78 protein-coding genes and 1 pseudogene are annotated in these 83,064 nt (G+C 71.1%); 38 read left to right on the plus strand and 41 right to left on the minus strand.

The window, feature by feature from the left end; translation table 11 throughout:
- Window positions 1–519 precede the first annotated feature (519 nt).
- Complete coding sequence (locus TSO221_RS28605) at window positions 520–984, plus strand: MarR family transcriptional regulator (protein WP_109121910.1); 465 nt, start codon at window positions 520–522, stop codon at window positions 982–984.
- A gap of 110 nt (window positions 985–1,094) precedes the next feature.
- Here the strand turns inward: TSO221_RS28605 and TSO221_RS28610 are convergent, their stop codons facing one another.
- From TSO221_RS28610 to TSO221_RS28665, 12 genes are all read right to left on the minus strand, one after another.
- A complete protein-coding gene (locus TSO221_RS28610; protein WP_247878309.1) occupies window positions 1,095–1,952 on the minus strand; it encodes a BON domain-containing protein in 858 nt (285 codons plus the stop codon).
- A gap of 65 nt (window positions 1,953–2,017) precedes the next feature.
- A complete protein-coding gene (locus TSO221_RS28615; RefSeq protein ID WP_109121911.1) occupies window positions 2,018–3,058 on the minus strand; it encodes a TOBE-like domain-containing protein in 1,041 nt (346 codons plus the stop codon).
- Between the two features lie 9 nt (window positions 3,059–3,067).
- The gene (cysW, locus tag TSO221_RS28620) at window positions 3,068–3,931 is read right to left on the minus strand and encodes a sulfate ABC transporter permease subunit CysW (RefSeq protein ID WP_109121912.1); all 864 of its coding nucleotides are present in this window, start codon (window positions 3,929–3,931) and stop codon (window positions 3,068–3,070) included.
- Window positions 3,921–4,742: a sulfate ABC transporter permease subunit CysT gene (cysT, locus tag TSO221_RS28625; protein WP_109121913.1), complete on the minus strand. Its 822-nt coding sequence runs from the start codon at window positions 4,740–4,742 to the stop codon at window positions 3,921–3,923. The genes cysW and cysT overlap by 11 nt, the downstream gene beginning before the upstream one ends.
- Before the next feature lie 60 nt (window positions 4,743–4,802).
- Entirely contained in the window at window positions 4,803–5,819 is a 1,017-nt protein-coding gene (locus tag TSO221_RS28630) for a sulfate ABC transporter substrate-binding protein (RefSeq protein WP_109121914.1), read from the minus strand.
- 409 nt (window positions 5,820–6,228) lie between these two features.
- On the minus strand, window positions 6,229–6,681 hold the full coding sequence (locus TSO221_RS28635) for an Rrf2 family transcriptional regulator (protein WP_109121915.1): 453 nt from the start codon (window positions 6,679–6,681) through the stop codon (window positions 6,229–6,231).
- 78 nt (window positions 6,682–6,759) lie between these two features.
- A complete protein-coding gene (gstA, locus tag TSO221_RS28640; protein WP_109121916.1) occupies window positions 6,760–7,365 on the minus strand; it encodes a glutathione transferase GstA in 606 nt (201 codons plus the stop codon).
- A 103-nt stretch (window positions 7,366–7,468) separates the two neighbouring features.
- Complete coding sequence (locus tag TSO221_RS28645) at window positions 7,469–7,822, minus strand: hypothetical protein (protein ID WP_109121917.1); 354 nt, start codon at window positions 7,820–7,822, stop codon at window positions 7,469–7,471.
- A 79-nt stretch (window positions 7,823–7,901) separates the two neighbouring features.
- Window positions 7,902–9,887: a response regulator gene (locus tag TSO221_RS28650; RefSeq protein WP_109121918.1), complete on the minus strand. Its 1,986-nt coding sequence runs from the start codon at window positions 9,885–9,887 to the stop codon at window positions 7,902–7,904.
- Between the two features lie 4 nt (window positions 9,888–9,891).
- Window positions 9,892–10,317: a response regulator gene (locus TSO221_RS28655; RefSeq protein ID WP_348770296.1), complete on the minus strand. Its 426-nt coding sequence runs from the start codon at window positions 10,315–10,317 to the stop codon at window positions 9,892–9,894.
- Window positions 10,318–10,334: 17 nt separating this feature from the next.
- Complete coding sequence (locus TSO221_RS28660; protein WP_109121920.1) at window positions 10,335–11,486, minus strand: ATP-binding protein; 1,152 nt, start codon at window positions 11,484–11,486, stop codon at window positions 10,335–10,337.
- 132 nt (window positions 11,487–11,618) lie between these two features.
- On the minus strand, window positions 11,619–12,608 hold the full coding sequence (locus TSO221_RS28665) for an MBL fold metallo-hydrolase (RefSeq protein ID WP_199229667.1): 990 nt from the start codon (window positions 12,606–12,608) through the stop codon (window positions 11,619–11,621).
- Window positions 12,609–12,752: 144 nt separating this feature from the next.
- Here TSO221_RS28665 and TSO221_RS28670 point away from each other — a divergent pair, with 144 nt between their 5' ends.
- From TSO221_RS28670 to TSO221_RS28690, 5 genes are all read left to right on the plus strand, one after another.
- Window positions 12,753–14,525 carry an ABC transporter ATP-binding protein gene (locus TSO221_RS28670; protein WP_158284238.1) on the plus strand — a complete coding sequence of 591 codons (1,773 nt, stop codon included), beginning with the start codon at window positions 12,753–12,755 and terminating at the stop codon, window positions 14,523–14,525.
- 215 nt (window positions 14,526–14,740) lie between these two features.
- The gene (locus TSO221_RS28675; RefSeq protein WP_109121922.1) at window positions 14,741–16,372 is read left to right on the plus strand and encodes an alpha-D-glucose phosphate-specific phosphoglucomutase; all 1,632 of its coding nucleotides are present in this window, start codon (window positions 14,741–14,743) and stop codon (window positions 16,370–16,372) included.
- A gap of 267 nt (window positions 16,373–16,639) precedes the next feature.
- Window positions 16,640–16,921: a hypothetical protein gene (locus TSO221_RS28680; RefSeq protein ID WP_109121923.1), complete on the plus strand. Its 282-nt coding sequence runs from the start codon at window positions 16,640–16,642 to the stop codon at window positions 16,919–16,921.
- A 77-nt stretch (window positions 16,922–16,998) separates the two neighbouring features.
- On the plus strand, window positions 16,999–18,216 hold the full coding sequence (locus TSO221_RS28685) for a crosslink repair DNA glycosylase YcaQ family protein (protein ID WP_109121924.1): 1,218 nt from the start codon (window positions 16,999–17,001) through the stop codon (window positions 18,214–18,216).
- Window positions 18,213–19,160, plus strand: a complete 948-nt coding sequence (locus tag TSO221_RS28690; RefSeq protein WP_109121925.1) for a D-2-hydroxyacid dehydrogenase family protein — start codon at window positions 18,213–18,215, stop codon at window positions 19,158–19,160. Before TSO221_RS28685 ends, TSO221_RS28690 begins: the two co-directional genes overlap by 4 nt.
- A gap of 106 nt (window positions 19,161–19,266) precedes the next feature.
- On the opposite strand, the gene TSO221_RS28695 is transcribed toward TSO221_RS28690, so the two are convergent.
- From TSO221_RS28695 to TSO221_RS28710, 4 genes are read right to left on the minus strand one after another with little or no spacing between them, the layout of a single operon-like run.
- Window positions 19,267–20,271 carry a TRAP transporter substrate-binding protein gene (locus TSO221_RS28695; RefSeq protein ID WP_109121926.1) on the minus strand — a complete coding sequence of 335 codons (1,005 nt, stop codon included), beginning with the start codon at window positions 20,269–20,271 and terminating at the stop codon, window positions 19,267–19,269.
- A gap of 56 nt (window positions 20,272–20,327) precedes the next feature.
- Window positions 20,328–21,965, minus strand: coding sequence for an acyl-CoA dehydrogenase family protein (locus TSO221_RS28700; RefSeq protein ID WP_109121927.1), 1,638 nt, complete (start codon window positions 21,963–21,965; stop codon window positions 20,328–20,330).
- Window positions 21,965–23,182, minus strand: a complete 1,218-nt coding sequence (locus TSO221_RS28705) for a CoA transferase (protein ID WP_109121928.1) — start codon at window positions 23,180–23,182, stop codon at window positions 21,965–21,967. The genes TSO221_RS28700 and TSO221_RS28705 overlap by 1 nt, the downstream gene beginning before the upstream one ends.
- Window positions 23,179–24,114 carry a LysR substrate-binding domain-containing protein gene (locus tag TSO221_RS28710; RefSeq protein ID WP_109121929.1) on the minus strand — a complete coding sequence of 312 codons (936 nt, stop codon included), beginning with the start codon at window positions 24,112–24,114 and terminating at the stop codon, window positions 23,179–23,181. The genes TSO221_RS28705 and TSO221_RS28710 overlap by 4 nt, the downstream gene beginning before the upstream one ends.
- 104 nt (window positions 24,115–24,218) lie before the next feature.
- Between TSO221_RS28710 and TSO221_RS28715 the strand changes: the two genes are divergently transcribed.
- From TSO221_RS28715 to TSO221_RS28735, 5 genes are all read left to right on the plus strand, one after another.
- On the plus strand, window positions 24,219–25,379 hold the full coding sequence (locus TSO221_RS28715; protein ID WP_247878310.1) for an acyl-CoA dehydrogenase family protein: 1,161 nt from the start codon (window positions 24,219–24,221) through the stop codon (window positions 25,377–25,379).
- 3 nt (window positions 25,380–25,382) lie between these two features.
- Window positions 25,383–26,507, plus strand: a complete 1,125-nt coding sequence (locus tag TSO221_RS28720; RefSeq protein ID WP_109121931.1) for a CaiB/BaiF CoA-transferase family protein — start codon at window positions 25,383–25,385, stop codon at window positions 26,505–26,507.
- Window positions 26,504–27,343, plus strand: a complete 840-nt coding sequence (locus TSO221_RS28725) for a MaoC family dehydratase N-terminal domain-containing protein (RefSeq protein ID WP_109121932.1) — start codon at window positions 26,504–26,506, stop codon at window positions 27,341–27,343. Before TSO221_RS28720 ends, TSO221_RS28725 begins: the two co-directional genes overlap by 4 nt.
- A complete protein-coding gene (locus tag TSO221_RS28730) occupies window positions 27,340–28,041 on the plus strand; it encodes a class I SAM-dependent methyltransferase (RefSeq protein WP_109121933.1) in 702 nt (233 codons plus the stop codon). Before TSO221_RS28725 ends, TSO221_RS28730 begins: the two co-directional genes overlap by 4 nt.
- A gap of 152 nt (window positions 28,042–28,193) precedes the next feature.
- Entirely contained in the window at window positions 28,194–29,006 is an 813-nt protein-coding gene (locus TSO221_RS28735) for an aldolase/citrate lyase family protein (RefSeq protein WP_109121934.1), read from the plus strand.
- Here the strand turns inward: TSO221_RS28735 and TSO221_RS28740 are convergent.
- The 5 genes from TSO221_RS28740 to TSO221_RS28760 all read right to left on the minus strand — a co-directional run bounded on the left by TSO221_RS28740 (window position 29,003) and on the right by TSO221_RS28760 (window position 34,572).
- On the minus strand, window positions 29,003–30,262 hold the full coding sequence (locus TSO221_RS28740; RefSeq protein ID WP_247878311.1) for a multidrug effflux MFS transporter: 1,260 nt from the start codon (window positions 30,260–30,262) through the stop codon (window positions 29,003–29,005). The two genes, TSO221_RS28735 and TSO221_RS28740, sit on opposite strands and share 4 nt — an antisense overlap.
- 63 nt (window positions 30,263–30,325) lie before the next feature.
- On the minus strand, window positions 30,326–30,667 hold the full coding sequence (locus TSO221_RS28745; RefSeq protein ID WP_109121936.1) for a helix-hairpin-helix domain-containing protein: 342 nt from the start codon (window positions 30,665–30,667) through the stop codon (window positions 30,326–30,328).
- A 59-nt stretch (window positions 30,668–30,726) separates the two neighbouring features.
- Window positions 30,727–31,860, minus strand: a complete 1,134-nt coding sequence (locus TSO221_RS28750) for a PHB depolymerase family esterase (RefSeq protein WP_199229668.1) — start codon at window positions 31,858–31,860, stop codon at window positions 30,727–30,729.
- 91 nt (window positions 31,861–31,951) lie between these two features.
- The gene (locus TSO221_RS28755; RefSeq protein ID WP_109121937.1) at window positions 31,952–33,577 is read right to left on the minus strand and encodes a lysylphosphatidylglycerol synthase domain-containing protein; all 1,626 of its coding nucleotides are present in this window, start codon (window positions 33,575–33,577) and stop codon (window positions 31,952–31,954) included.
- Between the two features lie 62 nt (window positions 33,578–33,639).
- A complete protein-coding gene (locus TSO221_RS28760; protein WP_109121938.1) occupies window positions 33,640–34,572 on the minus strand; it encodes a D-alanyl-D-alanine carboxypeptidase family protein in 933 nt (310 codons plus the stop codon).
- A gap of 186 nt (window positions 34,573–34,758) precedes the next feature.
- Between TSO221_RS28760 and TSO221_RS28765 the strand changes: the two genes are divergently transcribed.
- Entirely contained in the window at window positions 34,759–36,222 is a 1,464-nt protein-coding gene (locus tag TSO221_RS28765; protein WP_109121939.1) for a L,D-transpeptidase family protein, read from the plus strand.
- On the opposite strand, the gene TSO221_RS28770 is transcribed toward TSO221_RS28765, so the two are convergent.
- The gene (locus TSO221_RS28770) at window positions 36,219–36,803 is read right to left on the minus strand and encodes a DUF938 domain-containing protein (protein WP_109121940.1); all 585 of its coding nucleotides are present in this window, start codon (window positions 36,801–36,803) and stop codon (window positions 36,219–36,221) included. The two genes, TSO221_RS28765 and TSO221_RS28770, sit on opposite strands and share 4 nt — an antisense overlap.
- Window positions 36,800–38,209, minus strand: coding sequence for a M20/M25/M40 family metallo-hydrolase (locus tag TSO221_RS28775; RefSeq protein ID WP_109121941.1), 1,410 nt, complete (start codon window positions 38,207–38,209; stop codon window positions 36,800–36,802). Before TSO221_RS28775 ends, TSO221_RS28770 begins: the two co-directional genes overlap by 4 nt.
- 96 nt (window positions 38,210–38,305) lie before the next feature.
- On the opposite strand from TSO221_RS28775, the gene TSO221_RS28780 reads away from it, so the two are divergent.
- Window positions 38,306–39,040, plus strand: coding sequence for an SDR family oxidoreductase (locus TSO221_RS28780; RefSeq protein ID WP_109121942.1), 735 nt, complete (start codon window positions 38,306–38,308; stop codon window positions 39,038–39,040).
- 156 nt (window positions 39,041–39,196) lie between these two features.
- On the opposite strand, the gene TSO221_RS36895 is transcribed toward TSO221_RS28780, so the two are convergent.
- From TSO221_RS36895 to TSO221_RS28790, 3 genes are all read right to left on the minus strand, one after another.
- Complete coding sequence (locus TSO221_RS36895; protein WP_282187841.1) at window positions 39,197–39,328, minus strand: hypothetical protein; 132 nt, start codon at window positions 39,326–39,328, stop codon at window positions 39,197–39,199.
- Between the two features lie 185 nt (window positions 39,329–39,513).
- A complete protein-coding gene (locus tag TSO221_RS28785; protein ID WP_109121943.1) occupies window positions 39,514–39,909 on the minus strand; it encodes a PRC-barrel domain-containing protein in 396 nt (131 codons plus the stop codon).
- A 79-nt stretch (window positions 39,910–39,988) separates the two neighbouring features.
- The gene (locus TSO221_RS28790) at window positions 39,989–40,354 is read right to left on the minus strand and encodes a hypothetical protein (RefSeq protein ID WP_109121944.1); all 366 of its coding nucleotides are present in this window, start codon (window positions 40,352–40,354) and stop codon (window positions 39,989–39,991) included.
- 572 nt (window positions 40,355–40,926) lie between these two features.
- On the opposite strand from TSO221_RS28790, the gene TSO221_RS28795 reads away from it, so the two are divergent.
- From TSO221_RS28795 to TSO221_RS28820, 6 genes are all read left to right on the plus strand, one after another.
- Complete coding sequence (locus TSO221_RS28795) at window positions 40,927–41,763, plus strand: ABC transporter ATP-binding protein (protein WP_199229669.1); 837 nt, start codon at window positions 40,927–40,929, stop codon at window positions 41,761–41,763.
- Window positions 41,763–43,706, plus strand: a complete 1,944-nt coding sequence (locus tag TSO221_RS28800) for a long-chain fatty acid--CoA ligase (protein WP_109121945.1) — start codon at window positions 41,763–41,765, stop codon at window positions 43,704–43,706. Before TSO221_RS28795 ends, TSO221_RS28800 begins: the two co-directional genes overlap by 1 nt.
- 23 nt (window positions 43,707–43,729) lie before the next feature.
- Complete coding sequence (locus TSO221_RS28805) at window positions 43,730–44,617, plus strand: branched-chain amino acid ABC transporter permease (protein WP_109121946.1); 888 nt, start codon at window positions 43,730–43,732, stop codon at window positions 44,615–44,617.
- Window positions 44,618–44,632: 15 nt separating this feature from the next.
- Window positions 44,633–45,706, plus strand: coding sequence for a branched-chain amino acid ABC transporter permease (locus TSO221_RS28810; protein WP_109121947.1), 1,074 nt, complete (start codon window positions 44,633–44,635; stop codon window positions 45,704–45,706).
- Between the two features lie 39 nt (window positions 45,707–45,745).
- A complete protein-coding gene (locus tag TSO221_RS28815) occupies window positions 45,746–47,023 on the plus strand; it encodes an ABC transporter substrate-binding protein (protein ID WP_199229672.1) in 1,278 nt (425 codons plus the stop codon).
- 136 nt (window positions 47,024–47,159) lie between these two features.
- The gene (locus TSO221_RS28820; protein ID WP_109121949.1) at window positions 47,160–48,005 is read left to right on the plus strand and encodes an ABC transporter ATP-binding protein; all 846 of its coding nucleotides are present in this window, start codon (window positions 47,160–47,162) and stop codon (window positions 48,003–48,005) included.
- A gap of 34 nt (window positions 48,006–48,039) precedes the next feature.
- On the opposite strand, the gene TSO221_RS28825 is transcribed toward TSO221_RS28820, so the two are convergent.
- The 3 genes from TSO221_RS28825 to TSO221_RS28835 form a co-directional block, all read right to left on the minus strand.
- Entirely contained in the window at window positions 48,040–48,561 is a 522-nt protein-coding gene (locus TSO221_RS28825) for a hypothetical protein (protein ID WP_109121950.1), read from the minus strand.
- Between the two features lie 64 nt (window positions 48,562–48,625).
- A complete protein-coding gene (locus tag TSO221_RS28830) occupies window positions 48,626–50,467 on the minus strand; it encodes an ABC transporter substrate binding protein (protein ID WP_109121951.1) in 1,842 nt (613 codons plus the stop codon).
- Between the two features lie 188 nt (window positions 50,468–50,655).
- On the minus strand, window positions 50,656–51,099 hold the full coding sequence (locus TSO221_RS28835) for a hypothetical protein (protein WP_158284239.1): 444 nt from the start codon (window positions 51,097–51,099) through the stop codon (window positions 50,656–50,658).
- 155 nt (window positions 51,100–51,254) lie between these two features.
- On the opposite strand from TSO221_RS28835, the gene TSO221_RS28840 reads away from it, so the two are divergent.
- Window positions 51,255–51,629 (plus strand): hypothetical protein, encoded by a 375-nt coding sequence (locus TSO221_RS28840; RefSeq protein ID WP_109121953.1) that lies wholly within the window; start codon window positions 51,255–51,257, stop codon window positions 51,627–51,629.
- A gap of 3 nt (window positions 51,630–51,632) precedes the next feature.
- Here the strand turns inward: TSO221_RS28840 and TSO221_RS28845 are convergent, their stop codons facing one another.
- Entirely contained in the window at window positions 51,633–51,974 is a 342-nt protein-coding gene (locus TSO221_RS28845; protein WP_109121954.1) for a hypothetical protein, read from the minus strand.
- 83 nt (window positions 51,975–52,057) lie between these two features.
- Here TSO221_RS28845 and TSO221_RS28850 point away from each other — a divergent pair, with 83 nt between their 5' ends.
- The 7 genes from TSO221_RS28850 (at window position 52,058) to TSO221_RS28880 (ending at window position 58,480) form a co-directional block, all read left to right on the plus strand.
- Window positions 52,058–52,564, plus strand: coding sequence for a DUF3305 domain-containing protein (locus TSO221_RS28850; protein ID WP_109121955.1), 507 nt, complete (start codon window positions 52,058–52,060; stop codon window positions 52,562–52,564).
- On the plus strand, window positions 52,557–52,967 hold the full coding sequence (locus TSO221_RS28855; RefSeq protein WP_109121956.1) for a DUF3306 domain-containing protein: 411 nt from the start codon (window positions 52,557–52,559) through the stop codon (window positions 52,965–52,967). The genes TSO221_RS28850 and TSO221_RS28855 overlap by 8 nt, the downstream gene beginning before the upstream one ends.
- Before the next feature lie 40 nt (window positions 52,968–53,007).
- A complete protein-coding gene (locus tag TSO221_RS28860) occupies window positions 53,008–53,610 on the plus strand; it encodes a molecular chaperone TorD family protein (RefSeq protein ID WP_109121957.1) in 603 nt (200 codons plus the stop codon).
- Window positions 53,607–53,795, plus strand: coding sequence for a twin-arginine translocation signal domain-containing protein (locus tag TSO221_RS28865; RefSeq protein WP_109121958.1), 189 nt, complete (start codon window positions 53,607–53,609; stop codon window positions 53,793–53,795). Before TSO221_RS28860 ends, TSO221_RS28865 begins: the two co-directional genes overlap by 4 nt.
- A gap of 13 nt (window positions 53,796–53,808) precedes the next feature.
- Window positions 53,809–56,706, plus strand: coding sequence for a formate dehydrogenase subunit alpha (locus TSO221_RS28870; RefSeq protein WP_109121959.1), 2,898 nt, complete (start codon window positions 53,809–53,811; stop codon window positions 56,704–56,706).
- Between the two features lie 16 nt (window positions 56,707–56,722).
- The gene (fdh3B, locus tag TSO221_RS28875) at window positions 56,723–57,358 is read left to right on the plus strand and encodes a formate dehydrogenase FDH3 subunit beta (RefSeq protein ID WP_109121960.1); all 636 of its coding nucleotides are present in this window, start codon (window positions 56,723–56,725) and stop codon (window positions 57,356–57,358) included.
- A 120-nt stretch (window positions 57,359–57,478) separates the two neighbouring features.
- Window positions 57,479–58,480 carry a formate dehydrogenase subunit gamma gene (locus TSO221_RS28880; RefSeq protein ID WP_109121961.1) on the plus strand — a complete coding sequence of 334 codons (1,002 nt, stop codon included), beginning with the start codon at window positions 57,479–57,481 and terminating at the stop codon, window positions 58,478–58,480.
- A gap of 3 nt (window positions 58,481–58,483) precedes the next feature.
- Here the strand turns inward: TSO221_RS28880 and TSO221_RS36125 are convergent, their stop codons facing one another.
- The 3 genes from TSO221_RS36125 to TSO221_RS28890 form a co-directional block, all read right to left on the minus strand.
- Complete coding sequence (locus TSO221_RS36125; protein ID WP_199229670.1) at window positions 58,484–58,651, minus strand: hypothetical protein; 168 nt, start codon at window positions 58,649–58,651, stop codon at window positions 58,484–58,486.
- A gap of 234 nt (window positions 58,652–58,885) precedes the next feature.
- Window positions 58,886–60,214, minus strand: a complete 1,329-nt coding sequence (locus tag TSO221_RS28885; protein WP_199229671.1) for a bifunctional serine/threonine-protein kinase/universal stress protein — start codon at window positions 60,212–60,214, stop codon at window positions 58,886–58,888.
- A 262-nt stretch (window positions 60,215–60,476) separates the two neighbouring features.
- The gene (locus tag TSO221_RS28890) at window positions 60,477–61,220 is read right to left on the minus strand and encodes a metallophosphoesterase family protein (protein ID WP_109121962.1); all 744 of its coding nucleotides are present in this window, start codon (window positions 61,218–61,220) and stop codon (window positions 60,477–60,479) included.
- A gap of 220 nt (window positions 61,221–61,440) precedes the next feature.
- On the opposite strand from TSO221_RS28890, the gene TSO221_RS28895 reads away from it, so the two are divergent.
- Window positions 61,441–63,159 (plus strand): MFS transporter, encoded by a 1,719-nt coding sequence (locus tag TSO221_RS28895; RefSeq protein ID WP_109121963.1) that lies wholly within the window; start codon window positions 61,441–61,443, stop codon window positions 63,157–63,159.
- Window positions 63,160–63,294: 135 nt separating this feature from the next.
- Window positions 63,295–66,771 carry a NahK/ErcS family hybrid sensor histidine kinase/response regulator gene (locus TSO221_RS28900; protein WP_109121964.1) on the plus strand — a complete coding sequence of 1,159 codons (3,477 nt, stop codon included), beginning with the start codon at window positions 63,295–63,297 and terminating at the stop codon, window positions 66,769–66,771.
- A 36-nt stretch (window positions 66,772–66,807) separates the two neighbouring features.
- Here the strand turns inward: TSO221_RS28900 and TSO221_RS28905 are convergent, their stop codons facing one another.
- On the minus strand, window positions 66,808–67,359 hold the full coding sequence (locus TSO221_RS28905) for an alpha/beta hydrolase (protein WP_109121965.1): 552 nt from the start codon (window positions 67,357–67,359) through the stop codon (window positions 66,808–66,810).
- Between the two features lie 85 nt (window positions 67,360–67,444).
- Here TSO221_RS28905 and TSO221_RS28910 point away from each other — a divergent pair, with 85 nt between their 5' ends.
- Complete coding sequence (locus tag TSO221_RS28910) at window positions 67,445–68,659, plus strand: methyl-accepting chemotaxis protein (RefSeq protein ID WP_109121966.1); 1,215 nt, start codon at window positions 67,445–67,447, stop codon at window positions 68,657–68,659.
- A 38-nt stretch (window positions 68,660–68,697) separates the two neighbouring features.
- Here the strand turns inward: TSO221_RS28910 and TSO221_RS28915 are convergent, their stop codons facing one another.
- Together TSO221_RS28915 and TSO221_RS28920 are read right to left on the minus strand one after the other, a co-directional pair.
- On the minus strand, window positions 68,698–70,380 hold the full coding sequence (locus TSO221_RS28915) for a HAMP domain-containing methyl-accepting chemotaxis protein (protein WP_109121967.1): 1,683 nt from the start codon (window positions 70,378–70,380) through the stop codon (window positions 68,698–68,700).
- Between the two features lie 156 nt (window positions 70,381–70,536).
- On the minus strand, window positions 70,537–71,292 hold the full coding sequence (locus TSO221_RS28920) for a methyltransferase domain-containing protein (protein WP_109121968.1): 756 nt from the start codon (window positions 71,290–71,292) through the stop codon (window positions 70,537–70,539).
- 45 nt (window positions 71,293–71,337) lie between these two features.
- Between TSO221_RS28920 and gloB the strand changes: the two genes are divergently transcribed.
- The 3 genes from gloB to TSO221_RS28935 all read left to right on the plus strand — a co-directional run bounded on the left by gloB (window position 71,338) and on the right by TSO221_RS28935 (window position 73,192).
- Window positions 71,338–72,093, plus strand: coding sequence for a hydroxyacylglutathione hydrolase (gene gloB / locus TSO221_RS28925; RefSeq protein WP_109121969.1), 756 nt, complete (start codon window positions 71,338–71,340; stop codon window positions 72,091–72,093).
- 61 nt (window positions 72,094–72,154) lie between these two features.
- Window positions 72,155–72,757 carry a glutathione S-transferase N-terminal domain-containing protein gene (locus tag TSO221_RS28930; protein WP_109121970.1) on the plus strand — a complete coding sequence of 201 codons (603 nt, stop codon included), beginning with the start codon at window positions 72,155–72,157 and terminating at the stop codon, window positions 72,755–72,757.
- A 3-nt stretch (window positions 72,758–72,760) separates the two neighbouring features.
- Window positions 72,761–73,192, plus strand: coding sequence for a cupin domain-containing protein (locus TSO221_RS28935; RefSeq protein WP_109121971.1), 432 nt, complete (start codon window positions 72,761–72,763; stop codon window positions 73,190–73,192).
- A 1-nt stretch (window position 73,193) separates the two neighbouring features.
- On the opposite strand, the gene TSO221_RS28940 is transcribed toward TSO221_RS28935, so the two are convergent.
- Complete coding sequence (locus TSO221_RS28940; RefSeq protein WP_109121972.1) at window positions 73,194–74,105, minus strand: EamA family transporter; 912 nt, start codon at window positions 74,103–74,105, stop codon at window positions 73,194–73,196.
- Between the two features lie 173 nt (window positions 74,106–74,278).
- On the opposite strand from TSO221_RS28940, the gene TSO221_RS28945 reads away from it, so the two are divergent.
- The gene (locus TSO221_RS28945; protein WP_158284240.1) at window positions 74,279–75,040 is read left to right on the plus strand and encodes a transporter substrate-binding domain-containing protein; all 762 of its coding nucleotides are present in this window, start codon (window positions 74,279–74,281) and stop codon (window positions 75,038–75,040) included.
- Window positions 75,037–77,418 carry an EAL domain-containing protein gene (locus TSO221_RS28950; RefSeq protein ID WP_109121974.1) on the plus strand — a complete coding sequence of 794 codons (2,382 nt, stop codon included), beginning with the start codon at window positions 75,037–75,039 and terminating at the stop codon, window positions 77,416–77,418. Before TSO221_RS28945 ends, TSO221_RS28950 begins: the two co-directional genes overlap by 4 nt.
- Here the strand turns inward: TSO221_RS28950 and TSO221_RS28955 are convergent.
- The gene (locus TSO221_RS28955; protein ID WP_109121975.1) at window positions 77,415–78,023 is read right to left on the minus strand and encodes a LysE/ArgO family amino acid transporter; all 609 of its coding nucleotides are present in this window, start codon (window positions 78,021–78,023) and stop codon (window positions 77,415–77,417) included. The genes TSO221_RS28950 and TSO221_RS28955 overlap by 4 nt on opposite strands.
- 95 nt (window positions 78,024–78,118) lie before the next feature.
- On the opposite strand from TSO221_RS28955, the gene TSO221_RS28960 reads away from it, so the two are divergent.
- Window positions 78,119–79,003 (plus strand): LysR family transcriptional regulator ArgP, encoded by an 885-nt coding sequence (locus TSO221_RS28960; protein ID WP_109121976.1) that lies wholly within the window; start codon window positions 78,119–78,121, stop codon window positions 79,001–79,003.
- Window positions 79,004–79,092: 89 nt separating this feature from the next.
- Here TSO221_RS28960 and cueR read toward each other — a convergent pair whose 3' ends face one another.
- From cueR to TSO221_RS28975, 3 genes are all read right to left on the minus strand, one after another.
- Window positions 79,093–79,518 (minus strand): Cu(I)-responsive transcriptional regulator, encoded by a 426-nt coding sequence (gene cueR, locus TSO221_RS28965; RefSeq protein WP_348770297.1) that lies wholly within the window; start codon window positions 79,516–79,518, stop codon window positions 79,093–79,095.
- The gene (locus TSO221_RS28970; protein WP_109121978.1) at window positions 79,515–81,908 is read right to left on the minus strand and encodes a heavy metal translocating P-type ATPase; all 2,394 of its coding nucleotides are present in this window, start codon (window positions 81,906–81,908) and stop codon (window positions 79,515–79,517) included. The genes cueR and TSO221_RS28970 overlap by 4 nt, the downstream gene beginning before the upstream one ends.
- An 86-nt stretch (window positions 81,909–81,994) precedes the next feature.
- Window positions 81,995–82,198 carry a heavy-metal-associated domain-containing protein gene (locus tag TSO221_RS28975; RefSeq protein WP_109121979.1) on the minus strand — a complete coding sequence of 68 codons (204 nt, stop codon included), beginning with the start codon at window positions 82,196–82,198 and terminating at the stop codon, window positions 81,995–81,997.
- Window positions 82,199–82,332: 134 nt separating this feature from the next.
- Between TSO221_RS28975 and TSO221_RS28980 the strand changes: the two genes are divergently transcribed.
- Window positions 82,333–82,548 (plus strand): SlyX family protein, encoded by a 216-nt coding sequence (locus TSO221_RS28980; protein WP_109121980.1) that lies wholly within the window; start codon window positions 82,333–82,335, stop codon window positions 82,546–82,548.
- A gap of 142 nt (window positions 82,549–82,690) precedes the next feature.
- Window positions 82,691–83,064: pseudogene (locus TSO221_RS28985) on the plus strand (C4-dicarboxylate ABC transporter); the annotation flags it as partial.

Genomic DNA, 83,064 nt, shown 5'->3' on the forward strand with positions numbered 1-83,064 from the left:
CCCCAAAACCCCGGGAACCCCGACCCGCAAAGCCGACCGCCTGCGCATCCCTTCTCATTCGGTATTCGCTTGTCAAAGATCCCTGTCCCCTTCGAAGGACCGGACGCGTTTTCTTACCGGGAAGCCCGGCTCGATCCGCATCATCTGGTCTGGAAGATCGAAGGAGCGGCGGGCGATCGCCCGCAGCGGATGGTCTTTCTAGCGCTTCCGCAATCGGCCGTCAAGGCCTTTTTGCGTCGGCTCCGTCCGTCTTGGCTACCGCCTTCGCGGCGCGCCGGACGGCCGGCACCAGAGATCCCATCACCCTCGGGCCTTCCAGGCCCGCCCCGTTCCTCGTCCGAAGCCGCTTCCGGCTCCGGCGTCCGACCGGGGAGCGGCTGTATAGGCGCCGGCGTTCGGACTGTCCAGAGGTTTTTTCACCCCGCGCTCTTGCCTCGCGGCGGCGCTCGGATACACTGGGTTCGTTCGTTTCGACTCACGGTGCCGGGTGCCGGACCTGTCCCACGCAAGGACCATGGCATGCGCCCCAGCGCGCGCACGACCGCCGAGGTGATGGCGCAGGTACTGCGCACCACGGCCAGTCTCGCCTTCACGGAGGGGCTGAACCCGGCGCAATGGTCGGCGCTGCGCTACTTCGCGCAGGCAACGCCGAGCGCCCGCAGCGTCGTGGCGTTCGCGCGCTATCACGGCACCACCAAGGGCACCGCCAGCCAGACCATCGCGGCGCTGCTGAAGAAGGGCCTGCTCGACCGGTCGCGCAGCGAGCGCGACCGGCGCACCGTGAACCTGGAGCTGACGGCGGCCGGCCGTCTGGTTCTGGAGCACGACCCGCTCAACGAGCTGGCCGCGGCCATCGCCTCGCTGAGCGACGCACACCACCAGCACCTCGCCGAAGGGCTGGACCAGGTGCTGCGCACGCTGCTGGTGCGCCGCTCGCGCCGCACCGGCGGCCCCGCGCCGCGCCGCGGAGAGGCGGCGGAGTGACGATCGGGGAGCCGTCCGTGCCGCGGACCCCACCCTTCCCGTCCCGCCGCGCCGGGGCTGACGGTCCGGACTAACGGCGGAGCGACGCCGGCCCGCCCCCTCCCGCGTCGTCACGGCGTGCGGGTCTTCGTCATGCCGGCCATGGCGCTGGCTCCGGCCCCCGTGCCGGTGCCCTGGCGGACGCGCAGGTTGTTCTGCACGTGGGTCACGCCGGAGACGGACTCGGCCAGATCCTCGGCGCGGCGGCGGGCGCCGCGGTGATCGACGTGGCCGGCCAGCGTCACCTCGCCGCCGCTCACCGTCACCTCGATGTCCGAGGCGTCGACGTACGGGTCGTCGGTCAGGCGGTCGCTGACGTCCTCGCGGATGCGCTCGTCGGAGCGGGTGTAGCCGCGGGGGCCGCGGCCGCGATGGCTGCGCGCCTCGTCCACGCGGCGGCGGCGCTCGGCGTCCTCGTCACCGAACCAGGAGGCGACCTCGTCGCCCATGCGCTCCAGCCAGCCGCGCTCGCTCCCCTCGCGCATCCGGCGGGCGCGGTCGCGGGCATAGTCGCGGCCGAACTCCCGGCGGACCTGCCGGGCGCGGTCCTCGCGCATGCGGTCGGCATCGGTGCCGCCCCATTCGTCGTGGGCGTAATCGCGCAAGCCCCGGCCCTGGCCGAAACCGCGGCCGAGGTCGCGCCGCTCCCCGTAATCACGGTCGCGGTCATCGTCACCCCGCCCGCCGCCGCGAATCTGGAAGCCCTGGCGCTCGTAGTCGACGCCGCCGCGGCTGGTGCCGCCGCCGTAGTCTTCCGGCCCGAAGCGGCCTTCCCACTCCTCGTCGCGGCCGTAGCGGCTGTACTGGTTCGGATCGGTGTTGCGGTGAACGTTCCGGTCCTCGCGGGTCCAGTCCCCGCGCCCCTCCATGCCGCGGTCGCGGCCAAGCCAGCGCCCGCGTTCGGCTTTCCAGCGGCGGTCGTCGTCCATCTCGGGCTCCTCCCGGTTCTGCCATCCTGTCGGGCACAACACGGGGAACGGAGCGCCGTTCCGGATCAGACGCGCGGGAAGGCGCGCACCCGCTCGATCTGCACGGCACAGCGGTGGCCGAGGCGCAGGCCGATCTGCGCCAGCCGGTCGCGCGGCATCTCGGCCTCGAGGATCTGCCCGGCCAATCCGACCTCGATGCGCGCCTGCGGGCCAACGGTGACGACGCCCAGCACGTTGCCCGGCCCCTCCGGGTCGGGCGACAGCGTCACGTCGTGCGGGCGGATGAAGGCGACGGCCGGGCCCTGCACCGGGTCGCCGGTCGCCACCCGCAGGGCGCCGCCGGCCAGCGCCGCGATGCCGCCATCCACCACGCAGTCCAGCCGGTTCACCTGCCCGAGGAACTCGTAGACGAAGGTGGAGGCGGGGTTGTCGTACACCTCGGCCGGGGTGCCGACCTGCTCGATGCGGCCCTGGCTCATCACCACGACGCGGTCGGCCAGCTCCAGCGCCTCCTCCTGGTCGTGAGTGACGAAGACCGAGGTGATGTGCATCTCGTCGTGCAGGCCGCGCAGCCAGCGGCGCAGCTCCTTGCGCACCTTGGCGTCGAGCGCGCCGAACGGCTCGTCGAGCAGCAGCACCTTGGGCTCGATGGCCAGCGCCCGCGCCAGCGCCACGCGCTGCCGCTGGCCGCCGGACAGCTGCGCCGGGTAGCGGTCGGCGAAGGGGGCGAGCTGGACGAGGCGCAGCAGCTCCTCGACCCGGCGGCGGATCTCGGCGTTGGGCAGCCGCTCGCCGCGCGGGCGGACCTTCAGGCCGAAGGCGACGTTATCGAGCACCGTCATGTGGCGGAACAGCGCGTAGTGCTGGAACACGAAGCCGACGCCGCGCTCGCGCGGCTTCAGGCCCAGCGCCTCCTCGCCGTGCAGCTGGAGCGAGCCGGTGTCCGGCTGCTCCAGCCCGGCCATGATGCGCAGCAGCGTCGTCTTGCCCGACCCCGAGGGGCCGAGCAGCGCCAGCAGCTCGCCGGTGCGCACCTCGAGGTCGACCGTGTCCAGCGCCTGGTAGTCGCCGAAGCGCTTGGAGATTCCCGAAAGCCGAAGACCCATGACCGTTTCCTATCCACCCCGCCGCGTCGCCGCCAGCTCGTGCCCGAACCGCCACTCCAGCACCGTCTTGGCCGCGAGCGTGACCAGGGCGAGGAGGGCCAGAACCGACGCGACCGCGAAGGCGGCGACGAAGTTGTATTCGTTATAGAGGATCTCGACGTGCAGCGGCATGGTGTTGGTCTCGCCGCGAATGTGGCCGGAGACGACGGACACCGCGCCGAACTCGCCCATCGCGCGGGCGTTGCACAGCAGCACGCCGTACAGCAGGCCCCACTTGATGTTGGGCAACGTCACCCGCCAGAAGGTCTGCCAGCCGGACGCACCCAGCACGATGGCGGCCTCCTCCTCCTCCGTCCCCTGCTCCTGCATCAGCGGGATCAGCTCGCGCGCGACGAAGGGGAAGGTGACGAAGATGGTGGCCAGCACCAGGCCCGGCAGGGCGAAGATGATCTGCACGTCGTGCTCGCGCAGCCATGGCCCCAGCAGGCCGTTCAGCCCGAACAGCAGCACGTAGACCATGCCGGAGATCACCGGCGATACCGAGAACGGCAGGTCGATCAGCGTGATCAGCAGGTGCTTGCCGTGGAAGTCGAACTTGGCGATGCACCAGGAGGCGCAGACGCCGAACAGCAGGTTCAGCGGCACCGCGATTCCCGCGGTCATCAGGGTCAGCTTGATCGCCGACAGCGCGTCCGGCTCCTGCAGCGCGTTCCAGTAGGCGCCGACGCCGCGCTTCAGCGCCTCGACGAACACCACGGTCAGCGGCAGCAGCAGGAACAGCCCGAGGAAGGCCAGCGCCGCGACGATCAGCGCCGCGCGCAGCCAGAGCGGCTCGACCAGCGTCGAGCGCGAGGCGTGGGCTTCACCGGGCATGACGCCTCCGCATCCAGGCCTGCAGCAGGTTGAGGACGAGCAGCATCGCGAACGACACCAGCAGCATCAGCATACCGACCGCGGCGGCCCCGGCGAAGTCGTACTGCTCCAGCTTGATGACGATCAGCAGCGGGGCGATCTCGGTGACGCCCGGCATGTTGCCGGCGATGAAGATGACCGAGCCGTACTCCCCCACCCCGCGGGCGAAGGCCAGCGCGAAGCCGGTCAGCAGCGCCGGCATCAGCGCCGGCAGGATGACGTGGCGGAAGGTCTGCCAGCGCGACGCGCCCAGACAGGCGGCGGCCTCCTCCTCCTCCGGCGGCAGGTCCTGCAGCACCGGTTCCACCGTGCGCACCACGAAGGGCAGGCCGATGAAGGTCAGCGCGATGGCGATGCCCAGCGGCGTGAACGCCACCTTCATGCCGAACCAGTCCTTCAGCAGCGCGCCCACCCAGCCGTTCGGCGCGTACAGCGCGGTCAGCGCGATGCCGGCCACCGCAGTCGGCAGCGCGAAGGGCAGGTCGACGAAGGCGTCGATGATGCGCTTGCCCGGAAAGCGGTAACGCACCAGCACCCAGGCGACCAGCAGCCCGGCCACGGCATTGACCGCGGCGCCGACCAGCGACAGCCCGAAGCTGACCTTGAAGGCCGACAGCACGCGCTCCGTCGCCAGCGCGGTCCACAGACCGCCGAAGCCCAGCCCGGCGGCCTTCACCGCCAGCGCCGCCAGCGGCAGCAGCACGATGACGCTGAGGTACGTCACCGTGATGCCGAGCGTCAGCCGGAAGCCGGGAATGATGGTTGGACGCATCAGAACCGTGCCCCCGCGGTGCAGGGGCACGGGTTCAGCCAAGGAGACCGCCGACACGGATCAGCGCGCTCCCGAGATCTGGTCGAAGACCCCGCCGTCCGAGAAATGCTGCTTCTGCGCCTCACGCCACCCCCCGAAGGCCTGATCGACGGTGACGAGCCTAACATTGGCGAAGCGGTTCGCATACTGGGCGCCGGCCAGTTCCGGGTGGCGGGGGCGGTAGTAGTGCTTGGCGGCCAGTTCCTGGCCCTCACGGGTGTAGAGGAACTGCAGGTAGGCCTCGGCCACCTTGCGGGTGCCCTTGCGGTCCACCACCGAATCGACCACGGCGACCGACGGCTCGGCCAGCACCGACAGCGACGGGGTGACGATCTCGAACTTGTCGGCGCCGAACTCCTGCAGCGACAGGTACGCCTCGTTCTCCCAGGCCAGCAGCACGTCGCCCAGCTCGCGCTGGGTGAAGGTGACGGTGGAGCCGCGCGCACCGCTGTCCAGCACCGGCACGTTCTTGAACAGCTTCTGCACGAATTCCTTGGCCTTGCCCTCGTCGCCGCCGTTCTTCTCGCGGGCGTAGGCCCAGGCGGCGAGGTAGTTCCAGCGCGCCCCGCCCGAGGTCTTCGGGTTCGGCGTGATGACCTGGACGCCCGGCTTGATCAGGTCGTCCCAGTCCTTGATCTGCTTGGGGTTGCCCTTGCGCACCAGGAACACGATGGTCGAGGTGTAGGGGGCGGAATTCTCTGGCAGGCGCTTGATCCAGTCCTTGCCGATCAGCCCGGCGTCGGCGATGGCATCGACGTCGTAGGCGAGCGCCAGCGTCACCACGTCGGCGGCCAGCCCGTCGATGACCGAGCGCGCCTGCTTGCCGGAGCCGCCGTGCGACTGCTTGACGGTCAGCTTCTCGCCGGTCTCCGTCTGCCACTTCTTGGCGAACAGCTGGTTGAACTCGGTGTAGAATTCCCGGGTCGGGTCGTACGAGACGTTGAGGATCGGCTCGGACGTGGTGGCGGCGCGGGCGCCGAGGGCGGCCAGCGCGACGCCGGCGGCGACCAGGAGCGGGCGGAAGCGAATCGACAGCATGCGCGTTTCCCTGAATTGCGGGGCGGGTAATCACACTTGATCGTGTGTGGTACGCATTTTTGTTTTTCTAGTTTCTTCATGGAGAATGTCGCAAGAATGCCCGGCTGGGAAGCCCCTTTTCGCGAGGCACAACGAGTTTCCCGGTGGGCACGCGCAAAAGCCAGCCAACTCAAACACTTGAGCAGGGCGGAGGTGCCGGGGATTTTTTGGGGAGGTGCCAGGGCCGAACCCCCACCCCATCCCTCCCCCGCTTCGCAGAGGAGGGGGCAATGCGGCGGAGTTCCCTCCCCTGCGATAGCGGGGGCGTGGAGCCGACGGCGCAGCCGGACGGGCGCCGAAGGCGGTCGTAGGCGGAACGCGGTCGCCCGACTTGCGGGCGACCGTGGTTAGGGTGGGGGCAAGTGCGTGGTCAGATGTCGAAATTCGCCGGCAGTTCGCCGACCGACTGCCGGTGGCGCAGCGCGTCGGCCAGCGTGCGGTTGTCGAGCACATCCGCGGTGGCGTCGCGCACCTGGATCATCAGCCAGCGCGTCGAGCAGGTCGCCGGATCCTCGCAATCCGTGCACGGCTTGAACGCGTTCTTGCTGGCGCAGGGAATCGGCGCGATGTGGCCGTCCATCAGGCGGATCACCTCGCCGAAGGTGATCTCCGGCGGCGTGCGGGCGAGTCGGTAGCCGCCGCTCTTGCCGCGCTTGGCGAACAGCAGGCCGGCCTTGCGCAGCTCCACCAGGATCGCCTCGAGGAACTTGCGGGGGATGTTCTCGCGCTCGGCGATATCGGCGATCAGCACGAGGTCGTCCCCCGGCTGCTCGGCCAGCATGATCAGCGCGCGCAGCGCGTATTTGGCTTTCTGGGACAGCATCGCGCCGCCACCATGCGGCGGATGCCCCTTGCCGGTCAAGGACTTGCGGCGCCCCTGGGGCGGGGCGCCGCAACAGCGTCAGCCGATGCCCTCGGCCGCCAGCGCCTCGCGCACCGCCGGACGCTCGCCGACGCGGGCGAAATAGGCGGCGACGTTCGGCCACGTGGCCAGGTCGAGGCCCATCGGCGCCGCCCAGCGCAGCACGGTGAAGGCGTAGGCGTCGGCGATGGTGAACGACTCGCCGGCCAGGAAGCGGCTGTCCGCGAGACGCCGGTCGAGCACGCCGAACTTGGCGGCCAGCAGCTCCTTCAGCGTCGCCTTGAAGGCGTCCGGCGTGGTCGGGCGGAACAGCGGGCTGAAGGTCTTGTGCAGCTCGGTGCCGACGAAGTTCAGCCATTCCAGCACGCGGTAGCGCTCCAGCGAGCCGTGCGCCGGGACGAGGCCCTTGGCCGGCGCCTTGTCGGCGACGAACTGCAGGATCACCGGCCCCTCGGTGAGGATGCCGCCCTCGTCGAGGCCGAGGGTGGGCACCTGCCCCTTCGGGTTGACGGCCAGGAAATCGCCGCCGTCCTCGGTCTTCTTGGCCGCAAGGTCCACCTTGACGAGGTCGAACGGCAGCCCGGCCTCGCGCAGCACGATGTGCGACGCGAGCGAGCAGGCGCCGGGCTTCAGGTACAGCTTCATGTCTCCATCCCCTGGGATTTAGGCGTTGGGGACCCAGGCTAACCCGCGGCGGCACCGCCCGTTAAGGGGCTGCGTCCGCAACGGAGTGTTGCGTCGCGGGCGCTCAAAGCGCGGGCGCGCAGCCGTAGACGGCGGCGGTGGGGTCGCGCGGATGCTCCCGATTCGGGGCGGCGCGCCAGGGCGGCGGCGACAGCCACGCGGGCTGGGCGGCGCAGGCGGCCCGCGGCGCGGCGGGGGTGAGCGACCACAGCGGCCCGTCGGCCGGCAGTTGGGCGCGGCCGGGCACGTCGGCGATGCGGCCGTAGCTGACCGGATAGGGGTTGCCGCCCGGCATCCCGCCGTCGCGAATCGGCGACGCCATTCCGGCCACGGCCGCCGGCAGCGCGCCCAGCACGTACATGCCCGGCGCACAGCCCGTCAGGGCCAGGAGGACGGCGAGGGGGAGAAGGGTGCGCATGGGCCGGACTCCCGGTTCCTTGCGCCCACCCTAACCCTCCCCCGCCGGGCGGTGGAGGGGGGTATCCGTGGCTATCCCATCACTCCCGCCGCCCGGCGTCGCGGCCGCCCGTCGCCGCAGGCTCGCTGATCGCCTCCATGGTCGCCTTCAGCACCGCCGGGTCGTAGGGCTTGTGCAGCAGGCGGCAGCCGGTGGCGGTGGCCTCCTTGATGCGCTCGGGCGCGGTGTCGCCGGTGACGATGATCGCCGGGATGTGACGGCGCGCCTCGTTGCAGATGCGCGCCACCGCCTGCACGCCGTTGAATTCGCCGGGCAGGCGGAAGTCACTGATGATCAGGCGCGGCATCGCCGCCGCCCCGGCCATGTAGGCGAAGGCATCCTCGGCGGTGCCGGCCAGGGTGACCGTGTAGCCCCACACCTCCAGCAGCTGGCGCAGCGCGGTTCCCTGGATGACGTCGTCCTCGATCAGCAGGATGTGCTGAGCGTCCATGGGCTTCGGCCCCTCCTTGCGGGTCGCCAGGTGCACCACGTTCGGTGCGGACACCGGGGCGACGCGCGGCAGCGCGACGGTGAAGGTCGACCCCTTGCCCGGCTGCGAGCGCACCGCCACCTCGCAGCCCAGCAGCCGCGCCGTGCGCCGCACGATGGCGAGGCCGAGGCCGAGGCCGTGGCGGCGGTCGCGCTCCGGGTTGGCGACCTGGACGAAGTCCTCGAACACCGCTTCCTGCATGTCCGGCGCGATGCCGATGCCGGTGTCCCAGACCTCGATGGCCAGCACCGGGCCGCGGCGCCGGCAGGCGACCAGAACCCGGCCGCCGTTCGGCGTGTAGCGCAGCGCGTTGGACAGCAGGTTGCGCAGGATGCGGCCGAGCAGCGTCGGGTCGCTGTCGACCACGTCGGCGCAGCCGGCGACGCGCAGGTCGATGTTGCGGGTCCCGGCCTCCTGCTCGAACTCGCGGGTCACCGCGGAGGCGACGTCGAGCGCCGGGAAGGTCGAGCGGTTGACCGGCACGATGCCGGCGTCCAGCGTCGACACGTCCAGGAGCGCGTGCAGCAGCGCCTCGCCCGCCGACATCGCCTCGCCCAACGCGCCGACCATCTTGCGGCAGGCGGGGTCGGCCACCTTCTCGCTGAGCATGTGCTGGTACAGCCGCATCGCCTGGAACGGCTGGCGCAGGTCGTGGCTGGCCGCCGCCAGGAAGCGCGTCTTGGAGGCCAGCGCGTGCTCCAGCTCCTCCTTGCCGCGGCGGATCTCCTGCTCGGCCAGCTTGGAGGCGGTGACGTCGGTCAGCGAGCCGGCCATGCGCAGCGGCTTGCCCGCCTCGTTGCGCACCACCATGCCGCGCGCCAGAACCCAGCGCCAGCCGCCGTCGGCGTGGCGCAACCGGTGCTCGATGGACAGCGTCGGCGACAGGCCGGCGATGTGCAGCGCGATGGCCGAGTGCACGTCCTCGCGGTCGTCCGGGTGGACGCGGCCGAACCACTCCTCCGGGTCGGGCGGCAGGGCCGCCCCGAGACCGGGAACATGGCCGACGATCTCCTGCCAGCGCACCGACAGGTAGATGCCGCCGCCGATCAGGTCCCAGTCCCACAGCCCGTCGTTGGCGCCGCGCGCGGCGAGCGCGTAGCGCTCCTCGCTGGCGCGCAGCGCCGCCTCGGCGCGCGCCTTCTCCAGGCGGACCTGCCAGTCCTGGAACTCGCGCTCCAGCGCGGTGACCAGCCGGGCGAGGTTGGACTTCAGCAGGAAGTCGCCGGCCCCCGCCTTCAGCAGCGACACCGCCGCCTCCTCGCCGACGATGCCGGAGACGACGATGAACGGGCAGCCGCAGCCGACGTCCTTGTACAGCGCGAGCGCGCTCGCCGCGCCGAAGCCGGGGATGTTGACGTCGGAGATGATGACGTCCCAGCGCGTCTCGCGCAGCGCCTTCAGCATGTCCTCGGCGGTGTCGACGCGCGTCCATGTGATCCCGTGGCCCTGCTTGCGGATGTGCCGGGCGATCAGCAGCGCGTCGTCGTGGCTGTCGTCGACGATCAGGACGTTGAGAACCGGCGGCAGGGCGTGCATGGGCTTACCCCGGCGGCGCTTCGTTCAGGATCAGCCAGTACAGGCCGAGTTGCCGCACCGCCTGGATGAACTCGGGGAAGTCGACGGGCTTGCGGATGTAGCTGTTGGCGCCGAGCTGGTAGCCGTTGATCAGGTCCTGCTCCTCGCGCGACGAGGTCAGGATCACCACCGGCACCAGCCGGGTGCGCGGATCGGTGCGGATGCGGCGCAGCACCTCGATGCCGTCGATCTTCGGCAGCTTGAGGTCGAGCAGCACGATGGACGGCGCGATCGCCTCGCGCCCGAGCGACTCGTCGCCGAACAGCCAGGACAGCGCCTCCGGCCCGTCGCGCGCCACCACCACGTCGTTCTGGATGTGGTTCTTCTTCAGCGCGCGCAGCGTCAGCAACTCGTCGTCGGGATTGTCCTCGACCAGCAGGATCGGTTTCATGCCCATCGCTCTCCCCTCTACTGAAGAGTGAAGTAGAAGGTGGCACCCCTATCGACAACACCCTCCGCCCACACGCGGCCGCCGTGCTTGTGGACGATGCGCTGCACGGTGGCGAGGCCGACGCCGGTGCCGGGGAAGTCCTTCATGCCGTGCAGGCGCTGGAAGGCGCCGAACAGCTTGTCGGCGTACGCCATGTCGAAGCCGGCGCCGTCGTCGCGCACGAAGAAGGCCGGCTGCCCCTCCTCGTCCGCCGTCGCGCCGAACGTGACGTGCGCGTGGTCCTTGCGGCTGGTGTACTTCCAGGCGTTGCCCAGCAGGTTGACCAGCACCGTGCGCACCAGGTGCGGGTCGGCCTCGGCCTTCAGGCCGGGGGCGATGCTCACCGCGACCCGGCGGTCCGGATGGGCGGCCACGAGGTCGGCGATCACCGCCGTCGCCAGCGCGCTGAGGTCCACCGGCGCCCGCCGCACCTCGCCGCGCGACAGCCGCGACAGGTCGAGCAGGTCGTCGATCAGCTGCGCCATGCGCTGGCTGGCGTCGCCGATCCGCTTCAGGTAGTCCCGTCCCTCCTCGTCCAGGCGGTCGGAATAGTCCTCGGTCAGCACCTGGCTGAAGCCGGAGATCGAGCGCAGGGGCGCGCGCAGGTCGTGCGAGACGGAATAGGAGAAGGCCTCCAGCTCACGGTTGGCGTTCTCCAGCTGGGTGGCGCGGCGGCGCAGGTCGGTGTTCAGGCTGTTGATCGCCTCCTCCGCCGCGCGCTCCTGGGTGACGTCGCGCAGGATGGCGGTGAACACCGTGCGCCCGCCCACCACGATGCGGGAGATCGACGCCTCCGCCGGGAACTCCTCGCCGTCCTTGCGGCGGCCGCGGATGACGCTGCGCTCGCCCATCTGGCGGGCCGGCACGGGGGACTGCCCGAACCGCTCCACCTGCCGGCCGTGGCCGGCGCGGGCGAAGGTCGGCAGCAGAATCTCCAGCGGCTGCCCCAGCACCTCCGCCGCCGTGAACTGGAAGATGCGCTCGGCGCCCTGGTTGAACAGGATGATGCGCTGCGCCTGATCGACCGAGACCACGGCGTCCGCCGCGATGGCCAGGATGCCCTCGAACAGCTCGCGCGAGGCCAGCAGCTCTTCGGCCGTGATGGTGGCGGATCCGCCCATGTCCGGCATGTCCCCTCCCTTTGTAGGGGCTGAGAATGAGAATGAGTCTAACGGATACGGCGGGGGATTGGTACAGAAATGCAGTAGGATGTACCGTCAGTTCTACTGACGGTACATCCAAAAAAGTCAAAACCCGTGCGATCAGCGGTCCTTGCGCAGCGGACCGTACTCGACCGGCACCCAGGCGTACACGCCGCCCTCGGCGCGGACGTGGCCGATGCCGGGGAACGGCAGATGGGCGCCGGCGACCCACAGCTTGTCGCGCGCCGCGTCGTCGAAGATCCTGCGGCGGGTGGCGAGCGCCTGCTCCTTGTTGACGTCGAACTCGATGACGACCTCGGGGCGGGCGAACTGGACGGCGTGGTTGTGCACGATGTCGCCCCAGGCCAGCAGGCTCTTGCCGCCCGAGCTGATCAGGTACCCGGTGTGCCCCGGCGTATGGCCGAACGCCGCCACCGTCCGGATGCCCGGCACCGGCTCGTCACCCGCCGCGAAGGCCTTGAAGCGGCCGGCGGCCTGATACGCCGCCACCGAGTCGCGGGCGATCTTGAAGAAGGGCTGCGCGTCGGCCGGCATCTTGGCGGCGACCGCCTCGTCCAGCCAGAACGCCGCCTCCTCCTTGGCCGCCAGCACGGTGGCGTTGGGGAACAGCGGCTTGCCGTCCATGGCCAGCAGGCCGCCGGCATGGTCGCCGTGCAGGTGGGTCAGCAGCACGGTATCGACCTGCGCCGGGTCGTAGCCGGCGGCGCGGATGTTGGCGCCGATGCCGCCCAGCGTCGGGCCGAACACCCCGGCCGCGCCCGTATCGACCAGCACGAGGTTCTGGCCCGTGTGCACCAGGAAGGCGTTGACCGCCGTCTGCACGCCCGGAGTCGATTCCTGGAACATGCGGGCGATCAGGCCCTGGATGTCGTTGGCGGCGATGCCCGTGAGGATCTTCGGGTCGAGGTCGACGTAGCCGTCGTAGACCGCGGTGACCTCGAAGGCGCCCAGCGCCATGCGGTAGAAGCCCGGCACCTGGGTGCGCTGCTGCGCCGGGGGTGCGGCCAGCGCCGGCAGCGCCGCGGCCGCGGGAACCGCCACGGCCAGCGCGACCAGCGCCGAACGGGCAAAGGTGGAAAGGCGATGCACGATGCGGTTTCCTCTGCGTTATGCGGCGGCGCATACGGCCGCGTCCGCACGCATGGTGCAACCCGTCCGGGCGGCGCGCAACCGCGCCGCGTGCATGGATCACCGTCGCCGAACCGATCCCGCCCTCCCACCGTTGTTGGACGCATGCAACCCAAGCCCCGCAGCAACCTCACCCGCCTCTACCGCGCCATCTGGCACTTCGCCGCCGGCAGCCGGCATCTGGTGGTGGCGTTCTTCGCGCTGCTGTTCGGCGCCCAGCTGGCGCGACTCGCGGTGCCCTACTTCTTCGGCGCGGCGGTCAACGCGCTGCAGGACACCCGCGCGCAGGACGTGCGCGGCGCCACCACGGCGCTGCTGCTGATGCTCGGCGCCGGGGTGCTGGGCTGGCTGCTGCACGGCCCCGGCCGGGTGGTCGAGCGCTTCGCCGCCCTGAAGATCCGCGAACGCTTCTCCGACGCCGTCTACGCCAAGCTGATGCGCCTGCCCATGGGCTGGCACGAGGCGCACCACTCCGGCGAGACCATCCAGCGCATCGGCAAGGCCAACCTCGCCCTGTTCGCCTTCGCGCAGCACCAGTACACCTACCTGCAGAACCTCGTCGGCCTGTTCGGCCCGCTGGTCGCGCTGTTCGTCATCTCGGCGCCGGTCGGCCTCGCCGCCGTCGCCGCGTATGCGGTGCTGGGCGCCATCGTGCTGCGCCTCGACCGCACCATGGCCCGCCTGATCAACGACGAGAACAGCGCCGAGCGCCGCTACGGCGCCGAGCTGGTGGACAGCCTGGGCAACGTCGGCACCGTGCTGACCCTGCGCCTGGAGGAGGCGACGCGCACCGCCATGGCGCACCGCCTGCACGCCGTCTTCGCCCCCTTGCGCCGCAACATCGTGGTCAACGAGACGAAGTGGCTGACCATCGAGCTGTTCGGGCAGGTCCTGCGCGTCGCCCTGGTGGCGCTGTACGCGTGGCTGGAGTGGCGGTCGGCCGGGGTGATCATGGTCGGCACCGCGGTGATGGTCTACCAGTACTCGCAGCAGATCGGCGACGTGGTCGGCTCCTTCGCCAACCAGTGGCAGGACATCGTGCGCAACGGCACCGACCTCTCGGGCGCCGACGAGATCTTCGATGCCGCGGAGCGCCGCGGCTCCGGCGGCCACGTGCCGGAGGGCTGGCGGGAGATCCGCGTCGACGGCCTGCGCTTCTACCACCCGAACCGCCGCCGCGCGGTGCCGACGCTGGACGACGTGACGATCACGCTCCGTCGCGGCGACCGCATCGCCCTGGTCGGCGAGAGCGGCTCCGGCAAGAGCTCGCTGATGCGGGTGCTGAGCGGCCTCTACGAGGCGAACGCCGTGCGCTTCCACATCGACGGCGTGGTGCACCCCGAACTCGCCGACCTGCGCTCCGCCGCCACGCTGATCCCGCAGGACCCGGAGATCTTCGAGAACACGGTGGGCCACAACGTCACCATGGGCGTCGAGGTGCCGGAGGAGGAGGTCCGCCGCGCCTGCGACCTCGCCCGCCTGACGCCGATCGTCGAGGGCCTGCCGCACGGCCTCGACACCCCCATCGTCGAGCGCGGCGGCAACCTGTCCGGCGGCCAGAAGCAGCGCCTGGCGCTGGCCCGCGGCATCCTGGCAGCCCGCTCCAGCTCGATCATCATGCTGGACGAGCCGACCAGCAGCCTCGACCCCGCCACCGAGGCCGAGGTCTACGGCAACCTGCTGGCCGAGTTCCCGGAGGCCTGCGTGATCTCCTCGATCCACCGCCTGCACCTGCTGCCGCGCTTCGGCACCATCGTCTACATGGCCGACGGGCGCCTCCTCGACCTCGGCACGCTCGACGAGCTGGTCGAGCGCCAGCCCCGCTTCCGCGAGCTGTGGGAAAAGGCGACGGCGGGCGCAAGCACGCGGGCGGCATGACTCTGCGAGCCCTCCCCCGCCTCCGGCGGGGGAGGGAGGGACCCGCGCAGCGGGAGGGTGGGGGCTACGGCGTTCCCCAGAAGCCGTAGCCCCCACCCAACCCTCCCCCAGCGGAGCTGGGGGAGGGCACGAAGCAACACCCTGCCCTGTTGATTGTGCCTGCGGAACTGCGCATCGTACCCGCCACCACGGTTCGCTTTCGGAAAGGACACCGCGTGGATCCCGTCATCCGTCCGACGACTCCCTTCGACGGCCAGCGCCCCGGCACCTCGGGGCTGCGCAAGTCGGTGCAGACCTTCGAACAGCCCCGCTACCTGGAGAACTTCGTGCAGTCGATCATCGACTGCGTGCAGGGCATCCCCGGGGCGACGCTGGTGCTCGGCGGCGACGGGCGCTACCACAACCGCACCGCCATCCAGACCATCGTGAAGATGGCCGCCGCCAACGGCGTGGCCCGCCTCGTGGTCGGCGCCGGCGGCATCCTGTCCACTCCGGCCGCCTCCTGCGTCATCCGCAAGCGCAAGGCGCTGGGCGGCATCATCCTGTCGGCCAGCCACAACCCAGGCGGCCCGGACGGCGACTTCGGCATCAAGTTCAACGCCGCCAACGGCGGCCCCGCCCCCGAGGCGCTGACCGAGGCCTTCTTCAAGCGCTCGAAGGAGATCGCCGAGTACCGCACCGTCGACGCGCCCGACGTCGACCTCGACCAGATCGGCGAGCGCCGGCTCGGCAGCATGGTGGTGGAGGTGATCGACCCGGTCGCCGACTACGCCGAACTGACGGATTCGCTGTTCGACATAGACGCGATCCGCGCCCTGTTCGCGTCCGGCTTCCGCATGGTGTTCGACGCCATGCACGCGGTCACCGGCCCCTACGCGGTGGAGATCCTGGAGCACCGCCTCGGCGCCCCGGCCGGCACCGCCATCAACGCCGTGCCGCTGGAGGATTTCGGCGGCCACCACCCCGACCCCAACCTCGCCCACGCGGTTGACCTCGTCGCCGCGCTGAACGGCCCGGACGCGCCGGACTTCGGCGCCGCCTCGGACGGCGACGGCGACCGCAACATGATTCTGGGGCGCGGCGTCTTCGTGTCGCCCAGCGACAGCCTCGCCGTGCTGGCCGCCAACGCCACGCACGTGCCGGCCTTCAGGGGCGGCCTGACGGGTGTGGCGCGCTCCATGCCGACCAGCCGCGCGGTGGACCGCGTCGCCGAGGCGCTGGGCATCCGCTGCTACGAGACGCCGACGGGCTGGAAGTTCTTCGGCACGCTGCTCGACGACGGCCGCATCAACCTGTGCGGCGAGGAGAGCTTCGGCACCGGCGCCGACCACGTGCGCGAGAAGGACGGCCTGTGGGCCGTGCTGATGTGGCTGAACGTGCTGGCCGCCCGCCGCCTCTCCGTGGCCGAGCTGATGGCCGAGCACTGGAACACCTACGGGCGCACCTACTACGGCCGCCACGATTACGAGGCCATCGAGCAGGCCGCCGCCGACCGGCTCATCGACGAGCTGCGCAACCGTCTGCCGCTGCTGGCCGGCACCAGCCTCGCCGGCCGCCGCGTCGCCACCGCCGACGAGTTCGCCTACACCGACCCGGTGGACGGCAGCCGCTCCGAGCGGCAGGGCCTGCGGGTGTCGTTCGAGGACGGCTCGCGCATCGTCTACCGCCTGTCCGGCACCGGCACCGCCGGCGCCACGCTGCGCGTCTATTTCGAGCGCTACGAGCCGGTCGGCGGCGAGCACGGCCTGGACGCGCCGGTGGCGCTGGCCGAACTGGCCGCCGTCGCCGCCGACCTCGCCGGCATCCAGCGGCACACCGGGCGGACGAAGCCGGACGTGGCGACCTGACCTCCAGAGCCCCCACCCCATCCCTCCCCCGCTCTCGGCGGATCCAAAGGATCCGCCTGCCGCGTCAGCGCAAGCTTCGCTTGCGCGAGAGCAGTCGCAGGGGAGGGGGCAGAGCGGCGGAGTTCCCTCCCCTGCGATAGCGGGGGAGGGTTAGGGTGGGGGCAACACGCGCCCAAGTCCCATTTCTGTCCACCCCAAGGCCACGGCTTTGCCACACCTACCTCTTTCGATCAGCCCCATCATGGTGGAAAGAGGAGGACCGCCACCATGGGCAATGCCGTGGCAACCAGCATCACCGAGCCGTTCACGCCGCTCGACGTGCACCAGCTGCACGTCGCCGGCGTCCCCGAAGCGACCGAGCTGCTGAAGCGCGAGCGATTCGTCTTCGTCGGCGCGCCGAACCGCTGGCGCAAGGAGGTCAACGGCCGGATCACCCGCGCCGACATCCGCCGCGGCCAGGACGGGCGTTGCGTCGTCGTGCTCTTCCACTGGCAGCAGCCGCAAACCCGTTGCGGAGGCGCGTCGAATTCAGTAGGATCATTGTCCTAGTTTCCGCGGCCGAATGAAACGCCACGCCGCGGAGCGTTGCACAGCGTTTCACAGAGTATCACGCGGGCGGACGAACGATGGCGCTTCCCCGGATTTCCGCCCGCGAGGCGCGGCGCATCGCCCTGGCGGCACAGGGCTTCGCCAGAGCCCGCCCGCCCGGCGCCATCGACCGCGGCCACCTGCGCCGGACGCTGGAGCGCACGCAGCTGCTGCAGATCGATTCGGTCAGCGCGGTGGTGCGGGCGCACTACCTGCCGCTGTTCTCCCGCCTCGGCCCCTACCCCGCTGCCCTGCTCGACGACGCGGCCTGGGGGCGCAAGCGGACGCTGTTCGAGTACTGGGCGCACGAGGCCTCGCTGCTGCCGCTCGACCTGCACCCGCTGCTGCGCTGGCGGATGGCGCGGGCGGCGGGCGGGCGGGGAATCTACGGCGAACTCGCCAAGCTCGCCGCCGCCCGCCCGGACTTCATCGAGACGGCCTACGCCGTGGTGCGCGACCGCGGCCCGGTCGCCGCCTCCGACGTGGAGGGCAGCCGCGGCCGCGGCAGCTGGTGGGGCTGGAGCGACGCCAAGCGCGCGCTGGAATTCCTGTTCTGGGCCGGCCGCATCACCACCCACTCCCGCCGCGGCTTCGAGCGCCTCTACGACCTCCCCGAACGCGTGCTGCCCGAGTCGGTCCTCAGCGCCCCGACACCCGACGAGCCGGACGCCCACCGCGCCCTGCTGGAGCTGGCCGCCCGCGCCCACGGCGTCGCCACCGCCGCCGACCTGCGCGACTACTTCCGCCTCGACGCCGACGACGCCAGGGCACGCCTGCCCGAGCTGGTCGAGGACGGCACGCTGATCCCCGTGGAGGTCGAGGGCTGGCCGCAGGCCGCCTACCTGCACCGCGACGCCCAGCGCCCACGTCGCATCGACGCCGCCGCCCTGCTCGCCCCCTTCGACCCGCTGGTGTGGGAGCGTTCGCGCGCCGAGCGGCTGTTCGGCTTCCGCTACCGGATCGAGATCTACACCCCGGCCGAGAAGCGGCAGTACGGCTATTACGTGCTGCCCTTCCTGCTCGGCGACCGCCCGGTCGCCCGCGTCGACCTGAAGGCGGAGCGCGGTGCCGGCACGCTGCACGTCCTGGCCGCCTTCGCCGAACCCGCCGCCCCGCCGCACGCCGCCGAAGCGCTGGCCGACGAGTTGCGCCGCCTCGCCCGCTGGCTGGGGCTGGAGCGGATCCGCGCCGGCGAGCGCGGCGACCTCGCTTCCGCCTTGCGCGGCCTCGTGCACCGGGACACCATGGCGTCATGAAGATCGCCATCCTCGACGACTACCAGCGCACCGTGCGCTCCCTCGCCGACTGGGACCGCCTGCCGCCGGGCAGCGAACTCCAGGTCTTCCACGAGCACATCGCCGACCGCGAACGGCTGGTGGCGGCGCTGGAGCCCTTCGACGTGCTGGTCATCATGCGGGAGCGCACGCCGTTCCCCGCCGAGTTGATCGCCCGGCTGCCGAACCTGCGGCTGCTGGTGACCACCGGCACCCGCAACCTCGCCATCGACCTGGAGGCGTGCAAGGCGCGCGGCATCGCCGTGTGCGGCACCGCCATCGGCGGCACGCCGACCGCCGAGCTGGCCTGGGGCCTGATTTTGGCGCTGGCCAAGCGCATCCCGATGGAGGACCGCGCGCTGCGCGCCGGTTCCTGGCAGACCGGGCTGACCACCACGCTGACCGGCAAGCGGCTGGGCGTGGTCGGCCTCGGCAAGCTGGGTGCGCAGGTCGCCCGCGTCGGCCTCGCCTTCAGCATGGACGTGGTGGCGTGGAGCCAGAACCTCACCGACGCGCGCGCGGCCGAGGTCGGCGTCCGCCGCGTGGACAAGCCGGAGCTGTTCGCCACATCGGACGTGGTGACCCTGCACCTCGTGCTGGGCGAGCGCAGCCGCGGCACCGTCGGCGCCGCGGAGATCGGCGCCATGAAGTCCACCGCGTGGTTCATCAACACGGCGCGCGCCGGGCTGGTGGACGAATCGGCGCTGGTCGAGGCGCTGGCGCACCGGCGCATCGCCGGAGCCGGGCTGGACGTCTTCTCGGTGGAGCCGCTGCCGCCCGACCACCCGTTGCGCGCCCTCGACAACACGGTGCTGACCCCGCACCTCGGCTACGTCACGCAGGAGAACTACGCGGTGTTCTACCGCGAGGCGCTGGAGGACATCCTGGCCTGGGTGGCGGGGGCGCCGGTGCGGGTGCTTTCCTGACGCGCTTGCCCCCACCCCTGACCCCTCCCCCGCTTCGCAGGGGAGGGGAACTCTCCTCCCCCTGCGAAGCGGGGGGAGGTCGGGAGGGGGGCAATACGTCCGCCGCTCAGTTCCCCGCCACCCCCGTCTCCTTGTAGAACGCCTGGATCAGGTCCTTGCCGACCCGGGACGCCATGTCATCGTGCACCGGCAGCATGGCCTTGCGCCACGCCGCCCGTTCGGCGTCGGTCATGGTGTGGAACTCCGACTTGCCGGCGGCCTTCATGGCGGTCACGGCGTCGTCGTTCTCCTTCTGGGCGATCTGGTTGGCGTAGGTGGTGGCGTCCTTCATGGCGCCGTCCAGCGCGGTGCGGACGTCGGCCGGCAGACCTTCCCAGAACTTCTTGTTCACGATCACCGCGTAGCCGATGTAGCCGTGGTCGGACAGCGTGATATTCTTCTGCACCTCGTGATGCTTCTGTGTGTACATGTTGGACGGCGTGTTCTCGGAGCCGTCCACCACGCCGGTCTGCATGGCCTGGTAGACCTCGGAGAACGCCATGACCTGCGGCAGCGCGCCCAGCGCCCGGAACTGCGCCTCCAGCACCTTGGAGGACTGGATGCGCATCTTCAGGCCCTTGAAGTCCTCCGGCGTCTTCAGCGGCCGGTTGGCGCTCATGATCTTGAAGCCGTTGTCCCAGTAGGCCAGCCCGATGATCCCCTTGGGCTCCAGCTTCTTCAAGAGCCCCTGGCCGAGCGGCCCCTGCGTCACCTTGGTCAGCGATTCCTTGTTCGGGAAGATGTAGGGCAGGTCGAAGACCTCGAACTCCTTAACCCCCAGCGGGCCGAACTTGGCCAGCGACGGGGCCAGCATCTGCACCGCGCCGAGCTGAAGCGCCTCCAGCTCCTCCTTGTCCTTGTAGAGCTGGCTGTTGGGATAGACCTCGACCTTGACCTTGCCGCCGGTGCGCGCCTCGGCCAGTTCCTTGAACTTCTCGGCGCCCTTGCCCTTCGGCGTCTCGGTGGCGACGACGTGGCTGAACTTGATGACGATGGGGGCCTGCTGCGCCATGACAGGCGTGGCCGCCAGGATGCCGACAGCGCCCAGAATCGGCAGGACAAAGCTTCGCATTCTTCGTTTCCTCCACTTGGTTATGGTTCTTGGCCGCGGCTCGATGGCCGCGGTTCTCAGTTTTGGCCGGTCAGCAGGCCGCGAGCGATCACCTGCGCCTGGATCTCGGCGGCACCTTCGAAGATTGACAGGATCCGCGCGTCGCACAGAACCCGGCTGATGGGATACTCCACGGCATAACCGTTGCCACCATGGATCTGCACGGCCGCGTCGGCGTTGCTCCACGCCACGCGGGCGGCCAGCAGCTTGGCCATCCCCGCCTCGATGTCGCAGCGCCGCCCGGAGTCCTTCTCGCGCGCCGCGAAGTAGGAGAGCTGCCGGGCCATCATCGTCTCCACGGCCATCCACGCCACCTTACCGTGCACCCGCGGGAAGGAGAGGATCGGCTTGCCGAACTGCTGCCGCTCGGCCGCGTAGCGCACCCCCAGCTCCAGCGCGTTCTGCGCCACGCCCAGCGCCCGGGCCGCGGTCTGGATGCGGGCGCTCTCGAAGGTCTCCATCAGCTGCTTGAAGCCCTGCCCCTCGACCCCGCCGAGCAGGCCGGAGACCGGCACGACGAACCCGTCGAAGCCGATCTCATACTCCTTCATGCCGCGGTAGCCGAGCACGGTGATCTCCGTGCCGCTCATCCCCTCGGCGGGGAACGGATTCTCCTCGCTGCCCTGCGGCTTCTCGGCCAGCAGCATGGACAGGCCGCGGTAGCCCTCGGCGTCCGGGTCGGTGCGCACCAGCAGCGTCATCACGTCGGAGCGGGCGCCGTGCGTGATCCAGGTCTTGGCGCCGTAGATCCGGTACACGTCGCCGTCGCGCACCGCACGGGTCCGCAAGGCCCCGAGGTCGCTGCCGGTGTTCGGCTCGGTGAACACGGCGGTCGGCAGGATCGCGCCGGACGCGATGGCCGGCAGCCAGCGCTGCTTCTGCTCCGGCGTGCCGGCCAGCCGGATCAGCTCCGCCGCGATCTCCGCCCGCGTGCCGAGCGAGCCGACGCCCAGGTACCCGCGGCTCAGCGCTTCGGAGACGATGCACATCGCCGTCTTGCCCAGGGCGAGGCCGCCGTATTCCTCCGGCACGGTCAGGCCGAAGACGCCCATCTCGGCCATATGCTCCAGCAACTCCAGCGGAATGAGCTGGTCCTTCCGGTGCCACTCCTGGGCGAAGGGAGCGACCTCGGCGTCGGCGAACCGGCTGAACTGGTCGGCCATCATCGCCAGCGTCTCGTCGCCGTAAGCCGGCGCGCCGTACCGCCCCTCCGCCGCCGCGTTGCCCAACAGAAGCCGCGCGGCGCGCAGGGCGCCCGGCTCGGCGATCCGTGCCAGTCCGGATTCGGAGACGAAGCGCGCCACCGCCTCCGGTGCCACGCCGAGGTCGTCGGGGCGGACCATCTCCACCTGGCTCATCGGGATGCCGCCGGCGAGCTGGCCCAGGTACTCTGCGAAGCCGAGGCGCAGGATCGCCGCCTCCACCGCACCCAGCGCCCCCTGCCCCTCCAGCCGCCCGGCCCAGCCAAGCAGCTGGCGCAGCGCCTCCACGTAGGTCGCCTGCCACGCCAGCCCGTGCAGAGCGAACTGGTGCGCCTCCAGGTCCTCGGCGCTCGGTCGGCCGGTCGGCGCGACCAGGGCACGCAGCGTGCGGCGCCCTTCGGCGGCCAGGGCCTCGGCAGCGGCGAGGGCGGGGCGGTAGTCGTTGGGCTGCATCAGGCTGTCTCCGGCCCGGCGACGATGCCGGTATCATGCAGGCGGCCGATCTCGGCGCTGGACAGGCCGAGCCGTTCGGCCAGGATCTCGTCGGTGTGCTGGCCGAGCCGCGGCGCCGGGCGCACCGCCTCGCGCGGCACAGCGGCGAAGGCCAGCGGCACGCCCGGCATGCGCCAGCGCCCGACGCCGGGTTGCTCGACCTCCTGGAACATCGGGTTGGCCGGGCTGCAGCGCGGATCCTCGGCGACCAGCTGACCGAAGTCCTGGTATGGCCCCCACAGCACGCCGCTGCCGGCGAACGCGGTCCGCACCTCGTCCAGCGTCCGCGCCGCGAACCAGGGGCCAAGCACCGCGCCGATGGCCTCGCGCGCCTCGAACCGTCCCCCCTCGGTGCCCAGATCAACACCCATCAGCGGCCCAATCATGGCGAGCCGCTCGCTCAGGCCCGTCGCGGTGCCGATGGCCTTCCACTGCCGATTGGAGATGGCGACCACCATCACCCGCCGCCCGTCCTTCGTCGGGAAATCGCGCCCGAAGGCGCCGTACAAATCGTTGCCGAGCGGTTGCCGCACCGTGCCGTTGACCTGCACGTCGGCGAGGTAGCCCAGATTGCCGACGCTCGCCAGCATGACGTCACTGAGCGCCAGCACCACCTCCTGTCCCGTGCCGGTCCGCGCCCGCAGCCGCTCGGCGGCGAGCAGCCCGGTGCAGAGGTAGAGACCGGCGGCGATGTCCCAGGCGGGCAGCACGTGGTTGACCGGCTTGGCCCCCTCGCCCGTCGCCATGGGGAAGCCGCTGGCGCAGTTGACCGTGTAGTCCACCGCACCGGTACCGTCCGAACTGCCGGTCAGGCGCAGCATGATCAGGTCGGCGCGCCGGGCCGACAGCGCCTCGTACCCCATCCAGCCGCTGGCCGGCAGGTTGGTCAGCAGGATGCCGCCGCCCGGATCCGGCGCGGTGATCAGCGCGCCGGCGATCTCGCGGCCCTCGGGCGTGTTGAGCGCCAGGGTGACCGACTTCTTGCCCTTGTTGAGGCCGGCCCAGTACAGGCTGTCGCCGCTCGGCGCCAGGGGCCAGCGGCGGTAGTCGATGTTGCCGCCGATCGGGTCGATGCGGATCACCTCGGCGCCGAGCTGCGCCAGGGTCATGCCGCCCAGCGGTGCGGCGATGAAGGCCGACACCTCGACCACGCGGAGGTCGGACAGAAGCGGGGTCATGCGGTCTCCTCGGCGATCCGGTAACGAAGCTCCCAGCCCAGCGGGCCGGCCAGGGTGTGGATGAAGTCGACCACCACACGTTCCAGCGCCTCGCTGGCCGGGGTCGGCACGCGGGCCTGCGGCCGGGCCAGCACCAGCGAGCGGCGGATCGCCGGCGCCACCGCGGCGGCGCTCAGCTCGCCGGATTCCAGCAGGCCGTGCACGGCGGAGCGCGGCAGCAGCGTGCAGGCCTCGCCGACCCGCACCAGCTCGATCAGCGCCGACAGCGCGTCCACCTCGATGACCGGCTCGCAGTCGAGGCCGTGCTCGGCGAAGGCCTGCTCGACCAGCAGCCGCAGCCGGTGCGGCCGGCCGGGCAGGATCAGCTCGTGCGCCGCCACCTCGGCCAGGGTGACGCCGTCCAGCGCCGCCAACCGGCCGCCGGAGCCGACCAGCACCATCTCCTCCTCCAGGAGCGGCGCGGAAACGAGGCCGTCCGTCGTCTTGGTGTCGTACAGCACGGCGAGGTCGAGCCGGCCCTGCACCAGCCACTCGTGGATGGTGGCGCTGAAGCCGTCCACCAGATGCAGCCGCACCTTCGGCGCGCGCTCGCGGAACCGCATCGCCAGCCCTGGCAGCAGCACCCGGCCGAGCGACGACGGCACGCCGAAGCTCAGCGTCCCCGACGGCTCCGACTGGTAGGCGAGCACGGCGTCGCGCGCCGCGCCGACCTCCTTCAGCACGATGCGGGCGTGGTCCATCAGCACCTGCCCGGCCGGCGTCGGCGTGACGCCCCAGCCGTGCCGGCGCAGCAGCGGCACGCCCAACTCGTCCTCCAGCGCCTTGACCTGACGGGACAGCGCCGGCTGGGCAACCCGCAACACGGAGGCGGCCCGAGACAGGCTCTGCATCTCCGCCACGTGCAGGAAGTATCTCAGCTGCCGGAAGTCCATGCCCCAAGGCCTATGCCGACTTGTTATAACTGTTATAATAACTATAGCGTTGACGAATATCGTAGTCGACCCAGTACTCTTTGCAAAGGTTTTTGGAGGCAACCGTGGCCACGACGAACGAAACCCATCCGGAGATCCGCGAGTCCGTCCGCCGGCTGTGCGCCGGCTTCCCCGGGGAGTACTGGCGCACGCTCGACGCCGAGCGCGCCTACCCGACCGAGTTCGTGCGAGCGCTGACCGAGGCCGGGTTCCTCTCCGTGCTGATCCCCGAGGAGTACGGCGGTTCCGGCTTGGGGCTGGACGCTGCCTCGGCGATCCTGGAGGAGATCCACCGTTCGGGCTGCAACGGCGGCGCCTGCCACGCGCAGATGTACACGATGGGCACGGTACTGCGGCACGGCAGCGAGGCGCAAAAGCGCGCCTATCTGCCTGGCATCGCGTCGGGCGAACTGCGACTCCAGGCCTTCGGCGTCACCGAACCGACCAGCGGCACCGACACCACGCGAATCCGCACCTTCGCCCGGCGCGAGGGTGACGAGTACGTGGTCAACGGCCAGAAGGTGTGGATCAGCAGGGCCGAGCACTCCGACCTGATGGTGCTGCTGGTGCGCACCACGCCGCGCGATCAGGTGAAGAAGCCGACCGACGGCATGAGCGTGCTGCTGGTGGACATCCGCGCGGCGCTCGGCAAGGGCCTGACCATCCGGCCGATCCGCGCGATGATCAACCACGCCACCACCGAGCTGTTCTTCGACGACCTGCGGGTCCCCGCCGCCAACCTGATCGGCGAGGAGGGCAAGGGCTTCCACTACATCATCGACGGCATGAACGCCGAGCGCATCCTGATCGCCTCGGAGTGCATCGGCGACGCCCGCTTCTTCATCGACCGTGCGTCGGCCTACGCCAGCACGCGCGAGGTGTTCGGCCGGCTGATCGGCACCAACCAGGGCGTCCAGTTCCCGATCGCCCGCAACCACGTCGAGACCGAGGCGGCGGCCCTCATGGTGCGCAAGGCCATCGAGCTGTTCGATAGGGGCCTGCCCTGCGGCACCGAGGCCAACATGGCGAAGCTGCTGGCCTCCGAGGCGTCCTGGCGGGCCGCGGACACCTGCCTGCAGACGCACGGCGGCTTCGGCTTCGCCGAGGAATACGACATCGAGCGCAAGTTCCGCGAAACGCGCCTCTACCAGATCGCGCCGATTTCCACCAACCTCATCCTCTCGCACGTGGCGACCCACGCGCTGAAGATGCCCAAATCGTTCTGAGCCATGCACACCCCATTGGACGGGATTCTCGTCGTCGCCCTGGAGCAGGCCGTGGCCGCTCCCTACTGTACGTCGCGCCTTGCCGACGCGGGTGCGCGGGTCATCAAGATCGAGCGGCCGGAGGGCGACTTCGCGCGCGCCTACGACCACGTCGCGCACGGCGAGAGCGCCTACTTCGTCTGGCTCAACCGCGGCAAGGAATCGGTCGTCCTCGACATCAAGAACCCGGACGACGCCGCGCTGATGCACCGGATGATCGCGCACGCCGACGTGCTGGTGCAGAACCTCGCCCCCGGCGCCGCGGAACGCGCCGGCTTCGGGTCGGAGGAACTGCGCGCGAAGCACCCGCGCCTGATCACCTGCGACATCAGCGGCTACGGCGAGGACGGCCCGTACCGCGACATGAAGGCGTACGACCTGCTGATCCAATGCGAGACCGGGCTGGCCTCGATCACCGGCGCGCCGGAGCGGCCGGGACGGGTCGGCGTGTCGGTGGCCGACATCGCCTGCGGCATGTACGCCCACGCCGGCATCCTCCAGGCCCTCTATGAGCGCGAGCGCACCGGGGAAGGCCAGGGCATCGCGGTGTCGCTGTTCGACGCCATCGCCGACTGGATGACCGTGCCGCTGCTGCACCAGGACTACGGCGGCAAGGCACCGGAGCGCGTCGGGCTCAACCACCCGTCCATCGCGCCGTACGGCGCCTTCACCCTGGCGGACGGGAATCAGGTGGTGATCTCCATCCAGAACGAGCGCGAGTGGGTGCGGCTGTGCGCCGAGGCGCTGGGTCAGCCCGGCCTCGCCACCGACCCGCGCTACGCCACCGGTCCGCTGCGGGTGGCGAACCGGCCGGCGCTGGACGCTGCGGTCGCCGCCGTCTTCGCCACCCTGGACCGCGCCGAGGCGCACACGCGCCTGCGCAAGGGCGGCATTGCCTACGGCGACGTCAACAGCGTCGCCGACCTCTCGGCGCACAGCCAGCTTCGGCGCATATCGACGGACACCCCGACCGGCCCGGTGGTGGGCGTGGCGCCGCCGGTGCGCCGGAGCGGCGCGGCGTTCCAGGCTCGCCCCATCCCGGCCGTCGGCAAGCACTCGGACGCCCTGCGCAAGGAATTCGCCCCATGAGCTTCGACACCCTCAAGGACTGGATCGGCCGTCAGGAGGAGCATCTGGACGTCGCCACCGTAGCGCCGCTCACCGGGCTGGCGCGCACGCTCGACCACGACGACCCGCCCTGGCGTCCCGGCGAGGTGCCGCCGCTCGGCCACTGGCTGTACTTCCTGCCGCAGGCGCCGCAGCGCGACATCGCCGAGGACGGCCACCCGCACCGCGGCGGCTTCCTGCCGCCGGTGCCGCTGCCGCGCCGCATGTGGGCGGGCGGCGACCTGCAATGGCACGGTCCGATCCGCGTCGGCGAGGCGATCCGCCGCCGCTCGACCATCGAGAACGTCGAGCACAAGGCCGGCCGCTCCGGCGACCTCGTCTTCGTCAAGGTGGTGCACGAGGTGCTGACCGAGCGCGGAGTGGCGGTGCGCGAGGTGCACGATATCGTCTACCGCGACCCGCCCAGGCCCGGCGAGGCCCCCGCCCCCGGCGAGCCGCCGAAGGAGGTCGCGGAGTGGGAGCGCCCGGTGACCGGCGACCCGGTGCTGCTGTTCCGCTTCTCGGCGCTGACCTTCAACGGCCACCGCATCCACTACGACCGCAAGTATTGCGAGGAGGTGGAGGGCTACCCGGGCCTGATCGTGCACGGGCCGCTGATGGCGACGCTGCTGGTCGACCTCCACTTGCGCCACAATCCGGGAACGCGGGTGACCGGCTTCCGCTTCCGCGCCCGCCGGCCGGTGTTCGACGTGCATCCGTTCTCTGTCTGCGGCCGGCCGACCGACGGCGGGGCGGAGCTGTGGATCCGCGACCACCAGGGCTTCGTCGCCATGACCGCCACGCTGGACGCCGAATGACCACGCCGCTCCACTCGAACCACAAGGCGATGCTGGCCGAGGTGCTGGACCTCCACGGCAAGGTGGTGGCCGACGTCGGCTGCGGCGACGGCGCCATGGTCCGCCACCTGACCCGCGAGGGGGCGACCGCGGTCGGCCTGGAGCCGAGTCCGGAGCAACTGGCGCGCGCGCGCGCCGCCGAGCCGGCGGGCGGCGAGGCCTATCGCGAGGGCCGCGGCGAGGCGCTGCCGTTTGACGACGGCTCGCTGGACGCGGTGCTGTATTTCAACAGCTTTCACCACCTGCCGCTCGATGCCATGCGCCCGGCACTGGCCGAGGCGGCGCGGGTGCTGCGCCCCGCAGGGCTGGTTGTTGCGGTGGAGCCGCTGGCGGAGGGCGCGTACTTCGCGGTGCTCAAGCCGGTCGAGGACGAGACGGCGGTGCGCGCGGCGGCGTACGAGGCGTTGCGGGAGCCGCCGGCCGGGCTCGTGCCCGAACTGGAGACGGTGTACCTCAACACCGTGAGGTTCCGCGACTTCGCCCAGTTCATCGACAGCGTGGTCGCCGCCGACCGGTCGCGACGGGAACGGCTGCCCGCCGTGGAGACGGAGATGCGCCGGCTTTTCGAAGCCGGGGCGCGGGTCGAGGACGGCAGAGCGGCGTTCGATCAGCCGATGCGGATGATGGTGTTGCGGCGAACCCACTTGCCCCCACCCTGACCCTCCCCCGCTATCGCAGGGGAGGGAACTCCGCCCTCTGCCCCCTCCCCTGCGATAGCGGGGGAGGGATGGGGTGGGGGCAATAGGGGTGGGGGCAATACAAGACAGACACGCGCTACAAGACAGACACGCGCTCGACAGAAGGAACCCCCATGCCCCGCCGCTCTTGGTTGTTCACCCCGGCGACGATGCCCGAGCGTTTCGAGCGCGCCGCCGCCACTGGTGCCGACGTGCTGATCCTCGACCTGGAGGACGCCGTTGCCCCCAATCGCAAGGATGAGGCGCGCAGGATCGCCCTCGATTTCCTGTCCGAACCGAACGCCTGGGCGCACACCGCCCGTGCGCTGCGCATCAATTCCCCGACCACACCCTATGGCCTGGAGGACCTGCTGGCGCTGATCCGCTCGGGCGCCAAGCCGGACGCCGTCATCATCCCGAAGACCGATTCGCCCGAGATCGTCCGCCTGATCGACGGGCACCTCGGCGGCGTTCCCCTGGTGCCGCTCATCGAATCCGCCCGCGGCGTCGAGAACGCCGCCGACATCGCCGCATCCTCGCCGCAGGTCGAGGCGCTGTTCTTCGGCGCGGCCGACCTCGCCGCCGACCTCGGCGCCGCGGTCGGGTGGGAGCCGCTGCTAGCCGCCCGCTCCCGCGTGGTGGTGGGCGCCGCCATGGCGCGCGTCGGCGTCATCGATTCGCCGTTCTTCGACCTGCGCGACGTCGACGGCCTGGCCGAGGAGGTCAAGCGCGCGGTCGCCCTCGGCTTCACCGCCAAGGCGGCGATCCACCCGAACCAGGTGGCGCCGATCAACGCCGCGCTCACCCCCACGGCCGAGGCGGTCGCCGAGGCACACCTGATCCTGGCGGAGAACGCCAAGGGCGTCGGCGTGGTGAACGGCCGGATGATCGACGAGGCGATGGCCCGCAAGGCGCGTCGGATCCTCGCTGCGGCCGGCGAGTCCTAAGGCCCGCCGTCGCGCACCTGCATCAGCCGGCCGCGCTCGGTGACCAGCACGGTGGCCAGCGCCGCCACGCCCAGCGCGGCGAAGCCGATGATCAGCGGCCGGACGGTGCCGTCGAAGGCGTGCCCGATCACCCAGCCGAAGAACGCCCCGGCCGCCGTGGTGTAGAAGCCGATGAAGGACGACCCCATGCCGGCGACGTGCCCCAGCGGCTCCATGGCCATGGCGTTGAAGTTCGGCGCGATCAGACCGAAGCAGTAGAACACCACCGCCATGAAGACGCCAAGCACCAGCAACGGCGGGTGTTCCGGAAAGCCCAGCAGCGCCATCGCCGCGCAGGCTGCGACCTGGACCAGCAGCGCCACGTGCGACACCCGCCGCATGCCCAACCGGCCGACCAGCCGCGTGTTGGTCAGCGAGGCCAGCGCCATGACGCCGGCGATGGCGCCGAAGGCCACCGGGAACAGCTCGCCCAGGCCGTAGACGTCTACGAAGATCTGCTGGGCGCTGCCGACGTAGCTGAGCAGGCCGCCGAACATGAACCCCATGGCGACGGTGTAGCCGAGCGTCCAGCGCGTCGTCACCACCTTGGCGAAGGCGTGGCCGAGCGCGGCGCCGGACAGCGGCATCCGGTCCTCCGGTGGCCGCGTCTCGGGCAGGCGCAGCGCCGCCCAGCCGAGCGCCGCGGCGGCGACCAGGAACAGCGCGCCGAAGATCCACCGCCACGCAGAGACGAGCAGGATCCCTTCGCCGATCGCCGGGGCGATCACCGGCACGATGATGAACACCATCATGACGAAGGACATCACCCGCGCCATGTCGCGGCCGACGAAGCGGTCGCGGACGATGGCGATGGCGACCACCCGCGGCGCCGCGGCGCCGAACCCCTGGAGCGCGCGGAACGCCAGCATCCAGCCGAAGCCCGGCGCCAGCGCCGCGCCCAGCGACGCCGCCGCGAAGATCACCAGCCCGACCGCCAGCACCGGCTTGCGCCCGAAGCGGTCGGACAGCGGCCCATGGAACGGCTGCCCCACCGCGAAGCCCAGCATATAGCCGGTGATGATGAGCTGCCGGTCGTTCGGCTCCAGCACGCCGTAGGCGCCGGCGATGTCCGGCAGCGCCACCAGCATGATGTCGATGGAGAGCGCGGTCATCGCCATCAGCAGCGCGATGAGGCCGACGAACTCGGCGAAGCGGACGTCCCGGGTCCGTGGAGGAAGGTCGTGCGAATAGGGCATCGGCAGAGTGTGGTGCGACACCCCGCCGCGGGCAAGCAAAGCCGGAGCAGGGCGGCCATGCGGCCACCCTGCTGCGTTTCCCCGTCAGATCGTCAGGCGGTCGCGCACCGGGGCGAGCACCTCGGCGGGCACCAGCCCGCGGTTCACCAGGTCGTCCACCGACTTGAACGGCCGGGCGTGCAGGATGCGCTTGGCGCGCGCCTTGCCGATGTGCTTCAGCGACATGAGGTCATGCGGCGTCGCATGATTGAGGTTGACCGGGCCGGTGGGCGCCGGCGGCGCCTCGCCCCGGCGCTTGCCCTGGCCCTGCGGCGGGCGTTCCTTCTTGGCCGCACCGCCCTTCAGCGCGGTGTAGGCCACCGCCCCCGCCACGCCGACCGCCACGGCGGCGGCGGCCCCGGCGATCGTCTTCTTGTCGATGTCCATACTCAACGCTCCTGAAACCGTGTGGCCTCAGCAACGCGCGAGGGCGGGCGGACGTTCCGTCAGCGCTTCATCAGCCCGGCGGCCTCCAGCGCCCTGGTGATCACGGACTGGATCCGGGCGCCCAGCGCATGCTCCGCATGGGAGGGCTGCGGCTGCGGCTTCATCTCCGGCACCGGGCCGCGTACTTCCACCTCCGGTACGCCCCGGGTCAGGCCCCAGGATTCGGCGATCCGCCACGTCGAGGAGACGCCGACGTCGAGGATGAACGGCCCGGCGCTGCCGCAGCGCCCGTCGCCCTCGCCCGGGCAGACCGCCACGCCGTGCGCCATGCCCGACAGCGTGTGCAGTTCCACCGCCGGCTCGCCGGCGGCGTTGCGCCAGACCCGCTCGGTGTGGACGCCGATGGTGCGCTCCACATCCGGAACCGGGCCGAGACCGTGCAGGTCGAGCCACTGCTTGGCCACCTCGTCGGCGTTGCGCGGCAGCACCGTGGCGTCGGCGTCGCCGTGCCAGACCGCCACCCGCGGCCACGGCCCGCCGTGCGGGGACGCGGAGCGGACGAGGTCGCCCCACGCTTGCCGCGGCCGGCTGCGCGGCTGGAACATGGCGTCGAACGCCTCGCCCACCGAGCCGGCTGCGCCGTAGGGCAAGCCGGCGACGACGGCGCCGCCGGCGAACAGCTCCGGGTGGGTCGCCAGCATCACCGAGGTCATGGCGCCGCCGGCCGACAGTCCGGTGACGTAGACCCGGCTGCGGTCGAGGCCGTGGTCGGCGACCATGTGCGCCACCATGGCGCGGATCGATTCGGCCTCGCCGGAGCCCCGGCGAGCGTGCTTGGACTCGAACCAGTTGAAGCAGGTGTTGGCGTTGTTGTCGCGCCGCTGCTCGGGCAGCAGCAGGGCGAAACCGAAGCGGTCGGCGAGGTCCACCCAACCCGACCCGTAGCCGTAGCCCGCCGCCGTCTGCGTGCAGCCATGCAGGACCACCACCAGCGGCGCCGACCGCTGCAGCCGCGGCGGCACGTGGGTGAGCATGCGCAGGTTGCCGGGGTTGGGGCCAAAGTCCGTCACTTCGGTCAACGGGCCGCCCGCGCCACCGGGCATCTTCTGCATGCGGTCCGCGGCGGCCTTGAAGGCCTGCCACTGGCGGCGCTGACGGGCGAGCTTTTCGGTCGTCTGGCCGAGATTCAGCAAGGAAGCCATCCTTTCGCGGGGCGTTCGCCCCACATTATGTTGCAGTGCAGCATATGGGGTCAACCGCACCGGAACGCAATGGTTCCCGCACTCAGGGACAGTCGGCGCCGCGGCCGCGCGACGCCGCGCCAACCAGATGGATGACCGCGGCGGCCAGCGCGATCACCCCCACAGCGACCGAGGCGCGCAGGAAGCGCGAGGCGTCGCCGTGCAGGGCGAAGTGCCACCACAGCTCGTCGCCGAACTGCACGTGCTTGTAGGAGAACAGGCCGAGCCACAGCGCGCTGGCCAGCGCCACGCCGAGCGCGACGAACCACGCCGGCGACAGCCCTTGCGCCAGGATGGCGCCGCGCCGGTAGAACTCCGTGCGCGCCGGCAGCAGCGCCAGGAAGATCAGGCCGGGCACCACCGCCTCGCGCCAGTCGCCGCCCTTCATCAGCAGCGACGACAGGCACCCGGTGGCGAGCAGCGCCAGCGACACCACCCAGGCGGCGTGCAGCCGCTTCTGGATGGCGTGCGACAGCAGGATCAGCAGCACGCCGACGACGCTGCCGGTGAAGTGCGACATCTCCACCAGCGGCAGCGACACCGCGCCGAACGGCGAGGGCAGCACCTCGTCCGGCGTCGCCCGCGCGAACAGCAGGAAGGCGCCGGTCACGAAGGTGCAGGCGGCCAGCACCAGCGGCACCACCGGGCTGACGACGGCGTTCAGCCCGCGCGACGTGCTGCGGATGCGGTGGCGGGCCTGGAACGCCTCCAGCGCGCCGAACATCAGCCCGGCCAGCACCAGCGGCGCCAGATAATAGATCAGGCGGAACACCAGCAACCCGGCCATGACGTCGTTGCCGGGCATCTCCGGGGTGAGGCTGACCAGCACGATGGCATCGAACACGCCCAGGCCGCCCGGCACGTGGCTGATGATGCCGGCCACCAGCGCCAGCCCGAAGGCGACCACCACGTCCATGTAGCTGACCGCCTCCGACGCCGGCATGCACAGATAGAGCACCGCCGCCGCCAGCGACAGGTCGCACAGGCCGAGCAGCAGCTGCCCCACCGCCACCGACGGCTTCGGGAAGGCGATGGCGTGGCCGCGGATGAGGAACGGCCGGCGGATCCAGGCGCCGGCCAGCACGTACGCGGTCAGCAGCGCCAGCGCGCCGCCGCCGAACAGCGTCGCCGCCTCCGGCGCGATGTGCAGCGCCTTCAGCGCCGACGGGTCGAGCAGCATGACGATGGGCATCACCACCGCCAGCCCGAGGGTGAAGGTGGTGACGACGAACAGCGTCACCTGCGCCACGTCCACCCCACCGAGCCCCAACGGCGCGTACAGCCGGTAGCGCACCGTGGTGCCGATGATGCTGGCGAAGCCCAGGCTGTGGCTGAAGGCGTAGCTGGTGAAGGCGGTGAAGGCGATCCAGCGGTAGGGCAGCCGGCGCCGCATGTGGTGCAGCGCCAGCACGTCGTACAGCGTCAGCAGCCAGTAGCTGACCGCCGCCGCCCCCACCGCCCAGGCGAGCTGGCGGCTGCCGATGCCGGCGATGGCGCGGCGGATGTCGGCGACGCTGGTGTGCTCCAGCCAGCGGTTGAGGATCACCAGCGCCGCGGCGAGCAGCGCCAGGATCAGCAGGCCGGTGCCGTAGCGCAGCAGCGCCTGGACCGCCGCCCGGCGGCGGTCCGCCTCCGCGCTGTCGTCCGAAATGCGTGCGGTGTCGACCATTCCCCCACCGGCTGCCAATGGGCCCGTGGGGGTTCAACAGCGCGGGCGCGCGAGGGTTCGCCTCAGCGCGCCGCGACGGTGTCCTTGGTGGTGCGGAAGCCCTTCTCCAGCAGGTCGGCGACCTCGCGGTCGCGGACCGAGGCGGTGGAGCCGCCGAGCACCACGGCGATCAGGCGCTGGCCGTCGCGGCTGGCGCTGCCGGCGAGGTTGAAGCCGCTGGCGTTGACGAAGCCGGTCTTGATGCCGTCGTAGCCCTCGACCTTGCCGATCAGGCGGTTGTGGCCGGCCACCACGGTGTCGTTCCAGGTGAAGCTGGTGCGCCCGAACATGGCGTAGTAGCGCGGCGGCAGCAGCGTCACCGCGCGGGCCAGTCGCGCCATGTCGCGCGCCGTCGTGCGCTGCTCGCGGTTCGGCAGGCCGGAGGCGTTCTTGAAGGTGGTGCCGGTCATGCCCAGCGCCTGCGCCTTGGCGTTCATCTTCTCGGCGAAGGCCTGCTCGCTGCCGCCCAGCGCCTCGGCCAGCACGACGGCCACGTCGTTGGCCGACTTGACGGTCAGCGCCAGGATGGCGTCCTCCACCCGGATCGTGCCGCCCGGCACGACGCCCAGGCGCGACGGCTTCTGGTTGCAGGCGTTGCGCGACACCGGAAGCTCCTGGTCGAGGCGCAGCGCGCCGCGCTCCACCGCCTCGAAGGCCAGCAGCAGCGTCATCATCTTGGTCAGCGACGCCGGGTAGGTGGTGGTGTCGGCGTTGCTCGATTCGAGCACGCGGCCGGTCTTGGCGTCCATCAGCACCGAGGCGTGCACCGGATGGAAGCCCGCAACGGCGGCCTTGCCCGCCTTGTGACCCTTCTTCTTGGCGGACGCCTTGTGGACCGTCGCCTTCGTCGCGGTCTTGGTTTTCGCCGCCGCCTCCAGCGGCGTCAGGGACAGCGGTGCGGCGACCGCGAACGACAACAGGAGGGGCAGGACGAAACCAAACGGCGATCGCGGCATGATGGGCCCGGGGCTGGTGTGGTCGCCCGGTTTAGGCCGCAAGCGATTAACAAAACTTTACCAATGCTTTGCGGGACGTCCCGGATATGTCACTTGCGCCACACCCGCGTTCAAGGCAGACCAGCCCCGCGACAAACCGTCGCCGCGTTAGCTGCATTTTTAGATGTGTCGTGGGATGCTCCGGCCATGCTGAACGCTCTTCGCTCCTGCGCACGCTCCGTCCGGCGGCTGGGACTGACGACCGGCCTCGTCGCCGGCCTCCTGGCGCCCGTCTCCTCCGCGCTCGCCGCCCCGGCGCAGGCCCAGGCCCCTTCGGCCCGTGACCTCGTCGGATCCTGGCTGGCCCGCCTGGAGCAGCGCGCGACCGAGCTGGAGACCGCGCCCAAGGTCAAGGCCACCCGCGTCGGCTACGGCATGGTGCTGAAGAAGGGCGACGGCGGCATGGTGGACGTGCCGGTGCCCGGCCCGGTGCAACCGGAGGGCGCCTACACGCCGTCCAGCCCCGGCGAGCTTCAGGTCGACGGCACCTTCGCGCTGCCCGCCGGCCCGGCGCCGCAGCCGCTCACGCTGCCGCAGCGCGCCAAGAGCGCCGACCGCGTCGGCCGCGTCGCGACGCGCCTGATCGAGATGGGCTTCCTGCCCGCCGACCAGTGGACCGAGAGCTTCGACGACACCCTCGAAGCCGCGGTGCGCGCCTTCCAGCTGGCCGAGGGGCTGATGCCCGACGGCAAGGTCGGCGAGGTGACGCGCCAGGGGCTCGACCGCACGCCCAAGGAGGCCGCCTCGCTGATGCGCGGTGCCGCGGCGGCGATGAAGACGTTCCAGCCGACCGTCCCCGACACCGTGCTGCTGGTCAACCTGCCGAGCCAGACGGTGACCTACGTCGAGCGCGGCAAGCTGCAGTTCACCATGCGCGCCGTGGTCGGCCGGCCGAGCCGGCAGACGCCGCTGCTGCAGGACCGCGTCACCAGCGTGACCATCAACCCGACCTGGACGGTGCCGCCCACCGTGCTGGTCGAGGACAAGCTGCCGGTGCTGCGCAAGAAGGGCAACACGGGCGTCAAGAACGCCATCGTCTACCTGGACGGCGCCGAGGTGGTGCCGGAGACGGTGAACTGGTGGTCGGTCGATCCCGGCCGCATCCGCATCGTGCAGCGTCCGGGCGACGACAACGCGCTGGGCCGCTTCCGCTTCAACCTGACCAACGGCGAAGGCATCTTCCTGCACGGCACCAACGACCCCAAGCTGTTCGACCGCGACCTGCGGGCCGCCAGTTCGGGCTGCGTGCGCCTCGCCGACGCGCGGCAGGTGGCGGAGACGCTGCTGCGCCCCGCCAAGCTGGACTCCGCCGCCATCCAGAAGCAGCTGGACAGCGGCCAGACCAAGACGGTCGGCCTGCCGTCGGCGGTGGCGGTGCGCTTCGTCTACTGGACGGCGACGGTGGAACCGGAAGGCACCGTGCGCGTCCACCCGGGCATCTACGACGAGGTGTCGGTCAGCGCGGCGACGCCCGCCCCGGCGCCGACCGCGCCCGCCAACGCCAGCACGGTGAAGCGCCTGGAGCCGAAGCCGGCGCGCAGCCTGCCGACCCCTGTCCCGGCACCGGCCCCTACCCCGGCGCAGCTGGTGCGCGCGGTGGTGGACCGCTAAGCCCGCCGGAACACCACCGTCAGGTTGTTCGCCGGCATCTCCACGACCTCGTCCAGCACGAAGCCCGCGGCGGCGTGTGCGACCGCCTCCAGGTCGCGCACGCCCCACTCCGGGTTGCGGGCGCGCAGGTTGGCGTCGAAGGCGGCGTTGCTCGGCGCCGTGTGCGCCCCGCCGCGGCGGTAGGGACCGTAGAGCACCAGGGGTGCTCCCGACGCCAGGATTTCCGCCGCTCCCGCCAGCAGCCCCAGGCACGCCGCCCAGGGGGCGATGTGGATCATGTTGATGCACAGCACCGCGTCGGCGCGCTCCACCGGCCAGGGCCGGCGGGTCGCGTCGAGGGCGAGCGGCGGGCGGACGTTGGGCAAGCCTTCGGTCCAGGCGGCGATGCTGGCGCGGTGCGCCGGGTCGGGGTCGGTCGGTTGCCAGACGAGGTCCGGCAACGCTTCCGCAAAATGGGCAGCGTGCTGGCCGGTGCCGCCGGCGACCTCCAGCACCGTGCCCCGCGCCGGCAGCACCCGGCGCAGCACCGCCAGGATCGGGTCGCGGTTGCGGCCGGTCGCCGGGGCGTCGAGCCGGCTCATCGCCGCAGCTCGGCGAAGCGCGCCAGCATCGCCACGTGCGACAGGATGCCGTTCTTCAGGCAGGTCAGCTCGAACTTCTCGTTGGGCGAGTGGATGCGGTCGTCCTCCAGCCCGAAGCCGACGAAGATCGAATCGAAGCCCAGCGCGTCCTTGATGTAGCCGGCCACCGGAATGGAGCCGCCGCTGCCGATCAGCACCGGACGGTTGGTGTAGACATCGCCCAGCCCGGCCATGGCGGCGCGCAGGTAGGGCGAGTCGGTCGGCACCTGCAGGCCCGGCGACTGGCCGAAGCTCTGGACCTCCCAGCGGGCGTCGGGCGGCGTGCGCTCGTCGAGGAAGGCGCGCAGGCCGGCCAGCACCGCGTCCGGATCCTGTCCCGGCACGAGGCGGCAGGACAGTTTGGCGCTGGCCTTGGCGGCGATCACCGTCTTGGCCCCCGCCCCGGTGTAGCCGCCCCAGATGCCGTTGACGTCGCAGGTCGGCCGCGCCCACAGCCGCTCCAGCGCCGAGCGCCCGGCCTCGCCGACCGGGGTCTTCAGGCCGACGCCGGCCAGGAAGTCCGTCTCGCTGAAGCCGAGGTCGCGCCACATCGCCAACTCCTCGGCCGAGGGCTCGCGCACACCGTCGTAGAAGCCGGGGAAACGCACCCGCCCCTGCCCGTCGTGGATCTGGCCGAGGATGCGCGTCAGCGCGTTGATCGGGTTCAGCACCGCGCCGCCGTACAGGCCGGAGTGCAGGTCGTGGCTCGGCCCGTGCAGCGTCACCTCGACGTACAGCAGGCCGCGCAGGCGGGTGGTGATGGCCGGGGTGTCGATGGTCCAGGAGTTGGTGTCGGTGATGACGCAGACGTCCGCCTTCAGCTCCTCCGCGTTGGCGCGCAGGAAGGGCATCAGGCTGGGGCTGCCGGTCTCCTCCTCGCCCTCCAGCAGCACGGTGACGCGCACCGGCAGCGTGCCGTGCACGGCGTGCCAGGCGCGGAACGCCTCGAGGAAGGTCATCACCTGCCCCTTGTCGTCCACCGCGCCGCGGGCGACGACGCGCGGGCCGTGCGGCCCCTCGACGATGGTCGGCTCGAACGGCGGGCTGTCCCACAGCTCCAGCGGTTCCGGCGGCTGCACGTCGTAGTGGCCATAATAAAGGATGTGCGGCACGTCTTCGCCCCCGGGGCCGGGGTGGTGCGCGACCACCATCGGGTGCCCGGCGGTCGGCCGGACCGAGGCGTCGAAGCCCAGCCCCGCCAGCTCGGCCGTCAGCCAGTCGGCGGCGCGGCGCACCTCGGGGGCGTGATCGGGCTTAGTGCTGACGCTGGGGATGCGCAGCAGGTCACACAGGCGCCCGACGGAGGCGTCGAAGCCGGCTTCGGCGCGGCCGAGAACAGGGGCAAGGACGGGGGCGGCTGGGAGCATGGCGGTCGCTCTTGTCTCGTGGCGGGTGAGCACACAATCTAGCGGACCGGGAGCCGCCGTCGAGCCGCTTCTGCCATCCTCAACGGGGAGTCAGTGATGCCGAATCTGCACGGAAAGGTCGCCCTCGTCACCGGAGCCTCGCGGGGCATCGGCCTCTCGGCCGCCCGCGCGCTGGCCGAGGCCGGCGCCACCGTCGTCGGCCTCGCCCGCGGCGTGCCGGAGACCGGCCTGGGCGAGCCGCACCGCATGCACGCCTGCGACGTGTCGGACTGGGCCGCGGTCGAGGCCGTCGTGCGCGAGACGGTGGAGCGGTTCGGCGGCATCGACGTGGTGGTCAACAACGCCGGCGTGGTCGATCCGATCGGCCGGCTCGGCGACACCGACCCCGCAGCTTGGCACCGCAACCTCGCCATCAACCTGGGCGGCTCCTACAACGTGGTGCGGGCGGCGCTGCCGGCCCTGCTGGCGCGGCGCGGCACGGTGGTCAACATCAGCTCTGGCGCGGCGCACCGGCCGGTCGAGGGCTGGTCGGCCTATTGCAGCGGCAAGGCCGGGCTGGCGATGCTGACCGGCATGCTGGCGCTGGAGTATGGCGGCGAGGGGCTGCGCGTCTTCGGCTTCCAGCCGGGCGTGGTGGACACCGAGATGCAGGGGCAGATCCGCGCCTCCGGCATCAACGAGGTCAGCAAGCTGAAGCGCGAGGACCTCGCCAAGCCGGAGGACCCGGCGCGCGCCATCGTCTACCTGTGCACGCCGGACGCCGACGATCTGTCCGGCCAGGAGCTGACCATCCGCGACCCGGCGCTGCGGACGCGGGCGGGGCTGGGGTGAAGGGGCGGGAATGGAACAGTGTGGAACACCGTGGAACAGTGTGCAGGGGGTGTTCAGTCCACACTCCCGTCCGCCCCGGACGCAGCACGGCCGCCAAGACTATAATCCTAGCAAATCCCGACACGCCCGGCAATCGTTTTGAGGCTCCGCTTGCTCTCACCCGGCCATCGGCGGCTGCGGCTCGCCGGGCACCGGGGGCGCGTTGGGCGGGACGTCGGGGCCGGTCGGGTCGGGCATCGGCGCCGGGATCGGGCTGTCGGGTTCCCGAGGCGGCGGATAAGGGCTCATGCTCGGTCTCCTGAAGTAGGGATGCCTCCACAGGCAACGGCGCGGCGTGCCGGCCACGCTTTCACCACGAAGACACGAAGCCACGAAGGTGGGGAGCGCGCGCCTGCCATCTTCGTGCCTTCGTGTCTTCGTGGTGACTGACTCGGCAACGGGCGCGCGCCTCCCCTCATGAGGAGCCGTGGTTGCTATCGCCGGTCCAGTGACATCGCCGCGCCATTGGTCGGCGGCAGGGCGGCGACCGCGGCGTCGGTCAGGCCGTCGAGACGCAGGATCTCGCTGTCGGGGTTGTAGCGCACCCGGTTAATGGGAATGGCGACGTCCTTGCGGGTGTAGGGCAGCGCCACCACCAGCGAGGCCGGCGTGCCGCACGGGTCGAGCACCACGTCGCGCACCACGCCGACCAGATGGCCCTCGGCGCTGGTGACCGGCCGCTCGATCAGGTCGTCGAGGTCGGACAGTTCCACCCCGCCGATCACCGCCAGCGAGTTCGGATCAGGGCAGGACGCGGCGTGCGCCGGCGGGATCACCAGCATGACGGCCAGCGCCAGCAGCGGGGCGCGCGCGAAATCGGAAAAGGGCATGGTGGCTCCCCCCTGCCGTTGCGGACATCCATCCACGTACAACAGCGTTCGCCGCCCTCCCTCCCGCGGGATTTGCGGGTTAAGCGTGGTGGTGGCGTTCCGCGGCGCGGGCTTCGGCCAGCGCCTCGCGGTAGCGGCGCAGGCGCCCGTAGGTCGGCCAGACGCGGCCGAACAGCGGGTCGCACCAGATCAGCAGCACCATCGCCCCCAGCCCGACGAAACCGCCGAGCAGCGCCCCGTAGAAGAACCCGACCGCCGCGCCCAGCCATTGCGGCAGCGTGTGCGCGGCGCCGTCGAACGCGCGCTCCACCGCCAGCCCGAGCGTCGCCCCCACCATCAGGATCGCCCCGGCCCGCCCCGGCGAATACCAGAGGCGCAGGTCGCCGGCCTCCAGCCCGTAGTCCTCGGGGACCGGCCGCGCCGCCTCCGTCGCTTCCTCGACCATGGTCCGTGTTGTCCATCCGTTTCGCGGCCGGCACTCTAGCGCGCGCATCCGGGCACGGGAACGGTCCACTCAAGGGACCGCCCGGTGATTTCGGTTGCGGATCGTTACAATTGAAACCTATGATCAATCCAACTGCGGACCCTCCGCACAGCGGGCGTTCCGCACAGAAGCTTCGCCAGCGACCGCCCCTCCACGGGCCGGCGCCAAGGCAGCCGACCAGGGAGGACCGCGCATGACCCAGACCATCCCCACACCCCGGACCCCGCTCCGCGCCTGCGTTTGCGCGGGCCGCGCACCGGTGTGCATGCGCACAATCCGCTGCGACGATTGATCACAACACCACACTGTACGGTACCGTACGGATCGTGTATCGTCGCCGCCGACAAGCAAACGAAGCGCCTTCCCGACCACCGCCCAGCGGCCGGTCGGGCCGCAGAAAACAAGGCCAGGCGCCGTTCGGGGAGAAACACGTTGCTCAGTTCCGCCGCCCTCAGTCCCGTCGCGACCGGTGCGCCGCAGCCGCGCCGCTTGCCCTGCCTCCGCCTCCCGGCCGCCGCGAATCGGAGGCCCGCATGAACGCCGGCACCGCCCAGACCACGGCTATGTTCGAAGCCCGCGACGTGTCGCTGCAGTTCGGCGGCGTGCGCGCGCTGACCGACGTCAGCTTCCGCATCGAGAAGGGCGAGTTGTTCTCGATCATCGGCCCGAACGGCGCCGGCAAGACCTCGATGGTCAACTGCATCTCCGGCCGCTACCGCCCGACCAGCGGGCGCGTCTACTTCAACGGCCGCGACATCACCGACATGACGCCGAACCACCGGGCGTCGCTGGGCATCGGCCGCACCTTCCAGAACCTGGCGCTGTTCGGGCACATGACAGTGCTCGACAACATCATGGTCGGCCGCCACCACCTCTTGAAGAACAACTTCCTCACCGGCTCGCTGTACTGGCTGACCGGCGCGCGCAAGGAGGAGCTGGCGCACCGCCGCGAGGTCGAAGAGATCATCGACTTCCTGGAGATCCAGCACGTCCGCAAGGCCACCGCCGGCACGCTGTCCTACGGCCTGCGCAAGCGGGTCGAGCTGGCGCGCGCCGTGGCGCTCAAGCCCGACCTGATCCTGCTGGACGAGCCGATGGCCGGCATGAACCTGGAAGAGAAGGAGGACATGGCCCGCTACATCGTCGACCTCAACGAGGAGTGGGGGATGACGGTGGTGATGATCGAGCACGACATGGGCGTGGTCATGGACATCTCGCACCGCGTGATGGTGCTGGAGTTCGGCAAGAAGATCGCCGAGGGCTCGCCCGAGGCGGTGCTCGCCGACCCGCGCGTCAAGCAGGCCTACCTCGGCGAGGAGGACGAAGAAGAAACGGCACCCTCGGGCACCGAACAGCAGGAGGTCGCGTGATGACCAGCCATCCGCTTCCCGATCTCGTCCTGCACGACACGCTGCCCAAGCTGCTCGCCCTGCACGCCCGCGACCATGGCGGCGAGGTGGCGATGCGCGAGAAGGACTTCGGCATCTGGCACCCGATCACCTGGGCGCAGATGCACAACCGCGTGCGCGCCTTCGCGCTGGGCCTGCGCCAACTTGGCGTCGGCCGGGGCGACGTGGTCGGGCTGATCGGCGACAACCGGCCGGACTGGGTGATGGGCGAGATCGCCGCCCACGCCGCGCAGGCCATGAGCCTGGGCATCTACCGCGACGCGCTGGACGAGGAGGTCGCCTACCTCATCACCTACGCCGACGTGAAGGTCGTCTTCGCCGAGGACGAGGAGCAGGTCGACAAGCTGCTGAACCTCGGCGAGCGCATCCACACGGTCAAGCACATCGTCTATTCCGACCCGCGCGGCATGCGCAAGTACCAGGACCCGCGCCTGATGCCGGCCACCGACCTGGTGGCCATGGGCGACGAGCTGCTGGCGCGCGAGCCGGGCCTGTACGACCGGCTGGTCGCCGAAGGCACGGGCGAGGACGTGGCGGTGCTGTGCACCACGTCCGGCACCACGTCCAACCCGAAGCTGGCGATGCTGCCGGCCGGCCGGCTGATCCGGCACTGCGCCAGCTACCTGTCGGCCGACCCGAAGGGGCCGGAGGACGAGTACGTCTCGGTGCTGCCGCTGTCGTGGATCATGGAGCAGGTCTACGCGGTCGGCATGGCGATGGTGTCGCGCATGCGCGTCAACTTCGTCGAGGAAGCCGAGACGATGATGCACGACTTCCGCGAGGTGGGGCCGAGCTTCGTGCTGTTCGCCCCGCGCCTGTGGGAGCAGATCGCCGCCGACGTGCGCGCCCGCGTCATGGACGCCTCGCCCCTCAAGCAGAAGATGTTCGAGCTGGGCATGAAGCTGGGCCTGGAGGCGCTGGCGCAGGGCAAGCGGTCCTGGCTGGCCGACCAGATCCTGTTCCGCGCGCTGCGCGACCGCCTGGGCTTCACCAACCTGACCTCGGCGGCCACCGGCGGCGCGGCGCTGGGGCCGGACACCTTCAAGTTCTTCCAGGCGCTGGGCGTGCCGCTGCGGCAGATCTACGGCCAGACCGAGACCATGGGTGCCTACACCGTGCACCGCGGCGCCGACGTGGACTTCGACACGGTGGGCGTGCCGTTCGACGACGGCATCGAGGTGAAGGTCATCGACCCCGACCACAACGGCGTGGGCGAGATCGTCACCCGGCATCCCAATATGTTCGCCGGTTACTACCGCGCCGAGGCGGCGACCAGCGCCGACCTGCGCGATGGCTGGATGCACACCGGCGACGCCGGCTTCTTCGACAAGAAGAAGCATCTGGTCATCATCGACCGCATCAAGGACATCGCCACCACCGCCCGCGGCGACCGCTTCAGCCCGCAGTACCTGGAGAACAAGCTGAAGTTCTCGCCGTACGTGGCCGAGGCCGTCATCCTCGGCGACAAGCGCGACTACCTGTCGGCGATGATCTGCATCCGCTTCTCGATCCTGTCGAAGTGGGCGGAGAAGAACCGCATCTCGTTCACCACCTATTCCGATCTGTCGTCGAAGCCGGAAGTGTACGAAATGGTGCGCGCCGAGGTGGAGAAGATCAACGCCGGCCTGCCGGAGGCGCAGCGGATCTCGAAGTTCCTGCTGCTCTACAAGGAGCTGGACGCCGACGACGGCGAGCTGACGCGCACCCGCAAGGTGCGGCGCAACGTCATCAACGACAAGTACGGCACGATCATCGACGCCATCTACGCCGACCAGAAGGCCATCGACGTCGACACCACCATCGCGTTCCAGGACGGCACCAAGCAGCGCATCCGCACCGTGCTGAAGGTGATCGACCTGGGCGTCCCGGCGCCGAGCCGCAAGCCGGCGCCCGTGGCGGCCTGAGCGGACGGGGAGGAAAAACAACAATGCAGCTTCTGCTCCAACTGCTCATCAACGGCCTGATCGTCGGTGCCTTGTACGGCGTCGTCGCCATGTCGTTCGTGCTGATCTACAAGGCCAGCCGCATCGTCAACTTCGCGCAGGGCGAGTTCCTGCTGATCGGCGCCTGGACCTGCTGGTGGCTGCTGACCTCGTGGCAGCTGCCGTTCTGGATCGGTTTCCCGATCACGCTGGTGTTCATGCTGGTCTTCGGCGTGATCCTGCAGGTCGTCGTGCTGCGGCCGATGATCGGCGAGCCGATCATCTCCGTCATCATGGTGACCATCGGCCTGTCGATCGTCTTCCAGGCGCTGATGAAGTGGATGTTCGGCGTGTTCGCCAAGCCGTTCCCGCCGATCTTCGCCAGCCCGACCATGAACGTCTTCGGGCTGGAGGTGCAGACCGTCTACGTGGTCAGCCTGGTGATCTCGCTGCTGATCATGGCCGGCTTCGGCTGGTTCTTCAAATACTCGCGCATGGGCCTCGCCATGCGGGCGACCGCCTGGGACCAGCAGGTCGCGCAGTCGCTCGGCATCTCGGTGCGCCAGATGTTCGCCATGAGCTGGGCGATCTCCGCCATGGTCTCGGCGGTGGCGGGCGTCACCGTCGGCGTGGTGAACGGCGTGTCCTCCGCCCTGTCCTTCTTCGGCATCAAGGTGTTCCCGGCGGTCATCCTCGGCGGGCTGGACAGCGTCATCGGCGCGGTCCTGGGCGGCCTCATCGTCGGCCTCTTGGAGAACCTCGCCCACTACGTGGACAGCCAGTGGCTCAACTGGGGCAACATGTACGAGATCGCGCCCTTCTACGTCCTGATCGCGATCCTCATGGTCAAGCCCTACGGCCTGTTCGGCACCAAAGACATCGAGCGCGTGTAAGGAGCGGCCGAGATCATGGCGACCACCACCCTCATCCCGTGCGGCGACTTCAAGACGTCCTACGGCTCCGACACCACCATCTTCCCGACCGTCACCAGCCGCAACTTCGCCATCCTCGGCGTCGTGCTGCTGCTGGCCGCCCCGGCGTTCCTCGACCGCTTCTGGCTGAACCAGCTGATCCAGATCGGCTACCTGGGCATCGCGGCGCTGGGGCTGAACATCCTGGTCGGCTTCACCGGGCAGATCTCCATCGGCCATTCGGCCTTCTTCGGCTTCGGCGCCTTCGCGTCCGCCTGGCTCAACAACCGCTGGGGCATCCCGGTGTGGGCGTGCATCCCGCTGGCGGCGCTGATGACCACCGCGGTCGGCATGGTGTTCGGCGTGCCGGCGGCGCGGCTCAAGGGCCTGTACCTCGCCATCGCCACGCTGGCGGCGCAGTACATCCTGCAGGACTTCTTCGCCCGCGCCGACTGGTTCACCGGCGGCGTGGCCGGCACCATCGCGATGCCGCTGGAACTGTTCGGCTTCGCCTTCGACACCGACCACAGCTACTTCTACGTGGTGCTGGTCTACATGGTGGTGATGTACATCCTGGCCACCAACCTGATGCGCTCGCGCGACGGGCGGGCGCTGGTGGCGGTGCGCGACCACTACCTGTCGGCCGAGATCATGGGCATCAACCTGACCAAGTACCGGACGATGGCCTTCGGCCTGTCGGCCTTCTACGCGGGCATGGGCGGCGCCTTGTACGCCCACTACCTGCAGTTCGTGTCGGTGGAGGGCTTCACCATCCTCTTCTCGATCCAGTTCCTCGGCATGATCATCATTGGCGGCCTAGGCTCGATCATGGGCTCGCTGATGGGCACCGCCTTCATGGTGCTGCTGCCGGAGCTGATGCAGTACCTGACCACCGCGCTGTCCGGCACCGCCATCGACCAGGCGCTCAACCTGCGCGAGGCCGTCGCCTTCCTGCGCGAGATGGCGATCGGCATCGTCATCATCCTCTTCCTGGTGTTCGAGCCGGACGGGCTGGCCCACCGCTGGAAGCAGATCAAGGCCTACTGGAAGCTCTATCCTTTCTCGCACTGACCAATCGACGCAAAGCATAACAGGGGGAAAGCGCACATGATGAAGACGACTCTTCTCGCCACCGTGGCCCTGCTGGCCGTGTCCGGCACGGCCATGGCGCAGCAGAAGATCCCGGTCGGCCATCTCGCCGACCAATCCGGCGCCACGTCGGACGTCGGCGTTCCGTTCGGCCAGGGCGTGGCGGATGCGCTGGCCTACCTGAACAAGCAGGGCGGCGTCGGCGGCACGGCGATGGCGGTCGAGACCGTGGACTACGGCTATCAGGCGCCGCGCGCCATCAGCCAGTACAAGAGCTGGTCGGCCGGCGCCGGCAAGGTGGCCGCCATCCAGGGCTGGGGCACCGCCGACACCGAGGCGCTGACCGGCTTCGTGACCAAGGACGAGATCCCCTACTACTCCGGCTCCTACTCGGGCCACCTGACCGACCCGACGGGCAAGGGCACGCACGGCTCCAAGCCGTCGCCGTACAACTTCTTCTACGGCCCGTCCTACTCCGACGCGCTGCGCGCCATGCTGCTGTGGGCGGCGGACGACTGGAAGGCCAAGGGCGGCGCGGGCAAGCCGAAGTACGTCCACATGGGCGCCAACCACCCCTACCCGAACGCGCCGAAGGCGGCCGGCGAGGAGCTGGCCAAGGAACTGGGCTTCGACGTGCTGCCGGCGGTGCAGTTCGCCCTCACCCCGGGCGACTACACCGCGCAGTGCCTGACGCTGAAGCAGAGCGGCGCCAACTACGCCTACCTCGGCAACACCGCGGGCTCGAACATCTCGGTGCTGAAGGCCTGCCAGACGGTCGGCGCGCAGGTGCAGTTCCTCGGCAACGTCTGGGGCATGGACGAGAACGCCGCCAAGGCCGCGGGCTCAGCCGCCAACGGCGTGGTGTTCCCGGTGCGCACCGCGTCCATCTGGGGCGGCGACACGCCGGGCATGAAGACGGTCAAGGAGATCTCCAAGGTCTCCGACGCGGCCGGCACGGCGTACCGCCCGGTGCACTACGTCGCCGGCGTCTGCTCGGCCTTCTACATGAAGGAGGCGATGGACTGGGCGGCGAAGAACGGCGGCGTGACCGGCCCGAACATCCGCAAGGGCATGTACCAGAAGAAGGACTGGGTGCCGGCCGGCCTCGACAGCGTCTGCGTGCCGTCCAGCTGGACCGACGCCGACCACCGCGGCACGACGCAGGTCAACCTGTACCGCGCCAACGTGAAGGGCGACACCGGCGCCTCGGTCGAGGAGCTGGTCAAGTCCGGCGCCGTCAAGCTGGAGAAGATCGCCACCGTGGACGTCCCGCGCAAGCTCGAGTGGCTGGGCTGGTAAGTCCATAAAGCCCCTCCCCCCTCGCGGGGGAGGGGTTTGGGGAGAGGGGGAAAGTTCGGCTTTGCCACCCTCTCCCCAACCCCTCTCCCGTCAAGGGAGAGGGGCTAAAGGGAACGCAACCCGATCCAGGTGCCGCATGACCATCGCCCAGGCCGAACTCCCCGCGGCGGCTGCCGCTCCGGCGCCGGCCAAGCCGCTGCTGCTCTCCGTCAACAACATCGAAGTCGTCTACAACGACGTCATCCTGGTGCTCCGCGGCCTCAGCCTGGAGGTCCCGCAGGGTGAGATCGTCGCGCTGCTGGGCGCCAACGGCGCCGGCAAATCGACCACGCTGAAGGCCATCTCCGGCCTCCTCAAGACCGAGGACGGCGAGGTGACGCGCGGCGACATCGTCTTCGACGGCGAGCGCATCAATGGCATCGACCCCGACCAGATCGTCCGCCGCGGCATCTTCCAGGTGATGGAGGGCCGCCGCATCATCGGCGACATGACCTGCCAGGAGAACCTGCGCCTGGGCGCCTTCACGCGCCGCGACGGGCAGGTGAAGCAGGACCTGGACATGGTCTACGACTATTTCCCGCGCCTGAAGGAGCGCACGGGCCTCGCCGGCTACCTGTCGGGCGGCGAGCAGCAGATGCTGGCCATCGGCCGCGCGCTGATGGCCCGGCCGAAGCTGATCCTGATGGACGAGCCGTCCATGGGCCTGTCGCCGCTGATGGTGAAGGAGGTCTTCTCGATCATCCGGCGCATCAACAAGGACCTCGGCGTCACCATCCTGCTGGTCGAGCAGAACGCCCGCATGGCGCTGCAGGCGGCATCGACCGGCTACATCATGGAGAGCGGCAAGGTGGTGCTCGACGGCACCGCCGACGAGCTGAAGAACAACGAGGACGTCAAGGAGTTCTACCTCGGCGGCGGCAACGAGGAGCGCAAGAGCTTCAAGAACCTCAAGAGCTTCAAGCGCCGCAAGCGCTGGATCTGACCCCCAACGGGCGCCCCGCGGGGCGCCCGTCCTCTCACGCGAACAGCGCGTCGATCGCCGCCTGGTCCATCAGGCCGGCGTCCGGCTCCGCCTCCAGCGCCTCGGCGGAGAACACCGCGGCGGTGAGGCCGCTGATCTGCAGGATCGCCTCGGTGTTGACCAGCACGTTGGCGAACAGGTCGGTGCCGCTCTCCCAGCGGCCGACCTGGACGGTCAGCGTCATCGCCGCCTCGGTCGCCGTCATCAGCAGCCGCCGCAGGTTCGGCACCCGCTCCAGCCGGCGGCGCGGCGCGTCGGGCAGGGCGCCCTGGCGCTGCACGGCGCGGGCCAGCGCCATCAGGTCGACGACCACCTCGTCGTCGAACACCAGCGACAGGATCGGCTTCATGTAGAAGGTCTGCGCGTCCAGCCCGCCGGCCCCGGCGATCGGGAAGGTCGAGCCGATGCGCCGCGTGCCGTCGACGAACACCTCGGGATAGACCAGCGCCAGTTCCTCGTAGAACGCGGCGAAACGGTGCCGGTAGGTCTCGGCGTCGGGCAGGGCTGTCGGAATCATCGCGTCCTGTCGCTGTGCATCGTTCTCCCGCCCACAGACGAGCATGTGCAGCCTTACCTCGGCGTTAACGCGAATCGACGGGCGGGCGATCAACCAGACGCGCGAAGGTGAGAATCTGGATCGACGGGAAGGCGCCCAGCCGCTGCGCCACCGGCAGGTTGACGAAAAAGCTGAAGCGCTGCGGCACCATGATCGGGATGTCGCCCGGCCGGGCCTGGCCGTGCAGGATGGCCAGCGCCATCTCCGCCGTCTGCCGGCCCAGCTCGGCCAGGGGCGGCATGACGCCGGCCATGCAGCCGGCGTCGATGAAGGTCTCCAGCGCGCAGAAGGTCGGCAGGCGCAGCCGCGCAGCGGCCTGGAACAGCGGGCGGATGTGCGGCGCCAGCCCGGCGCTGGGGATGATGTAGAGCATGTCCGGCCGGCGCGCCGCCACCTCCTCCAGCAGCCGTGCCAGCCCCTCCGGCGTCGCTGCGGCGCGGTCGGTGCGGAAGGGCACGAAGTCCAGCGTGGTGCGCAGCCCCTTGGCGGCGATCTTCAGATCCTCGACCCGCCACAGGTTGCTCGGCTCCACCCCGTCGTACAGCACGGCGACCCGGACGCTGGCGCGGTAGGCGAGCAGGCTGCGCAGCAGCGTCGCCTCGTCGAGCACGTGGATGGTGCCGGTGACGTTGCGGCGCGACCGCAGCGGCTCCGCCGGCCCGGCCGGGGCGGCGACGAGGCCGGCGCCGACGGGATCGGAGACGAAGCTGAACACCACCGGCACCTCGGTCAGGTAGCGCGCCGGGTCCGGCGTGGCGCCGCGCCCGACCAGCGCCGTCACCATGGTGGTGTTCTGCGTGTAGACGAGGTCGGGCCTGAGCGCGCGGATCTCCTCGATCATCGCCGGCATGCGGCGGGTGTCGCCGCCCAGCGAGCGGGCGATGAACTCGACCGGCCGCCCGTCCTCCAGCAGGCGGCGGCGGAAGGCGCGGAAGCTGTCGTAGTCGTCGGACTCGAAGGCCAGCATCACCACCCGCCACGGCCGCTCCTCGGCCCGCGCCGGCACGGCCGCCAGCAGCAGCAGGAGCACCGCCAGCCAGCCCCCCGGCCGGATCCGCCGCGCCACGGCGCCGAAGCCCAGGCCGAAGCCCGCCACCAGGATCAGGCCGTCGCTGTCCACCGGCGGCCCGCCCTGCGCCGCCACCACCAGCAGGCTGTTGGCCGCCGCCACCGCCAGCGCCGCGCCGGGCAGGCCGAAGCGCAGCGCCGCCCAGGCCACCGGCAGCAGCGATGCGGCGACCGCCGCTTCCGTCGACAACGCCCACAGCTCGGTCGCCACCAGCACGGCGACGCACGCGGCGAGAACGCCGCTGGCGTGCATCAGCGCCTCGGAGACCGGGGCCTCGGGCGGCCGCAGCCGCCCGGCGAGCACCAGCAGGGCCGGCGTGAAGCTCAGCACGGCGGCCAGCTCCTCGGCGAAATAGACGCCGAACAGGCCGGTGCTGAACCCCACCGATGGCACCTCGGCCGCCGCCGCCAGCGTGCCGGACAGCGCCGAGGCGGCCGGCGCCAGCACCATGGCGGCCAGCAACCACACCGCGCCGCGCATCCCTGCGGCCCGGCCCGCGGTGCCGCCCCGCCACGCCAGCGCGACCAGCGCGGCGCCGGCCGGCAGGGCAAGGTGGCGCAGCACGACGACCGCCGTGGGCGCGACCAGCGACCAATGCGCCCACAGCGCGCCGACCAGCAACTCCACCGCGATCAGCAACGGCAGGCTCGGCAGCGGCGCCACCAGGAACGCCGCCAGCCGCAGCGCCGCCGGGACGAACCACGGCCAGGAGCCGCCGGCCATCACGCCCCACTGCCCCAGCTCGTACAACGCCAGCCACGCGGCCCCGTAGCCGCCGGCCAGCAGCAGCCCCGCCAAAACGCACCGCAGCAGAGCTTCAGGAGAAGACAGGGGGCGTAAAAACATGCCGGCAATACAACTGTAGAATAGCCGCACCGTACCGCTATTCTAAACAGTACGGTGCCCAAGACAACATGGACGTCGGATTATTACAACTGCGGAGCATAGGCGTAACGTGTGCGGACGATTCACGACACAACGTAAAATTAGGGGCCGCGCAGCCATGCCTCCAGGGTGTCGGCTTGGGCGGGAGGCTTGAACTTGGGCGCGGGCTTGGGCGCGGGCTTGGCCGTGCCCAGCATGGCGCCCGGCGCAAGGCTGCCGTCCGGCTCGACCCGCGCGCGGTAGCGCGTGCCCATGGGCGACAAGAACTCGCCCTCGCCGGTGGGCCGGCCGCGCGCGAAGCGGCCGACGTAGCGCCGGCCGTCCGGCAGGGTCAGCGTGCCGAAGCCCTCGGGCACGCCGTCGCGCCACGCGCCGCGGTAGTGCCGGCCGTCGGGCCACACCTGCACGCCGTCGCCGTCGGGGCGGCCGTGGCGCAGCGCCCCGTTGTAGGCGCGTCCATCGGGCCATTCCAGCCGCTCCCCGGCGCGTGCGGCGGCGGCAACGAACAGGAGGGTGAGCAACAAGGCGGTGCGGACCGCGACCACGGGGCGTCTCCGTCGGTTGTAGCGGAGCGCGCAGCCTGCGCCCGGCCCGGCCCGCGGCGCTGTGAGCCGCGCCACACCCGGAAGTATGATGGGAAGCATGATGGCGGGCCGGCCGGTTGGCGCCTACAGTCCGCCTCTCGACTGCGGAGACCGCCATGACCCGTATCCTCGCCGCCCTGTTCGCGACCCTCGTCTCGGGCGCCTTGCCGGCCGCCGCCCGCGCCGCGCCGCCGCCGGGCCACCCGACGCCGCAGGACGCCGGCCAGATCCTCGGCGTGCCGGCGCAGACGCAGGGCGAGCCGATGCCCTACAAGGGCAAGGTGGTGGAGACCTTCGACGCCAACGCCTACACCTACATCCTGTTGAAGGACGGCAACGCACAGCGCTGGCTGGCGGCGCCGCGCACGGCGGTGAAGCCGGGCCAGACCGTCCACCACGGCCAGGGCGCGGAGATGCAGAACTTCCACTCCAAGGTGCTGAACCGCACCTTCGAGCGCATCCTGTTCGTGGGATCCGTGCGCGCCGAATAGGCGCTATTTCGTTTCCTGGCTGGTGAGGTCCGACGGGTTCTGCGAACGCGTCGGTTCCTGCGGGTCGTCGGGCTCGCTGGCCAGCGGGTTCGGGCGCGGCACCGGTGTGCCCTGAAGGTCCGGCGGCGCCCGGCGCACCGCGGCCAGCGCCTCGACCAGCTCGGCCGCCTGGGTGTTGCCCTTGGTCTCATGGGTTGGCGAGCGGATGCCCTGGGGATTGGGGTGCGGCTCCTGGCTTTCGCGAACGGCGGGGTCCTTGGCCAAATTCTCCTTCTGCCCATCCTGGGCGGCGGCGACGGATACCAGGAGCAGGCAGGCCGCGCTGAACGGCAGGATGGCGCGCATGGACGGGTTCCTTCGGGAAAGACCAACACACGCCTGAACAGCAGACGGGGGGAGCAAGTTTCCCGCCCCGCTGTTTTCCTGTCATGGACAGCACCGAGCAGCGGACCATTGGCGTGGTGGTGGAGCGGCGGCGCACCGGCAATCCCTGGCAGCCGGAGCGCTGGAGCGCCGTCGCCCTGCTGCCCGGCCGGCCGGACGCGGCGCCATGGACGGTGCTGGAGTCCGGCGAGGGCTGGGCGCGCTGCTACGCCGGGGCGGCGGAGGTGACGCTGTTCGCCAGCGACACCGACAACTACCGGCACAACCTCGACGGCCCGCGGCCCACGGCCTTCGTCATCCTGCGCCGCGACGGCGGGGAGCCGGGGCTGCGGCTGCTCGGCGTCACCGTCGATCCCGGCGAGATCGAGGCGCATTCCGATGCCGGCGACGACCTGATCGAGGCGCTGCCGCTGCCGCCCGACCTCGCCGCCTGGATGCGCGGCTTCGTCGAGCGGCACCACGTCGACCGCCCCTTCCACAAGCGCACGCGCGACCGCGCCGACCTCGAGGCGCTGGCCCGCCGCCCCCGTCCGGAGCGCGAGCATGGCTGACGAAGAAGACTTCCTGTCCCGCTGGTCGCGCCTGAAGCGCGAAGGCGAAGCGCCACCCGGGCCCCCGGTGCCCGAACCCGTCGCCGAGGAACCCGAACGCGCGCCCCTGCCGCCCATCGACAGTCTGGGGATCGACAGCGACTACACCCGCTTCCTCGCCCCCGACGTGCCGGTCGAGATGGCGCGGCTGGCGCTGCGCAAGGCATGGGCCAGCGACCCGGCGATCGCCGACTTCCGCGGCTTCGCCGAGTACGACTGGGACTGCAACGCGCCCGGCTACGGCGCGCTGCGGGCCACCGACCAGGTCGCCGACCTGCTGAACGCCGTCTTCGGCGATATGCCGGAAGAGGAAGCCGCGGCCGGCGAGCCACCCGAAAAGGACACCGAAACATCAGAGGCTTAGCGCTGTTGACGCTCCTAGGGAGAACGGAGACGGCGCAGACATGGCGGCGCTTGCCGAACGGGCGATGGTGGACGATGCCGACCGCCTGCGGGCGCAGGCCTACACGTTGCTGGCCCAGGTGCTGGCGCGGCCGCCGTCGCGCGCCCTGTTGACGGCGTTCAGCGGGCTGACCGGCGACGCCACCCCGCTGGGCCGCGCGCTCGACGCGCTGGCCGACGCCGCCCGGTCCACCAGCGCCGACGACGCCGAGCGCGAGTTCAACGCGCTGTTCATCGGCGTCGTGCGCGGCGAGCTGGTGCCCTACGGTTCCTATTACCTGTCCGGCTGCCTCAACGACCGGCCACTGGCCGCGGTGCGCGGCGACCTGCGCGTGCTGGGCTTCGAGCGCACGCCCGGCGTCGCCGAGCCGGAGGATCACGTCGCCCTCCTGTGCGAGGTGATGGCGGCGCTGGCCGAGGGCGCGCCGCTGTCCACCCAACAACGCTTCTTCGAGCGCCACCTCGCCCCCTGGGCCGGCGGCTTCTTCGCCGACCTGGAGCACGCCGCGGCGGCGCGCCTGTACCGGCCGGTGGGCACCGTCGGCCGGCTGTTTCTGGGCATCGAGCGCGATGCCTTCGCCCTGATACCGAGGACCTCCCCATGACCACCAAGCCCACCGGCATCGACCGGCGCGACCTCCTGAAGGGCCTGGGTTTCGGCGCCGCCGGCGCCGCGGCGCTCACCGCGGCGCCGACGGCCGAGGCCGCCGAGACGCCGCAGGAGCAGGTCAAGCAACGTTACGCCGAGACCGACCACATCAAGCGCTTCTACGCCCTCAACCGCCTGTGAGGCGAGGCCCGCCATGCTGACCAAGCGCTCCTCCGGCACCGCCCCGCGCGGGCACCTTGCGCGCTCCCTGACCGCCGGGACCGGCAAGGGGGTGAGCCGGCGCGGCTTCCTGCACGGCTCCGGCCTCGCGGCCGGCGGCATGGCGGCGCTCTCGGCGCTGCCGGCGGCGATGATCCGCAGGGCGGAGGCCGCCGGGCCGATCCCGGGGGCCGAGACGGTGACGCGCAAGAACATCTGCACGCACTGCTCGGTCGGCTGCACGGTGATCGCCGAGATCCAGAACGGCGTGTGGACCGGCCAGGAGCCGGGCTGGGAGAGCCCGATCAGCCAGGGCACGCACTGCGCCAAGGGCGCCTCGGTGCGCGAGCTGACCACCGGCGAGCGGCGGGTGAAGTACCCGCTGAAGCTGGTGGACGGCGAATGGAAGCGCATCTCCTGGGACGTCGCCATCGAGGAGATCGGCAACAAGCTCCTGGAGATCCGCCGGACGTCCGGGCCGGACAGCGTGTTCTGGCTGGGCTCGGCCAAGTTCTCCAACGAGGGCTCGTACCTGTTCCGCAAGCTGGCGGCGTTCTGGGGTACCAACAACGTCGACCATCAGGCGCGCATCTGCCACTCCACCACGGTCGCCGGCGTGGCGAACACGTGGGGGTACGGGGCGATGACCAACTCCTACAACGACATCCAGAATTCGAAGTGCCTGGTCCTCATCGGCGGCAACCCGGCCGAGGCGCACCCGGTGTCGATGCAGCACATGCTGCGCGGCAAGGAACGCAACCGCGCCCCCTTCATCGTCATCGACCCGCGCTTCACCCGCACCGCCGCGCACGCCACCGAGTACGTGCGCATCCGCCCCGGCACCGACATCCCGGTGGTCTGGGGCATCCTCTGGCACGTCTTCGAGCAGGGGTGGGAAGACAAGGAGTACATCCGCCAGCGCGTCTACGGCATGGACCAGGTCCGCGCCGAGGTGAAGAAATGGACCCCGCAGGAGGTCGAGCGCGTCTCCGGCGTCCCCGGCGAGCAGTTGAAGCGCGTCGCCGAGGCGATGGCGAAGAACAGGCCGTCCACGCTGATCTGGTGCATGGGGGCGACGCAGAAGTCGGTGGGCACCGCCAACGTCCGCGCCTTCTCCATCCTGCAGCTGGCGCTCGGCAACATCGGCATCGAGGGCGGCGGCGCCAACATCTACCGCGGCCACTGCAACGTGCAGGGGGCCACCGACTTCGGCCTGGATGTCTCCACCCTGCCCTCCTACTACGGGCTGGCGGAAGGGGCGTGGAAGCACTTCTGCCGGGTCTGGGAGGTCGATTACGAGTGGATGAAGAGCCGCTTCGCCTCCAAGGCGTTGATGGAGGCCAAGGGCATCCCGACCACCCGCTGGTTCGACGCGGTGCTGGCCAAGAAGGAGGACGTCGAGCAGCCGGACACCCTCAAGGCCATGCTGTGCTTCGGCCACGGCGGCAACACCGTGACCCGCATGCCGGAGATGGTGAAGGGCCTGGAGAAGCTGGAGCTGCTGGTCATCGCCGATCCGCACCCGACCACCTTCGCGTCGATCAGCGGCCGGAAGAACGGCAGCTACATCCTGCCCGGCTGCACGCAGTTCGAGACGGACGGCTCGCGCACCTGCTCCAACCGCTCCATGCAGTGGGGCGAGAAGCTCGTCGAGCCGATCTTCGAATCCAAGGACGACTACACGATCATCTACCTGCTGGCGAAGAAGCTCGGCTTCGCCGACGAGATGTTCAAGCACATCACGGTGGAGGGCACACGCCCGGTGCCGGAGGACATCCTGCGCGAGATCAACCGCAGTTGCCTCTCCACCGGCTACACCGGCCAGTCGCCGGAGCGCCTCAAGCTGCACATGAAGCACCAGGCCGACTTCGACAAGATCACCATGCGGGCCGAGAGCGGCCCCTGCAAGGGCGAGTACTACGGCCTGCCCTGGCCGTGCTGGGGCCATCCGGAGCTGAAGCACCCGGGCTCGGCCATCCTCTACGACACCTCCAAGCACGTCATGGAGGGCGGCGGCGTCTTCCGCGCCCGCTTCGGCGTCGAGCGGGAGGGCGTCAGCCTGCTGGCCGAGGGCTCCTACTCCAAGGGCTCGGAGATCCAGGACGGGTACCCCGAGTTCACCATGGCCGTGCTGAGGAAGCTCGGCTGGGACAAGGACCTGACGGCGGAGGAGATGCGCGTCATCCAGGCCATCGGCGGCGACAAGATCGACGAGGTGAGCTGGCAGACCGACCTGTCCATGGGCATCATCCGCGTGGCGCTCAAGCACGGGTGCTCGCCGCACGGCAACGCCAAGGCGCGCGCCGCGGCCTGGAACCTGCCCGACCCGGTGCCGGTGCACCGCGAGCCGATCTACACCCCGCGCAAGGACCTCGTCTCCCAGTACCCGGCGATCAACGACCGCCGCGACTTCCGCCTGCCGCAGCTCGCCAAGTCGGTGCAGGCCGGCGCCGTCGACAAGGACGTGGCCGGCAAGTTCCCGTTCGTCCTCACCTCCGGCCGGCTGGTCGAGTACGAGGGCGGCGGCGAGGAGACGCGCTCCAACCGCTGGCTGGCCGAGTTGCAGCAGTCGATGTTCGCCGAGATCAACAGCAAGGACGCCGAACGCCTGGGCATCAGGAACGACGCCTGGGTCTGGGTGTACGGACCGGAGAACAACGCCAAGGTCAAGGTGCGCGCCCTGGTCACCAACCGGGTGGGGCCGGGCACGGTGTTCATGCCCTTCCACTTCTCCGGCTACTGGCAGGGCGAAAGCCGGCGCGCCGCCTACCCGCCGGGCACCGACCCCATCGTGCTGGGCGAGTCGGCCAACACGGTGACGACCTACGGCTACGACCCGGTGACGTTCATGCAGGAAGCCAAGGTCACGCTGTGCCGCGTGGAGCCGGCGTGACGGGAGGACCCAAGCCATGGCACGCATGAAGTTCCTCTGCGACGCCGAACGCTGCATCGAGTGCAACGCCTGCGTCACCGCCTGCAAGAACGAGCACGAGGTGCCCTGGGGCATCAACCGCCGCCGCGTCGTCACGATCCGCGACGGCGAGCCGGGCGAGCGCTCGATCTCCATGGCCTGCATGCACTGCACCGACCCGCCCTGCGCGGCGGTGTGCCCGGTCGACTGCTTCTACCAGACGGCGGAGGGCGTGGTGCTGCACAACAAGGACCTGTGCATCGGCTGTGGCTACTGCTTCTACGCCTGCCCGTTCGGTGCGCCGCAGTTCCCGCAGACCACCAACTTCGGCGGGCGCGGCAAGATGGACAAATGCACCTTCTGCGCCGGCGGCCCGGAGGCCGACGGCAGCCCCGAGGAGTTCCAGAAGTACGGCCGCAACCGCCTGGCCGAGGGCAAGCTGCCGCTGTGCGCCGAGATGTGCTCGACCCGCGCGCTGATGGCCGGCGACGGCGACGTGCTGGCCGACATCTACAAGGAACGCGTGGTGCGCCGCGGCTACGGCTCCGGCGCGCACGGCTGGGCCACCGCCTACGCCAGCCGCAACCGCGGCGACGCCCTGGCGCCGGGGCGGGTTGGTACCGGCGGCAGTTAATGGCGTATAGGCACAATGTGTTGATTGATAATGGGTTATAGCCGACCAGAGCGCCCCCAAACCCGTCATCCCCGCGAAGGCGGGGATGACGGAAAAGGAACGAAGCGAGGAGACGATACCATGCGGCACCTCCGTCCCTTCCTGCTCCTCGCAGCGCTGCTGCTGGCGGCCCCCGCCGTGCAGGCGCAGCTCTACCAAGCCCCCGGCCCGACCTCGCCGACCTCCAAGGATCAGGTGGAGCTGTACGCGCCGCACCAGGACAAGGAGGTCGGCATCGTCTCGATCCCCGACTCCAAGCTCGCTGTGCTGGTGCAGCCGGAGGGGCGGGAATGGCGCGGGTTCCGCACGGTGATCCTGCGCTGGGGCGCCGCCATCGCCATCCTCGGCATGGCGGGGCTGCTGCTGCTGTTCTACCTCGTGCGCGGCACCATCCGGATCGGGGAGGGGCGCGCCGGGCGCACCGTGCCGCGCTTCGCCGCGCTCGACCGATTCGCGCACTGGACCACGGCGACGAGCTTCCTGCTGCTGGCGCTGACCGGGCTGGTGGTGACCTTCGGCCGGCCGCTGCTGATCCCGCTGATCGGGCATCCGGCGTTCACCACGCTCGCCCAGTCGGGCAAGGCGATCCACAACTTCCTCAGCGTGCCGTTCGTGTTCGGCATCCTGCTGATGATCGTGCTGTGGGTGCGCGACAACATCCCGGAAAAGGCCGACCTCGTCTGGCTGAAGACCATGGGCGGCCTGTTCTCCAAGTCGGGCGAGCATCCGGAGTGCGGGCGCTTCAACGCCGGGCAGAAGGGCATCTTCTGGGCGGTGGTGCTGGGCGGCGGGGCGCTGGCGGCGACGGGATTCCTGCTGCTGGCGCCGTTCGCGCTGACCGGCATCGGCGGCATGCAGATCATCCACGTCGTCCACGGCGCCCTGGCGGCGCTGATGATCGCCATCATCCTGGCGCACATCTACATCGGCTCGGTCGGCATGGAGGGCGCCTTCGACGCCATGGGCACCGGCCACGTGGACGAGAACTGGGCCAGGGACCATCACCGCCGCTGGTACGACGAGCAGGTCGGAAAGGGCCGAGTCGACCCGCCCCCCGCCGTCCGGCCGCACCCCGCGGAGTAGCGGCTACCGGCCGGAGAAGTGCCGCGCCTCGACCGAGCCGCCCTCGCCCACCCGCGCGCTCTGGCGGGCGAAGGCGTCGTCGGCGCTGCGGCTGAACCCGGTTTCCAGCACGACGCCGGTGCCGATGGCCAGCGCCAGCACGAAAAGCACGGCGAAACCGAAGGCGTTCATGGACGGAACTCCCGCTTGAATCCGGTTCCTCCTTCCAACAGCGGAGAGCGGCGCCGGTCACGGTTGCACCGCTGGCGTTGCAGATAGTCCGTTTCTCCGATTGCCAAGCGCGCCGCTTCGTGGCCTGCTAGGAGGGCCTCGAATGTTCTAGAGAGCGCATACCAGCCTGAGCGGCGGGCTTCGCGGCCCGCCGCTTTCTTTTTTTGTCCGGCGCTTGCTTGGGAGGGGAAGCGGCTATTCCGTGCCCGGCCCGCCCTCCTCCGCCGCAGCGCCGGGCCGTTCAGCCGGGCGCACCACGGTCACCGTGCAGGGCGCCTGCGCCACCAGGGGCGACGACACGCTGCCGAGATAGCGCCGCAGCGCCGAATGCCCGCGCGCCCCCACCACCAGATGGTCGACGTGGTTGCCGCGCACGTAATCCAGAATCGCCGCCGCGGCGTCCGGCGCCTCCAGCACATGGTAGGTGATTCGCTCCGGCGCCACGTTCAGTGGCCGGGCCCAGTGCTTGAGGCGCACCAGCGCGCCGACGTGCCGGTTGTTGCCCTCCTTGTCGACGTTGATGTCCATGCCGATTCGCGGCACCCGCTGCACCATCAGGCAGGCCAGCCGCGCCCCCGGCGCGCAGCCCAGCAGCATGCCGGCGGTGCGCCGCTGCGCCTCGCTGAGGTCCGATTCGCCCTCCGACAGGTCGACCGCCACCGCGATGATCGGCGCGCGCGACAGCCGCTCCGACACCGAGGGGCGGACCGCCGGCGTGCGTGCCAGCCAGCGCAGCCAGCCGCGCGCCACCGAGACGGCGCTGTCCCGCCGCGTCCGCTCGGCGCGCGCTGTCAGCGTCACCTGGTCGGGGTTCTTCAGCAGGAACGCCACCTGCGCCGCCGACTGCCAGCGCGCCGCCGGATCGACCTCCAGGCAGCCCAGCACGATCTCCTGCAGCCAGGGCGGGCAGTCCGGGTTCAGCGCGCGCGGCGGCACCGGCGCGCGGTACAGGCGGCGGCGCAGGCCGCGCACCGTCTGCGGGCTGCCGAAGGGCATGCGGCCGGTCACCAGCTCATACAGCACGGCGCCCAGCGCGAACAGGTCGCTGCGCGGGTCGTCGCGCACGCGCATCACCTGCTCCGGCGCGATGTAGGCGCCGGTGCCGGCGGGGGCGTGCATCTCCTCGGCGATCAGATCGGGCCGGCCGTCCAGGCGCGACAGGCCGAAGTCGATCAGCACCGCCTCGCCGGACGGGCGGAACATGACGTTGGACGGCTTGACGTCGAAGTGGACGAGGTGCTGGCGGTGCAGGTCGTGCAGCGCCGCCGCGACCCGCGCGCCCAGGTCGGCGGCGCGCCCGGCCGGCAGCGGCGCCTCGGCCAGCACGGCGGACAGCGGCTCGCCGGGCAGCCGCTCCATGACGATGTAGGGCTGCGTCTCGAAGTCGCCCGAGCCGACGTAGCGCGGCACGTGCGGCCCGTCGAGCAGCGGCAGCAGCATCTGCTCCACCTCGAAGCCGAGGATCGCTGTCGGGTCGTCGCCGTAGCGCAGCAGCGGCACCTTCATCACCAGCGGCTCGGGCACTTCGCTCTGAAGCCCTTCTCCCCTTGAGGGAGAAGGGTTGGGATGAGGGGTCGTAGCCGCCGGAGGCGGCGGAAGAGTTTCGGGCCGGCTGTCGCCGGCGCACCCCTCTCCCCCACCCCTCTCCCTCAAGGGGAGAGGGGCTTGTCCGGCATCCACGCGCGTCACCCGCCACAGCGCCGCCATGCTGCCCTGGTGCAGGCGCTCCTCCAGGCGGTAGCCGTCGACGACGGAGCCGGGGGTGAGGACGAGCGGGGCCACAGCGTCACCCTCCCTCGCGCAGGCGCGCCGCCAGCCGCGGCGGCAGGCCGGCGCGGCGCACCTTGTCCGCCGCCGTCTCGTGGTCGTACGGCACGCGGTGGAAGGTGAGCACGCCGGCGGCGGCGTCGAGCACGGCACAGCAGGCCGCCGGGTTGCCGTCGCGCGGCTGCCCGACCGAGCCGGGGATCGCCAGCCAGCGCCGCCGCCCGCCCAGCGGCACCGGCGCGCCTGATGTCGGCTCGAAGCGGATCGCCGGGCCGCCGGGCGCCTGCTGGTACAGCGCCGGCTGGTGGACGTGGCCGCACAGCGTGATGCGCCGCTCCGTCGCCTCCAGGCTGCGCCGCGCCTCCGCCGTGCCGCGGACGTAGGCCCAGCGCCCGGGATCCCAGGCGTTGGCGTGCACGTACAGGCAGGGGCCGTCCTCGACGCTCAGCGGCAGGCCGGCGAGGAAGGCGCGCTGCGGCCCGGTCAGCTGCGCGGCGGTCCACTCGGCCGACGCGCGGGCATCGCCGCTCATCCGCTCGGAGGGACCGAGCAGCGCCGCCTCGTCGTGGTTGCCGAACACCGCGGCGTCGCCGCGCCCGACCCGTTCCATCACCGCATCCACCACCCAGCCGGGGTCCGCCCCGTAGCCCACGAGGTCGCCCAGGAACACGCAACGCTGCGCCCCCGCCTGCGCGGCGTGCGCCAGGCAGGCCTCCACGGCCTCCCGGTTGGCGTGGAGATCGGCGAGCAACGCGATGCGCATGGTCCGGACGACATTCCCCTTCAGTTGCCCTGGCCGGCGCAGTATCGCCCGAGCCAACCCCGCCACCACCCCCGACCATGGTCCAGGATGATTCCACCGGCCTTTGCTGCAAATGGTTTGGGAGATGGAACGTACGCTTACAATACCGTCCGCCGCACGGCCAATGTCGTGCGGACAAGGACCGGCGTTCCCGACCAAACGGTGAGGGAGTGACAACGCAATGGCCTACGCAGCAACCACGGCCGACACCACGCGGCCGATGGCCGCCGAGGAGAAGAAGGTGATCTTCGCTTCCTCGCTCGGCACCGTGTTCGAGTGGTACGACTTCTACCTGTACGGCTCGCTCGCGGCGGTGATCAGCAAGCAGTTCTTCTCGGGCGTGAACCCGACCGCGGCGTTCATCTTCGCGCTGATGGCGTTCGCCGCCGGCTTCGCGGTGCGCCCGTTCGGCGCGCTGGTGTTCGGGCGCCTGGGCGACCTGATCGGGCGCAAGTACACCTTCCTGGTCACCATCCTGATCATGGGCGCCTCGACCTTCATCGTCGGCATCCTGCCCGGCTACGCCTCCATCGGCATCGCCGCCCCGGTCATCCTGATCGGCCTGCGCCTGCTGCAGGGCCTGGCGCTGGGCGGCGAGTACGGCGGTGCCGCCACCTACGTGGCCGAGCACGCTCCGCACGGCCGCCGCGGCGCCTACACCTCGTGGATCCAGACCACGGCGACGCTGGGCCTGTTCCTGTCGCTGCTGGTGATCCTGGGCTGCCGCGTCTCCATGTCGCCGGAGGCCTTCGACGACTGGGGCTGGCGCATCCCGTTCCTGCTGTCGATCGTGCTGCTCGGCGTGTCGGTGTGGATCCGCATGAAGCTGAGCGAGTCGCCGGCCTTCAAGCGCATGAAGGAGGAGGGCAAGACCTCCAAGGCGCCGCTCACCGAATCCTTCGGCCAGTGGAAGAACCTGAAGGTCGTGCTGCTGGCGCTGTTCGGCCTCGTCGCCGGCCAGGCGGTGGTGTGGTACACGGGGCAGTTCTACGCGCTGTTCTTCCTGACGCAGACGCTGAAGGTCGACGCGCAGCCGGCCAACCTGATGATCGCCGCGGCGCTCCTGCTGGGCACGCCGTTCTTCGTGATCTTCGGCTCGCTGTCCGACCGCATCGGCCGCAAGCCGATCATCATGGCCGGCCTGCTGCTCGCCATCGTCACCTACTTCCCGATCTTCAAGGCGATCACCCACTACGCCAACCCGGCGCTGGAGCAGGCCATCGCCACCTCGCCGGTGGTCGTCACCGCCGATCCGAACGAGTGCTCGTTCCAGTTCAACCCGGTCGGCACCTCGAAGTTCACCAGCTCGTGCGACATCGCCAAGAGCGCGCTGGTCCGCCGCGGCATCCCGTACTCCAACGAGACCGCCCCGACCGGCACCGTCGCGCAGATCAAGGTCGGCAGCACGGTCATCCCGTCCTACAACGCCTCGGCGGCGCCGGCCGCCCCGGCGTCGGTGTCGGTCGGCCACGGCCCGGCTCCGGCCGCCGCCGCTCCCGCCCCGGCCGCGGGCGCCACCTTCGAGAAGGGCGTCGCCGACGCGCTGAAGACCGCCGGCTACCCGCCGAAGGCCGACCCGGCGCAGACCAACGCCTTCATGACGATCGTCCTGCTGACCGTCCTGGTCATCTACGTGACCATGGTGTACGCGCCGATCGCCGCGATGCTGGTCGAGCTGTTCCCGACGCGCATCCGCTACACCTCGATGTCGCTGCCCTACCACATCGGCAACGGCTGGTTCGGCGGCTTCCTGCCGACGACCTCCTTCGCCATCGTGGCGGCCACCGGCGACATCTACTCGGGCCTCTGGTACCCGATCATCATCGCCGCGGCGACGCTGGTCATCGGCCTGCTGTTCGTCCGCGAGACCAAGGACGTGGACATCTACGCCAACGATTGATCTTTCCCCTCCCCCAGCCCCGCTGGGGGAGGGTCAGGGTGGGGGCGACGGCTTTCCCAAAAGGCCGCTGCCCCCTCCTAACCTCCCCCAGCGGGGCTGGGGGAGGGATTTTGTTTTTTGATCTATACTCCCCCCATGGACCACTCGATCGTCCTCATCCTGTCGCTGACCTACCTGGCGTCGCTGTTCGCCATCGCGTGGTACGGCGACCGCACCGCCGACAGCGCCGGCGGCGGCAGCAACCCGTGGCTCTATTCGCTGAGCCTCGGCGTCTACTGCACGTCCTGGACCTTCTACGGCGCCATCGGCCGGGCGGCGACGGACGGCTTCGACTTCCTGCCGATCTACGTCGGCCCGATCCTGCTGATCGGCCTGGGCTGGCCGCTGCTGGCGCGCATCGTGCGCATCGCCAAGGCGGAGAACGTCGTCTCCATCTCCGACTTCCTGGCCGCCCGCTACGGCAAGAGCCAGGGGCTGGCGGCGCTGGTCACCGTCACCGCGGTGATCGGCCTGCTGCCCTACATCGCGCTGCAGCTCAAGGCCATCACCATCAGCTTCGACGTGCTGGCCGGCAAGGCGCTGGGCGTCGAGCTGCGCGCGCTGCCCGGCGGCACGACTCTGCTGGTGGCGCTGCTGATGGCCGCCTTCGCCGTGCTGTTCGGCGTGCGCAGCATCCACGCCAACGAGCACCACCGCGGCCTGATGATGGCCATCGCCACCGAATCCGTGGTCAAGCTGGCCACCGCCATGGCGGTCGGGCTGGGCGTCACGCTGGCGGTGTTCGGCGACCTCGCCGGGCTGCTGGAAGCCGCCGACAGCCCGGTCGCCGGGCAGCTGCTCAGCCTGGAGCCCTTCGCCGAGGCCGACTGGTGGGTGGCCTGCGCGCTGTCCGGGCTGGCCATCCTCTGCCTGCCGCGGCAGTTCCACGTGGCGGTGGTGGAGAACACCCACCCCGGCGACGTGCGCCGGGCGGCGCGGCTGCTGCCGCTGTACCTCGTCGCCATCAACCTGTTCGTGGTGCCGGTGGCGCTGGCCGGGGTGACGCTGTTCCCGGCGGGCGGCGTCAACGCCGACAGCCTGCTGGTCTCGGTGCCGCTGCACGAGGGCTGGCCGGCACTGGCGCTGGCCGCCTTCATCGGTGGCCTGTCGGCGGCCACCAGCATGATCCTGGTGGAGATGGTGGCGCTCAGCACCATGATCTGCAACGACGTGGTGCTGCCGCTGCTGATGAGCCTGCGCGTCGGCCAGAAGCGCTGGCGGGCCGACCCGGTGCCGGTGCTGCTGGCGGTGCGGCGCGCCGCGGTGATCGCCATCCTGGTGCTGGCCTACGGCGTCTACCGGCTGATCGGTTCGGCCTTCCCGCTGTCGGCCATCGGCATGCTGTCCTTCACCGCGGTGGCGCAGTTCGGGCCGGCGCTGCTCGGCGGCCTGCTGTGGACGCGCGCCAACCGCACCGGCGCGGTGGCGGGGATCTGCGTCGGCTTCCTCGGCTGGGCCTACACCATGCTGCTGCCCTCCTTCGCCGCCGCCGGCTGGATCGCGCCGGAGGCGCTGCGCGCCGTCCCCTTCGGCCTGGAGGTGCTGAGCCCGGCGGCGCTGACCGCGCTGGACGGGCTGGCGCCGCTGTCGCACGCGGCGCTGTGGAGCCTTGGCCCGAACATCGTGCTGTTCGTGGTGCTGTCGCTGCTCACCCACCAGTCGGCGCTGGAGGCGCGGCAGGCGGCGCGCTTCGTCTCGCTGCAACGCGCCCCCGAAGAGGAGGCGCCGGTCCCCAAGCGCGCCACGCTGGCCGACCTGCACGACCTCGCGGTGCGCTACGTCGGCGCGCCCAAGGCGGACGCAGCGTTCCACGCGCTGCTGGCGACGCGCCACCAGGACTCCACCGCCCTGCTGTCGCGCAGCGACGGCGAGGCGATCCAGATGACCGAGCGGCTGCTGGCCGGCGCCATCGGCTCCGCCTCCGCCCGCGTGGTGGTGGCCGGCCTGCTGTCCGACCGGCGGCTGTCGCGCACCGACGCGCGCTCGATCATCGACGAGGCCTCGCGCGCCATCCTCAAGCAGCACGAGCTGCTGCGCACCACGGTGGAGAACGTCGGCCAGGGCATCTGCGCCTTCGACGGCGAGTTCCGGGTGACGCTGTGGAACCGCCGCTTCCTCGAACTGCTCGACCTGCCGGAGGGCAGCGTGCAGGTCGGCACCGGGCTGAAGGAGATCGTCGCCTACATCGCCCAGCGCGGCGAGTACGGCCGCAACGGCGAGATCGAGACGCTGCTCGCCCGCCGCTCCGACCCGCGCCGGCACGGCAAGCCGGACGTCTACACCCGCGAACGCCCGGACGGCACGGTGCTGGAGATCGCCACCAACCCGATGCCGGACGGCGGCTTCGTCGCCGTCTACACCGACGTCACCGAGCGCCACCGCGCCGCCGCCGCGCTGAAGGAGGCCAACGAGAGCCTGGAGCGCCGCATCGCCGAGCGCACCGCCGCCCTCTCGGACGCCAAGGCGGAGGCCGAGCGCGCCAACCGCTCCAAGACGCGCTTCCTCGCCGCCGCCAGCCACGACCTGCTGCAGCCGCTGCACGCGGCGCGGCTGTTCCTCTCGGCGCTGGGCGAGCGCAGCGCCGACCCGGCGGTGGCGCAGGTGGACGCGTCGCTGCGGTCGGTGGAGCACATCCTGGGCGACCTGCTGGACGTGTCGAAGCTCGACAGCGGCGTGGTGACGCCCAACCCGGTGGCGCTGCGCATCGACGAGCTGCTGAAGCCGCTGGGCGAGGAGTTCGCGGTGATGGCGCGCCAGCACGGCCTGACCTTCCGCGCCGTGGCCGGCGGCGCCGTGGTGCGCAGCGACCCGACGCTGCTGCGCCGCATCCTGCTGAACTTCCTGTCCAACGCGGTGCGCTACACGGCGCGGGGCAAGGTGCTGCTCGGCTGCCGGCGCCGGGGCGACATGCTGTCCATCGAGGTGTGGGACACCGGCCCCGGCATCCCCGAGGACAAGCTGGAGGAGATCTTCGTCGAGTTCCGCCAGATCGACCACGGCACCGACGACCGCGGGCGCGGGCTGGGCCTCGGACTCGCCATCGTCGAGCGGCTGTCGGCCATCCTCGGCCACCGGGTCACCGTGCGCTCGGTGGTCGGCAAGGGCAGCGTGTTCGCCGTACAGGTGCCCTTGAGCGCCGAGCCGGCGGTGGTCCGCACCTTGGCCCCCCGCCCCCGCGGGCGCGACATGCAGGGCGCCCTGGTGCTGTGCCTGGAGAACGAGCCGGCCATCGCCCAGGCGACCGAGCACCTGCTGTCCGGCTGGTCGTGCCGGGTGGTCACCGGCGCCACGGCCGAGCAGGCGCGCGCCGCGCTGGACGGCCGCGTGCCGGACCTGATCCTGTCCGACTACCACCTCGGCCGCGGCATCACCGGCCTGGAGTCGCTGGAAGCGCTGCGCGCCGACCTCGGCGTGCCGGTGCCGGCGGCGCTGGTCACCGCCGACCGCAGCCCGGCCGTGCGCGCCGCCGCCGAGGCCGCCGGCTGTCCGGTGCTCTACAAGCCGGTGCGGCCGGGCGCGCTGCGGGCGCTGGTCGGGCAGCTGCTGGCGCAGGGAAGACGAAACGCGGGGTGAGCGTCGAAGCCCCTCTCCGGCAAGGGGAGAGGGGAGTCACCCCTCCGCCTGCCTGATCAGGTCCTTCAGCAGCCGCTCGCCCTCCGGCCAGGGGCCGTGCCCGGAGGCGACGTTGATGTGGCCGACGTCGCCGGCGTCGATGAAGTCCGCCCCCCACAGCGCCGCGAAGCCGCAGGCGCGCTCGATGGCGCAATAGGGGTCGTTGCGGCCGGCCAGCACCACCGCCGGGAACGGCAGCGGGTCGGCGGGCATCGGCGCGAAGACGCGCACCTCCGGCGGCACCCGTGTCTCCGACTCCACGTCGGAGGGCGCCACCAGCATGGCGGCGGCGACCCGGCCGGCCGAACCCTCGCGCGCCCAGTGCGCCACCAGCGCGCAGGCCATGCTGTGCGCCACCAGCACCGCCGGTTCCGGCCCCGCGGTCACGGCGGCTTCCAGCGTGGCGATCCAGGCGTCGCGGTCGGGCCGGTCCCAGTCCGCCTGCTCGACCCGCCGGAAGCCGGGGTTCTCCCGCACGAACCGACTCTGCCAGTGGTCCGGCCCCGAGCCTCCAAGGCCCGGCAGCACCAGCACGCGCACCTTTCCCATCACCGCTCCTTTGCGTACAACCGGCAACACGCCGTTAACGGGCACCGACTAAAGTATCGCCACGATACGCATAGGGAGCAACGCCGTGGAACTCAGCGCGAAGATCGCCCAGGACATCTGCGACCACATCGCCCGTGAACTGGAGGTGACCGTCTCCTTCATGGGGCCGGGCGGGACGATCTTCGCCTCCTCCGCCCGCGAGCGCGTCGGCCAGACGCACGCCACGGCCGCGGAGATCATGGCGCGGCGCATCGACGAGCGCGCGGTCAGCAAGGACGAGGCGGCGCGCTCCGGCGGCACCATGCGCGAGGGCTTCAACTGCGCGCTCGACCTCGACGGGCAGCGCGTCGCCAGCCTGGGCGTCGCCGCCCCGGTCGAGCAGGCCAAGCGCTACGCCCGCATCGCCCGGCAGTGGGCGGCCTCGATGATCCGTGCCGAGGTGGCCGAGTCGCAGCGCGCCCAGCTGCTGCACGAGTTGTCCAGCCGGCTGGAACGCGACGTCGGCGGCGTGGTCGGCGAGGCGGCGGACGTCGCCCGGCGCCTCGACCAGTCGGTCGGCGGCGTGCGCACCGCCAACGCCGAGGTGCGCCGCCAGTCGGCCGAGGCGGGTTCCGCGGCCCGGGCGCTGGAGACTTCGGTCGGCAGCATCGCCGCCAGCGTCGAGCGGCTGACCGCCACCGCCGGCCGCATCGCCCAGGACACCGCCAAGGCCCGCGAGATCGGCGCCGCCGCCACCACCGATTCCGAGCGCGCGACCACGGTGATGACCTCGCTGCGCGCCGCCGCCGAGCAGATCGCCAGCGTGGTCAAGCTGATCAACGCCATCGCCAGCCAGACCAACCTGCTGGCGCTGAACGCCACCATCGAAGCCGCCCGGGCGGGCGAAGCGGGCAAGGGCTTCGCCGTGGTGGCCAACGAGGTGAAGGCGCTGTCGCGGCAGACCGCCGACGCCACCAAGCAGATCGCCGAGCAGGTCGCCAACCTGCAGCGCGAGACGGCGGCGGTGGACGACGCGCTGTCGCGCATCCACGGTACCATCCAGTCGATCCAGGGCATCAACGACACCGTCGCCTCGGCCATCGGCGAGCAGACCGGCCTGACCGCCGCGGTGTCGAACGACCTCGGCCGCTCACGCGACGACGCCGCCCGGGCCGGCCGCAGCATCGCCGACGCCGAGCGCGCCGTGGCCGGCGCCACCGAGACGCTGGACCAGCTGGGCTCCCTGGCGCAGGGCCTGACCAGCCGCGTCACCGGCCTCGGCGACCGGGTCGGCGAGGTGCTGCGGCAGATGCGGGGGTAAAAAGCCCCTCCCCCCTTGCGGGGGAAGGGCTTGACCCGTCAGGCGGCGCGGATGCCGGAGAGGAAGCGTTCGACCTCGCCCTTCAGCAGATCCGCCTGCCGGGCCAGTTCGCCCGACGCGCCATGCACCTGCGAGGCCGCCGCGCCGGTGTGCGTCGCCGCCTGGCTGACGTCGGCGACGTTGGTGCTGACGGCGCGGGTGCCGCCGGCGGCTTCCTGCACGTTGCGGGCGATCTCCGAGGTCGCCGCCCCCTGCTCCTCGATGGCCGAGGCGATGGAGGTCGCCACCTCGCTGACCGTGGCGATGGTCCGCCCGATGCCGCCGATCGCCTGTGCCGCACCGTTGGTGGCGCCCTGCATGGCGGCGATCTGCTGGCCGATGTCCTCGGTCGCCTTGGCGGTCTGGTTGGCCAGCGACTTCACCTCGCTCGCCACCACGGCGAAGCCCTTGCCCATCTCGCCGGCGCGGGCCGCCTCGATGGTGGCGTTCAGCGCCAGCAGGTTGGTCTGGCTGGCGATGTCCTGGATCAGCTGGACGATCTCGCCGATCCGCTGCGCCTGCTCCACCAGCCCCTGAACGCGGGCGTTGGTCTGGTCGGCCTCGCCCACCGCCTGGTTGGCGATGGAGGTGGAGCGCGCCACCTGGGCGCTGATCTCGCTGATGGACGCGGTCAGCTCCTCGGTCGCCGACGCCACCGTCTGCACGTTGGTCGAGGCCTCCTCGGCCGCCGCCGCGGCGGCCGCGGCGCGCTCGTTGGTGCGATGGGCGGTGTCGGTCATGCTCTCGGCGGTGCGTTCCAGCTCGGTGGTGGCGGAGGCCACGGTGGCGAGGATGCCGCTGACACTCTGCTCGAAGGAGCGGATCAGCCGCTCGACCTCGGCGGCGCGCCGCTCCTTGCCCTGGCGCTCCTCGGCCGCCGCCGCCTCCAGGCGGACGCGTTCGAGCGCGTTGTCCTTGAAGACCTGGACGGCGCGGGCCATGCCGCCGATCTCGTCGCCGCGCCCGGCACCCTCCACCGCAACGTCCAGCGTGCCGGCGGCGAGGTCGTGCATGGTGGCGGTGATCCGCTCGATGGGGGCGGCGATGGTCCGGCGCGCCAGCAGGATCGCCACGCCGAAGCAGACGACCACACCGGTGCCGGCGACGATCAGCATCCAGGTGATGGCGGCGTTGGCATCGGCGGTCACCTGGTCGGACGCGGCCTGCATCTGCCGGTCGGCGCGGTCGATCAGCGCGCGGAACTTCAGACGGGCGTCCATGTAGGTCGGGTCGAAGCGCTCCGCCACGGCCTGCTGGGCCGCCGCGTCGTTGTTCTTCAGGGCGTCCGCCTTGACTTCCTCGGCGACGCGCCTCAGCGCCTCGATGCTCTGGCGCAGAGGCTGCATCTCGGCGCCGATGGCCGGCAGCGCCGCCATGGCCTTGTCCATGCGCTCGGCGATGCCCCTGGCGTCGCTGTCCAGCGCTTCGATCGCCTTGCGCACCTTCGCCTCGTCCTGCTCGGCGATCATCAGGTAGACATCGCGCGCGGTGGCGTTCAGCAGCGAGTTGGAGCGCGCGAGCCACAGCGAGGCCGTGGCCTCGCCGTCGAGGAGCCTGGAGTAGCTCCGGTCCATGCCCTTCAGCTCGACGAGCGCCGTGGCGGTCAATCCCAAGGCAAGAAGCGCCACCAGGGATAGCGTCAGCAGGATTTTGTTCACAACCCGCACGTTGTTCAACGACATGGCGTCCCTCCCAACCGGCCTGAGGCCGGGCGCTGTGTTCTCGCCCCCATAGATTAGACGGCAAATTAAATTTTAGTGAACCCGGCGCAATGTCACAGCGACCTATACTCATGGTGGAGAACCGCATACGATACGTCCACCGAACGGTAAGGGGCGCTATGCGCCGTCCGGCCGCAGGCGCCGGGCCGCCGGGGCGGCGCCGCCGGGCAGCGGCACGATCAGGCGGCGCTTCACCGGCTGCGACCGGCGCGCCACGCCGGCGAAGATCTGCTTGGACGCCTCGATCATGGTGACGCCGGCGAAGGCCTTGAACCAGCGCTCGCCGACCTCCTCCCACGCCGGGGCGGAGCGCAGCAGGAAGCGCGAGCGCACCGGCGGGATGAACAGCGCGTGCCCGGTGCGCTCCGGCACGAACATGGTGTCGCGCAGCACTTGCTTGAGCTGCGAGGGCGAATAGGGGAAGCCGTGGCCGAACGGCGTCCAGTCGGCGCGCGCCCACAGCCCGCGCCGGTTCGGCACCACCGCCAGCAGCCGCCCGCCGCCGGCCAGCACCCGCCAGATCTCGCGCATCATCGGGCGCAGCTGCTCGGTGCCCTCCAGCCCGTGCACCAGCAGCACGCGGTCCACCGACATGTCGCCGAAGGGCAGCTCCGCCTCGTCGCTGAGGCAGACGATGTTCGGCCCCTCCTTCGGCCAGTAGCTGATCCCCTGCGAGGCCGGCATCACCGCCAGCACCCGCTCGGCCTCGTCGCGGAAGGGGCGCAGGAACGGCGTGGTGTAGCCGACGCCCAGCACGATCTGCCCCCGCAGGTCCGGCCACATCTGGCGGATGCGCCGGCGCACCATGCGCCGCGCCACCTGGCCCAGGCTGGACTCGTAGAACTCCCGGAGGTCGACAATATCGGTGTACATGACGCTCACGGTTCGGCACAGACCCAAGGGGAGGACGGCAACACCATGGAAATCCACCTCGTTCCGGCGTTCAACGACAATTACATCTACCTGCTCCGCGACGGCGACGATGTCGGCGTCGTGGATCCCGGCGACGCGGCGCCGGTGCTGCGGGAGCTGGAGCGGCGCGGCTGGCGCCTCACCCACATCCTCAACACCCACCACCACCCCGACCACGTCGGCGGCAACCGGGCGCTGAAGGAGCGCTACGGCTGCCCGGTCATCGGCGCGCGCGCCGACTCCCACCGCATCCAGGATATGGACATTGCGTTGCAGGATGGCGAGACCGCATCGTTCGGTCCGCACGCGGCGCGCGTCATCGCAATACCCGGCCACACCTCCGGGCACATCGCCTTCCACTTCGGCGACGCCCGCGCGCTGTTCTGCGGCGACACGCTGTTCGCGCTGGGCTGCGGCCGGCTGTTCGAGGGCACCCCAGCGCAGATGTGGGATTCGCTGTCCAGGCTGCGGGATCTCCCCGACGACACCCGCGTCTATTGCGGGCACGAGTACACGCTGTCCAACGCCCGCTTCGCCGTGACCGTCGATCCGGGCAACCGCGAGCTGGCCGAGCGCTTCGCGACGATCACGGCGCAGCGCGAGCGCGGCGAGCCGACCATCCCCACCGGGCTGGGCGTCGAGAAGCGCACCAACCCCTTCCTGCGCGCCGACGATCCGGCCGTGCAGGCGGCGGTGGGCATGGCCGGCGCCGACCCGGTGGCGGTGTTCGCCGAGATCCGCGGGCGCAAGGACCGGTTCTGAGGGTTCCCGCACCGGCCGCCCTGCTCTAAGATCCCCGTCCGACAACGGGAGGGACCCATCCATGAAGCTGCGCTACAGCGCCACCTCGCCCTACGTGCGCAAGGTGATGATGGTCGCCATCGAATGCGGCCTCGACTCCGGCATCGAGCTGGAGAACACCGACGCCTGGTCGCCGGAGACCGACCTGCCGGACGACAACCCGCTGGGCAAGGTGCCGGCGCTGATCCTGCCGGCCGGCCCGACGCTGTACGACAGCCCGGTGATCTGCGAGTACCTGGACACCCTGCACGACGGCCCGCGCCTGTTCCCGGCCCCCGGCCCGGCGCGCTGGTCGGCGTTGCGCCAGCAGGCGCTGGCCGACGGCATCTGCGACGCCGCCATCCTGCGCCGCCTGGAGGGCAACCGCCCGGACGGCGAGAAGTCGCCCGCCTGGATGGAGCGGCAGCGCGTCGCCGTCGCCCGCGCCTGCGACGCGCTGAACTCCTTCGCCGACATGCTGCCGCCGAACCCGACCATCGGCACGCTGGCGATCCTGGCGGCGCTCGGCTACCTCGACTTCCGCTTCGGACACGAGGACTGGCGCCCCGGCCGGCCGAAGCTGACGGCGTGGTTCGACAAGGCGTCGGCCCGCGACAGCTACCGCCGCACCCTGCCGCCGGCCTGACAGATGACGGAGGCGCTGACGCCGGAGCGCATCATCGCCACCCTCGGGATGCAGCCGCACCCCGAGGGCGGCCACTACGTCGAGACCTACCGCCACGCGGCCGGCGACGGCGGGCGCGGCGTGAAGACCGGCATCTTCTTCCTGCTGCGCGCCGGCGAGCGCTCGCACTGGCACCGGGTGGACGCGGTGGAGATGTGGCACTGGCACGCCGGCGGTGCCTTGGAGCTGTCGGTCAGCGAGGACGGCCGCGCGATGACGCGGCACGTGCTGGGCATGGACCTGCTAAGCGGCCAGCGCCCGCAGGCGGTGGTGCCGCCGCACGCCTGGCAGGCGGCGCGCCCGCTGGAGGGCTGGGTGTTGGTCGGCTGCACCGTCTCCCCGGCGTTCGAGTTCGCCGGGTTCGAGCTGGCGCCGGAGGGGTGGGAGCCGGGCTGATTTACCCCCGCGGCCGCAGCACGTCCCAGCTCGCCATCACCGCGCCGCCGACGATCAGCGCGCAGGCCGCCCACACGGCCCAGCCCGCCTCGGCGCGGCCGAACAGGATCAGCAGGAAGGTGGACAGCAGCGGCGTCGCGTAGGATAGGGCGCCCAGCGCGCGGATGTCGCCGCGCTTCACCCCGTGGTCCCAGACGAAGAACGCCGCGCCCACCGGCCCGGTGCCGAGCAGCAGCACCGCCAGCCACTCCATGGCCCCCGGCACCACGGTCGCCTCGAACGCCAGGTGGCACAGCCCCGCCAGCACCGCGGTGGCCAGGCAGAAGCCGCCCACCGCCTCGGTCGGCACGTGGCCGAAGCGGCGCGACAGCACCGAATAGGCCGACCACACCACCGCGCAGGCCGCCGCCGACGCGTAGCCGGGCAGATAGGCCGCGTCGATGCTCAGGCCGCGCCCCTTGCCGGTCACCAGCAGCGCCGTGCCCGCCAGCCCGAGCAGCCCGCCCAGCACATGCCCCGCCGTCAGCCGGTGCCCCGGCAGCAGCGCCGAGAACAGCACGATCAGCAGCGGCCACAGGTAGTTCAGCAGGTTGACCTCGACCGCCGCGTCCGGCGCCAGGCGGAAGGCCAGAAAGTAGAAGAAGTGGTAGCCGAACAGCCCGCCGACGCCCAGCAGCCACACCGGCCAGGGCTGACGCAGCGGCGCCACCACGCCACGCCCGCGCACCACCGCCGCCGCGGTGCCGACCAGGAAGGCCAGCGCAAAGGACATGGCGACCAGCTGGAACGGCGGGATGTCCCCCGACAGCGTGGTCAGCAGCGCCAGCGTCGACCACAGCAGGATCGCGAAGCCGCCGATGGCGGTGGCGCGGCGCACGTGGGCACGGTCGGCCGCCAGGGTGTCGGTGGTCATCAAAAGTATCCGAAGTCGGATGAAATACGGCGCTTCCTATAGCGCAGCCGGCGCGCAGCCGCAACCGCCGTGCGGGCACACGGGAGATGGAGGGACTGCGTCCCCTGGTCACTTGCCGGGCGCGGCGGCGGGAGCCTATACTTTGTGTATACGCGCTCCACGAGGCACCCGCCATGCCCCGGTTCCGCACCCTTCCGGCCCTGCTGATCGCGCTCGCCCTGGCGGGCGGCGGCCGTGCGGCGGAGGCCCAGCCCGTCGACACCCTGTACTTCAACACCGGCGTCGGCGCCCCCTACGCGCAGGAGGACCGCCAGGGCTTCCTCGACCTGCTGGTGGCGGAGATGTTCGGCCGGCTCGGCCTGACGGCGCGGATGCAGGTCTACCCCAGCGCCGAGCGGGCGCTGCTCAACGCCAACAGCGGGCTGGACGACGGCGACGCCCTGCGGGTGGCCGGGCTGGAGGCGATCTACCCCAACCTCGTGCGGGTGCCGGAAAAGGTGATCGACAACAACTTCGTCGCCTATTCGCGCCACCTCGGCATCGCCACGCCGGACTACGAGGCGCTGCGCCCCTACGGCATCGGCACCATCGTCGGCTGGAAGATCTTCGAGGCCAACCTGGGCGAGGGCTTCCACACCACCCGCGTGCAGGACGCCGAGCAGCTGTTCACCCTGCTGGCCAAGGACCGCGCCGATGTGGTGCTGTTCGAGGAGTGGCAGGGCCGCTGGATGGCGCGGCGGCTGGGGCTGGCGGTCACCGTGCTGGAGCCGCCGCTGCACCGCATGGAGATGTTCCTCTACCTGCACCGCAAGCACCAGGGGCTCGTCGACCGCGCGGCGGAGGCGCTGCGCGCCATGAAGGCGGACGGCGCCTACGACCGCATCGCCGAACGCGCGCTGCGGCACCTGCTGACCACGCCGGAGAAGCGGTCGTGACCGGCGACGCACCGGGGCGCCGGCTGGCGCGCCGGCTCATCGTCGCCATCGTGCTGGCCAGCTCGCTGATCACCGTGGTGATCACCTCGCTGCAGCTGTACCAGGAGTACCGGCGCGACATCGACGACATCGACCGCCGGTTCGGGCAGATCGAGGAAAGCTACCTGGACAGCATCCGGCAGAACGTCTGGCTGGCCGACCGCGTCCGCTTGCAGACCCTGCTCGACGGCATCCGCCGCCTGCCGGACTTCGAATACGCCGCGGTGGCCGCCGACGGCGCGCCGTTCGCCGCCAGCGGCGCGGTGCCCACCATGGGCGAGCGCACCCGGCACTACACCCTCACCCAGACGCACCGCGGCCGGGAGGTGGAGATGGGCACGCTGACCGTCTCCGCCTCGCTGGAGGGGGTGGTGCGGCGGACGCTGGAGCGCATCTGGTTCATCCTCGCCGCCAACGCGGTGAAGACCTCGCTGATCGCGCTGTTCGTGTACCTGCTGGTCGATCGCCTGATCACCAGCCGGCTGCGCACCATCGCCGCCTTCACCCGCGGCGTCGGCCGCGGCGACCTGGAGACGGCGCTGCCGCACTTGCCGCCCGCCCAGGGCGACGAGGTGAACGCGCTGGCCCACTCCATCGACGAGATGCGCCAGGGGCTGCGCCGGCTGAACGCCGAGGCGGCGCTGGCCGCCAGCGTCTTCGCCAACACCCAGGAAGGCATCCTGGTGACCGACGCCGACGGCGTCATCGTCTCCGTCAACAAGGCCTTCACCGCCATCACCGGCTACACCGCGCTGGAGGCGGTCGGGCAGCGGCCGGAGCTGCTGCGCTCCGGCTACCAGGACGAGGCGTTCTACGCGGCCATGTGGGAGGAGCTGCTCACCACCGGCTTCTGGCAGGGCGAGCTGTGGAACCGCCGCAAGGGCGGCGAGGCCTACCTGCAGTGGGAGAGCATCACCACCATCGCCGGGCCGGACGGCCGGGCGCGGCACCACGTCGCCATCTTCTCCGACATCACCGAGATGCGGCGCAAGGACGAGCGGCTGCGCTACCAGGCCTACCACGACGCGCTGACCGGGCTGGCCAACCGCGCGCTGCTGCTCGACCGGCTGGAGCAGGCGCTGAGCTTCGCCCGGCGCGCCGGCAGCCCGGTGGCGGTGCTGTTCCTCGACCTCGACCGCTTCAAGCTGGTCAACGACAGCCTAGGCCACGAGATCGGCGACGAGCTGCTGAAGACCGCCGCCATGCGGATGACCGCCTGCGTCGGCCCGGACGACACGCTGGCGCGCACCGGCGGCGACGAGTTCGCCGTGGTGCTGAACGACGCCGGCTCGACGTCCGAGGTGGCGCACCTCGCCGAGCGGCTGATCGCGGCGCTGGCCGAGCCGTTCGTGCTGCGCGGCCACACCGTGCACCTGGGCGCCAGCGTCGGCATCGGCCTCTCCCCGCAGGACGGCGCCGACGCCGCAGCGCTGCTGCGCAACGTCGACGCCGCCATGTTCTCCGCCAAGGCGGCCGGGCGGAACACCTTCCGCTTCTGCGATTCCGGCATGAACCACCGCGCGCTGGAGCGTCTGGACCTGGAGGCCGGCCTGCGCCGCGCCGTGCCGAACGGCGAACTGGAGCTGCATTACCAGCCGCAGATCGCCCTGCTGCCGAACCGCGCGCTGCGCGGGGTGGAGGCGCTGATGCGCTGGCGCCACCCGCAGCGCGGGCTGGTCCAGCCGGGCGATTTCATCCCGCTGGCCGAGGAGGCCGGGCTGATCGGCGAGCTCGGCGACTGGGCCTTGCAGGAGGCCTGCCGGCAGGCCCGGGCGTGGCTGGACGCCGGCGTGCCGCTCGGCCAGATGGCGGTGAACGTCTCGGCCCGGCAGTTCGAGGACCGGCGCTTCGTCCGCCGCGTCGCCGACATCCTGGCGGCCACCGGCCTGCCGCCGGGGGCGCTGGAACTGGAGGTGACGGAGTCCATGGTGATGGCCCAGCCCGAGCAGGCCGCCCGCATCCTCGGCGAGCTGCGCGAGGCCGGGATAACGGTGTCGGTGGACGATTTCGGCACCGGCTATTCCAGCCTCGCCTATCTCAAGCGCCTGCCGATCAACGCGCTCAAGATCGACCGCGCCTTCGTGCGCGACATCGGGGAGGACACGCGCGACCAGGCGATCATCGAGGCGATCATCGCGCTTGGCCGCTCGCTCGGCCTGACCATCATCGCGGAGGGCGTGGAGACGGAGGGGCAGCTGGCCTTCCTCGACCGCCACGGCTGCCACTGCGCCCAGGGCTTCTACTTCGCCCGCCCGCTGCCGGCCCGGCGGCTGGAGGCGACGCTGGCCGGCTTCGGCGCGGCGGAGACGGTGATGATGGAGAAGGCGGTGGCGGATTAGGCGCGAGCCATCACCAGCGTCGCGGCGATCGCGCACATGACGACGCCGATCCCCGCGTCCAGCGCCCGCCAGGCGCCGGGCCGGGCGAAGACGGGCCGCAGCAGGCGCGCGCCGTAGCCCAGCGCGAAGAAGAACAGGAAGGACGCCGTCATCGCCCCGAGCGCGAAGGCGCCCTTGCCCGCCGCGAACTGCGTGGACACGGACCCGACCAGCACCACCGTGTCCAGATAGACGTGCGGATTGAGCCACGTCAGCGCCAGACACGTCGCCAGCGTCGCGCCGAGACCGGCCGGAACGGCCGCCGCCGGCGTCAGCGCGTCGCCCGAGCGGACCGCCGCCCGGAAACTGCGCAGACCGTAGGCCAGCAGGAAGATCGCGCCGCCATACCGCATCGCCGTCTCGAGCCAGGGCACCCAGGCGTTGGCTTGGGCGAAGCCGCCGACCCCCGCCAGGATCAGCACGGCGTCGGACACCGCGCAGGTCAGGCAGACCGCCAGGATGTGCTCGCCGCGCAAGCCCTGGCGGAGGATGAAGGCGTTCTGCGCGCCGATGGCGACGATGAGGCTGAGGCCCAGCAGCAGGCCGGGGATGAAGGCGGACAGCATGGCGGACCCTTCCTGTGGCGAAGGTCCTTCCGCTACCACGGCTGCCCGGATTAGAATAATTAAAGCTCCTTGCCTGAATTAAGGAACGCTAACCCATGCTGGATTACGCCCTGCTCGTCGCCCTGGCGGCCGTCATCCGCACCGGCAGCTTCGAACGGGCCGCGCAGCAGCTCAACGTCACCCCTTCGGCGGTGTCCCAGCGCGTGAAGCTGCTGGAGGAGCGGCTGGGGACGATCCTGGTGGTGCGGGGCAGCCCCTGCACCGGCACGCCGGCGGGCCAGCGCCTGTGCCAGCACGTGGAGCAGGTGGCGCTCCTGGAAAGCGAACTGCGCCTCGGGCTTCCGGACCTCCGGCCCGACGCGCCGCCGGTGACCGTGCGCCTCGCGGTGAACGCGGACAGCCTCGCCACGTGGTTCGTCGCGGCGATGGCGGAAACGCCGGACTGCCTGTTCGACCTCGTCCTCGACGACCAGGAGCACAGCGCCGACTGGCTGCGCCGGGGCGAGGTCCTGGCCGCGGTGACGGCCGGCGCCAAGCCGGTGCAGGGCTGCGACAGCACGCCGCTGGGCGCGCTGCGCTATATCGCGACCGCCAGCCCGGCGTTCGTCCACCGGCATTTCCCCACGGGAGTCGACGACACGTCCCTCGCCCGCGCACCGCGCCTGACCTTCAACAGCAAGGACCGGCTGCAGGCGCAGTGGACGCGGCAGGCGTTCGGAACCGAGATCATGTCGCCGACCCACTGGCTGCCCTCGTCCCAGACGTTCGTCGACGCGGCGCTGGCCGGACTCGGCTGGGGCATGAACCCGGAAATGCTGGTGGCGGGACACCTGCGCGACGGCCGGCTGGTCGCCCTCGTCCCGGGCCAGCCGCTGGACGTGCCGCTGTTCTGGCAGCGCAGCCGCATCGCCAGCCGCACACTGGCCGACATCACGCGCGCCGTCGTCCGCACCGCGCGCGCCGCGTTGCAGCCTCCCTGACGGGGCATCGCTCCAAATTCAATAGCTTAACCGTCATCCCCGCGAAGGCGGGGATGACGAAAAAGGAAGATCTGGCAGAGGGGCGGGCCTCACGCCGGATGGCCGTGCCCGCAGCACGCCGTCCCGGCTTCCTCCAGGTCGCGCAGGATCGGGCAGTCCGGGCGGTCGTCGCCGTGGCAGGCGTCGGCCAGCTCGCGCAGCGTGTCGGCCATGGCGCGCATCTCGGCGATCTTGGCCTCCAGCTCGTCCACGTGCTCCAGCGCGATGCGCTTCACCTCGGCGCTGGCGCGGTGCTTGTCGCGCCACAAGCCGACCAGGGCCTGGATGCGCTCGATGCTGAAGCCCAGCGTGCGCGCCCGCTTGACGAAGCGCAGGATGCGCACCTCCTGCGCCGTGTAGACCCGGTAGCCGGCGGCGGTGCGGCCGGCCTCCGGGATCAGGCCGATGGACTCGTAGTAGCGGATCAGCTTGGCGTTGACTCCCGACGCCTTGGCGGCCTCGCCGATGTTCATCATCGATTCCCCCGGGGCTTCCACCCCCGCAAGGTCAGCGCGTTGAGCACCACGCTGACCGAACTCAAGGCCATGGCGCCGCCGGCCAGCACCGGGTTCAGCAGGCCCAGCGCCGCCAGCGGGATGCCGACGAGGTTGTAGATGAAGGCCCAGAACAGCCCCTGGCGGATCTTCGAATAGGTGCGCCGCGACACGTCGATGGCGCCGCCGACCAGAACGGGATCGCCGCGCATCAGCGTGACGCCGGCGGTGTGCATGGCCACGTCGGTGCCGGTCGCCATGGCGATGCCGACATCGGCGGCGGCCAGCGCCGGCGCGTCGTTGATGCCGTCGCCGACCATCGCCACCACCTTGCCCTCGGCCTTGAGGGAGGCCACCACCGCCGCCTTGTCGCCGGGCAACACCTCGGCGAAGACGCGGTCGATGCCCAGCTCGCGCGCAACCGCCTGGGCGGCACCCCGGCTGTCGCCGGTGACCATCACCGCCTCGATGCCCTGGTCGTGCAGCGCCCGCACGGCGGTGCGCGCCGCCTCCTTCACCGTGTCGCCGAAGGCGATCAGGCCAAGCGCCCGCCCGTCCGCCGCCAGCCACGACACCGTGCGCCCGGTGGCTTCCAGCAACGCGGCGCGGGCGTCGAGGTCCGCGTCGGCGACGCCGTTCTCGGCCATCAACCGACGGGTGCCGAGCAGCACCGCCCGCCCGTCCACCGCGCCCGCCACGCCGCGCCCAGCCAGCGCCTTGAAGTCCGCCAGGGTGCCGAGGCCCAGCCCGGCCGCCCGCTCGCGCACGGCGTGGGCCAGCGGGTGCTCGCTGCCCTGCTGCAGCGTGGCGGCGAGGCGCAGCAGCTCCGCCTCGTCCGCCGCGACGAGGTCGGTGACGCGCGGCTTGCCCTCGGTCAGCGTGCCGGTCTTGTCGAAGGCGACGGCGGTCACCGCGTGCGCCCGCTCCAGCGCCTCGGCGTCCTTGATCAGGATGCCGTGCCGGGCGGCGGCGCCGGTGCCGACCATGATGCTGGTCGGTGTGGCGAGGCCCAGCGCGCACGGGCAGGCGATGACCAGCACCGACACCGCGGTGATCACCGCCGCCTCGACGCCGTAGCCCAGCGCCCACCACGCCGCGAAGGTCGCCAGCGCGAGGACCAGCACCACCGGCACGAACACCGCGCTGACCCGGTCCACGGCGCGCTGGATCGGCGCCTTGGAGGCCTGCGCGCCCTCCACCAGCCGGACGATCTTCGCCAGCATGGTCTCGGCGCCCACCGCCGTGGTCTCGACGGTCAGCAGGCCGTCGACGTTGATCGAGCCGCCGGTGACCGGGGCGCCCGCCGCCTTCTCCACCGGCAGCGGCTCGCCGGTCAGCATGGATTCATCGACGCTGCCGGCCCCCTCGACGACGCGACCGTCCACCGGCACGCGCTCGCCGGGGCGGATCACCACCACGTCGCCGACGCGCACCTGATCGACCGGGATCTCCGTCTCGGCGCCGCCGCGCCGCACCCGCGCGGTGTCGGGGCGCAGGCCCATCAGCGCACGGATGGCGGCGGCGGTCTGCCCCTTGGCGCGCGCCTCCAGCCACTTGCCGAGCAGCACGAAGGTGATCAGCACCGCCGACGCCTCGAAATACAGGTGCGGCGCGTGGCCGGCGTGCGCCGTCAGCCACGTGTAGACGCTGAGCCCCCAGGCCGCCGAGGTGCCCAGCGCCACCAGCAGGTCCATGTTGCCGGCCCCCGCGCGCACCGCCTTCCAGGCCGCCACGTAGAAGCGCCAACCCAGCCAGAACTGCACCGGCGTCGCCAGCGCGAACTGCGCCCAGGCCGACAGCATCAGATGGGCGCCCAGCAGGTCGCTGATCATGCCAGCCACCAGCGGCGCCGACAGCGCCGCGGCGATCAGCACGTGGCGCAGCTCGCGCCCGCTGCGGGCCTCCGCGGGCGGGGCGGCGGCGGTCCGCTCCATCACCGGCGCGGCGTCGAAGCCGGTGCGCTCGACGGCGACGATCAGGTCGGCGAGCGCGAGGCCCTGGCCGGTGACGTGGGCGCGCTCGGTGGCGAGGTTGACGCTCGCTTGCGTGACGCCCGGCACCTTCTTCAGCGCCTTCTCGACCCGCGCCACGCACGAGGCACAGGTCATGCCGCCGACCTGCAGGTCGAAGTCCGCCGAGGCCGGCTCGTAGCCCGCGGCCTCGATGGCGGCGACCACCCCCTGCGGGTTGGCCGCGCCCTCGGCGAAGGTGACGCGCGCCGTCTCCGTCGCCAGGTTGACCGAAACCTCGGCCACCCCCGGCACCTTGCGGATCGCCTTCTCCACACGCCCGACGCAGGACGCGCAGGTCATCCCTTCGATGCCGATGTCGAAGTCTGGGGCGGGGCGGGTCTGCGCAGCGGTCTCGGCCATGACGGCTCTCCTCGTATCGTGCCGCCCTATCAGATGGGCCTTCCAATCATGGGAAGGTCAAGGGCAAAACGCAGGGGAGAGGTGCGTCACGCCGCCTGACCCAGCACCTCGTAGCCGGCGTCCTCGATGGCCTGCCGCACCGCCGCCTCCCCGGCGGCGCCCTCCACCGCGACCTCGCCGGCCGACAGGTCGACCACCGCGCGCTGCACGGTGGGCAGCGCCTCGACCGCCTTGGTCACCGTCTGGGCGCAGTGGCCGCAGGTCATCCCCTTCACTTTCAGCTTCAGCATGTCGTCCTCCGTGGGTTGGCTGCGCCCAGCCTCGGGCTTCCAGCGATGGGAAGGTCAAGCGCCAAACAGCGCCGGCGTTGCGCCGTCGCGCCGCTTCGCCTAAAGCTGCGCCCCGCAACCTGGGGAACGCCCGCATGGACAAGGCCGTCGAACGCCGCCTCATCGACCTGGAAAGCCGCCTCGCCCACCACGAGCGCATGGCCGAGGAGCTGTCGTCCGTAGCGTTCGAGCAGGGGCGGACCATCGACCTGCTGACCGCCCAGGTCCGCCGCCTGAAGGAGCGCATCCTGCTGCTGGAGGCGGGGGCCGAGCGCTCGCCGCAGGACGACCGGCCGCCGCCGCACTACTGACCTCTCGGGGCCGGCATACATCATACCGATGATGCGGATTACACGGATGGTATCGTGTCCGCATCATCGGCTATGGTGACGATGTCGAGCCGCAACGCGCCCGCCTGAGACGGGCGCGGCGGCGCTGGGAGGAAACAAGACGATGACCACGACCCGACGCGCAGTCCTGGGCGGCATGCTGGCCGCCCCGGCGATCGTCGCGGCCAGCCGGCTGGGCTGGGCTGCCGACGCCAAGGTGCTGAAGATCTCGCACCAGTTCCCCGGCGGCACCATCGACGAGGGCGACTTCCGCGACCGCATGTGCCGCCGCTTCGCTGCCGAGGTGGAGAAGCGCACCGCCGGCCAGCTCAGGTTCGAGCTGTACCCCGGCTCGTCGCTGATGAAGACGCTGGCGCAGTTCAGCGCCATGCGCAAGGGCGCCCTCGACCTGTCGCTCTACCCGATGCCCTACGCCGGCGGCGAGGTGCCGGAGACCAACCTCGGCCTGATGCCGTGCCTGGTCACCAGCTACGAGCA

Origin of the sequence: Azospirillum sp. TSO22-1 (genome assembly GCF_003116015.1) — a bacterium.
Lineage (GTDB): Bacteria > Pseudomonadota > Alphaproteobacteria > Azospirillales > Azospirillaceae > Azospirillum.

Bases quoted from the DNA above. Each gene is read 5' to 3' on its own strand.
- TSO221_RS28605 (WP_109121910.1), top strand. From the start codon at position 520: ATGCGCCCCAGCGCGCGCACGACCGCCGAGGTGATGGCGCAGGTACTG.
- TSO221_RS28610 (WP_247878309.1), bottom strand. From the start codon at position 1,952: ATGGACGACGACCGCCGCTGGAAAGCCGAACGCGGGCGCTGGCTTGGC.
- TSO221_RS28615 (WP_109121911.1), bottom strand. From the start codon at position 3,058: ATGGGTCTTCGGCTTTCGGGAATCTCCAAGCGCTTCGGCGACTACCAG.
- cysW (WP_109121912.1), bottom strand. From the start codon at position 3,931: ATGCCCGGTGAAGCCCACGCCTCGCGCTCGACGCTGGTCGAGCCGCTC.
- cysT (WP_109121913.1), bottom strand. From the start codon at position 4,742: ATGCGTCCAACCATCATTCCCGGCTTCCGGCTGACGCTCGGCATCACG.
- TSO221_RS28630 (WP_109121914.1), bottom strand. From the start codon at position 5,819: ATGCTGTCGATTCGCTTCCGCCCGCTCCTGGTCGCCGCCGGCGTCGCG.
- TSO221_RS28635 (WP_109121915.1), bottom strand. From the start codon at position 6,681: ATGCTGTCCCAGAAAGCCAAATACGCGCTGCGCGCGCTGATCATGCTG.
- gstA (WP_109121916.1), bottom strand. From the start codon at position 7,365: ATGAAGCTGTACCTGAAGCCCGGCGCCTGCTCGCTCGCGTCGCACATC.
- TSO221_RS28645 (WP_109121917.1), bottom strand. From the start codon at position 7,822: ATGCGCACCCTTCTCCCCCTCGCCGTCCTCCTGGCCCTGACGGGCTGT.
- TSO221_RS28650 (WP_109121918.1), bottom strand. From the start codon at position 9,887: ATGCACGCCCTGCCGCCGGTTCTCAACGTCCTGATCGTCGACGACAGC.
- TSO221_RS28655 (WP_348770296.1), bottom strand. From the start codon at position 10,317: ATGAAACCGATCCTGCTGGTCGAGGACAATCCCGACGACGAGTTGCTG.
- TSO221_RS28660 (WP_109121920.1), bottom strand. From the start codon at position 11,486: ATGCCGGACATGGGCGGATCCGCCACCATCACGGCCGAAGAGCTGCTG.
- TSO221_RS28670 (WP_158284238.1), top strand. From the start codon at position 12,753: ATGCAACCCAAGCCCCGCAGCAACCTCACCCGCCTCTACCGCGCCATC.
- TSO221_RS28680 (WP_109121923.1), top strand. From the start codon at position 16,640: ATGGGCAATGCCGTGGCAACCAGCATCACCGAGCCGTTCACGCCGCTC.
- TSO221_RS28685 (WP_109121924.1), top strand. From the start codon at position 16,999: ATGGCGCTTCCCCGGATTTCCGCCCGCGAGGCGCGGCGCATCGCCCTG.
- TSO221_RS28690 (WP_109121925.1), top strand. From the start codon at position 18,213: ATGAAGATCGCCATCCTCGACGACTACCAGCGCACCGTGCGCTCCCTC.
- TSO221_RS28695 (WP_109121926.1), bottom strand. From the start codon at position 20,271: ATGCGAAGCTTTGTCCTGCCGATTCTGGGCGCTGTCGGCATCCTGGCG.
- TSO221_RS28700 (WP_109121927.1), bottom strand. From the start codon at position 21,965: ATGCAGCCCAACGACTACCGCCCCGCCCTCGCCGCTGCCGAGGCCCTG.
- TSO221_RS28705 (WP_109121928.1), bottom strand. From the start codon at position 23,182: ATGACCCCGCTTCTGTCCGACCTCCGCGTGGTCGAGGTGTCGGCCTTC.
- TSO221_RS28710 (WP_109121929.1), bottom strand. From the start codon at position 24,114: ATGGACTTCCGGCAGCTGAGATACTTCCTGCACGTGGCGGAGATGCAG.
- TSO221_RS28720 (WP_109121931.1), top strand. From the start codon at position 25,383: ATGCACACCCCATTGGACGGGATTCTCGTCGTCGCCCTGGAGCAGGCC.
- TSO221_RS28725 (WP_109121932.1), top strand. From the start codon at position 26,504: ATGAGCTTCGACACCCTCAAGGACTGGATCGGCCGTCAGGAGGAGCAT.
- TSO221_RS28730 (WP_109121933.1), top strand. From the start codon at position 27,340: ATGACCACGCCGCTCCACTCGAACCACAAGGCGATGCTGGCCGAGGTG.
- TSO221_RS28735 (WP_109121934.1), top strand. From the start codon at position 28,194: ATGCCCCGCCGCTCTTGGTTGTTCACCCCGGCGACGATGCCCGAGCGT.
- TSO221_RS28745 (WP_109121936.1), bottom strand. From the start codon at position 30,667: ATGGACATCGACAAGAAGACGATCGCCGGGGCCGCCGCCGCCGTGGCG.
- TSO221_RS28755 (WP_109121937.1), bottom strand. From the start codon at position 33,577: ATGGTCGACACCGCACGCATTTCGGACGACAGCGCGGAGGCGGACCGC.
- TSO221_RS28760 (WP_109121938.1), bottom strand. From the start codon at position 34,572: ATGCCGCGATCGCCGTTTGGTTTCGTCCTGCCCCTCCTGTTGTCGTTC.
- TSO221_RS28765 (WP_109121939.1), top strand. From the start codon at position 34,759: ATGCTGAACGCTCTTCGCTCCTGCGCACGCTCCGTCCGGCGGCTGGGA.
- TSO221_RS28770 (WP_109121940.1), bottom strand. From the start codon at position 36,803: ATGAGCCGGCTCGACGCCCCGGCGACCGGCCGCAACCGCGACCCGATC.
- TSO221_RS28775 (WP_109121941.1), bottom strand. From the start codon at position 38,209: ATGCTCCCAGCCGCCCCCGTCCTTGCCCCTGTTCTCGGCCGCGCCGAA.
- TSO221_RS28780 (WP_109121942.1), top strand. From the start codon at position 38,306: ATGCCGAATCTGCACGGAAAGGTCGCCCTCGTCACCGGAGCCTCGCGG.
- TSO221_RS36895 (WP_282187841.1), bottom strand. From the start codon at position 39,328: ATGAGCCCTTATCCGCCGCCTCGGGAACCCGACAGCCCGATCCCGGCG.
- TSO221_RS28785 (WP_109121943.1), bottom strand. From the start codon at position 39,909: ATGCCCTTTTCCGATTTCGCGCGCGCCCCGCTGCTGGCGCTGGCCGTC.
- TSO221_RS28790 (WP_109121944.1), bottom strand. From the start codon at position 40,354: ATGGTCGAGGAAGCGACGGAGGCGGCGCGGCCGGTCCCCGAGGACTAC.
- TSO221_RS28795 (WP_199229669.1), top strand. From the start codon at position 40,927: ATGAACGCCGGCACCGCCCAGACCACGGCTATGTTCGAAGCCCGCGAC.
- TSO221_RS28800 (WP_109121945.1), top strand. From the start codon at position 41,763: ATGACCAGCCATCCGCTTCCCGATCTCGTCCTGCACGACACGCTGCCC.
- TSO221_RS28805 (WP_109121946.1), top strand. From the start codon at position 43,730: ATGCAGCTTCTGCTCCAACTGCTCATCAACGGCCTGATCGTCGGTGCC.
- TSO221_RS28810 (WP_109121947.1), top strand. From the start codon at position 44,633: ATGGCGACCACCACCCTCATCCCGTGCGGCGACTTCAAGACGTCCTAC.
- TSO221_RS28815 (WP_199229672.1), top strand. From the start codon at position 45,746: ATGAAGACGACTCTTCTCGCCACCGTGGCCCTGCTGGCCGTGTCCGGC.
- TSO221_RS28820 (WP_109121949.1), top strand. From the start codon at position 47,160: ATGACCATCGCCCAGGCCGAACTCCCCGCGGCGGCTGCCGCTCCGGCG.
- TSO221_RS28825 (WP_109121950.1), bottom strand. From the start codon at position 48,561: ATGATTCCGACAGCCCTGCCCGACGCCGAGACCTACCGGCACCGTTTC.
- TSO221_RS28840 (WP_109121953.1), top strand. From the start codon at position 51,255: ATGACCCGTATCCTCGCCGCCCTGTTCGCGACCCTCGTCTCGGGCGCC.
- TSO221_RS28845 (WP_109121954.1), bottom strand. From the start codon at position 51,974: ATGCGCGCCATCCTGCCGTTCAGCGCGGCCTGCCTGCTCCTGGTATCC.
- TSO221_RS28850 (WP_109121955.1), top strand. From the start codon at position 52,058: ATGGACAGCACCGAGCAGCGGACCATTGGCGTGGTGGTGGAGCGGCGG.
- TSO221_RS28855 (WP_109121956.1), top strand. From the start codon at position 52,557: ATGGCTGACGAAGAAGACTTCCTGTCCCGCTGGTCGCGCCTGAAGCGC.
- TSO221_RS28860 (WP_109121957.1), top strand. From the start codon at position 53,008: ATGGCGGCGCTTGCCGAACGGGCGATGGTGGACGATGCCGACCGCCTG.
- TSO221_RS28865 (WP_109121958.1), top strand. From the start codon at position 53,607: ATGACCACCAAGCCCACCGGCATCGACCGGCGCGACCTCCTGAAGGGC.
- TSO221_RS28870 (WP_109121959.1), top strand. From the start codon at position 53,809: ATGCTGACCAAGCGCTCCTCCGGCACCGCCCCGCGCGGGCACCTTGCG.
- fdh3B (WP_109121960.1), top strand. From the start codon at position 56,723: ATGGCACGCATGAAGTTCCTCTGCGACGCCGAACGCTGCATCGAGTGC.
- TSO221_RS28880 (WP_109121961.1), top strand. From the start codon at position 57,479: ATGCGGCACCTCCGTCCCTTCCTGCTCCTCGCAGCGCTGCTGCTGGCG.
- TSO221_RS36125 (WP_199229670.1), bottom strand. From the start codon at position 58,651: ATGAACGCCTTCGGTTTCGCCGTGCTTTTCGTGCTGGCGCTGGCCATC.
- TSO221_RS28890 (WP_109121962.1), bottom strand. From the start codon at position 61,220: ATGCGCATCGCGTTGCTCGCCGATCTCCACGCCAACCGGGAGGCCGTG.
- TSO221_RS28895 (WP_109121963.1), top strand. From the start codon at position 61,441: ATGGCCTACGCAGCAACCACGGCCGACACCACGCGGCCGATGGCCGCC.
- TSO221_RS28900 (WP_109121964.1), top strand. From the start codon at position 63,295: ATGGACCACTCGATCGTCCTCATCCTGTCGCTGACCTACCTGGCGTCG.
- TSO221_RS28905 (WP_109121965.1), bottom strand. From the start codon at position 67,359: ATGGGAAAGGTGCGCGTGCTGGTGCTGCCGGGCCTTGGAGGCTCGGGG.
- TSO221_RS28915 (WP_109121967.1), bottom strand. From the start codon at position 70,380: ATGTCGTTGAACAACGTGCGGGTTGTGAACAAAATCCTGCTGACGCTA.
- TSO221_RS28920 (WP_109121968.1), bottom strand. From the start codon at position 71,292: ATGTACACCGATATTGTCGACCTCCGGGAGTTCTACGAGTCCAGCCTG.
- gloB (WP_109121969.1), top strand. From the start codon at position 71,338: ATGGAAATCCACCTCGTTCCGGCGTTCAACGACAATTACATCTACCTG.
- TSO221_RS28930 (WP_109121970.1), top strand. From the start codon at position 72,155: ATGAAGCTGCGCTACAGCGCCACCTCGCCCTACGTGCGCAAGGTGATG.
- TSO221_RS28935 (WP_109121971.1), top strand. From the start codon at position 72,761: ATGACGGAGGCGCTGACGCCGGAGCGCATCATCGCCACCCTCGGGATG.
- TSO221_RS28940 (WP_109121972.1), bottom strand. From the start codon at position 74,105: ATGACCACCGACACCCTGGCGGCCGACCGTGCCCACGTGCGCCGCGCC.
- TSO221_RS28945 (WP_158284240.1), top strand. From the start codon at position 74,279: ATGCCCCGGTTCCGCACCCTTCCGGCCCTGCTGATCGCGCTCGCCCTG.
- TSO221_RS28955 (WP_109121975.1), bottom strand. From the start codon at position 78,023: ATGCTGTCCGCCTTCATCCCCGGCCTGCTGCTGGGCCTCAGCCTCATC.
- TSO221_RS28960 (WP_109121976.1), top strand. From the start codon at position 78,119: ATGCTGGATTACGCCCTGCTCGTCGCCCTGGCGGCCGTCATCCGCACC.
- cueR (WP_348770297.1), bottom strand. From the start codon at position 79,518: ATGATGAACATCGGCGAGGCCGCCAAGGCGTCGGGAGTCAACGCCAAG.
- TSO221_RS28970 (WP_109121978.1), bottom strand. From the start codon at position 81,908: ATGGCCGAGACCGCTGCGCAGACCCGCCCCGCCCCAGACTTCGACATC.
- TSO221_RS28975 (WP_109121979.1), bottom strand. From the start codon at position 82,198: ATGCTGAAGCTGAAAGTGAAGGGGATGACCTGCGGCCACTGCGCCCAG.
- TSO221_RS28980 (WP_109121980.1), top strand. From the start codon at position 82,333: ATGGACAAGGCCGTCGAACGCCGCCTCATCGACCTGGAAAGCCGCCTC.